Source organism: Burkholderia mayonis (genome assembly GCF_001523745.2).
Classification (GTDB): Bacteria; Pseudomonadota; Gammaproteobacteria; order Burkholderiales; family Burkholderiaceae; genus Burkholderia; species Burkholderia mayonis.
On the sequence record NZ_CP013387.1, the window covers coordinates 1,495,722 to 1,609,479 of the forward strand.

The window sequence follows — 113,758 nt, forward strand, 5'->3', positions numbered from 1 at the left end:
CGGATTTATTTTCGAGTTCGCGCGGATTGCGCACGCCGACCACTCGGGCGAATGCATCGTTGACGTGAATGAATCGCGACTGGCTGTCCTGGCAGCCCCAAAGACCGGGATAATGATCGAAAATCAACTTCAGTTGGTCAACGAAACACGTCATCTGGCCTCCAATTGGTATTTTTCGGTCACACCTGCGAGTTCGTTGCGCACGCAAAAGCGCGCGCGGACGAAACAGTCTCCTCCACTGCCTGATCGATCACTGCATATTGGCATGCGGAACGACGCCGCGCGATGCGCGTCGGCACACGCTCACTTGAATCCGATCGGGACATCGGTGTTCCGCCACGCCGTGAAACACGGCTGTTGCGCATTCGAAATAAAACGATTCGCGACAACGTTCGCGAATCGTTCATGACAAGGATCGGTCACGCGTGCGTGGCACAACGACCGCGTGACCTGTTTCGGAGTTTAAAGCAATGCAATCGTAAGATTTAGCCTGAAAACGCTATTAGTGTTTTAGAAAGCGAAAATCTCTATTTCTATTTTTATTCGCTTATTGTTCACACATTCGACTTGAACTCGGGCAGCCGCGCGCCGATGCGCGCCGCCATTTCCGCGCCGAGCGCCTGCAGGCCGCTTGCCGGTCGCACCATCACCTCGAACTCGACGATCTTGCCGTGTTCGTCGAAGCGGATCAGATCGACGCCCTTCAACTGCTTGTCGCCGACTCGCGCGCTGAACTCGAGCACGACGTTCAGGCCGTCTTCGGTCGCGAGCTGCCGGTGATAGACGAAATCGTCGAACACCTTCACGACCGTGCCGATCGCGAGCACGAGCGCCTGCGCGCCTGCATAGGCCGAATGCGCGATCGGCGAACGGAACACCGCGTTCGGATCGGCGATGTCGGCAAGACCGGTCATGTCGCACGCCGCGACCATCGCGTGCCAGCGCTCGAGCGACAGCCGCACGGCCGGCTGCACGCCGGCGGGAATCGAAGTCATGTTGCGTCTCCTTTTCGGTAAGTCGGGTGTGTCGTCATGTGATGCGATGCCGCGCCGCACGAGCCTCCGCTTGCAAGGGCGGCGAGCGACGCCCGTCATATCGACGCGGCGAGCGTCGTGCCCTGCAGGATCGCGCGCTTCGCGTCGAGCTCCGCGGCGACGTGCGCGCCGCCGATCAGATGCACCGAGCAGCCGGCCGCGCGCAGGCCGTCGTACAGTTCGCGCCGCGGCTCCTGGCCCGCGCAGACGACGACGCTATCGACGGCGAGCGTCTGCGGCTCTCCGTCGATCCGCACATGCAGCCCCGCGTCGTCGATCCGCTCGTACGACACGCCCGACGACATCGCGACGCGACGCGCCTTCAGCGACGTCCGATGGATCCAGCCCGTCGTCTTGCCGAGTCCGTCGCCGACCTTCGACGCCTTGCGCTGCAGCAGATGCACGTTGCGCGGCACGGCCTCGACGTGCGGCATGCGCACGCCGCCGCGCCCTTCGTAGCCGACGTCGATGCCCCATTCCGAATAGAACTTGGGCGGCGCGACGCTCGCGCTTTCGCCCGTCTGCGTCAGATACTCGCTGACGTCGAAGCCGATCCCGCCCGCGCCGATCACGGCGACGTTCGCGCCGACCGGCTTGCCGTCGCGCAGCACGTCGAGATAGCCGAGCACGTTCGCGCGATCGATGCCGTCGATGTCGGGCACGCGCGGCATGACGCCCGTCGCGAGCACGATTTCGTCGAAGCCGCCGCCCGCGAGGCCCGCGACGTCGACGCGCGTATTCAGATGCAGCTTCACGCCGCTCAATTCGATCTGCCGTTGGAAATAGCGCAGCGTCTCGTGGAATTCCTCCTTGCCGGGCACCTTCTTTGCGATGTTGAACTGTCCGCCGATCTCGGACGACGCTTCGAACAATTCGACGTGGTGCCCGCGCTCGGCCGCCGTGACGGCGAAGCTCAGCCCCGCCGGCCCCGCGCCGACGACCGCGATCCGCTTGCGCGTCGCGGCGGGCTCGATCACGAGTTCGGTCTCGTGGCACGCACGCGGATTGACGAGGCACGACGTGATCTTGCCGCTGAAGATGTGGTCGAGACACGCCTGGTTGCAGCCGATGCAGGTGTTGATCTCGTCCGCGCGCCCCTCGCGCGCCTTGCGCACGAACTGCGAATCGGCGAGGAACGGCCGCGCCATCGACACTATGTCGCAATAGCCGTCGGCGAGCAGCCGCTCGGCGACGTCGGGCGTGTTGATCCGGTTCGTCGCGATAAGCGGAATGCCGACCTTGCCGACGAGCCGCTTCGTCACCCATGCATACGCGGCGCGCGGCACCTTCGTCGCGATCGTCGGGATGCGCGCCTCGTGCCAGCCGATCCCGGTGTTCAGGATCGTCGCGCCGGCCGCCTCGATCGCCTGTGCGAGCCGGATCACTTCGTCTAGCGTCGAGCCGCCCTCGACGAGATCGAGCATCGACAGCCGGTAGACGATAATGAAGCGCGGCCCGACGCGCTCGCGCACGCGCCGCACGATCTCGACCGGAAAGCGAATGCGGTTCTCGTACGAGCCGCCCCATTCATCGTCGCGATGGTTCGTGCACGCGGCGATGAACTCGTTGATCAGATAGCCCTCGGAGCCCATGATCTCGACGCCGTCGTAGCCCGCGTACTGCGCGAGCGCCGCACAGCGCGCGAAGTCGTCGATGGTCGCTTCGACCTCGCTTGCCGACAGCGGATGCGGCGTGAACCTGTTGATCGGCGCCTTCAGCGCGCTCGGCGCGACGAGCGCCGGATGATACGCATAGCGGCCGAAATGCAAAATCTGCATCGCGATCTTGCCGTCGGCGTCGTGCACCGCGCGCGTGATGATCCGATGGTGCTCGGCCTCTTCTTCGGTCGTGAGCATCGAGCCGCCCGGCACCATCCGGCCCCGCTCGTTCGGCGCGATCCCGCCCGTGACGATGAGCCCGGCCTCGCCGCGTGCGCGCTCCGCGTAGAACGCGGCCATGCGCTCGAAGCCGTTTGGCGCCTCCTCGAGACCGACGTGCATCGAGCCCATCAACACGCGATTTTTCAACGACGTGAAACCGAGCTCCAGCGGAGCCGTCAAGTGGGGATAGTGGGTCATCGGTCGCTCTTTTTTGCAACGGGTTGCATAAATATATCGGCGTGCTCCTGCGAATGCAACGCGTTGCATAAAATGGGCGCTCTAAACGGGCAGGCATCCCTCGATATGGCAAGATGCAAGGGTTTCGACCATCCGCACCATCGTCAATGTCCCTGCCTCACGCGCTGCTCACCTCCCTCGCCGAACGCCCGGGTTCCGGCTCCGAGCTGACGCGTCGCTTCGACCGCTCGATCGGCTACTTCTGGCACGCGACTCATCAGCAGATCTACCGCGAGCTCGCGCGGCTCGAGGACGAAGGCTGGGTCGAGTCGGCGCCCGTCGAGCAGGCGCGCGGGCGCAAGCGCGCGTACCGGATCTTGCCGGCGGGCCGCAAGGAGCTGAAACGCTGGATCGCGCTGCACGACGATCCGAAGCCGTTGCGCGACGAGTTGATGATCCGGCTGCGCGCGGAGGCGGTCGTCGGACCGACCGGGCTCGCCGACGAAATCAGGCGGCGGCTCGAGCTGCATCGGCAAAAGCTCGCGGTCTATCGCGAGATCGAGGCGCGCGATTTCGCGCATGACATGAACACGAAGGACCGGCGCTTGCAGCATCTCGTGCTGCACGCGGGGATCATGCAGGAGAGCCTGGGCGTCGAGCTGATGCAGCATGCGCTGGACATTCTGTCGATGCCGGACGAGAAGTCGAAGCGGCGAAGCACGTGACGTCGTGCACGCATGCGAGGCGACGCATGCACACTCGATCATGCAAATCGCGAGCCCGTGCAGCAAAGAACCGATCGAAGACTCTTGACGGCGATCCACGCCTGCACGCGCCGCAACGGTTACAGTGCCGCGTCCGCACTTCGCGAAGATCGCCGAAAGACATCAGAGCGCGTTTCACGCATGCGCAAGCATTCGCGCATGCGTGCTCGAATGCTCGAATGCTCGAATGCGACGAGGAACCACCACATGAAATCGATCTCCTGGAATACGCCGTCCGTCCGCCACGAGTTGGCCGCGCTCAAGCAAGCCGCGCCGTTCGTCTACGGACTCACGAACTACGTCGCGGCGAATCTCAGCGCCAACGTATTGCTCGCCGTCGGCGCGGCGCCCGCAATCGGCGCGGCGGCCGACTGGCCCGCACGCTTCGGCGCCGGCGCCGACGCGCTGTGGATCAACACCGCCGCACTGATGAGCAGCGGCGCCGACACGCTGCGTGCGGCCGCGCGCGCCGCCGCCGAAGCGGATACGCGCTGGGTGCTCGATCCGGTCGCGGTCGGCGCGGGCGCGCCCGAATACGACGCGATCGTGCGCGACCTGCTCGCGTTCAAGCCGACCGTGATCCGAGGCAACGCGAGCGAGCTGATCGCGCTCGCGGGCGGCGCCGCGGCCGGCAAAGGCGTCGACACGACTGCGAGCTCGGAAAACGCGCTCGCGTTCATTGGCGATCTCGCGCGGCGCAGCGGCGCGATCGTCGCGGTGAGCGGGCCGACCGACTATGTGACGGATGGCGTCGACACGCTCGCGATCGCAGGCGGCGACGCACGCTTGACGCGCGTGACGGGGGCCGGATGCGCACTCGGCGCGTTGATCGCGGCGCTCCTTGCGCAACGCGGCGCGCCGCTGCTCGCGACGGGGGCGGCGCATGCGATCTACGCGATTGCTGCGGAGCGCGCGGCGGAGGCGCGCGGCACCGCTTCGTTCGCCGTCCGGTTCGTCGACGAATTGTCGTTGCTCGCGCCAGCCGAATAAATGTTTGAAACGTTTTGCTTGACGAGACGCGCGCCGTTCACGTATCTCGCGCACGGCCGTCTCGTCCGCCTTCTTCTCCGTCGCATCCGAAGCGCGCCGCGACATGCATGAGGCCGCAATCGAATTCGCGAATCGGTACCTGCGCCAAGCCCGCCCCTTCATTCCTCATGCTTTAAAACACTCGAAGTTTTTCTCGCCCAGTACCGAATATCGGATGCGATCGTCAATCAGGAAATATTCAATAATTTCGCCCATTTGCATATTCCGACATGACGCCGACGCTTGTATTGCGCGCCTGACGCTTGAACAGCCCCCAACATCCAGAATGCAATAGCGCTTGAATTCCGCCATTGCACGCGATGCAGAAATAAAATGAGTTCCATCAATAAAACACCGCATCGCGCCCCATTCCGACTTTCCAATCCGGAAACAGACCCATCAATCTATTTGCAAACTATCTTGCAGCGCATTTATGCTTTTGCAATATAGGCGACAGGCAATGGAAAGAGAGGCAGGCGGAGACGGCGTCCGTTAATTAGCATTAGCGAAACACTTGGGCGAAAACCGTGTGCAATCCATGTCCCGAGGGCCGATTATGTTGACTCTGACTTCCAGCATTTCTGCGCAATCGCTTCGTCAACCGTTCGACAGCACGTTGCCGCTGACCAAAGTGACGCTGCCCGCCCACTCTCCCCGCACGATGACCGACGACGAGCTATCCGACATGATCGGAACCTTCAATCGTTACGCCTTCGTGATTCTCGACTGCGAGGACACATCGACTCGTCGCACGAAGCGCATCGGCCGCATACGGACGGCGCGCGTGCTCGTCCACACGTTCGCCGCGGGAGCCGTCGCGCTCGTGTGCTTCGCGGCGCTCGGCGCACTCTTCCTGCGCGTGCTGAAGCTGCCGCTGCGGTAATACATGCCATCGCTGATGCTGCCCAATACGTCGAATCTCGGCTTGCCCGTCGCGCTTTTCGCGTTCGGCGAGCCAGGTCTGCTGTATGCGGTCGCATTCTCCGCGCTCGTGCAGATCGGCCATTTCACGATCGGCGTCTGGCTGCTGTCCGGTCATGCATCGTGGAAATCGATCGCTGCGAGCCCGGCGATCTGGGCGGTCGTCGTCGCGCTCTTCATGGCGTTGAACGGCCTGCACCTGCCCGCGCCGCTCGCGGCGGCCTCGACGCAACTCGGCAACATGGCGCCGCCGCTGATGCTGCTGATGCTCGGCGCGTCGCTCGCGAACATCCGGCTCGCCGGCTTGCACCGGGTCGCGGTGCTCGCGGTCGTGCGCGTCGCGGGCGGACTCGGCGTCGGGCTCGGGCTCGCGTACCTGCTCGGATTGCCGAGCGTCGCGGCGGGCGCGTTCGTCGTTCAATGCACGATGCCCATCGCGGTGCTGAGCCACCTGATCGCACAACAATACGACGGCCCGACGGAAGACATCGCAGGCATGATCCTCGTGTCGACCGGGCTCGCGCTCGCCGGGCTGCCGTTGATGCTGGCTTCGACGAAACTGGTTGTCGGTTAGACGGAGGGGTTCGATTTCCGATTTCCGCCTTTCGGCTGTTCGCGAGCACGGACAGGTCGCGCTGCGCTCAAACGCGAGCGCAGCGCTTGTTCCGCGACGCAGCGCGCATCCGTTCCGCTTGCGCCGCGCGGCGAGACTGCCGCGCATCAGCGATGCAGCATGATGACGTCGGCGTCGTCCGCATGTTCGAGCAGCAGCCGGCGAACGCGCGCCTGCAGAGCTCGCGGAACAACGCGGCATCGTCGGGCGACGCGGATGCCGCCACGGCCGAGGTGCAGCCCGCGCGGCGGGCGGCGTCGGTCATTGGACGATGAAATCGATCACGATCGCCCCGGGTTCGCGCTGCCGGTACTCGATGCCGACCCGCTCGCCATAGTGCAGGCGATTCTGGTTGAAGAGCGAAAGCTGATCGTGATCGTTGACGAAGTGCATGGTTTCGCCCGACTAAAGCGCATCGAGCGCACCGAAGATCGCCGCATGACGGAATCGCTTCGCGACGCCACGCGCGTCGAACGAATAGATCGCGGTCGGAGAAAGAGGGAGATGCGGCTGCAACATGATCGGAAGTCCTTATCGGATGTCACTCGGATGAAGAAACGATGGTGCACGTAATGTCCTGCCAGACGAGCCGGCGCGCGCCACTTGATGGACGCGGCGCGGCTGGGATCGATTCGGCATGAATAGATGCATATTGCGAGCAACCATTCTATGTGCGCGTTCCAGCTCGCACAACAGCGCTTCGATCCGATCCCATCGCGCAAAGCCGGCGCGATCGGCGTCGCGTTCACCGCGAATCGCCGCGCCGGTGAGGCGTTCCCGGCAATTCGCGGCGCGCCGACGCCGCGCATGTGCCATTCCGTCGTGCTCGAAAAGATTGATTTCGCTCAACGAATACCGGGGCCGCTGCCGCAAAATAAATAAATGATCTGTCCAGCACGTCGATGGAGCCGCCGATGTCCGCCGATACCTCGAACCACGCCCCGTTATCGCAGCCCAAACGCATTCTCGTCGCGATCGATGCGTCGAAGGCATCGCTGCGCGCAGTCGCCTATCTGAAGCTCGTGGTGCCCGCCGGCGCGACCGTGCGCTTCGTCAGCGTCGTCGACACGCCGCGCGCGTATACGCTGCCGCACACGTTCGCGCCGTCCGAATTCGCGGCGGCGCACGTCGAGCTCGTCAACGACGCATCGAATGCGCTCGGCGACGCAACGCATGCGTTCGGCCGCGCCGACGTCGCCGCCGAAACGGCGATCGTCGATCTCGCGAAGAAAGGCGGCGACGTCGTCGACGCCCTCCTCGACGAAACGCGTGACTGGGGCGCCGATCTTCTCGTCGTCGGCTCGCGCCAGTCTCAAGGGCTGCTGCGCTGGGTCGACCGCAGCGTGTCCGAACCGCTGTTCGCGAAGACGGATTGCGCGATCCTCGTCGTGCCGCCCGGCATCGAGATCGCCGAGCATGCGCCGAAGCGCATCATGCTCGCCACCGACGGCAGCCCGATCGCCACACACGCATTGCGGTACGGCGCGCAATTCGCGACGTCCGACACGCATTTGCGCGCGATCTACGTGATCGACCGCGCGGTGCGACTCACCGATTTCGTGCCGATCCACGTGCTCGAAGACGCGTTCGTCGAGGAAAGCGAAAAGGCGCTGGCGGTGGCGCGCCAGTTGCTCGACGACGCGCCGGGCCAGTCGAGCGCCGCAGTCGTCAGCACCGACCGCACGAGCGACGACGTCGCGCACACGATCGTCCGCGAAGCCGATCGCTGGCCCGCCGACCTGCTCGTGATGGGCACGCACGGCAGACGCGGCGTGTCGCGCTGGCTGCTCGGCAGCATCGCGTTGCGCGTCGCGCGGCTCACGCAGATTCCGCTGCTGCTCGTGCACCGGCCGGCGGCCTGAGGCGCGAAAGCGGCCGCTGCGACATGCAGCGGCCGATTGTTTTGCTTTGCGAACGTTTGGGCAAACGCGATGGCGCAAGCATTTGGACCTCGTTTCGGTGTCGGTTCCGACGCGAAGTCAGCTCGCGATTCGGAGTTGCTCAAACGGGATTCGCAAGTGTCGACCACGGCGAAGCAATTCGCCTCTCCCAAACACCGCGCCCATCGCCGCCGCGCTTTCGCCGCGTCACCATCATCCGGAAACGAAAGGTATCCGCACGCGGCACCCGGCCTCGTCTCCTTCCACGTATTTGATCGAGCACCGGCGCTGTCGCTTGCGGTTTTCACCTGCGGCTACCGGCATTGTCCAGAATCCCGAGTCGACGAAACAGCCACATCGACAAAACGCGGTAGCCGCTCGCCGCCCGCGACTCGCTTCGCTCATTCGCCGGCTCACGCGCTCCGCTATGCACCCGAGCGAGGTTTGTCCGCGCCGTCCGTCTTTTCATCGAGCAGCACGGCCAGTCCGCCCGGCCCGAGCTTGCTCACGCTGACCCAGAAGGGGCCGCCGCCCGGCGTCTCGCCCGTCGGCACGATCGGCACCTTGTAGTAACGGTTCAGCATCATCAGGAACGCGAGCGCGTAGCCGCGCCGACGCTCCGACGGCGCGATCTCGAGGCTATGCACGTACAGCCGGTCGGTCAGCTGCGAAAGACCGTATATCGCTTCGCCGACTCGCGCGCCTTCCGCATTGCGGATAACTACCGCCCATTTCGCATGCGCCGCGGGCTCGATCTTCGCTTCGGCCGCCTTCGTCTCGATTTTGATCGACGGCAGGCGGCGCAGCTTGCGCCAGGCTCGGAAACTTCGCAGTAATCCCATCGACTTCGTGCCTTTTTATTCCGTTGCTCGCTCGGCCGAAATTGGCTTTGACAGTGAGTTTTCGCGTCTTTCGGGAAACTGGCTGGCGTACGAACTAGGTACAGCTTCGAGCAGGCGCGGCAACTTTTTGTATTTTTCGATTCAACAAGAGTGCGATAAAAAGTGCCTGATTGGAAATCAGCAAAAGACGAGAGCGGCGTAGGATTCTGCGCAGCAGATGTAGGAATTCCCTTACGTCAAAAATGGATATGTTCGCGGGCCGCGTATGCGTTCGCGCCTGACTGCGGCAACGCGCCAATCGAACGGTTTGAGTGTGTCTCGATGTAGGGAGGAATCCGCAGGTCCGTGCTCGAGATTCGCGTTGTGACGCGGCGGCGCCGCCGCCGGCCCAAATCCCGCCGCCGCCTTTCCCGGCCAGGAACTGCGGAGCGTCGGCGTTACGTTGGGATCAACGCCCGCCCGTGCGCGTATGCGCGAGCGCGCCGCGAATCCCGCGCAGCAGGTCGATCGGCCGCGGCGGGCAGCCCGGAATCGTCAGATCGACCGGCACGAGTTTCTCGAGCGGCCCGCACACCGCATAGCTGTCCGCGAACACGCCGCCCGTGCATGCGCAATCGCCCGCCGCGACGACGAGCTTCGGCGCGGGCGTCGCGTCGTACGCGAGCCGCACGGCGTCCCGCATGTTGAGCGTCAACGGCCCGGTGATCAGCAGCATGTCCGCATGCCGTGGGCTCGCGACGAACTTGATCCCCAGCCCTTCGATGTTGTAGTACGGATTGCCGAGCGCATGCAGTTCGAGCTCGCAGCCGTTGCACGAGCCGGCGTCGATCGCGCGGATGCACAGCGCGCGCCCGAGGATGTCGAGGATGTCCTGCCGGATGGGCTGCGCATCGCGCTGCCACGCGTCCTCGCCGGGCGGCGCGGGCTCGTCCGGCCATCCGGTGCGTGCGATCTGTCTGATGAGCTGCCACATTACAGGTCGTGCCCCGCGTAGTTCAAGTTGAACGACTTGTTGATCAACGGAAAGTCGGGAACGATGTTGCCGATGATCGCATGTTCAAGCGCCGGCCAGTTGTGCCACGACGGATCGTGGCAATGGCAGCGCGCAACGTCGCCGCGCGCGCCGAGTTCGAGCGCGACGAGCACCGGGCCGCGCCAGCCTTCGATCCAGCCGACGCCGCGCCGCGCATCGTCCGTGCCGCGTCCTGCCGCTCGCGTATCACCCGAGCCGCTCGGCGCGTCCGCAACGGATGCAACCGGCGCGGCAATCCCGTCGCCAGGCGGATCAGCAAGCAGCGCGCGCATCGCCCGCATCGATTCGTACGTCTCTGCAAAACGCACCGCGACCCGCGCGGCGACGTCGCCGCGCTCATCGCTGACGACGTCGACGGGGACCGCATCGTACGGCGCGAGCCGATGGTCGACGCGCGCGTCGCGCGCCCGCCCGCTCGCGCGCGCGGCGAGCCCGCAGACGCCGAAATGCGCGGCCGTCTGCGCGGTGAGCCGCCCCGTACCCGCGAAGCGGTCCTGCAAGCCGGACTGATCGTCGTAGATCGTCTGCATGGCGCGCACCTCGGCCTCGATCCGGTCGCACTGCGCGGCGATCGCCGCGGCGTCGTCCGCCGCGATATCCCGCTCGACGCCGCCGGGCACGATTCGCTCCATCAGATAGCGATGCCCGAAGATCCGGTCGTTCAGACGCAGCCAGTCTTCCTTGAGCCGCGAGAACTGCGCGAGGCCGACCGCGAAGCCCGCGTCGTTGCCGAGCGCGCCGAGGTCGCCGAGATGATTCGCGACGCGCTCGCGCTCGAGCAGCAGCCCGCGCAGCCGCAGCGCGCGGTCCGGCACACGGATCTTCATCGCCTGTTCGAGCGCCATGCAATACGCCCACGTGAACGCGACCGTCGAATCGCCGGCGACGCGCGCGGCGAGCCGGCTGCCCGCCAGCGCATCCGCGCGCTCGAACAGCCGCTCGACGCCGCGATGCGCATAGCCGAGCCGTTCTTCGAGCCGCAGCACCTTCTCGCCGACGACCGAAAAGCGGAAATGGCCGGGCTCGATCACGCCCGCGTGAATCGGCCCGACCGCGATCTCATGCACGCCGTCGCCCGCGACCGGCACGAACGGATAGTCGACCGTCGCGCCGTCGAAGCGCGCCTGGCCCGCCGCGTTCTTGCGCAGTGGATGGTAATCGTGCGGCCATGCGCCGTGATCGAGCCATGGCCGCGTATCGCCCGCGCCGCGCGCGCGCAGCCCGACGAGGTCGAAGACCGCGCGCTGCATTCGCGTCGCGCTCGCGAAAAGCGTCGACAGATCCGGGTAGTCTCCCGCTTCGTCCGTCGCCGGCTCGACCGGCAGCCGCAGCCACAGCAGGCCGTCGTCCAGCTCGTACGCCGCGCACATCTCGAGGCGGCCCGCGACGGGCTCGCCGCCCCATAGCGTGACGAGCCGCCCGCCCGCTTCGCGGATCGTCGCAGCGGCGCGCGTCCACGCGTCGGCGTCGATCGATGCGAACACGACGCGCGGCTGCCCCGCCGCGCTCGCCAAGCGCGTTTGGCCGGGAATGTGGAACGATTCGATCCGCATCGCCTACCCCGCGATCATCGCCGCCGCCTGCCGATACCAGGTCGCGAGATACGGCGGCACGTAGAGCCCCAGCATCAAGCCGAGGCCGAGATGCACGAATACCGGCAACAGCGCCGGCGGATGTTCGAGCGTCGCGACGTTCGATTCGCCGAACACCATCCGCTGCACGCGCATGAAGATCGCCGCGAACGCCGCCGCGAGCGCGACGAGCAGGAACGGCGCGCTCCACGGCAGCTTCGCGATCGCCATCGTCAGGATCAGGAATTCGCTCGCGAACACGCCGAACGGCGGCATGCCAAGGATCGCGAGCGCGCCCAGCATCATTCCCCAGCCGACCGTCGGGCTCACCTGCAAGAGCCCCTGAATGCCGTCGATCGCCTGCGTGCGCGCCTTCTGCGCCGCGTGCCCGACCGTGAAGAAAATCGCCGACTTGACGAGCGAATGGACCGTCATGTGCAGCAGCCCGGCGAACGTCGCGACCGGGCCGCCCAAGCCGAACGCGAACGTCATCAGCCCCATGTGCTCGATCGACGAATACGAGAACAGCCGCTTCACGTCCTTCTGCCGGAACAGCGAAAACGATGCGATGAGCACCGACACGAGCCCGAAGCCGACGAGCAGACGGCCGGGCAGGCCGTTGCCGAGCGCGCCGTCGGCGAGCACCTTGCAGCGCAGCACCGCGTACAGCGCGACGTTCAGCAGCAGCCCGGACAGCACCGCCGAGATCGGCGTCGGGCCTTCGGCGTGCGCGTCGGGCAGCCAGCTGTGCATCGGCACGAGCCCGACCTTGGTTCCGTAGCCGACGAGCAGGAACACGAACGCGATCGACACGATCGTCGGATCGAGCTGCGTCTTGACGGCATTCAGGCTCGTCCACAACAGCGCGTCGCCGTCAGCGAGCCGCCGGCCCGCCGCGAGATACAGCAGGATCGTGCCGAACAGCGCCTGCGCGATGCCGACGCCGCACAGAATGAAGTACTTCCACGCGGCTTCGAGGCTCGCCGCGGTCCGGTAGACGCTGACGAGCAGCACCGTCGCGAGCGTCGCCGCCTCCATCGCGACCCACAGCACGCCGACGTTGTTCGTCAGCAGCGCGAGCAGCATCGCGAAGATGAACAGCTGGTACATGCAGTGATAGAGCCGCATCCGCCCGTCGCTCATCTTGCCGCGGTCCTGCTCGATGCGCATGTACGGATTCGAGAACAGCGACGTCGTCCAGCCGACGAACGCCGTCAGCGCGACGAGGAACACGTTGAACGCATCGACGAAGAACAGCCCGCCCAGCGCGAACATCGGCCCGTGCGCGACCGTGCGCGCGGCGAGCAGCAGCGCCGCCGCGCACGTGAGGAAACTGAAGCCCGCGTTCAGCGCGCGCGCGACGTGCTGCCGCCGCACGAACGCAAGGCACCCGCCCGCGACGAGCGGCATGCCGAGCGACGCCAGCAGCAGATAGACGTCAATCATCTTTCAGTTTCTCGAGATGGTGTATGTCGAGGCTATCGAACTGCTCGCGGATCTGGAACATGAACACGCCGAGGATCAGGATCCCGACGAGCACGTCGAGCCCGATCCCGAGCTCGACGATCATCGGCATTCCGTTCGTCGCCGCTGCGGCCGCGAAGAACAGACCGTTTTCCATCGACAGGAAGCCGATCACCTGCGGAATCGCCTTCGCGCGCGTGATCATCATCATGAACGACAGCAGCACGCACGCGAGCGCGATGCCGAGCGTGCCGCGCGCGGCCGATTCGGCGAGCCGGCTGATCGGCGCCGCGACGTTGAACGCGACGATCACGAGCGCGATGCCGGCGACGAGCGTGGTCGGGATGTTGAGGAGCGGCTCGACATCGGCCTTCACGTTCAGCCGCTGCACGAGCCGGTAGAGGATCCACGGGATCAGCCCGACCTTCAGCAGCAGCGTGAGCGCGGCGGACACGTACAGGTGCGTGTCCGCGGTCACAAAGCCCAGGATCAGGTTCGCCGACACGAGCGCGACGCCCTGCAGCGTATACAGATGGATCAGCGACAGGATTCGCCGCTGGCTCAGCATCGCGAACGACAGCAACAGCAGGATCGCCGCGAGGAAATTGATGAGCTGGGTCGCGTAGCCGTGCATCTACGCCCCCAGCAGGAAATGGACGAGCATGCCGATCACCGCGAGCAGGAACGCGGTCGCGAGGAATTCGGGCACGCGAAAGAGGCGCATCTTCGCGTTCGTCGTCTCGACGACCGCAAGCGCTGCGCCGCCGGCGAAAAGCTTCACGAAGAGCGCCGGCAGCGCGAACAGCAGCGCGAGCGGATTGCCCGCCTCGGCGATCCCCCACGGCATGAAGAGCGCGAGGCCAATGCACGAATACGCGAAAAGCTTGAGGCTCGCCGCCCATTCCATCAGCGCGAGATGGCGGCCCGAATATTCGAGGATCAGCGCCTCGTGGATCATCGTCAGCTCGAGATGCGTCGTCGGGTTGTCGACCGGCAGCCGCGCATTTTCCGCAAGCGACACGAGCGTGAACGCGATCCCCGCGAACGCGAGACTCGGATAGATCACGAGCTCGCGATGGCCGAGCGTCGCGACGATGCTCGTCAGGAGCGTCGACTGCGTGATCAGCGACGCCGAGAACAGCACCATCAGCAGCGCCGGCTCCGCGAGAAAGCCGATCAGCATCTCGCGGCGCGCGCCGAGCGTACCGAACGCGGTGCCGATATCCATCGCCGCGAGCGACAGCGCGACGCGCGCGAGCGCGAACAGGCCGACGAGCGCGATCGCGTCGGCGGCGGGCGAGAACGGCAGTTCGGTCGACAGCGTCGGCACGATCGCGCACGCGAGCGTCATCGCCGCCCACACGACGTAAGGCGCGCCGCGAAACAGCGGGCTCGCGTGCTCCGCGACGACCGATTCCTTGTTGAACAGCTTGTGCAGCATCCGGTACGGCTGCCAGATGCTCGGCGCGCGGCGGTTCTGCAGCCACGCGCGGCACTGGTTGACCCAGCCCGTCAACAGCGGCGCGGCCGCGAGCGCGACGAGAATCTCGAGTGTCTGCGACAGGATGCCTGAGGCGGTTACCATCGTCTCACCACCGTCAGGAGAACGATCAGCACGGCGAAGCTGTACGTCAGATAGATCGCGATGCGGCCCGTCTGCAGCAGCCCGACGAGCGCCGCGACACGGCTCACGAGCGCGGCGATCGGCTCGTAGAGCAGATGCCACGTGCGGTCCGCGACGCTCATCCGGTATTCCGGCTGCCGGTCGTACGGCGACGGCAACTGCCGCTCGATCCGGAAGAACGGCGTGAAGATCTCGCGGATCGGCTGGCCGAAGCCTTCGGCCGTGTCCTGCATCCGCGCGGTCACGGACGGATGGCCGCACGACCACGGCGCGGAGCGCCTGAGCCGCCCGTGGTAGAAGCGCCGCACGAGCAGCCACGCGAGCGCGCAGCACGCGAGGAAGAACAGCATGAAGAGCGCCGGCATGTAGCTCGCGCGCGCGGTGGACACGGGCGCGAACAGCAGCCAGCCGTGGTTGACGCCGCCGATACCCGCGCCGATCAGCGAGCGCGTCACCGCGTCGAGCACCTTTGCGTACTGGACAGGCGCGAGGCCGAGCAGCACGCCCGCCGCCGCGAACCAGCAAAACGCGACGCGCTCCCACGGACTCGCGTCGCGCGCGCGCGCGAGCTTCGCCTCGCGCGGCTGACCGAGGAACACGATGCCGAAGAACTTGACCATCGTGTAGCCGGCGAGCGCCGCGGTCAGCGCGACGAGCGCGGCGACGAGCGGCACCGTCATCCCGAGCACCGAATCGGGCAGACCCGGCGTGAAGAGGAAGCTCTGCACGAGCAGCCACTCCGACACGAAGCCGCTCGACGGCGGCAGCCCCGCGCTCGCGGCGACGGCGGCGAGCATCGCCCACGCGGTCCACGGCATGAAGCGGATCAGGCCGCCTAGCCGCCCGAGATTGCGTTCGCCTGTCGCGTGCAGCACCGCGCCCGTGCCGAGAAACAGCAAACTCTTGAAGCACGCGTGCGCGACGATCTGATACAGGAGCGCCGTCAGCGACAGCGCCGCGAGCGCGGGCAGACGGTAGCCGAGGAACAGGATCGTGAGACCGAGGCTCACACACATCAGGCCGATATTGTCGATCGACGAGTACGCGAGCAGCCGCTTCATGTCGGTCTGGATCGTGCTGAACACGACGCCGAGCAGCGCGCTGAAGAGGCCGAGCGCGAGCATCAGCACGCCCCACCATGCAACCTGCACGTGCAGCAGATCGAGAACCGTCCGCAGGATGCCGTACAGACCGACCTTCAGCACGAAGCCGCTCAGCAGCGCGGACACGGGCGACGGCGCGGCCGGATGCGCGGCCGGCAGCCACACGTGCAGCGGGTAGATGCCCGCCTTCGCGCCGAAGCCGACGAGCGCGAGCACGAACGCGGCCGACGCCGCGAGCCCGTCGAGATGCTGGGCGCGCATGTTCGCGAACGCATAGTCGCCCGTGCCCGCCTGCAGCAGCCCGAAGCACAGCAGGAGCGCGAGCGCGCCGACGTGCGAGATCAGGAAGTACAGGAACGCGGCGCGGCGGATCTCGGCGATCCGGTGGTTCGTCATCACGAGGAAGGTTGCCGACAGCGTCAGCGTCTCCCACGCGACCATGAAGCAATAGGCGTCGTCCGCGACGAGCAGCAGCACCATGCTCGCAACACAGACGTGGTATTCGAAGCAGATGAGGCCGGGCGCCGTGCCCTCGCCCTTGCGGAAATAGCCGGACGAGAATGCGCCGACGCCCGCCGTCACCACGCCGAGCACGAACAGGAAATAGGAGGACAGCGCGTCGATGCGCAGATGGAACGGCAGATCGGGCAGGCCAAGCGGCAGCACGACGGTGGACGGCGCGGCGAACACGCCGGCGAAGCCGGCGCCCGCCAGCGCGAGTCCGGCGAGCGCGCCGAGCGGAAAGAGCCCGTGTGCGACCACGCCGGTGCGGCGCAGGTTCGCGAGTCCGGCGCAGCCGAGCACGAGCCACGCGACAGCGACGAGCAGCACGCATCGGAGAAGCAGGCCCTGTTCCATGTTGTCTGACTCGTGGATCGCCTAGCGCCGCGCCAACGGACGTGCGAACGAGTATGGCGAAGCGCCGCACGCCGCGCAAGCGGCGAAAAGCCGCGCGCATGCGGCGCCGCAGCGTGCGCGACGCGCGCTCGGGCAGCGCGTCTCCTCTTTCTCCTCGTCGATTCGGTGCGTCGAGCCGGGCGTCATCGCAGGACCATCTCGTTACAAGAGTATGATAATGGCGTTATCATCCTAGCACCATTGTCGATCTGTCACCATACGCGCCGATACGCATCACCTCGTTCCCCGGTACGCGTCGCGACTGTTCGGCGCCCGAACACGCCCGTCCCCGGCTAGGTGAGCAGGACGCGCAGGACCATCCGCCGCCACGCCATGCCATGCCAGTCGCCTACTTTCGCAGTCTCGCCGGAAAGGATCGCAATCTCGACGCCAACCGGCACCTCGGCTTTTCCCTCGCGTTCGTCGCGGGCGCCGCGAACGCCGGCGGCTTTCTTGCCGTCAAGCAGTACACGTCGCACATGAGCGGGATCGTATCGGCGATCGCCGATCAGGCGGCGCTCGGCAACGTCGTACTCGCGTTCGCGGGAATCGCGTCGCTCGCGTCGTTCCTGCTCGGCGCCGCATCGTCGGCCGTGCTCGTCAATTGGGGGCGGCGCAAGCGGCTGCACAGCCGCTACGCGTTCCCGCTGCTGCTCGAGGCGTTCCTGCTGCTGTGCTTCGGCCTGCTCGGCAGCCATCTCGCGCTCTGGCGGACGTTCTTCGTGCCCGTCACCGTCGTCCTGCTGTGTTTCATCATGGGCCTGCAGAACGCGATCATCACGAAGCTCTCGAACGCCGAGATCCGCACGACGCACATGACGGGCATCGTCACTGATCTCGGCATCGAGCTCGGCAAGCTGTTCTACTGGAATTCGACGCAAGCCGGGCCCGGCGAGCCCGATGTGTACGCGAACCGGCAGAAGCTGCGCGTGCTCGGCGCGATGCTGGCGATGTTCTTCGCCGGCGGCCTCGCGGGCGCGCTCGGCTTCAAGCATGTCGGCTATTCGGTGACGATCCCGCTCGCCGGCCTCCTCGTCGTGCTGGCCGGCGTGCCGATGCTCGACGATCTGCGCGAATGGGCGAGCCGGCCGGGCGACGGGCGCGTGCATTGATGGCGCGCGGGAGCGCGGCGGCGCCCGCCCGCGTCGATTCGCGCGCGTAGATGGGCGGCGCTTGCCGGCGCGGACTCGGGCGGGGTCGCCTCGCTCGGCGCGGCCCGATCACGGAGCGCCGCCTTGCGCGCTCCGCCCCGCACGACAGGTTCGCGTTCCGGGTCCGGCGTCCCGGCCCCGAGGGCGAGAGCGAAAGCAATGTCAAGTTTCGAATACCGTCGCTCGCCGCCACCCGGCCGGCCGCGAGTTCACGTCCACGTCCACGTCCACGTCGGCAGCAGTGTCGTGCAGGCCGCGACGGCCGGTTACACTATTAAGCCGAAAGCATTTCGTCAGCAACCGGAGTACGCACCGCCTCCCCTCTCGCACCCAGGCCAGCCCCGTTCGACGCACTCGCCCACTTTCCTGACACGCACATATCATGTTAATGTTATGTGCATATACATTCCTTGGCACGAAAATGATCGATCGCGCGCCGGCCCCGTCCGGCGATTGGCTCAACTGCACGTGCCGTCCGATGCGCGGCCCGTCCCGGAGGCACGCATGTTCGACATGCATGTAGCGCTCCTGGCTCACGACTACGCGCGTCGCGAGGCGCGGGACGTGATGGGCGCGCAGGGGCTCGTGATCGTCGGCGTCGGCCGGAGCGGAGAGCGCGGCTTCCAGATGCTGTACCGTTTCGCGGACGCCTGCGGGCGCCTCGAAGCGCTCGGCACGAACGTCATCTTCGTTTACCCGAAGGAATCGGCGCGCCACGTGCTCGATCGAATCTCGGTCTCGAGCGCGCGGATCCGGCAGCGCCCCTGCCTCTTCCTCGACGACGACGGGCACTTCTTCCGCCGGCCGTGCCCGCCCCGGTCGCTCCTCCTCATGCATCTGAACCGCGACATGAAGCCGCTCGACACGGCGAAGATCGTCCTGCAGGATGACGCGTGGGATGGCGAACTGCTCGCATTCCTCGCCCGTGCGCAGGCCCGCGTCATGCACTGAGCAGGCACGCGCAGCAGGCACGCGCGAAAGCCGGACGGAACGGCCGGCGCGCGATGAATTACTTGAAGGAATCCTGGTGGCACAAGCATTGATCGAGATCGGCCTGAAATGGGGGCGCTACGACGCCGCGCTCGCCGGTCAGGCGCTCGCCGGCACGGCTGGCTGCTTTCAGAGCGACATCGTCGTCGTCGCGAACGGCCGCCGCGCGAACGCGAAGGACGTGATGTCCGTCGTCGCGCTGCGCGCGAAGTGCGGCACGCAGATGCAGATCCTGTCGAGCGGCCCCGACGAGGACGACGCGCTCGATTCGCTCGCTTCGTTGCTGACCGCGAGCCGATGAGCGGAAATCGGCCGATGCGACCGCGTTTTCCCGGCATGTCCGCGAACGCGTCCGAGCCGCTGTCCGCCCCGCACCGCTGCGGGCGCGCGAACTCGCCGGTCGTGATCGAAACGCCGCACCTCGTGTCACTGTGCTTCGACGACCGCGGCATGCAAAGCTGCATGTACGCCGACAGCCCGGACATGCTCGCGCTCGGCTACACGCGCACGGCGATGGGCTTTCTGCTGCTGCGTCCCGAGCCGCGCCGGATCGCAATGATCGGCCTGGGCGGCGGCTCGCTCGCGAAGTATTGCCACCGGCACCTGCCCGATGCACAAATCACGACAGTCGAAATCAATCCGGACGTGATCGCACTGCGCGACCGGTTCCGGATTCCGCCCGACGACGCGCGCTTCGCGGTCCTGTGCGCCGACGGCGCCCGTTACGTCGCGTCTCGCGATGCGTGCGCCGACGTGCTGATCGTCGACGGCTTCGACGCCGCCGGCCTGCCGTACGAGCTCGGCAACCGGCAATTCTATGCCGACTGCCATCGTCATCTCGCGGAAGGCGGCGTGCTCGTCGTCAACCTGCTGACCGACGATCCGCGCGTCGCCGACTGCCTCGCCGCGCTGCGCGATGTGTTCGGCGCGTCGGCGACGCTCGCGCCCGCCGAGGACAGCGCGCTCAATCTGATCGGCTTCGCGTGGAAAGGCGACGCGCCGCTGCCGTCGCTCGAGACGATGATCGAGCGCGCGAACGCGATTGCGGATCGGCACAGCGTCGATCTCGTCGAGGCGGCGGTGCGCATCGAACTGGGCGTGAGCTACGATTGGAGCCGGTTCGGCGAACCGGTCGAGGCTTGATCCGCGGCGCGCGAAGCCGCGCCGGAAATGAGGGGACGGACGAAAAATCGTCCGGGAATCGGCATGTATTATAATTTGATTAACATACTCGCCACTGTGTCCCGCCATGGAAACGAAAAGCGCTCGTCTGACCGTCCTGATCGACCCCTTCAAGAAGAAGGCGTTCGAGCAGTTGTGCGCCGCGCAGGATCTGACGCCATCGCAAGTCGTGCGTCAGATGATTCGCGACTATCTCGAGCAGCACGGCGTGAGCTACAAGACGCGCAGTCCAGTTGCCGTCCGCGGCGCCGCGAAGCCGCAGCCGCGCCGCAAGACCGTCGCCTGATTCATGGGTGCGTGCGCGCCCGCGTCGTACGAAAGCAGCAATGATACCTTGCGATGTCTGTCAGCTGCTCCTCGCCGAGCGGCATCCCGCGAGCGGCGTGCCGCTCGTCGCCGTCGGCAAGCCGACCAGGCTGCGGCCGCTGCTGCGCAAGCCGATCGAGATCGGCAAATACCGCTGCGGCGCCTGCGGCGCGAACTGGATTCGCGAAACCGACGCGTCCGCGCCCGACCAGGTCCACTGGCTCTTCCTCGGCAACGCCTCGAGCATTCTCGAGCCGGCCGCGCGCAAGCGGTCGTCGTCGCACGGCAAGCGGTCGTCGTCGCACGGCAAGCAGGCGCCGGCGGACGAACCGCAAGCGCAGCCGGCCGACGCCGAGCGCGTGGCCTGACCGTTCAGCGCCTGACGCCGCCCGGAACCGGCACGCGCCGGATCTCAGACAGATAGAGGATGATCAGCGACACCCAGACGATCCCGTACAGGAACATGAAGCACGTCGAGCGCACGCGGAACAGATCGACGAGCGCGCCGAAGATGATCGGCAGCAGAAAGCCGCCGAGTCCGCCCGCGAGCCCGACGATGCCGGTGACGACGCCCATGTTGTCCGGAAAATCGTCGGCGACATACTTGAACGTCGACGCCATCCCGAACGCGAACACGGCGCCGAGCGCGAACGTCAGCGCGACGAACCCGGCGAGCGGAAGGTGCAGTTGCAGCGTCGTGGTGCCGTCGACCGTATGGATCACGAGGTCGGTCGGCGGATAGGACAGCAGGAACAAGCAGATCCACGCGACCCACAGCCCCCACCAGGTCACCGCATGCGAGCCGTAGCGGTCGGACAGCCCGCCGCCGAGCGCGCGCAGCACCGAGCCCGGCAACGAGAATCCCGCCGCGAACGCCGACGCGGCGACGAGCGACATCCCGTAACCGTTCTTCAGATACTGCGGTATCCACAGCGACAGCGCGGTGAAGCCGCCGAACGTGATCGAATAGTACTGGCAGAGCTTCCACACGCGCGGATCGCGCAGCACCTTGAACGAGTCGAGCCACGCGCCCTTTTGCGCGCCCGCGCCGGGATCGGGCGCCGACGCGAGCCAGAAGATCGCCGCGGTGACGACGAGCGCGACGGCGTACACGCGCGGCACGAAGCGCCAGCCATACGCGGCGAGCAAGAGCGGCGTGACGAACAGATTGACCGCCGCACCGGCCGTGCCGGCGCCGAACACGCCCATCGCGAGCCCGCGCCGTTGCGGCGGAAAGAAGCGCGCGACATACGGCGTGCCGACCGCGAACGACGCGCCGACGCAGCCCAGAAAGAGTCCGATCAACAGGAATTGCCAGAGCTCGGTCGCATAGCTGACCGCATAGACCGGCACCGCGCAGGTGACGAGCAGCACGGTCATCACGATGCGGCCGCCGAAGCGGTCGGTCCACGCGCCGAGCGGCAGCCGCATCAGCGCGCCCGTCAGCACCGGCGTCGACGTGAGCAGCCCGAATTCGGTCGCGTTCAGATGCAGATCCTCGCGCAGCTGGATGCCGATCACGCCGAACATCATCCAGACGACGAAGCAGACGAGAAACGCGAGCGTGCTCGCAAAGAGCACCGACCATGCGCGCGCCGGGACGGCGAGGACATGGTCGAACGCGCCGGAACCGTGCTGTGAGGCCATGTCCGCCCTCCTTTGTCGATCAGTTCACTGAACCAGCGGGCCGTTCGCGTCGCCGAGCGCGACGCCCTCGATCCGTGCGCCGCTCGCAAGGAGCGTCACGTATTGCTGGATCGCCTTGTGCCGCACGTGCTCGGCGAGAAACGCGGCGATGTCGGACGCGACCGCGTCGAACGGCACCGGATCGCCCGGCACGCGACGGTCGATCCGCACGATGTGGAAACCGAAGCGCGTATTCACGAGGCGCGGCAGCACGCCCAGGTCCGGCGTATCGAACACGGCCGCCTCGAACTCCGGCACCGAATCGCCGCGCAGCAGCTGCCCGAGGCTGCCGCCGACGTTCGCCGACGGACAGTTCGACAGCTCGCGCGCGCGCGTCTCGAACGTCTGCGAATCGGCGAGCACGCGCGCGAGCGTCGCCTCGGCCTCGCGGCGCAGCGGCGGGAGCGGCGTCGCGTCCGTCACCGCGAACAGGATATGGCTCGCGTAGACGATGTCGCGCCGGCGAAAGCGCGCCGCATGGTTCCGGTAATAGCGCTCGCAATCGTCGCGCGTCGGCTCCGGCAGATGCGTGAGCTCGCTCGCGAGCAGCGCGTCGAGCACGCCGTCGTCGAGCGGCGCGCCGCCCGCCGCGAGCCCGAGCGCGACCGTGCGCTGCCGCAGCAACTCGCGCACGACGAGCGCGCGCCGCGCCGCATCGAGCGGATCGTCGGCATCGCTGTGATGCGCACGCTCGTCGTCGATGTCGGACGCGCCGATCTCGACGCCGTTGACGCTGACGCGCGCAGGCCGCTGCGCGCCGGGGGTTTCGTCGATCGCGTTCATCGGCGTCTCAGCGCTTGCGCACCACTTGATACGGCCGAATCAGATACGCGACCGACGCGAAGCCGCTCCAGACGTGCACCATTCGCGTGAACGGCGACACGAGGAAGATCGTGAAGCCGAGCAGGATGTGCGCGCGATAGGTCCACGGCACGCCGACGAGCAGCTCGGCGACGCCCGGCCGGAACGTGACCACGCCCTTCACGTAGTCGGTCAGCACTTCGAACATCGCGCCGTCCATGTGGCGCGCCGACAGCACGACGGTCCCGAGCCCGAGTGCGAGCTGCGCCCACAGCATCAGCACGATCAGAATGTCGGACTTGCGGCTGTTGCGGCGGATCCGCGCATCGCCGAGACGTCGCGCGATCAGGATCGTGAGCCCGACGATCGCGACCGCGCCCGCCGCGCCGCCCCCGACCATCGCGATCAACTGATGCGCGGACGCAGACAGGAACGGCGACACGAGCCAGTGCGGCGCGAGAAAGCCGGCGAAGTGGCCGATCACGACGACGAGCACGCCCCAGTGGAACAGGTTGCTGCCGAGCCGCAGCGCGCCGTGCCGCAGCAACTGCGACGAATCGCTCTTCCACGTGTATTGCTCGCGATCGAAGCGGATCAGGCTGCCGATCAAAAGCACCGCAAGACACAGATACGGATAGATGCCGAACAGAAACGTATTCAGGTAATCGCTCATGGGCTTCTCCTGATCCTTCGTCGGGTCCTTCGCCGAAACCTTCGGCGAGTTTTTCGTTGGGCCTTCGTCCGCGCTTCCGCCCGTGACCGGCGACGCTTGCCGGCTGCGCGTCGACGCCCCTGCGCCCGCCCGTGTCCCGCCGTCTACCGTCCCGGCCGCTTGTCGTAGAACCGCACGGGCTCCGTCGCGCCCGGCGTCGCCGCGCCGACGAAACGTACCGGTTCGTCCACGTAGTCGGCGTCGAGCGCGCGATGGTCGACGACCGTGTGCGCGTCGTCGTCCGGCGCATCGGGCACGTCTGCCTGCCCCTTGCCCGCGAGCGACAGCAGCGCGCCGATCAAGAAGCCGTAATGGCTGCCCCGCTTGGCGAGCGCCGCCGCGAGCGACCGTAGGATCTCGGCCGTCTCCGCGAGCAGGTTGCGCGCGTCGCGCTCGGGCAGGCGCGACAGATATTCGAGGAACACCGGCAGATAATCGGGCAGCTCGTGCGCGCTCAGATACAGCCCGTGTTGCTCGTACATCCGCAGCAGATCGACCATCGCCTGGCCTCGATCGCGCGATTCGCCGTGCACGTGCTCGAACAGATGCAGCGACGTCGCGCGCCCGCGATCGAACAGCGCGACGTAATTCTCCTGCAGCGTCAGCAGATCGCGCTCGCCGAGATACGCGAGAAAGCGGGCGAGCCCCGCGCGCGCGTCTTTCGTCAGCCCTTTCGCGTCGCGCAAGCAGGCGTCGATCGCGGGCAGCGCGTCGACGAGCGCGTCGCCCGGATAATCGAGCAGCGCCGACAGCGCCGAATACACCGCGCCGCGCGGCTCGAGCGGTGCGTCGCTCATCCCCCCACCTCCTTGATCGGAATCGTCTTCTGGCTTTTTTTCATGCCGAAGAGACTCGTTTCCGACGTCCCGCCCGAGCAGCCGTTGCCGAACGAGAAGCCGCACGACGCGCGCAGATCGAATGCATCCTCCGCGTATTCGCGATGGGCCGTCGGGATCACGAAGCGATCCTCGTAGTTCGCGATCGCGAGATAGCGGTACATCTCGTCGACCTGCGCGATCGACAGGCCGCCCTGCTTCAGCACGCCCGGCGCATCGACGCGATCGACGTGCCGCGCGCGCATGAACGCGCGCATCGCGAGCAGACGTTCGAGCGCGAGCTTCACCGGCGCTTCGTCGCCCGCCGTCAGCAGGTTCGCGAGATAGCGCAGCGGTATCCGCAGCGATTCGACGTCCGGCAGATAGCCGTTCATCCCGAGCGCGCCGCTGTTCGCCGCCGCGTTGATCGGCGACAGCGGCGGCACGTACCAGACCATCGGCAGCGTGCGGTATTCCGGATGCAGCGGGAACGCGATCTTCCAGTCGATCGCCATCTTGTAGACGGGCGAGCGCTTCGCCGCGTCGAGCCACGCGGCGGGCACGCCGTCGCGCTCGGCCTGCGCGGCGATCGCGGGATCGTTCGGATCGAGAAAGAGCGCGAGCTGCGCTTCGTACAGATCCGTCTCGCGCTCGACGCTCGCCGCCTCGCCGATGCGGTCGGCGTCGTACAGCAGCACGCCGAGATAGCGGATGCGGCCGACGCAGGTCTCCGAGCAGACGGTCGGCTGGCCCGCCTCGATGCGCGGATAGCAGAAGATGCACTTCTCCGCCTTGCCGCTCTGCCAGTTGTAGTAGATCTTCTTGTATGGGCAGCCGGACACGCACATCCGCCAGCCGCGGCACTTGTCCTGGTCGATCAGCACGATCCCGTCTTCCTCGCGCTTGTAGATCGAGCCCGACGGGCACGCGGCGACGCATGCCGGATTCAGGCAATGCTCGCAAAGCCGCGGCAGGTACATCATGAACGTGTTCTCGAACTGGCCGTAGATGTCCTTCTGCACGTTGTCGAAGTTGTAATCCTTCGAACGCTTGTCGAACTCGCCGCCGAGAATCTCCTCCCAGTTCGGCCCCCACTCGATCTTCTCGAGCCGCTCGCCGCTCACGAGCGAGCGCGGGCGCGCGACGGGCATCGCCTTCGCGTCGCCCGCTTCCTGCAGATGCGCGTAGTCGAACGTGAACGGCTCGTAGTAGTCGTCGATCTCCGGCAGATGCGGATTCGCGAAGATCTGCGCGAGCAGCCGCCACTTGCCGCCGAGGCGCGGCTCGATCCTGCCGTCCGCGCGCCGCTTCCAGCCGCCGCGCCAGCGCTCCTGGTTTTCCCAATCCTTCGGATAGCCGATGCCCGGCTTCGTCTCGACGTTGTTGAACCACGCGTACTCCATCCCTTCGCGGCTCGTCCACACGTTCTTGCACGTGACCGAGCACGTGTGGCAGCCGATGCACTTGTCGAGATTGAGCACCATCGCGATCTGCGCGCGGATTTTCATCGGGTTTCTCCTGCATCGACGTTGCGTTCGCCCGGTGCGGCCGATGCGCCGGCGGCAATCGCGCCGCCTTCGCGTTCCTCTTCGCCGTCGAGCCAATCGATCCGCTTCATCTTGCGCACGATCAGGAACTCGTCGCGATTCGAGCCGACGGTGCCGTAATAGTTGAAGCCGTACGACAGTTGCGCATAGCCGCCGATCATGTGCGTCGGCTTCAGCGACACGCGCGTCACCGAGTTGTGGATGCCGCCGCGCGTGCCGGTGATCTCGGAACCCGGCGTGTTCACGATCTTCTCCTGCGCGTGATACATCATCACCATCCCGCGCGGCACCCGCTGGCTCACGACGGCGCGCGCGCACAACGCGCCGTTCGCGTTGTAGCACTCGATCCAGTCGTTGTCGGCGACGCCGATCGCTTGCGCGTCGCGCTCCGACATCCAGACGATCGGCCCGCCGCGCGACAGCGTCAGCATCAGCAGGTTGTCCGTGTACGTGCTGTGAATGCCCCATTTCTGGTGCGGCGTGATGAAGTTCAGCACGATCTCGGGATTGCCGTTCGAGCGCTGGCCGACCATGTGCGCGTAGCTGCCGGTATCGATGGGCGGCTTGTACGCGCAGAGCGACTCGCCGAACGCGCGCATCCACGGATGATCCTGATAGAGCTGCTGCCGGCCGCTCAACGTGCGCCACGGCACGAACTCGTGCACGTTCACGTAGCCCGCGTTGTACGACACGTGCTCGGACTCGATCCCGCTCCACGTCGGCGATGAGATGATCTTGCGCGGCTGCGCCTGGATGTCGCGAAAGCGAATCTTCTCGTCCTCGCGCGCGTGCGCGAGATGCGCGTGCTCGACGCCCGTCACGCGCGACAGCGCCTGCCACGCCTTCACCGCGACCGCGCCGTTCGTCTCGGGCGCGAGCGCGAGGATCACTTCGGCCGCATCGAGCGCGCTGTCGATACGCGGGCGGCCCTGCGCGCAGCCTTCTTCGGTGACGCGATAGTTGAGCGCGCCGAGCAGCGCGACCTCGTCCTTCGTGTCCCAGCCGATCCCCTTGCCGCCGTTGCCGAGCCGGTCCATCAACGGCCCGAGCGACGTGAACTTGCGGTACGTGCCCGGGTAGTCGCGATCGACGGCGACGACGGCCGGCATCGTCTTGCCGGGAATCGCATCGCATTCGCCTTGCTTCCAGTCGCGCACGTCGAACGGCTGCGCGAGCTCCGCCGGACTGTCGTGCGCGATCGGTGCGAGCACGATGTCGCGCTCAATCCCGAGATGCCCGTCGGCCAGCTCCGAGAAGCGCTTCGCGATCCCCTTGAAGATCTCCCAGTCGCTCTTCGACTGCCACGCCGGATCGACCGCCGCCGACAGCGGATGGATGAACGGATGCATGTCGGACGTGTTCATGTCGTCCTTCTCGTACCACGTCGCGGTCGGCAGCACGACGTCCGAGTACATGCAGGTGGTCGACATCCGGAAATCGAGCGTGACGAGCAGGTCGAGCTTGCCGCACGGCGCGTCGGCATGCCACGTCACTTCCTCAGGGCGCCGGACGCCATCCCCTTCGCGGATCTCGTCGCCCTGCACGCCATGCGTGGTGCCGAGCAGGTGCTTCAGGAAGTACTCGTGGCCCTTGCCCGACGAGCCGAGCAGGTTCGAGCGCCATACGAACAGGTTGCGCGGAAAATTCTCGGGCGCGTCCGGGTCCTCGCACGCCATCTTCAGCTCGCCCGACGCTAAGCGCCGCGCGATCTCCGCGCCCGCGTGCGCGGGATCGGCGATGTCCGCGCCGACGCGCAGCGGGTTCGCGCCCAGTTGCGGCGCGGACGGCAGCCAGCCCATCCGCTCGGCGCGCACGTTGTAGTCGATCGGCGCGCCGTGGAAGCGGCGCTTGTCCGCGAGCGGCGACAGCAGCGCCGACGGATCCATCGGGTCGTAGCGCCACTGGTCGGTATGCGCGTAGAAGAACGACGTCGAATTCATCTGCCGGGGCGGCCGGTGCCAGTCGAGCGCGAACGCAAGCGCGGTCCAGCCGGTCTGCGGCCGCAGCTTCTCCTGCCCGACGTAATGCGACCAGCCGCCGCCCGACTTGCCGACGCAGCCGCACATGATCAGCATGTTGATGATCGCGCGGTACGTCATGTCCATGTGGAACCAGTGATTGATCCCCGCGCCGACGATCACCATCGACTTGCCCTGCGTCTTGTGCGCGTTCTCCGCGAACTGGCGCGCGACCGAGATCACGTCCTCGCGCTTCACGCCGGTGATCGCCTCCTGCCACGCGGGCGTGTACGGCACGTCGTCGTCATAGCTTGTCGCGACGTCGCGTCCGCCGAGGCCTTGGTCGAGCCCGTAGTTCGCGACGAACAGATCGTAGACGGTCGCGACGAGCATTTCGCCGTCCGGCGTCGCGACGCGCCGCGCGCCGATCCCGCGCGACAGCTCGGACGCATGCGCGGTGTGGTCGAAATGCGCGTGCGGCTGGTTGCCGAAGTACGGAAACAGCACGTCGACGACTTCGTCATGCGCTTTCGCGAGCGACAGGCGCGGCGCGAGCGCGCCGCCGCGCGACGTCTCCGCCTTCAGGTTCCACTTGCCTCGATCGCCGCCGTCCTGCCGCGCCCAGCGGAAACCGACCGAGCCGACCGGCACGACGAACTCGCCCGTCGCGTCGTCGATCATCACGGTCTTCCAGTCCGGATGCTCGGCCTCGCCTAAAGCGCCGTCGAAATCGGACGCGCGCACGAGCCGCTCGGGCGCGTAGCCTGCGCCGTGCGGAACGAGCCGCACGAGGCACGGCATGTCCGTGTAGCGGCGGCAGTAATCGGAGAAGTAGTCGCTCGATCCTTCTACGTGGAATTCCTTCAGGATCACGTGGCCCATCGCGAGCGCGAGCGCCGCGTCGGTGCCCTGCTTCGGATGCAGCCACAGGTCGCCGAACTTCGCGCCTTCCGCGTAGTCGGGAAACACCGACACGATCTTCGTGCCCCTGTAGCGCGCCTCGACGAGGAAGTGCGCGTCGGGCGTGCGCGTCTGCGGGACGTTGGAGCCCCACATCACGATGAACGTCGAGTTGTACCAGTCGGCGGACTCGGGCACGTCGGTCTGCTCGCCCCACGTCTGCGGCGACGCGGGCGGCAGGTCGCAATACCAGTCGTAGAAGCTGAGGCACACGCCGCCGATCAGCGACAGATAGCGCGAGCCCGCCGCGTACGACACCATCGACATCGCAGGAATCGGCGAGAAGCCGACGACGCGGTCCGGCCCGTGGCGCGCAATCGTATGCACGTTCGCCGCCGCGACGATCTCGTTGACTTCTTCCCACGTCGCGCGCACGAAGCCGCCGAGGCCGCGGCGGCTCTGATAGCCGCGCCGCGCGGCTTCGTCGTCGACGATCGAGCGCCATGCGTCGACGGGCGCCATCGTGCGGCGCCGCGCGCGCCACAACTTGACGAGCGCGCTGCGCACGAGCGGATACTTGAGCCGGTTCGCGCTATAGAGGTACCACGAGTACGACGCGCCGCGCGAGCAGCCGCGCGGCTCGTGATTCGGCATGTCGGGGCGGGTGCGCGGATAGTCGGTCTGCTGCGTCTCCCACGTGACGATGCCGCCTTTCACGTAGACCTTCCACGAGCACGAGCCGGTGCAGTTCACGCCGTGCGTCGAACGGACGATCTTGTCGTGCTGCCAGCGTTGCCGGTAGCCCTCTTCCCACTTTCGGTCCTCGTCGGTGACCGCGCCATGTCCGTCGGAAAACTGCGGGCGGGTCGTCGTGAAAAAGCGCAGCCTGTCCAGGAAATGGCTCATGGCGATCCTTGTGGGGGTGAGGCGCACGGTTTTGAATCTAGCAACGGCCCTTCACAAAGTAAAGGTAACGTGAACAATCTCGACGAGAATGCGAGCCGAGCGCCGGATGCGGCATCGTGCGTGCGATCGCAATTGCGAGTCGATCCGCGCGGTCGTCGCAGTCGTCGCGATCGCGGCGCGCGAGCATCTCGAGCCCGTCCGGTGCGGCGCGCTTGGGCGTGGGCAGCGCAATCCACCGGTCGCTCCGGCTTCGGCTCCGGCATTCGACACTTCATCTGCCGGACCTGCGCGGCCGGAATCCGCCGAAGCGACGTCGAAAAAAATGGTCATGAAAAAAGGACTGCGCACAGTCGAATACGGCTAAAGGCATGGAAAACGCCAATGGCCATGCGTCGCCGAATATCGACGAATTGGACGGCGTACTTGTGACAGCGGATGAAAAAGCGCAGCGTCGAGTGCCGCGCGTTGCCGGTTCGATGCGCCGATGCCGCTCCGCACGATGCGCCGCACAGCGGGCACCCTTACGCCGCCGACAAGGCGCGAGCCTTGACGCGGACGGCTGCACCGGATTCGAATGAATTGCCCGGCGGCGTAATATTTGAAAGAATTCGATCCGCAGCACCTCGGCGATGTCGCATTGCCGAAAATGGCAGGAATCACGCAAAATATCGACATTCCAATTCCCGCTGCGCATCGAGCCCATATGCTCGACGCTCCCCAACCAGCAGCACCGGCATAACGAAGCATAGGTATGAACTCATGACCGCCAGCGGGATCAACCCTGGCGCATCGAGCGATGCGTCCCGTACCGACCGGCGCGGCGCGCTCGTCGCCGTGATCGTCGCCGCGCTGGGATTCGCGGCGTCATACGGCGTCGCACGTCTCGTGCTGCAGCAGGAGCGCGACGCCGCGCAAGCCCGTTTCGAGCGGCGCGCCGGGCACGTGACGACCACGCTGCAGCAAGAGCTGCTGGCGGCCGCGACGGTGCTGCGCGGCGCGCGCGGCATGCTCGGCGCGAACGCTTCGCCCGCCGCCGTCGGCTGGCCGAACTATCAGGCGCAGCTCGACCTCGACCGCGCGCGCTCGCCGATCCGCTCGCTCGGCTTCGTCGACGCGAAGATCGTCGTCGGCGCCGCGCAGACGAACGTCGATCCGCAGACGCGCGCCGCGCTGCTGCGCGCGGCGGATTCCGGCCTGGTCACGCTCGACGCGCATGCGACGCCGTCCGACGGCGCGTACGCGCCGGACAGCGGCGTCGGCGCGCTCACGCTCTATCTGCCCGTCTACACGTCGAACGAAGCGCTGCCCGCCATCGAACGCCGCCGCGCCGACACATCGGGCTTCGTCGCCGCGACGCTCGATGCGCGGCGCCTCATCGAGCTGTCGACCGCGAACGACCGCGACATCGACTTGCGCCTGACGGCGGGCGAGCCGGGCACGCTCGTCTACGCGACCGACCGCGAATACAACGGCGCCGACACGTCGCATCCGCCGCTCGCCCGCACCGAGCAGCTCAATTTCGGCGGCGCGCCGCTCACGCTCGCCTACACGACCGAAAACCGCTGGGCGGCGATCCGCTCGAACGCCGTCGCGACCACGGTGCTCGTCGCCGGCGCGGCGACGTCCGCGCTGCTCGCGGTGCTCGCGTATCTGCTCGTCAGCCGCCTCGGCGCGCGCGCCGTGAACGCCGACGACAATCCGATCAACGAAGCGCGGATGATGGGCATCATCCGCTCGTCGATGGAAGCGATCATCACGATCGACGAGACACAGACCGTCGTGATCTTCAATCCGGCCGCCGAGCGCGTGTTCGGCGTGTCCGCGATGGACGCGATCGGCTCGCCGCTCGCGCGCTTCATTCCCGAGCGCTTTCGCGCGGCGCACGCGAGGCACGTCGAGCAGTTCGGCGTGACGGGCGTGTCCGACCGGCAGATGGGCCGCCAGCGCGTGCTGTTCGGTCTGCGCGAGAACGGCGAGGAGTTTCCGATCGAAGCGTCGATCTCACAGATCCGCGACGGCTCCGGCAAGCTGTACACGGTGATGCTGCGCGACGTGACCGAGCGCGTGCGCGCCGAGACCGCGCTGCGGCAATCGCGCGAAGAGCTGCGCGAACTGTCCGCGAATCTGCAGAACGTGCGCGAGGAAGAAAAGACGCGGATCGCGCGCGAGCTCCACGACGACCTCGGCCAGCAACTCACCGCCCTCAAGATGGACGTGTCGGCGATCGCGCTCGCGCTCGCCCGCTATCGCGACGAGCAGCCCGACGCGCAGCTGGTCGTGGCCGTCGAGCAGCAATTGCACGGGATGCGCCGCCTGATCGATTCGACGGTCGCGTCGGTGCGACGCATCGCAGCCGACCTGCGGCCCGTGATGCTCGACGATCTCGGCCTCGTGCCCGCGATCGAATGGCTCGCGAACGATTTCACGAACCGCTACGGGATCGACGTCGAACGCCGGCTCGACACGGCCGACACGAGCTTTTCGAACGCCGGCGCGACGACGCTGTTCCGGATCGTCCAGGAGGCGCTGACGAACGTCGCGCGTCACGCGGACGCGACCCGCGTGACGCTGATGCTCGCGATCGACCAGGACCTCTGCGTGCTGCAGATCAAGGACGACGGCCGCGGCATGCAGCCCGACGAGCGTCGCGACGCGCACGGCGACAAGTCGTTCGGCCTCATCGGCATCCGCGAGCGCGCACACATGCTGAGCGGCACCGTCACGACCGATTCCGCGCCCGGCCACGGCTTCTCGATCAAGGTCGCGCTGCCGCTCGCGGCGATCCGGCAACAGGACGCGCTTCCATGATCAAGGTCCTGATCGCGGACGATCACGCGCTCGTGCGCGACGGTCTGCGCCACATCCTCAGCAGCACGCCGGGCTTCGAAGTCGCCGGCGAGGCGTGCGACGGCATCTCGACGATCGAGCTGATGCGCTCGGCCGATGCGCAAGTGCTCGTGCTCGACCTGTCGATGCCGGGCCGCAACGGCATCGATCTCATCAAGCAGATCAAGGAAGAAAAGCCGACGCTGCGCATCCTCGTGCTGACGATGCACGCGGAGCAGCAATACGCGTCGCGTGCGTTCCGCGCGGGCGCGTCGGGCTACATGACGAAGGAAAGCGCGAGCGCGGAGCTCATCGGCGCGCTGACGAAGATCGCGGCGGGCGGCGTCTACGTGAGCCTCGCGATGGCCGAGCGGCTCGCGCAAAGCCTGAACGAGCCCACCGAGTCGCTGCCGCACCAGCGCCTGTCGGACCGCGAGTTCGACGTGTTCCGCCGGATCGCCGCCGGCGAGACGATCAGCGAGATCGCGCAGGCGCTCAACGTCAGCGCGAAGACGGTCAGCACCTACAAGGCGCGCATCCTCGAGAAGATGCAGATGCCGCACGACGCGGCGCTCGTCCGCTACGCGATGCGGCACAAGCTGTTCGACGACAGCGACGAGGTCTGATCGAAGTCCGGTCGGCGCTCGCCGTAGCGCGACGGGCCGCCGCTCGTGCGCCTGTCGCGCCGTCGCCCATTGGGCGGCTCGCCGGGCGGCCGTCGCCCGGGCGGCAGCGCAACGGTGCCAGGCCGCCGCTTCGCGCACCGCATACTCCATCGCTCCGCCACCGCCCGCCGCCCCGTCCCCGCCCAGACTCGCCCGCGATCGGCCCGCCCGTTTTCCCGTCGACACCGCCCGCCAGCCCGCTCGTCCCATGCCCGCCCCCGACGTCGCCAGCCGCCGCCCCGCCCTTTGTCCGCATCCGCTCAAACCCTCGTAGGGATATCCCTACAGCGACCGCGCCATCGCCTACCTCATTTTCACCCGGCGCTGATTTCACGCCGCGATTGGGCAGACCATACTGCCGGCCATGGATGCACGCGAATCAACTCCTCCGCTGAGAGTCTTTCTCGTCGACTACGCGGCCCCGGTCAGAGCGCGCCTTGCGTCGCTGCTCGAAACGATCCTCGGGGTCGCGGTGGTCGGCGAAGCCGAGGACGTCCCGGCTGCGATGGCGGGCATTCTCGAATCGGGCGCCGACGTCGCCGTCATCGAGCTGAGATTGACGGGCGACAGCGGGCTGGAGTTGATTTCGGCGCTGACGCGCGCCGCGCCGAAGGTGGTCAAGATCGTGCTGACCAACCTGTCCGGAGCGGCATTTCGCGCGGCATGCAACGACGCAGGGGCGGATTTCTTCTTCGACAAGACCGCCGACGTGGACGCCGCATGCCGCGCCGTGAGAACCCTGGCCAGCGCGCGCCGAGCGAGCGCGGCCGAATGACAGGAGCAGATCATGTTGCAAGCGCAAACGCAGAAGGCCTTCACGTCCGTCGCACGACCGCGCGCGACGATGCCGCTGCGCGCGGCCGCGCGCGACGACGCGGCGAAGCGTCCGGCCACGCGCTGCTCGAGCTGCACGATGCGCAGCGTCTGCATGCCCGCCGACCTGACCGTCAACGAATTCGCCAAACTCGACGCGTTGATCTGCTCGACGCGTCAGATCAAGCGCGGCGACACGCTGTTTCGCACGCACGACACGTTCCAGAGCATCTATGCAGTGCGCACCGGTTCGTTCAAGACGGTCGTCATGCATCGCGACGGCCAGGAACACGTGACGGGCTTCCAGATCGCCGGTGAAACGATGGGGCTCGACGGCGTGTGCGGCGGCCGCCACAACAGCGACGCGGTCGCGCTCGAGGACAGCACCGTCTGCATCATCCCGTTCGCGCAGCTCGAAGCGGTGTGCCGCGAAGTGAAGCCGATGCAGCACCACGTCCACCGGCTGATGAGCGGCGAGATCGTCCGCGAATCGAGCCAGATGATGCTGCTCGGCACGATGACGGCGGAGCAGCGCGTCGCCGCATTCCTGCTCAACATGTCGGAGCGCTTCCAGAAGCGCGGCTACTCGGCGGCGGAATTCAATCTGCGGATGACGCGCGAGGAGATCGGCTGCTATCTCGGGATGAAGCTCGAGACCGTCAGCCGGATGCTGTCGAAGTTCCAGCGCGACAAGCTGATCGCGCCGCGCGGCAAGCAGATCCGCATCATCGATCCGGTCGGGCTCGCGCGCGTGTGACGCGAGCGGGCCGCGCGGATCGCAGAACAATCGCTACGGGGATAGAAGAAAGGCCAGCAGGCCGAACGCGACGGGGAAAAAAGCTCGGCAAACCGGGCTGCGACGGGGCCGAACAATACGGGGAGCAAACTGGCCGGCCGCTACGAGGAAAACGAAATCGAAGATCGACGAATTATCACCCTACCTCGAAAGAGGCGCTTCGGGACGGCGTAGCAATACGGCCGTCCATTTTTTTGTCGACGCCCGGCCGCTTGCGCCGGGCGTTTTTATGCGGATGCGCGCGCCGACTACCGCAGCGCACGCATCGTCATCGACGCGCTGCGGGCGTCACGAGCGCACCGGCAGGACGAGCGTCGCCTGCCTGTTCGGATCGAACTGGAACGTCACGCCGAATCGCTCGCCCGGATTGACGGGCGGCTGATACAGGCTGTCGTACGTGTCGAGCACGATGCCGATGTGGTGATCCGCCGGCACGTCGTACGCGGTCGCCGAAAACTCGATCGGGAAATCGACCGTCGCGCCCGGCGTCGCCCAGTGCACGGTCCGCGCGCCGTGCGTGATCAGCTTGCCGAAGCCGAGCGCGTCGACGTCGTACAGATACGCGACGACTTGCGCGCGCGCCTGCGACGGCGTCGCACGCAGGTTCAGCCTCGCGATTCCGCGCAAATGCAGCGGCGACGCAAGCGGCACGCCCTCGTAGCGGACGCCCGTCGCGAGATTGACGGTCGCGAGCGGATTGACGACAGGCGCGCCGAGGCTCTCGCCGAACGTCGACAGCACCGGAATCGGGCCGCTCGTCGCGGTCGTGTCCGAGAAGTTCTGGATCAGATCGCTGCCCGCGGCGCGGTTCGGCGCGCTCTGCAGCGTGCCCGACACGCCCTTCGTGCACAGGCACGACAGGTCCCAGCGCAGCGCGCCGCGCGGCCCGACGTACAGCGTCTGCGCCTGCACGTTGCTCGCGGGCCACGTGTCGAACGACTCGCGCGTGTTCGCGAACTTGATCTGCATCGACACCTTCGGCTCGGTATCGACGCCGTTCTGCACGCCCTTCAGCCAGCGGTCGAACCAGCGGTGCGCCTGGTCGTATGGGTAATTCGGCGCGCCCAAGAGCGCGCCCGGAATCTCGGCCTGCGCGTGGATGCCCGGATTCAGCAGCAGCTTCTTCGGCACCGTCAGTTGCGAGAACAGCTTCATCGACGAGTTGGGCGTGAACATGTCGTCTTCGAAATTCTTGCTGATGAAGACGGGCGCGCCGCGGCGGTTCAGCGTGTCGAGATAGGTCGACGGCGAGCGCACCTGCGCCCACGCGACGATCTCGTCGACCTTCGCCTGCGTCGTGTTCGGATCGAGGAGCGCCTTCACGTACTGGCCGACGATCGGATCGAGCCGCCCCGTCACCTTGCCGGACAGAAACAGCACCGCGCTCCACGTCGCGTTCGGCGACTGCTCGCCGTATAGCTGATCGACGAGATCGCCCCAGCCGGAGAGCGCCGCCGCCGTCTTCAGCCGCCTGTCCTGCGCGAGCGCGAGGAGCGACAGCCCAGCGCCGTACGAGATCCCGCTCACCGCGAGCTTGTCGGGATCGGCGGGCGTGTTCGCGGACACCCAGTCGACCGCCGACGACACGTCCTTCACGTCCTGCGGACTCGCGACCTCGACCTGTCCGCCCGACAGGTAGAAGCCCCGCGCCGTGTACGCGAGCACGATGTAGCCGTCCTGCGCGAGCTTGCGCTGCTGGCCGAGATATTCGAAGAAGTCGGACGCGGCCCAGCTCGAGATCATCACGATCGTCGGAAATTTCTGGCCGGGGCTCGTGATCCTCGGCAGGAACACGTTCGCGGTGAGCCGCGCGCCGTCCGTCGCCGTCACGCTCTGGTCGTTGACCCAGCAGGTGCCATCCTCCGGCGAGCTCACGCCGGGAAACTGGAACGGCGTCGTGTAGACGGCCGCTTCGGCGGGCGTCGCAGGCCGGCAGGACACGCCCGCGTGGGCAAGCGACGCGGCGAGCGCGACGCTCGCGCCCGCGATGAAACGCGCAAGCTTCATGTATCTCCTCCAATTTGTCTTGGATCTTGTTTAGTCGAAGATGCCGTCGGCGGCCCGCTATCGGCGGGTTTTGCGCGACGCTGGCTGATTGAGCCATTCGTCGCGCGCAGGGTCAAGGCATGCAAGACACGGGGACGGCCGCCCGACGCGGCGGGCGCCGGCGTTCAGCGTTTGAGCCATAAGGCGAAAGCCTTGCGATGCGCGCCGGCCGACTCCCCGGCGGATCGGGAATCGTTTGAAATAGGCTTGTAGCGCATTCGTAAAGTAAACCCTCGAAACAGCGCGAGCGGGACGAATCGAGCGAAGACGCGCGCCGAAACGAGCCGGTTGCGCGTGCGCCGCTTGCCGCGCGCGGAACCGAGCGGCATGCATCGCCGGATGCGCGTCGCCGATGCCCGATCGGGCATCGGCGACGCGCTCGGCGAAAACCGCCGCCGCACTTCGCGGCCGCGGCTGTGGCAGCGGCCAAAGCCACGGCCGTGGTCCGCGCCGGCGCCGTCAGCTCGCCATGCGCCGCGCGTGCGCGAGCGCGGTCAGGTTGCCTTCGCCGAAGCCGTGATGCCCTTGCCGCTGGACGATCTCGAAGAAGATCTCGCCGGGCCGGCGCTTGACGAACGTCTGGAAGAACAACTGCGGCACGCCGTCGTCGCCGATCTCGCCGTCGACGAGGATCCCGCGCGCGCGCAGCGCGTCGACGTCGATCCGGCAGTCGGGCAGCCGCGTGTCGATCTCGTCGTAATAGCCCGCCGGCGGCTCGACGAACTCGACGCCGTTCGCGACGAGCGCGTCGGTGCACGCGAGGATGTCGTCCGTCGCGAGCGCGATGTGCTGGACGCCCTCGCCCGGATGATCGGGCAGGTACTCGTGCATCAACTCGGTGCGCCGCGCGCCCTCCTCGTACACCGGGATCCGCACCTCGCCGCACGGCGACACCATCACCCGCGACTCCTCGGACACGTGCCAGTTCGCGTTGAGCTCGTGAATCTCGCGGAAATGCAGCAGATCATGGTAGAAGTCGAGCCATTCCTGCATCCGGCCGCTGCCGACCGTCTGCGTCAGATGGTCGACCTGCCGCAGGCCGGTGCCGAAGTACTCGAGGTCGGCCTGCGCGGTCGCGACGTCGATCGGGCGGAAGTCGACGTCGAAGATCGAGATGTCGCCGACGCCGCCGCGCAATCCGCCGCGCCCGCGCCAGCGGTCGACGAAATAGATGTGCGACGCGCCGATCCCCTGGATCGCCGGAATCGTCAGCTCGCCGACGCCGAGCCGCTCTCCCTCGAACGCCCACGCGCCGAGCGCGATCGCGCGGTCGAACGCGCGCTGCGCGTTGTCGACGCGAATGCCGATCGCGCAGACGCCCGATCCGTATTCGTCCGCGTAGCGCGCGGCGAACGAGTCGGGCTCCGCGTTGACGAGGAAGTTCATGTGCCCCTGGCGGTACAGCGTGACCGCCTTGCTGGCGTGCCGTGCGATCGCCTTGAAGCCGAGCTGCTCGAATCGGCGCGCAAGCGCATCGGGCTCGCGCGACGCGAATTCGACGAACTCGAGTCCCGCCATCCCGAGCGGGTTGTCGCTCGGCGGGCCGGAAAATACAGGGTCGCGGGACGTAGGGCTGGCGGGGCTGGACATCGATGTCTCCTGGGCTGGCGGTGGAACTTGCGCGGCCTGCGGTCGGCGCGGCCGTCCGCACGCTGCGCCGCAGCATGACGACCGCCGATCGTCGGCCGGCGCTAGCGATTTTAACCAAATCGTTCATGCGGCCAAACAGGATCGACGCGCATCGGCCATCTGCCTAGAGCAAACCCGGAAATCGTTCGATAATCGCACGCTTCCGTTCGATAATCGCCCATTGCAATGCCTTGCCACGTTGCTCGGAACCCGCCGCCGCTCCTATCCTGCGATCACCCCGACGCGACGGCTCGCGCGAGCTGCGCCGACGACGCCGCAAACGCCCCAGGCCGCCGCGGCGGTGATGCGACGACGAAAACAGGAGACATGGAATGACCCCAGCATTTGACGCGGTCGGCACGGCCGGCGCCGGCCCCGCCCTCGGTAAACAGGCTCGCAAGGCCGCGATCGGCAGCTTCGTCGGCGCGGTAGTCGACTGGTACGACTTCCTGCTGTACGGCATCGTCGCCGCCCTCGTGTTCAACCACGCGTTCTTCCCGAACGTCAGCCCGACGATGGGCACGCTCGCCGCGTTCGCGACGTTCGGCGTCGGCTTCCTGTTCCGGCCGCTCGGCGGCGTCGTGTTCGGCCACTACGGCGACCGGCTCGGCCGCAAGCGGATGCTCGTCCTGACCGTGATGTTGATGGGGGTGTCGACGGTCGCGATCGGCCTGTTGCCGACCTTCGAGACGATCGGCTGGTGGGCGCCCGTGCTGCTCGTCGCGCTGCGCGCGGTGCAGGGCTTCGCGGTCGGCGGCGAATGGGGCGGCGCGGCGCTGATGGCGGTCGAAAGCGCGCCGCAGAAGAAGAAGGCGTTCTACAGCAGCGGCGTGCAGGTCGGCTACGGCGTCGGCCTCGTGCTCGCGACGGGCATCGTGTCGATCCTGAGCCACACGCTCGGCGACGCCGCGTTTCGTGCGTGGGGCTGGCGGCTGCCGTTCGTGTTCAGCATCGTGCTCGTGCTGATCGGCCTGTGGGTGCGCTCGAGCATGGACGAGTCGCAGGAGTTCGTCGAGAAGGTCGAGCACGGCCACCGCAAGCTGAAGCTGCCGGTGATCGAGGCGCTGACCCGTCATCCGAAGGCGTTCCTCTACATCGTCGCGCTGCGCCTCGCCGAGCTGTTCACGATGTACATCGTGACCGCGTTCGCGCTCAGCTATTCGACGTCGAATCTCGGAATGTCGCGCGATCTGTTCCTGAACATCGGCCTCCTCGTCGGGTCGCTGAGCTGCGCGACGATTCCGTGCTTCGCGTGGCTCGCCGACCGCTTCGGGCTGCGCCGCATCTATATCGTCGGCGCGCTCGTCGGGCTCGCGTGCGCGGTGCCGTTCTTCGTCGCGCTCGAAGCGCGCGCGACCATCTGGATCGTGATCTTCTCGGTGATGCTCGCGAACATCGCGCACGACATGGTCGTGAGCGTCCAGCAGCCGCTCTTCACCGAGCTGTTCGGCGCCGAATACCGTTACAGCGGCGCGGGCGTCGGCTATCAGTTCGCGAGCGTCGTCGGCGGCGGCTTCACGCCGTTCATCGCGGTCGCGCTCGTCAGCTTCGCCGGCGGCTCGTGGCACCTCGTCGCCGCGTATCTCGCGATCGGCTGTCTGATCTCGACGTTCGTCGCCGCGCGGATGCGCGTCGCCTGAGCGCCGCGCGCGGATGAAGAAAACGCCGCTCGACAAGCGCGACTGGATCGCCGGCCTCGAAAAAGGCCTCGCGATCCTCGAAGCGTTCGACAGCCAGCACGCGCGGATGACGCCGACCCAGGCCGCCGCGCGCACCGGCCTGACGCGCACCGCCGCGCGCCGCTATCTGCTGACGCTCGAATCGCTCGGCTACGTGTACACGGACGGACGGCTCTATGGGCTCACGCCGCGCGTGCTGCGGGTCGGCTGGTCGTACTTCGACTCGGCGCGGCTGCCGCGCACCGTGCAGCCGTATCTGCAGCAACTGAGCGCGACGCTCAACGAATCCGCGTACGTCAGCGTGCTCGACGAATGGGAACTCGTCGTGATCGCGCGCAACGGCGTGTCGCGCGTGATGACGACGGGCTTCGTGCTCGGCGCGCGCGTACCCGCGCCGCTGATCTCGCCGGGCGTCGTGCTGCTCGCATACAAGAACGATCAGGACGCGGTGCGCGCGTGGCTCGATTCGACCGAGTTCCCGCCGTTCACACCGCACACGCTGACCAACAAGTCGCGCCTGCAGGAGAAGATCGACCGGGCGCGCATCGATGGCTACGCGCTGATCGAGCAGCAACTGCAGGTCGGCGTGCGCGGGATCGCGGTGCCGCTCAAGAACCGCCAGGGCGAAGTCGTCGCCGCGCTCAGCACCAACATGCCGATGGGCAGCGAAAGCGCCGGCGCCGCGCTCGCGCGCGTACTGCCGCACCTGCAGGAAACCGCGCTCGCGATGATGAACGTGCTGTGACGCGGGGTGCGCCGCGGGCCTCGCGGCGGATGCCTGCCCGCCGATCGGGCTCGTGGTGCTGTCTGCTTGCTGCGGCCGGGTATCCACCGCTTCACATGCCCGTTCAATATGGCAAGCGTGCCGTCGGTGCTCTTGCCGTGCGGCGCATCCGCAAACGGGCTGCCACTGGTTTTCCAACTGATCGGCGCCCCCTTCAACGAAGCCACGCTCGTGAACGCTGCCGATGCATACCATGCATGTGACCACATGGCACACGAGACATCCGTTCTTGTCGAACACCGCGGAAGGCCGTTGAAGAAGCGCGAATGCATCCTTGACATGTCTGCGATGCACCCTCCAGATACCGGCAAGCACGTTGAACGTACGCGCCCATCTTCCGGCGGAGGTCAAACCAGAAAGCGGGATGCGCGTTCCCAATCGGTCGCACCCGCGGGAATTTCAGCAAAGCCGTCATTTCGTTCCGATTCGATGTCGATCGATGCTCTGGCGATAAGGCCGAAACACGCCCTCTGCATTTGATTTTCGTCAAAACTGCAACGGTGCCGCGGCTGTTGATTTCGAGCCATACATCGGCGTCCACGTGCGCGTGCACGTCCAGCCAATTCTGGCCAAATGGACAGATCGGAATATCCGTCAGCCGCCCCAGTCCCAATCGATGTCTGCGCCGGTCGGCCCCGCGTCCGAGCGGGTCGCCAGGTTAGCCCAAGCCCGCGCAAGCCCCAAAACGACACAGGCCCGGCATCTCGCCGGGCCCGCCCGCGCCGCCGTTCTCACGGCAGCCATCCCTTCGATAGGGAACGACCTCACTTACTTCGCCTTCTCGGCCGTGTTCGAGATCGCCTGGCCGCCCTTCGAAATGTCCTGGCCGACGCCGGCGATCGTGTTGCAGCCGGCAAGCGCGGCGGTCAGGATCAGCAGGGCAGCAGCAATCGCGCGATTCATTCTCACTCTCCTTGTCAATGCGGGCTCTTTGCGAGCAACCGACGTATCGAAATCCACCCGAGCACGGCGGCGCGGGGACCGATCCCGATTATACGGACGCACCCGTCGTGCGAGGCACAGCAATTGTCAAACGTGTTTCGGCTCGTACAGCGCTTTCGCGGGATGCGCCACTGTCCATCATCCGTCAACCTGCCCGCATTTTCTGCTTGACTTCGGCTGCCGGCGACCTAACATACGCATCGCGTATATTTCAGAGAGTTCAGCCGACCGATGACCGTTCCTCAGCAAGCGTTCCTGCGCGACGCGATGCGCCGCCTCAACATGACCCGCGAAGCCTTCGCGAACCGCATCGGCGTCAGCCGCCGCGCGCTCGACACATGGCTTTTGCCCGACGATTCGCAAGAATCGCGCGGGATGCCCGAAATCGTCGAGCGCTTCGTCTCCGAGATCGTCACGCGTCCGGAGTCCGCCGAAAAATATACGCAACGCGTAGATTCGCCGCCTCCGCTCGCGAACCAGTTCCTGTTCGAAGGCAAGCCGCAACTCCTGTCGGTCGACCAATTCTCGCGCGATTCGGTCGAGGCGCTCTTTCGCGTTGCCGACGTGATGCAGCCGATCGCGCGCCGACGCAAGATCTCGCGCGTGCTCGAGGGCGCGGTGCTCGGCAATCTGTTCTTCGAGGCGAGCACGCGCACGCGCGTGTCGTTCGGCGCGGCGTTCTGCCGGCTCGGCGGCTCGGTGTGCGACACGACGGGCTTCACGTTCTCGTCGATGGCGAAGGGCGAATCCGTCTACGACACGAGCCGCGTGATGGCGGGCTACGTCGACGCGCTCGTGATCCGCCACCCCGAGCAAGGCTCGGTCGCCGAGTTCGCGCGCGCGACGAACCTGCCCGTGATCAACGGCGGCGACGGCCCCGGCGAGCATCCGAGCCAGGCGCTCCTCGATCTCTACACGATCCAGCGCGAGTTCTCGCGGCTCGGCAAGATCGTCGACGGCGCGCATATCGCGCTCGTCGGCGATCTGAAGTACGGCCGCACCGTCCACTCGCTCGTCAAGCTGCTCGCGCTGTATCGCGGGCTGAAGTTCACGCTCGTGTCGCCGCCGACGCTCGAGATGCCGACGTACATCGTCGAGCAGATCTCGAAGAACGGCCACGTGGTCGAGGAAACGCACGATCTCGCGGCGGGCCTGAAAGGCGCGGACGTCGTCTACGCGACGCGGATCCAGAAGGAGCGCTTCACCGACGAGTCGTTCGAAGGCTACACGCCGGACTTCCAGATCAACCAGGCGCTCGTCGATACGGTGTGCGGCCGCGACACGCTGATCATGCACCCGCTGCCGCGCGACAGCCGGCCGGGCGCGAACGATTTGTCGACCGATCTGAACCGCGACCCGCGCCTCGCGATCTTCCGCCAGACGGACAACGGGATTCCGGTGCGAATGGCGATCTTCGCGGTACTGCTCGGCGTCGAGCATCTGGTGCAGCACTCGATGCGCGACGCGACGTGGCGTCCGCCCGCGTATCTCGGGCCGGAGGATGCGGTGTTTCACGGGATCGACTGATTCCGGCGGAAACGCGGCGGGCACGGCGGGCGGCGGACCGGGCGTCCATCGCCCGTTCGCTCGACGCGCCCGGACGACGTTCGCCCCACGCACCTTGCCTGCGGGCGTCGATTGCATCGGCGGCCACCCGGCCTTCCTCGGACTTTTCCCGCCCTCCCGATTCCCGCATTCGCGCGATCCGACGTCTCGCACGTTCCATGCGCGCCGTCGGCCGCCTTGCCGCACCGCTTCCGCCGTCGCGCTCGCCCGGATCGCCTCGGCGTTTGCCTCCGGGCGCACGCCCGTCGCCCCGGCCGCGGACGCACGGCGGGGATCGGACGCGCTACCCACACAGTCCCTGACTCCCGGCGAACTAGTCAGCCGCTCGCCGACCAGCGCCCACCGTTTACCTCTTTCCATTCAAAGAGATAGCCCGATCCATCGATCATTGTTCGAGAAAACGTAACAAGAACGCTTCTCATTTATAAACTTATTCACTAAAATGGCGCCCGAAAACAATTTGTAATGTTCGGGCGGGATGGCGTCGCGCATGCGATTGCCTCGCCCGATCGAGTCACACCTGGCGAGGAAATACCACCGATGAAGTCGCGCTCCGACGAGTTGAAGCTCGGAAAATTCACCACCCTTTGCAGCGTGCTCGCCGCGAGCCCGGCGTTCGCGCAGGACGCCGCGCCGCCCGTCGCGACCGCCGATCACGACAAGGAACTTGCGCCGATCCAGATCAAAGGCGCGGCGGAGCCCAGCTACAAGGTCGACTTCTCGTCGTCGGTGAAATTCACCGCCCCGCTCGTCGACACGCCGAAATCCGTCACCGTGATTCCGCAGGAACTGATCCACAACAGCGGTGCGGCGACCCTCACCGAAGCGCTGCGCACCGTGCCCGGCATCACGTTCGGCGCAGGCGAAGGCGGCAACCCGCTCGGCGATCGCCCGTTCATCCGCGGCTACGACACGCAGGGCAGCATGTTCGTCGACGGAATGCGCGACACGGGCGCCACCACGCGCGAAATCTTCAACACCGAGCGCATCGAGATCACGAAGGGCTCGGACGGCGCGTACGGCGGCCGCGGCGGCGCGGGCGGCAGCATCAATCTCGTCACGAAGGCGCCGCATCTCGGCACGACGGCCGAGGCGAGCGCGGGGCTCGGCACCGACCGCTACCGCCGCTTCACCGCCGACGGCAACTGGCAGTTCGCCGATCACGCCGCATTCCGCCTGAACCTGATGAGCCACAACAACGACGTCGCCGGCCGCGACGCGGTGAACAACGAGCGCTGGGGCGTCGCGCCGTCGATCGCGTTCGGCCTCGGCACGGCGACGCGCGTGACCGCGAGCTACTATCACCTGTCGACCGACGACCTGCCCGACAGCGGCATTCCGTACTTCTACACGACGGCGAACAAGCCCGCGAACGTCGACACGATCTATCCGGCGAACGTCGACCGGCACAACTTCTATGGCCTCGTCGACCGCGACTTCCGCAAGACGACGTCGGACATCACGACGCTCAGGATCGAGCACGACATCACGCCGTCGCTGACGATCCGCAACACCACCCGCTACACGGAGTCGACCCAGGACTACATCTGGACGCAGCCTGACGACAGCCAGGGCAACGTGATCAACGGCCGGGTCTGGCGCCGCAACAACAACCGCATCAGCTCGATCAACAGCATCGCAAACCAGACCGAGCTGTTCGGCGAATTCCGCACCGGCCCGTTCAAGCACAGCTTCACGACCGGCCTCGAGCTGTCGCGCGAATGGGGCAAGCGCGATACGTACAACGTCGCGACCGGCACGGGCAATATCTGCCAGCAAGGGATCGGCGCCGCATCGGGCTACAACTGCACGAGCCTCTGGTCGCCGAATCCGAACGATCCGTGGGCCGGCTCGATCACGCGCAACAACGACTACGCGCATGCGCGCACCGTCACGAAATCGATCTACGGGTTCGACACGATCGAGCTCAGCAAGCGCTGGCAGGTGAACGCCGGCGTGCGCCTGGACGACTACTCGACCCGCTTCACGGACACCCGCGCAAACGGCGGCAAAACCTACACGCGCGACGACACGCTGTTCAACTGGCAGCTCGGCCTCGTGTTCAAGCCAGCGCAGAACGGCAGTGTCTATGCGTCGTACGCGACGTCGTCGACGCCGGCCGGCATGCTGCTCGGCGAAGGGTCCGAGTCGCAGTCGCTGACGCCCGGCCGCGGCGGCGTCGGCTCGAACGCGGACCAGCTCGCGCCGGAGAAGAACCGCAGCATCGAGGTCGGCACGAAGTGGAACGTGCTGAACGACAAGCTGTCGCTCACCGCCGCCCTGTTCCAGATCGACACGACGAACGCGCGCGTCACGCTGCCGAACAACCAGTACGCGATGGTCGGAAACAAGCGCGTGCAGGGTCTCGAACTCGGCTTCGCCGGGCAGATCACGCGCGCGTGGCAGGTGTTCGGCGGCTACACGTACATGAAGAGCGAACTGCGCGACAACGGCAAGAACACCGCCGACAATGGCCACCAGTTCCCGAACACGCCGAAGCACAGCTTCACGCTGTGGTCGAACTACGACGTGACGCCGAAGTTCACGGTCGGCGGCGGCGCGTTCTACATGTCGAAGGTGTTCGGCGACACCGCGAACCTGCGCGCCGTGCCGTCGTACTGGCGCTTCGACGCGATGGCGCAGTACCGGATCAACAAGAAGCTCGACCTGCAACTGAACGTGAACAACCTGTTCAACCGCACGTACTTCGATCAGGCATATCCGGCGCACTACGCGTCGATCGCGCCGGGCCGTTCGGCGTTCGTCACGCTGAACGCGCGCTACTGACGCGATGCGGCCGGTATCGTTGAAGGCGCTTGCGTCGGCGTCGCGCGAGGATCTCGCCGAGATCCTCGCCGGCCCGCCCGAGCGCGCGGCCGCGTGGGTCGCGGCGGCTGCGGAGAACGGAATCGTCGAGGCGCAGGCCGTCTACGGGCAATACCTGCTCGACGGCCAGGGCGTCGCGCGCGATCCCGCCGCCGCGCTCGAATGGTTCAAGCATGCGGCGCGCGCCGATCATCCGATGGCGATGAACATGGTCGGCCGCTGCTACGAGTTCGGCTGGGGAACGGCCGCGAGCGCGGCCGTCGCCGCGTACTGGTATCGCGAAGCCGCGCGTGCGGGGCTCGACTGGGGCATGTACAACTACGCGACGCTGCTCGCGCTCGGCAAAGGCGTCGACGAGGACCGCGCGGCCGCGCTCGAGTGGTTCGAGAAAGCGGCCGCGCTCGGCCACGCGAAGTCGATCAACCTGATCGGCGGCTTCCACGAAGACGGCTGGATCGTCGCGGCCGACCGCGACGCGGCCTTCGATTGCTACCGGCGCGCGGCCGCCGCGGGCGACTTTCGCGGCCAGTTCAACTATGCGCGCCTGCTCGCCGAGCGTGGCCGCGTCGAGGAGGCGCTCGAGTGGCTCGCGCGCGTGCCGCGCACCGCGACGCCCGCGTTCGTCGCGAAGATGCGCGCGTATCTCGCGGCGTCGCCGATCGACGCGTTCCGCGCGATCGCGGCGCGACAGGAGGAATTCGCAACATGATGCTTCACATTCCCGGCGTGCTGACGAAGGAACAGGTCGCGCAATGCCGCGATGCGCTCGACCACGCCGACTGGACCGACGGCAACGCGACGTCCGGCGCGCAGTCGGCGCTCGCGAAGCGCAACCAGCAGTTGCCGGAGGGCTCGCCCGCCGCGCGCGCGGTCGGCGACGCGATCCAGGACGCGCTCGCGCGCAACGCGCTGTTCTTCTCGGCGGCGCTGCCGCTCAAGGTGTTTCCGCCGCTCTTCAATCGCTACGCGGGCGGCGATGCGTTCGGCACGCACGTCGACAACGCGATCCGCCTGTTGCGCGGCACCGATTTTCGGGTGCGCAGCGATCTGTCAGCGACGCTCTTTCTCGAAGAACCCGATGCGTACGACGGCGGCGAGCTGTGCATCGAGGACACGTTCGGCGTCCATCGCGCGAAGCTGCCGGCGGGCGACATGGTGCTGTATCCGGCATCGAGCCTGCATCACGTGACGCCGGTGACGCGCGGCGCGCGGGTCGCGTCGTTCTTCTGGATCCAGAGCATGGTGCGCGACGATGCGGACCGCACGCTGCTTTATCAGCTCGATACGCAGATCCAGCAGTTGACCGCGGAGAAAGGCGGGCGCGATGCGAGTGTGATCGCGCTCACCGGGATTTATCACAATCTGTTGCGGCGGTGGGCGGATGCGTGAAGAAGGCTCCACGGCGCAGAACGACTCTTTCCTTCACTAGCGCCGCCAAAAGAACTGGGGAATCTTCGAAACGTTCTTACAGACGAGCGTGAAATATCCGCCGATGTGATTCTTGCGAATCGCTCGCAAGTCCTCCTTCGATTTCTTCACCAGTTCACGTAATGAGCGATTGCTCACTCCGCCCACTCTCATCTTGACCGTAACGTGAGGTATGTAGGCCATCCTCACATCCGGCAAGCTGAACAGGCGCAGAATCATGTCGTAGTCGGCGCTGATATCGAACGAGTCGTCGAACCCGCCAATCCGCTCGTAAAGCGAGCGCCTCACACACAACGTGGGATGCGGTGGCATCCACCCGAAAGCAAGCTTCGGACGGCTGAACTCGCCAGCCTTCCAGTAGCGAATGACCGTGTCGATCGAGTAGCGGCCTACGTAGACGAGATCGGCATAGACCGCGTCAGCTTCAGACGCCTGTAAAGTGCGGGCGATCCTCGACAGAACATCCTGTCCGGCGAGGAAATCGTCGGAATGCAGAATCGCAATGGCGTCGCCCGTCGCCATCCGCAGGCCTTTGTTCAATGCATCATATATTCCGTTGTCGCGCTCGCTGATCAGGATATCGATGTGCGACCGGTAGCGCTCCAAAATCTTCAATGTCCCATCCGTCGAGTCGCCGTCGACGACAATGTATTCGATGCCCGGGTAATCCTGGGCGATCAGCGACTCGATCGTCCGCGAGATCGTTTCGCGTCCGTTGAAGACGGCAGTGATGACGGAGATCTTCAACATCGCGAATACGCCATCCGATGAGCGGCCACGCACACGGAAATGTCGAGCTTTTCCAATGCCACCTGGCGTGCCACTGCCCCGCACCTTTCACGCAGCGACCGATCCCGAACAAACTTGGCCGTGGCCTCGGCCAGAGACTGCGCGTCACGAGAAGGAACAACGTACCCGCTCACGCCATCGATCACGAATCGTTTCACGTCGCCGACATCGGTCGACACGATCGCCTTTCCCATCGCCATCGCTTCCCAGACCGATATCGGGGAGGCTTCAGCGATGGAAGAGCAGACGTACACATCGGCCGCCTGCAAGATGCCTGGTATGTTGTTCGATGCCCCCATCAAGTGCACGTTCGTCAGATCGTTCTGCCTAATCGATTCCTTCAGCGCGGAAACGTAGGCGTTCTGCGAGTCGTACGCGGGACCGACGATGTAGAACGCGAGATCGTCGAACCACTGCGATAACAACGCCGCCATGCCGATGAAATGCTCGACGCCTTTCAGCGGATTGAGATTCGCGACGGTAACGATCTTGAGCGCCGACGTTCGCGCGAGCGCGGGGTCCGCCGCCGCTGACGCTGGATAGAACTTCCTGCAATCGACGGGCGCCTGGATTTCAATAACGGGCATTGGCAAACGCGCGTCACCCATGTAGTGCGAACGCACCCGTTCGCCAGCCACGATGACTCCGTCGGCAAGGCTTCTGCACGCAAGCAGAAATATGGGGCGAAGCCACCGTGGCAGAACCGTGTCGTTGATGTGCCAAAGCGCCTTTGTTCCCGCCAGCTTGGCCGCGATCAATCCCTTGATCTGCCAGAACCCGCCGCTGCAATGCACGAAATCGTAGCGGCCGCGGCAAAACAAGCGCCAAAGAAGATAGATTTCGAGTGGGAATGAGATCAGATACCACACGATTGCCTTGCGATTTCTGGCGAGCCGATGAATCGGCAGCGCAACCCTGTCGATGCCGATTGCGTCAAGGCGTGCAGCGAATGCTTCCGATTCCTGCTGCGGATGAACGACGGTGGTTTGCACGCCTGTGTGCTTCAGCGCCTGCGCCACCGCCGCAATACGCAGTTGGGGACCGGCAATCCGCCCATCTTCGATGACGTTGGCGATTCGTAAGATCGGTTGCATGGCGCGCGACACGCAATGGAGTAGCTGTCGCACTGGATCTTATATTGCACGTCCCCTGTGAAAAGCCTTCTGTCCGGTGCGTATGTCATTTTGACAGCCGCAACTCGATGAAGTCTCCCGATTGGAATGGCTCCGAATGCCACCCTGTTCAGGACGCTCCGTCACATTCATTGGCTGCCTCGATCTTGCGGCGCGCCACCATCAACCCGCCCATGTAAAAACCACAGGCCGGCAGCAAACCATCGACCGCCAATGCGAGCCAGCAAAGCAGCGCGGTAGGAATGGTAAGCGCCGTCACCACGATCGACCGGAGCAGCACCAGACCCGATAGCCGTACGCGCCACGCCTTGCGCGCCCCCGGAATCACATGTTGAACCGCCCAGTGCAACACACATGTTGCCGCGAACAGCACGCCGCCGCGCCGTTCTGCGTGCAGAATTTCGAAGCCGCGCTGCCGCAATTCGTCCGCCATGCCTTCGAGCGACCAACGCCGGAAATCCGTGACGTCACACTCCCCAAATACAAAAGGGAAGCTGACGAGCAACAGGCCACCATGCTTCAGCACGCGTTCCATTTCGTCAAACACGTCCGCGACCGCTGGAATGTGCTGCAGCGTATCCATCGACACAATCAGCGACACGCTTTCATCACGAAACGGCAGCTTGCGGGCGTCGCCCACGACAGTCGTTGCATCGGACGGCGCGATATCGTACGCGACATAGTGGCCGACGCGAAAGCCCTCAATGATGTCCACGCGATACGGTGCGACGCCGGCCCCGATATCGAGGCACACCTCGTGCTTGACGACGAACCCGGCATAGCGCTCGCCAGCGCGCCGGATGTAACGACGCGCGAGAAACGGAATCGGGTAGCCGCGGTAGCGGACGATCCGCGCCATTTGCCGAACCCGACTCTCCAATGATTTCATACGGTTTCGTCTCTCGTCACCTGCGACGCCGTGTCGACATGCGGCTCTACCCGCGACGTGGCCAGCAGTACGCCCAGCATGAGTCCGAGCAGCGGCAGCGACAGCTGGATAGCCGAAAACAAGACTGTCGTGACATAGCACACAACGAAGATCGCCACTCGCGTATGGCCTCGGAAGTGTCTCTTGATCGCGAGCGCAACCGCAACGGGAATCGGCAAGCCGAATACACCAAGCTCGAACAGCGCGGCGCCGTATCCGCTCATGATCTTGATGCCCGGATCGCGTCGCCCCAGCCAGACGTAGTCGACCTCGCTCAACTTCTTCCCGACATACTCGTGAAAGTGATCGAAGCCGTGAGGGGCACCCCAGTTGTCAGCGAATCCCAGAAGCGAGAACAGGCTGTGACCGAGCCTGGCATTCAGACTCGCGTCCGTCTCGAGGACGACCCAAGGATCGCCGATAAAGTCGAGCGGCAACTGAGCAATTCGCATTGACCTGAATTGCGGTAGCAGATCGGCAAGGATCCAGAGGATCGCCAATACTGCGAGCGACGCAAGGACGAGATTTTTCGGCGAAACAAAGAAGATCAACCAGTAGATTGCAAATATGACAAGCAGCAGCACCGCTATCGACGATTGTGCAAGAACGACGATTTGAAACAGCAACGCTAACGAGACGATCCTGTTGCCGTTGTTGCACAGATAGTTGAGGCCCAAGAGGCACAGACAGTAGATTCCGTAGAACGACGGCTCTGTCGCGAGACCTGTCACTCCGCGATCCGGGTTGAGGCTCGTGTTCGGAATGAGAGCCGACATCATCGACGGCTCCGCCAGCCGCTCGACGAGACCGACAATCAGCCAGCAGAATGTGGCAAATACCACGTAGCGCCGCAGCAGTGCCCAGCCGTGACGCGTTCGCGACAGACTCACGGCCGCCGCAGTCACGGTCGTCAAGCTCAGGAAGGTCAAGAACTCCCGGAATCCGAAGAACGACCGATCATCGATCAGCCATAGCACGAGGGCTGCAAACGAGCTGGCCGCGAACAACCACACTTCACGTGGCAGCCCGCCGCGCGCCGCCAGGCAGACGGCAAGCGACATGACGAATGCGTACGGCTGAAGATCGGACGCCGTGGGCACGATCTGGACGTAAGGGAAAAAACAGAAGAACAGAAAAGCGCCGGCGAACGGCATGATTGTCGCTGCGCCGACCCACTTCCCGTCGTTTTGTGCGACAGGCGCCGTCGTTGCAGATTCGTGGGGTAACTCACGCATGGCCCTGAGATCGATCTTCAGCGATCGCGCAGTATCAACGGCGCCAGAGACCGCATCGCGATGCATGACTTTAGCCGTTGCACTGTCGCGACATAGTCCCAGGCGCCACGCACCTTTTGACCGATGATCATCGCACTGTCTTGCGCATCGACGCGCAGCCTCGGTATCAACCTGTAGCGCACGGGCGCCGCCAGATCGTCCATGCTTGCCAGCCGATGGTCCATCGTGAACACGTAGCGTGGTGCGGGCGGCCCGGCGAACAGCGCAAAGTCGGCGCGTCGATGATGAAACTGGCCGTATGGATAGGCAAACGCATCCGGTACCAGACCGAGTCGGCGCCTGAATATTTCTCGCGAGCGCTCGAACTCTTCAGCCGCCTCGTCCGGGCTCATGCGTCCGAAGTTGCGGTGCGCATGACCGTGCATGCCGACCGAGTGCCCTCGTTCAATCAATGCGCCAATCTGATCCCAGCTCATCGCTTGGATTCCCCTGCAGCTCCTGAACGTCGCCGTGATGTCGTGCGTGCGCTCGATGAACGCCGTGGTAACGAAAAACAGCGCTCGAACACCATAGTGATCGAGAATCGGCGCTGCCTCGATGAAATTGTCGAGATATCCATCGTCGAAGGTGACGAGCCAGGCTCGCTGGAAAACACCGCAAGCGTCCTTGCAACGCCAGTCGACGCTCGGCATGCCCGGCAAGTGCATGAGAAGCTCGAGATGCTGCTCGAACAGAGCCGCCGGCACAGAACCCGCCACCGGCGAGCCGACGGAATGGTAGGTCAGCACGGCCAAAGGCCGCACAGGCGGCGTCCTGAGCGCACCGAATACGCGTGCGATCGACGACTTCACAGCTAACCGGTTCAGCATGGGCGGCCACCGTCTGTCATTGTTGCGCCGATCCAAAGGCGCTCATTTGTCCACCTCTGCGGTGGCACACACGGTACCTCCGACGCCCGCGACTTGTAACGCACGGGCAACGACGTGAGAAGCGAGGCCCTCACGCTGGACCAGCGGGAACCTGATCAGCCTGATGCGTGCGAAGCCGGCCGTTTGCAACAGTCGCCGCAAGCTCCCCGGATCGAGAAGCAGGACATGAAACTTCTTTTTTGCCTCCCGCCAGTTGCCGCCTTCTAGTCGCGCGCGCAGGCCGTTCCGATTGGGTGTAGTCAGGAAGATCATGCCCCCGGGTTTGATCTTTCGACGGATCATGTCAAGCATCGCGAACGGATCGGGAAGATGTTCGATGACTTCGATCATCGTGACGACGTCGGCGCTCCTGTCCGCGACCTCGTCCAGCGTTGCGCGCAAATCCAGGTTGTGATGGCGCCTCGCGAAATAACGCGCCGCATCCGAGCGCTCGACGCCAAGCACGTCAATGCCTTGATCGTTCAGAATTCGCACGAGCTGACCCGTGCCACATCCGAAATCGAGGACGGAATCGCCTGGACGAACGATGTGGCGCATCAGGTATCGGCCGTATCGCCGCAACACGCGTTCCCCCGATGACTGATCGGTCGCGTCGTCCGCGATGCGCGACAAACGGTAGAGGCCGGCATAAATGCGGTCGAGCTCCGCAAGCGACGGCATCGGGTAGCGTTGAACGATACCGCACCGCTCGCACCGGAAGAAATCTGTCTCACCATCGAGAAAGTACGGTTTGAGTGTGTTGGAACAGTTTCGATATCCGCAGCACGAATACATAGTGTCATCCGGTCAGGCAAATTGCTGTTCGGCCTTGCCGCGCGCCCTGTACGCGAGCACGACCAGCTTGACCGCCTGCGACGCCGCCGTGGAAATGGCAACTCCCGCGCCGATCCGGCCAATTGGAAAAATCAGGCAACCCGCCGCGAGACTCGCGGCGGCAGCCAGCTCGGCAATCAGGAGACCACGGGGTTTCTCGACCGCCCGGTGATAGACATTCAACATGTAGGTCCCCATTTGAAGCACCGCCGCAACCGACAATGGGACCAGAAGGGGGACCAGCGCGGCATAGCGCATGCCGAACAGCGTGCTGAACAGCCATCCGCCGGCGACATTCACGGCGGTCAAATAGGCGACGCTCAGTGCCGTGGCGATCAATATCCAATACGTGAGAAGGGATTTGAGCGCGGATACGCCGCCATGCACCGCCGCTTCGCTTGCACGCAGCGGCAGAAAAGTCTCGAGGGCCTCGGACAATACGACGAGTGGCGCCATCAGATAGAGCGCCGCGCGATAGCCCCCGGCGCTCGCCGGCCCGACGATCACGCCGATCACATAGAGCGGCGCAGCGGCAATGGCCATCTGCACGACAACGAATGGAAAGAGCCACCGGGCAGTGCGCGCGTGAACCCGTGCGTGCTGCAAAACGAGCGCCCACGAGCAGCGCGCTCGCCGCATCTCGACGCAGATCGGGAGACAGCTCACGAGCGCGACCATACCGACTGCCGTCATCACCGCAGGCAACGCACCGCGCCACCCGATCGGCAGGAGAAAGATTGCCAGCGCGGCGCCGAATTGCCGGCAAATGTCGCTCGCAAGACCCCATCCCAGACGCTCTACCGCGAGCAGCCATCGGCGCACAAAGTCTTGAACCACCACGGCGACGCTCGACAGCGCGACCAGAATGCAGTCCACGGCGCGCATGGATTCGCCGAGGCCCGCGGCGACAATCACCGCCACCACCCCTGCCATCGAACCGATGGCGGCGGAATGTGCGATCAATGCCGCACAGAGCCCGTACCGTTCAGACTCGGCCGTGCGCGGCAAGCTGGATTGCATCGGCGATGTCACGAGCGCCCATTGACACCCGAGCGCGAAAACGACGATCGCCCACACCAGCGCGAATACACCGAATTTTGCAGGGCCGAGGCCATGCGCCATCAACAAGCCCAGAACCAGGTTACCCAGACTGACCACCGCCTGGTCGCCAAAGCGCATCACTATGCGTTGTCGCCGCACACATCCCCTCTCTTTCGTTTCAAGCAGCCGTCGCATCACCGAACGCCACCGCTATCGAGTCCATCCGACTCGAGGCAGAATCTTTCGACGATCGATTGAGGTTTTATGCTTCGCGACAGGTTCGAACATTCGCACAAGGACGTCTTCGGTCAGGTAATGCGGTTTCAAGCCCAGTTCGAAGAGCCCGCGATGCTTCGCGTTGTAGTAGTGATCCTCCAACTCCTTGCGCGGATTCGCGATCTGTTCGATGCGTACCTGCAGCCCGAGGCGCGCGCCTGCCTGCCGGACATGCGCTGCCAGTTCATTCACGGTGAATTGCTCGGTGAACTGGTTCAATATCCTCAGTTCGCCACGATCGGCCGGCGCTCCGATCGCAAGCTTGATGCATTGCAAGGTATCCTTGATGTTCAAGTAGCCGCGCGTTTGCCCACCCTTGCCGTATACCGTCAGCGGAACACCGGCAACCGCTTGCACCAGAAAGCGATTGACGACGGTTCCGAAAATGTCGTCGTAGTGAAAATTGGGCATCAGGCGCGAATCGGCAATCGACTCTTCGGTCTCGATTCCGTACACCGGGCCCTGCATCAAATCCGTCACCCGCAGGCCGTGCGTGCGAACATAGAACCATAGCAAGTCGGTATCCAGCACCTTCGTCGTGTGGTAAAGGCTCCCCGCCTGTCTCGGATAGAGGAATCGTTGACGCCGTCCGTTATGCTCGACGTCGAGCCACCCTTCTTCAATGTCGATGTCGGGCGTGCCGTACTCGCCCATCGTCCCGAGTTTGATCAGATGACAATCGGGCGCGTGTTCGAGCATTGCCCAGATCACGTTGAACGTCACGCCCAGGTTATTCTGCAGTGTCCTGCGCGCCTCGTCGAATCCCTTCATCGAGTAAGGGGCCGATGGCTGCTCCGCATAATGGACGATCACGTCAGGACCGAAATCGCGCACGACGCGCTCGAGCGTGCGGTAATCATCACAGTTCCCGATCTCCACACGAATGTGCTTGCCGTGAATGGCTTCGAAAATGGCGGCGCGATCGGGCAAATTGGGATTGTCGAAAAGCGGCTCGGACGACGTTTCCCGCGCAATATTGCGACGCAGGTAGTTGTCGATGACGCAAATCTCATGGTGACTCTTAGCGAGCGACATCGCCGTTGGCCAACCGAGGTATCCGTCGCCTCCCAGAATCAGAACGCGCATGTCCGCTTCTCCTCCTTGTCGCCGGGCCAGTAACGCATGCTCCCCTCTCGTTCGGGCCGATTCACCAGCCCGCCGTCCCTCAGCAACTGGCGGATCTGAAGCACCGAGAGCGGCGTTTCACTGGCCGACACATACGGCGCAAGCACCTGTCCGCTCACCAGATCGTCATATTCGTATCGGATCTCGTGATAGATGCCACGGAACGCCGGCAATATGCTGAAATAGCGCCGCAGGTCCAACGCGCGACGAATTTCCTCCTGACTCATCAACTCCTCGTAGAGCTTTTCCCCCGCTTTCACACCGATCTCGACAATCTCGACATCCTGCGGTTTCCTGCCATAGGCACCGGCGAGTTCTGCAATCATGGCTGCCGCCAGGTCCTTTATGCAAACGACGGGCATCTTGGTGACGAAGACTTCGCCGCCTCTCGCGAGCGTTGCAGAATCAATGACAAGACGTACGGCGTCTTCGATGCTCATGACGAAGCGGGTCATGTCACGGTGTGTGAGTGTGACCGGGCTGCCACTTGCGATCTGGTTGTGAAAAATGGGAACGACTGAGCCGTTCGAGCCGAGCACGTTGCCAAAGCGCGTCGATGCGAAGATCGGGCCCGCACCACGCTTTCGGCTGTTGGCGGCCGTAATGAGGCGCTCGCCCATCAGTTTCGAGGTACCCATCACATTGGTGGGGTTCACGGCCTTGTCCGAGCTTGTGAAGATCACGCGCTTCACGCCGTTCGCCTGAGCGGCCGATATGATGTTCTGTACGCCCAGTATATTGACCTGTACCGCCTGCTCGGGCGAGCGTTCGCAGAGAATGACATGCTTGAGCGCCGCGCAGTGAAAGACAATATCGACGCCGGCTGTCTTGCGGACCAGTTCCTCCCCGTCGCGAACGTCAGCGACGAAGAAGCGAGCGCGGCCGTCGTTCAGGTAATGCTGGTCGAGGAAGAAGATTTCGCTTTCGCTGTTGTCGATGCCGATGACTTCGCCCGGCGCATAAGCGGGATCCGTCAGCAGCTGTCTGATCAGCTCGGAGCCGACGGTGCCGCACGCGCCCGTCACCAGGATCGCCTGGCCATGAAACAGCGGGTTCATGGCAAAGCCCTCACGTTATCGAGAAAATACAAGACCGTCTCTTGCAGACCTTCGTCGAGCGTCACCTTGGGTTGCCATTCGAGAAGCAAGCGCGCCTTCGTCGTGTCGGAGAAGCTTCGTCTCACACCCGGCGCGTGCGCATCGGCGCGTGTCACCTTGAAATTGTGGACACCCACGCACTCGAGCGCCCTCGCGATACGGACGGCCAAATCGTCGATCGTGGTTTCCGCGCCGCTCGCGATCTGAAACGCCTCCCCGCCTATGCCCGGTACGATCGACGCCAGCATCACGGCATCGACGAGATCGTCGATATAGATGAAATCCCGCGTCTGCAAACCGTCGCCGTGGATCTCAACGGGCATCTGCGCAAGTGCCGCGCGAATGAATTTTGCGACGACGCTCGATTTGCGCGCAGAACCCGGGCCATACACGTTACCGAAACGGAGCATGACGGTATCGATGCCGAACGCGTGCTTGTAGGCCGACGCGTATGCCTCTCCGGCGAGCTTGCTCGCTCCGTAGGGTGACGCGGGATGTGGCGCGACTTCCTCGTGGATGGGCGGTTCGACATCCCCTGTCGACGCACCGCTCGATGCGAACACGAACCGACTGACGCCATGGTGGCGAGCGGCTTCCAGATAGTTGAACGTGCCGATCACGTTGGCGCCGAGATCCGCACGCGGATTCTGTAGCGACGGCACAACGCCCGTATTGGCGGCCAGATGGACGATGACGTCGCAGCCTCGCGCGACATCGAGCGCCAACTGCGCATCAACGATATCGCCCACGACAAGCTCGATGCAGCGCGGCGCCGAACGGATCTCGTCGCGCGCAAGCTCTTCGTACGCCGCGACGCGGGCGAGATCGGCGCGCGCACCGGTGCTGAGGTTGTCGAGCACGCGCACGGCATGGCCGCCCTCGTCAAGCAGTCTCCGGATCAGTGCGGCGCCGATGAATCCGCACCCGCCGGTAATGAGCCAGTTCATTTGCGAATGCCGCCATGTTCCATTGGGTTGGACATCTGTATCGATCGCGATTGCCAACTACCGCCGGTCGCTCTCGGCGAGAAAGCTCGCATAGGTTTTGCGGATCCCTTCTGCAAGCGGCGTCTTAGGCCGCCATCCGAGCGCGTGCAGGCGTTCGACCGACAACAGCTTGCGCGGCGTGCCGTCAGGCTGGGTCGGATCGCAGACGATGTCGCCACGAAACCCAACCGCGTCCATGACTTCTTCGGCAAGCTCGCGGATCGTCACGTCCTCCCCCATGCCGACGTTGATCAGGCCTTCTTCGATGCCGTTTTCCATCAGAAACACGCAGGCGTCGGCCATATCGTCCACGTAGAGGAACTCGCGCCTCGCCTTGCCGGTGCCCCATACGACCAGACGCGAATCGCCACTCAGCTTGGCTTCATGCGCCTTGCGCAGCAATCCTGGCAGGACGTGGCTCGTGCGCAGATCATAGTTGTCGTTGGGTCCGTACAGATTGGTCGGCATGACGGACACGTAGTGCGTGCCGTATTGACGGTTGAAAGCTTCGCAGAGTTTGACCCCCGCAATTTTCGCAACGGCATAGGGCTCGTTCGTTCTTTCGAGCGTGCCGGTGAGCAGGTACTCCTCGCGGATCGGTTGCGGACAATCGCGCGGATAAATGCACGATGAGCCGAGGAAGAGCAGCCTGTCGACCGAGGCAGCCATTGCCTCATCGATCACATTGCACTCGATCAGCAGATTCTCGCGAATGAAATCGCCCGGGTACGTGTTGTTCGCATAGATGCCGCCGACCTTCGCAGCCGCAAGAAAGACATAAGCGGGCCGTTGTTCGCGGAAAAACCTCCGAACGGCCTGCTGGTCCATCAGATCGAGCGATGCGCGATCGCGCGTAACAATATTGTCGTAGCCCCCCGCGATCAGGCGGCGCACGATTGCCGAGCCGACCATGCCCCGATGGCCCGCGACATAGATAGGGGCATGTTTATCCAAAGTTCCAGACATGTATACCCTCTTCGTTTGGTCAGTCATTCATGGCATTCGAACACGCGGTAGCCGTGTTCCCGGACGAGCGCGTCGCGCTCGGCACTGCGTAGATCTTCTCGAACCATTTCCGCGACCAGTTCGGCAAAGCTCGTGCGCGGCTTCCAGCCCAGCTTCTCGCGAGCTTTTCCCGCGTCGCCCAGCAGCGACGCCACTTCAGCGGGTCGAAAATAGCGCGGGTCCACCGCGACAACGACATTGCCGCGTTCGTCATAGCCGCGCTCCTCGACCCCCTTTCCTCGCCATTTGATCGGCATGTCGAGCTCTCTCGCGACCGCGTCGACGAAGTCACGCACGCTGTATTGCACGCCGCTCGCGATCACAAAATCCTCCGGATGCGGCTGCTGCAGCATCAGCCATTGCATCTCGACGTAATCGCGCGCATGCCCCCAATCGCGTTTCGCGTCGAGGTTGCCGAGATAGAGACAGCCCTGCATACCGAGTTTGATCCGCGCAAGCGCACGCGTAATCTTGCGCGTGACAAACGTTTCGCCGCGTACAGGCGATTCATGGTTGAAAAGGATGCCGTTACACGCGTAGATGCCGTAGGCCTCGCGATAATTGACTGTGATCCAGTAGGCGTAAAGCTTCGCGACGGCATAAGGCGAACGCGGGTAAAAGGGCGTGGTTTCCTTTTGCGGTACAGCCTGAACGAGCCCATAGAGTTCGGACGTCGCGGCCTGATAAAAGCGCGCGGTCTTTTCAATTCCCACGATGCGCATCGCCTCGAGCAGGCGCAGCGTGCCGAGCGCATCGGAATTCGCCGTGTACTCGGGCGCTTCGAACGACACTGCCACATGGCTTTGCGCCGCGAGGTTGTAGATTTCGTCGGGACGCACTTGCTGAATGATCCGGATCAGGCTCGTCGCGTCTGTCAGATCCCCGTGGTGCAGAACAAAGCGACGCTCCTCTTCGTGCGGATCTTCGTAGAGGTGATCGATACGCGCCGTGTTGAAGAGCGACGCGCGACGCTTGACGCCGTGCACGAGGTACCCTTTTTGCAACAGGAACTCCGCCAGGTAAGCCCCGTCCTGTCCTGTTATTCCGGTAATAAGCGCGGCCTTCATAACGACTCCCGTTCCCTCTTTTTCACGTTCATAGCGTAGTCTGTTTGCATTCCAAATCTTTCATCTGTCTGGATGATATGGAGTTTTGTCGTCTTGGGCTGAGCATTCAACCTTCATTGGCGTACTTGATTCTCAGCGCGAGTCCGGTCATTCCGATATGCAGCATAGCGGTAGCGCCCGTACTTTCCGCCATAGGCATAGCTGTATCTGCGCGGCGCGACGCCATTGAAGAGCAGTCCGCTCACGCGCGATCCGCCCTGCGCGAGGCGCTTGACCGACTCTGTGATCTCGCCGACACGTGTCTGCGCAAACCGTGCGAGAAGGAAGACAGTACCGGCGACAGGGGCCATGATGCCGGCGTCCGAAACCGGCAGTACCGGGGCGGCGTCGATAAGAACGATGTCGTATCGGGCCGATACTGTATTCACAAGCTCGAGCCATCTGTCACTGAGCAGAAGCTCGGCCGGATTGAGGGCAGCCGTGCCCGTCGGTACGAAATCGAGGTTCGGGCGGACGCTCTCGCGCACCACATCCTGGCAGGCTACAGCGCCCGCAATGGCATCGGAGAGCCCGACTCCGTTCGATTGGCCGAAGTAACGGTCCAGATGACCAGCGCGCAGGTCGCCGTCGATCAGCAGCACGTGCTTGCCGGAGGCCGCCAGCACCGCTGCCAGGTTCGCCGATACGAAAGACTTGCCTATTCCTGGCGAGGGGCCTGTCAGCAGCACGACGTTGTTGCGCGCCTCGAGCATCGCGAACTGAAGCGCGGTACGCAAGCTACGCAGGCTTTCGATTGCCGGATCGAGCGGATAGCGCGTGGCCAGCATCAGATCCTCTTCCTTCGTCTTCACCGCCATCTTGCGCGCCAACGCTTCCTGTTGCTTGCTGTAGGGAATGGTTGCATAGACGGACAGCCCGCTATGGCTTTCGAGTGCAGTCACATCGGTGACGCCGCGCAAAAGCGCGTCGCGAATGAATGCGATTCCGACGCCTGCAAAGAGGCCCATGAGCGCCGCGAGGCCGACCACCATGAGCTTGCGTGGCTTGACCGGAATTTGCGGCACCTCGGCCCGATCGATGAGCCGCACGTTGCCAATCTTGCTCGCCTTGAGGAGCTTCAACTGTTCGATGTTATTGAGTAACGACACGTACAGATTGGTATTGACGCGCACGTCTCGCTCCAGGCGCAGCGTCGATTGCTCTGAAAGCGGCATTTGCTTGACGCGCCCCGCCAGTTCACCTGCCACTTTTGCCGCTTCGGCGATCTGCGCATCGATCGCAATGACGCCCGGATGCGATGGCATGTAGCGCATCAGCAACTCCTCACGTTTTTGCCTCAGCTGCAGCAGCCTGCTTTCCACGTCCGCCGAGCGTTGCAGGATAACCTTGCCCTCTTCGCCGAGATCGATGATTGAATGCGTGTTGCGGTACGCGTTGTAGCGATTCTCGGATTCTTCGAGCTGGTGTTTCATCTCCGGCTGCTGATCGACCAGAAAATCGAGCGATCTCTCGGCCTGTGCGGCCTTACGTTCGATATTCTGGCGCAGATACTGCCGGCTGATCTCATTGAGCGTCGCACTCAGCAATTCGGGGTCGTTGTGTTGCAATGTCGCCTCGATCACACCCGATTGCTTGCCTTTCTCAGCGATGATGAGCGCCTTGCGCAATTGTGTGACTGTTTGCTGAAACGAATCCCGGGTCAGCTCGAAGACGATGCCCTCCCGTGCATCCATGCGCTCGACCCTGAGCAAGACCGGCCCGGCTCGTGTAGCAAACCGCTCGCCGACGCCGACGTGCCCGATTGCCTCTCCGTCTATGCCGTCGCCTTGCAACGCGTAGCGCCCCCCCGACAGAACACGCAACGTGTAGCGTCGGCCTTCGTCGTGCGGCGGCACGTCGAAGGCTGCAACGTTGATGGACTCGCTGCCCCACGCATAGCCGCCGATGCCGAAGAGGCCAGGACGCGACAATCCATCGCTGTAGCGGGCGATCGAGCTTCCGATGAGTGGAAAGCGTCTCGGCTGCGCCGAAATGTAGAGCCGCAATGCATCGACGCTTCTCGACAGCACGAACCTCGAGCCGAGAATCTGCATTTCGGCCTCGGCTGGAGACTTGATCTCAACGAGCTGCGACATGTCGCCGAGCATGCCTTTCGGGGTACCCGTGTCGCGGTCTTCCTCGACTTGCAACGTAATAGCGCTCTCGTAGACCGGCGGGGCGAGCCACGCATAGAACACACCGACCACAACGAAGAGCGCCGTCACGGTTGAGATGACGGCCCGATTATCGACGAGCATGTCGAGAAACGCGGCGAGGCCGATGATTTCGGGATCATGCGTCACGACGGCGGATGAGCGTTTGAGTGGTGCCATGGAGTAATTCGATCGTTCTTGTTTCAAGATGGCGCGAAGAGCGTGTGGATTCGCGCAACCCAATCCTCAACGCCCTGCTCGATCAGGTCGAGACAGCCGTCGAATTGCCGCGGCTCGCCACCGCTCGGATCGGGTACGTCAAAGCTGCCAAACTGGCCAATGCGAAAAACGCGACCGCGTGCAAATGGGTAGCAGCGCTCGATAGCATGGCGGTGCACTTCCTCCATGACGAGAATCAGATCGGCCTGCCGACAGTGAAGCGATAGGAGTTGACGGGCGCGATGCATGGCAAGATCGATGCCCCGCGAACGCATTAGATCGAGCACGTACGGGTCGGCGCCACATCCGATCGCGGCATCGAGGCCGGCCGACGTAATCTCGAGTGCGGGCAGTTGCAGATGCAACAGCCCCTCAGCCATCGGACTGCGGCAGATGTTTGCGACACATACCGTCAAGATCGAAATCGACACTTCCGTGTACCTCGTCAATGTGCCCCGCTCCCGACATGGTTGCTCGTTGCGAGAATCAGTTGCCCATCGTCGAGCGTGTCGCGCTCAACCCGAGCGCGCTCGGTAGCAGCAGATTGATCACGCGGCTCCAGCGTGCGAGACCCGTCGAGTCGACATAGACGACGTCCTTGGGCTGCAGCCTGAAGTGCTCGGCGAGCGCAAGCCCGACCGGCGATCTACTGTCGAGGCGAAAGACTTGAGGCCTTTCGGGGTTGTCGCTCGCACGCACGACATAGACACCTTCTGATTGTGCCGTGGCCGGATTGACACTCATCGCCTCGGCAAGCGCATCATTGAGGGACAGTTGCCCATCATGCATTGGCACGGGCGTCGGCTTGCCCACCTCGCCGACGACGAACACCTGGTTGTATGTCTGAGGCTGCACGCGTACGACATCGCGATCGCGCAACATGATTTGCGACGTATCCACGCCTTGTGCAGCAAGCGCCGGCAAGTTCAGGAGGTAGCGTTTGCCGGCGCGCAGCACTTCGACGCGGCTCGTGTCGCCGATGCCGGCCGGAATGCCGTTGGCTTCGCTGAGCGCCTCTGCAAGCGACATCGGCACGTCGGTGACCGGCTTGATGCCCGGCTGCCCAACCTGCCCTTCGACGAAGACCCGCTGACTGCGATAGGCGATGACGCTGATCGTCAGCTTCGGATTTCTCAGAAAGTGACCGAGTCCTTTTGTCATCACGGCCTGCAATTCGCCGACGGTGAGCCCGCCCGCCTTGACGAATCCCAGATACGGATATTGAATCCCTCCGTCGGCGCCGACGACGAAGCCTGGAACCGTTTGTGTGGTCAACCCGGGCCCGGCGGGCTGTGCCCCAGCCGTCTCGCCTATCGAATAGGTCAGATTTGGCACGACCAGTTCCGGATGCTCCCAGACGATGATCGACAACACATCGGCTGGCCCGATCCTGTACGGTTGCGGCATACCGATCATCGCCTTGTATCCGTCGTCAGGATCGAGTCGCCGTTGTTCATTCTGATCGTGAATGAGCGACGGTGTGATCGTCACGATATGCGGCACCGACAACGGATCACCTGGATCAACGGGTGCTTTTGGATCGAAGCGCATGCCTGGTGCAGCGGTGCATGCCGCGCAGAAGAGTGGCAGCAGCCACGCAAGCGGCGCAGCGCGCAGGCGCCTGTCATGCCATCCCACGCGGCGCGTCCCCCTGCTTCCAGAGGCGAGATCAGCAGACATCGTTCTCCGATCCCCGGTGTTCTGAGTGATGAACGCGCGCCAGGGCCGCGTTGCGATCGGCGCGACCCGCTTCCGTATTCGAGGGCCTTCCGACAAAAAGCCAGCGCGGCGTCCTGAAGTGTACGATCGACGCATACAGCCAGACATAGAGGGCAATGAACGCGCAGATCGACACAAACATCAGCACGCCATTGCGCCAGAATAGCGTCGCCGGCACTACGGCGAGGAGCGTCAACAGCCACAGGAAGGGCGCGGTCCCGGAGTTGGACAGCAATCGTTTGTGCCGGTCGCATCCATGCGCTCCACAGCGACGCGCACGCCGGTAGATCAGTGTGTGAAGGTGGAGGCAATCGGGTGCGCTGACCGGCCTGCCGCGCACCATCTTGCGTCGATACATCGAAAACAGCGTCTCCCAGGTCGGATATATGCTGACCAGCACCGCATACCAGGTCGAGACCGCCGGATGAACCTCGAGCAGCACAAGCAGCTCGGCAATCACAAAGCCGATGAAGTACGCCCCGCCGTCACCGAGAAACACGAGCCCGGCAGGGTAGTTCCAGACCGCGAACCCGCCGATCGCGCCGATCATGATAAGCGCGGTCCACATGACGAATGCATCGCCGACGTGATAAGCGACGCAGGCTATCGAAGCGAGGATGAAGATGCCGACGACTGACGAGAGGCCGTTGACGCCATCGATGATGTTGAGCGCATTCGTGAGCCCCGTCACTGCGACGACGGTAAACACGACGGCGAAAGGAACGACGGCCAGAGCGGTATCGACGATCGGCAGGCCGACGCGCCTTATCACCGCGCCCAGGATCAGGCAGCCAAGCAGCGCGGCGGCTATCACGCTCAGGAATCGCGCACGCGGGCTCACTCGCTTCGTGACGTCCTCGAGCAGTCCGGCCATCAGCGCCGGCGCCGCACAGGCGAAGAGCGCCGCGGGCAGCGGCGTCAGTGCGGCCGTCCCCGATAGAAAGCAGCAGGCAAGCGCTGCAGCGAAGGCGATCCCTACGCCGCCGATTCTCGGCACAGCCAGCATGTGCATCTTCTGCACGCCACGGAGGTCATAGTCGAGCATACGCATACCATTCACGCTTGCGTATCGAACGATGACGGCATTTCCGATCAGAGAAGCGGCAAACGCTACTACGAAGATGAGCAGCATCGTCGTTGTCCCGAAAAATGGGTGTCGCGTCATGCGCGACATTCGCGTGACCGATGAATCCCACGCTGGTTCTCGCGCGACATACCGTTCGATCAGTTCCCCGTCGACGGGCTACTTCCACCCGTGCCGCCCGTCGCACCGGTCGCTCCGCCGCCAGGGTTGTATGGATTGGACTCACCCGCGGACCACGCTGCAGCCGTAGCCTGGTCTGACGGCAAACGCGTTGTCGGATTGATCGCGCCTGTTGTGGCAAGCGCATCGAGATCGGCGTCCGCGCCCGCACCGCTTCCTGCCACGAACGAAATGCTCAGAAAGTTTCTTATGCCAAGTGTTATGTTGAAAATTCTATTGATCAGATCGACGATGGCCGACTCTGCTGTGTTGATCTGCACGGGATCGGATATCAATGCTAGCGCGTTCGCATTGCCAGAGAAGTTCGCGAAAAGTGCGGGCTCGCTCGTTTTCAATTGCCCGCTGACATACTGCACAAGCAGTTCCGTTAGCGGCGTGATATTGATCAGGCCGGCGCCAGGTGCGAGCGAGTGCAACGTCCGCGTCCCGTCCGTCGCCGTTACGACGCAAGGTGTCTGAACCAACGCTGTCAAACTGTAGTTACCATTGGCATCCGTGGTGGTCGAGGCGGCGCCGGTGCGGCACGTAAAGGTTACGACCGCGTTCGGAAACGGCGCGCCCAGCGCCGCGGTTCCGTTGAAGGAAGTGGGCTTAGTCGCGCCACCTCCACCGCCGCCGCCACAGGCGGAAAGCCCCAACGCAATGGGCACGAGAACGGTCATCAGTGCAAGGGGGCGAGCAAACGTTGCGAGTTTCATAGTGATCCCTCCGCGATAAGCAAATCGCTAAATTCGATCATCATTTCGTGCCTTCCATGACTGGCAGTGCGAATCGCCGCCAGGCGTCGCGCATGCGAAAAAGCTGAGACTGGAAGTAAGCCTCACTGAAGCGACCTTGATTCAGCAGGAACTGCTGCGTGCTGTAGCCAAACGAGAGGTCTTCGGCAGCACCCGAACTTACGGTGTTTGCCGCGCTGCCGACACGCGTTCTCACCGACAACGGGACGGTCTCCGCTCCCGTCACCTCGATGACACCGGGCGACATACCCTGGCGTGGCGTCAACGGGAAGCTGATCGAGACACCTGCGAACGTGCCTCCTTCGCTGTGGCTCACCGAGAGCCCCACCGCGACATCGTCGAACCAGCGCACGATGTTCAGAAGAGGCCCGCGGTCGCCGCCGACGTAGCGGGCGACGCCCGCTTCGACCCACAGATGCCACGACGGTTGCACCCAGCGGTAGAGCAGTACCGCGTTTTCCACGTTGCGCCGGACTGCCGACGAGGATGCTCCGTGGAAGCGCTTCAGATAGGCCAAACGCAAGCGGACGATATCCGGGCGCGACGGCACGAAGAATGTCATTTCGTCCTCGATGCCGAAATAATGAAAGCCGATCTTCCCAATGCCAGCGACATTGAGTGTCTGCGCATTCGCCCACAGAATCTGATTGAGCGTCACGTCCGAAAGCCCGGTCTCAAGCGCAAACTCATCGAACACGCGACCGCTTCCGACATTGGCGCTGTTCCTGATCGGCGCTACGTAGCTCGCATAGAGTTCCGCGCCTTTCCACAGTGGAACAAAACCTTCGATATTGGCTGCGAGCGAATAATCAAACTTCCCGTACTCCGTTCCGATCAGGTAGCTCGTTTTCGGAGCGATTTCGATGCGTGCGAGCGAACGTGGACCAGGTTCGATCGACGCCCAGGATACATCCGCGTCACTGAAAGTCGGACGCGTCGACATCAATAGCGTGTCGCCAGCGTCGCGGTCGTCGTGTCCGCCTACGATGAAGGCAGCAAAGCTCTGACGGTCCACCGACACCTGTCCCACGGCCATACCGGCCTTTTTGATCACGGCCACGACTCTTATCACATCGCATGGCGCGACCCTCGCAGCCACGCCGAATACGATGCCGAGTGCGTCCGCTTCGTTCTGGTTGTAGCGATGGTTCTCGTACTCGACGATCAGGTAGCGGCGGTATCGGCCCAACTTGACACGTTCGAGACCAAGGCGGATCAACAAGTCACGAATGGTCAACAAACGATCGGCGCCCTGATCGACTGTGGTGGCCGAACATCGTTCGGGCACGATGCCGTCTCTCGCCACGGATGGCGCGTGACGCTCGCCGGCCACATCAATTGCCGCGCGTGGCTCGATTCGCGGCGCAGCACTTGAGCCCGGCCGGTCTAGGAAACGCGGCTCCGGCGTCAAAGCCGCTGCCTCGGGAGATCCCCCGCTTCGATCCGGCGTAACCAGCGCCAGCGGATCGTCGTAGCGCCGGCCAAGGGGAATTTGCAGGCCTAGCGAAACAGCCGTCCTGCCAACCGGGAGCGCACTCTGCCTCGCGCTCAATGAGTGTTGCACCGTGCCGATGAGCCGCGCGTCCCCGAGCCAAGCAATGGCGGGAGAGCGATACCGCACGCCGGCATAGGCAACGCTTGAGTCGTGTTCGGCCAGCACGGACAATCCGCTGCGCCCAAGCATAAGTTCGGCGCCGCCGAATACACCATTCAGACGCTGCCCGCCCCATCCCGCGCCGAACGTGACGCGAACCGGGCCGAACGAATCCGTGACAACAACATACTTCGACCGGAAAAACTTCGTCTGACCGCCGAAATCGGTGGCGCCGATTGCGATGTCGGGCTGGCCCTCGAAGACATGCGGCACTCCCAGCTTTACGTTGCCGAGCAGGTGCCGGATAACGAAGCTCTCCTGCCCTGGTATTACACTCGGTTGGGGCTTCGCGTAGTTGACGAGTCCGCCGGAGATTTCCACGTAAGGAAGAAAACCGAATGCCCCGAAGTAGCTTTGCGCACTCGAAGCCTGCGTTGCGAAGCGAGGATCCTTGTAGTCGTTGAACTGGAACTCGGCTTCGCCCGTCGGTAGCGTCGTTCCGTAGGGTATGACGAGTCCGCCCGTTTGCCCGAGAAACGACATCGCCGGCTCTGACGACAATGCGAACTTCGCATGCGTCGCCGCAAGCGCGAGCAACATCCGCGCGAGGCGCCTTGCATGCCTCGAACGCGTGGCCTTACGCATCGGCGGTCGCATTCGCGTCGCGTGGCATGCTGTTTGCGCAGCGCGGCATGCCGCGCTGCCGGCCCGGCGCGTGCAAGGGCAATGCGGCGGGACTCCCGGAGCAATATCGTAAGCGCATTTCATGTGCGGCCGTACAAATCGTCGAAACGCACGATGTCATCTTCGCCGAGATACGAACCAGACTGCACCTCGATGACTTCGAGAGGCAGTTTGCCGGGGTTCTCGAGGCGATGCCGCGCACCGAGCGGGATGTCCGTCGATTGGCCCTCGCTGAGCAGAAACTGTTCGTCGCCGCGCACGACACGCGCCGTTCCGCGCACGACCACCCAACGCTCGGACCTGTGATGATGAAGCTGCAGCGACAATCGCTCGCCGGGCTTGACGACCAGGCGCTTTACCAAAAAATGTTCGCCCCGGTCGATCAAGTCGTAATAGCCCCACGGACACCGCACCTTGCGATGCGTGTCCGCTTCGGGCGCACGTCGTGCCTTAAGACTGTCGACGAGTCCCTTGACGTGCTGCACGTGCGAGCGATCAACCACCAGCACGGCGTCGTCCGTGTCGATGACGACCAGGCCCGTCACGCCGACACAGGCGACAAGGCGTCCTTCAGAAAGCGCGAAGGTCGATCTTGCCGCCTCGAACACTACGCGGCCACGCGCCACGTTGCCGCTCGGATCCTTGTCGAACGCCTCCCATACGGCGTTCCAGGACCCTACGTCCGACCAGCCGCCTTCGAGCGGCACCATCACGCCAGGCGGCAATGCCGGGTCCGCGCCCAGATGCTCCATCACGGCGTAGTCGATGGAATCCGATGGTGAGCGCTCGAACCATTCCGCGGATGCGCGGGTCGCCAGACCCGCGGCGCTCGCGTGCGTTATGGCCGACACGCATGCCTCGTGCATCTCGGACTCCAACGTCTTCACCGCATCGAGCCAGACCGTCGCGCGTACGACGACAATGCCGCTGTTCCACCAGTAAGCACTGGAGGCGACGTACTGTGCCGCCAGATCCGGAGCCGGCTTCTCCACGAAGCGTACGATGCCGCTCGTCCCGTCCTCGCGCAGCGAGCCCGTCAAAATATAGCCGTAGGCTGTGTCAGGGCGGGTCGGCCGAACGCCGAGAGCGACGATCGCTCCGTTGCGCGCAGCACCGACGGCCACGGCCAGTGCATGGTGGAGCGCCGCGATGTCCTCGATCACGTGGTCCGCAGGCATGGCGACGAGGACGGCATCGTCCGTTCTTGCATCCACGAATGCCGCAGCAAGCGTCAGCGCCGGCGCAGTATTGCGCCGGACGGGCTCGAGAATCAACTCGGCCTCGATATTCTTCGCCTGCAACTGCTCCACCGTGACGAAGCGTTGTTCCTCGCTGCAAACGACGAGCGGTTTGCACAGGTGCGCCGCCTCGGCGCAAAAACCGTCCATCCGTCGGGCTGTCGCTTGGAGCAACGAATCGCCCCCGAACAGGTCGATCAGTTGTTTCGGGTAGAGCTCCCGCGACATCGGCCACAGGCGCGTTCCTGCACCGCCGGCAAGGATGATGGGAACGACGGCCGTCGTCCCGTCGGCTGCCGCCCGGTCCCAGTCCGATCCTTCGTCTTCCCTTGTCCGCGAGAAAACGCAATCTTCGCTCATGCCTTCCTCCCGATGACGATGCCCGTTGCTCCGCGCCGACGGGCTGTTCGACGTCGCGTCGCGCCCAGCTTTCCGTCCAGACCGTTCAACCCCGTGGAACCCGCCAGGGCAACCACCCATGGCCACGTCGAGGCAGCGTGGCCGCCGATCGCTACGCTGCGAGAGAGTCGCCGCCACGTTCAGTCCGCTGGCGGAAAACAGATGCACCTGCGTCCTCGGGCATCTCATCCGGTACGCTGCGTGTGGTCCTTCGATAATCCGCCGGCGACATCGAGAAGTGTTTCTGAAAGAGCTTGCGCAGATGATCACCATTGAACAGGCCGCAGCGCCGCGCAATCTTGTCGAGCGGCAGATCGGCGTCGACGAGCAGGCGCCGTGCGAGATTGAGGCGAACGCTCGTCAGATACTCGCTGGGCGTCAGGCCGATCTCGCGCTTGAACCGGCGCAGGAAGTTGCGCTCGCTCATCGACGCATGCCGGGCCAGAGCGGCCACAGAAATCGAGTGGTCGCTGTTCTCGTGGATCCATCGCACCGACCAGGCAATGCGCTCGCTCAATATGCGTTTTTCATTGCTGCTTCGCTCGGCTGTATCGACGAAAATCACCCGTAGATACGAGTTGATCCTTCTCTCCAGTTCCAACGCGACCCCTGTGCCAAAGTCGCTGCGCATCATGCTGAGCACGGCATCCACGGCCAGTTCGTACTGGACGGTACCCCGGCCCTCGCCCGTCGCACGCGCAGAGGTTGCCGCGCGCCACACGGCACTATCGTCCGCAAGAACTTTGTAACCGGCGGCTGGATTGTCGGCGCGCCCACTCATCGAGAGAATCGCCTCCGCACCCGGTGCAAGACCCATTACGAGCGCGTGCTTTGGCAGTTGGCGCAGCCACGACAACAAGTCTGCATCGTGTGAGGCGGCACCGGCTCCTGTTCCTCCGGCAACAAATACCGCTTCAAACAGCCGTGCGTCGTGGACACTGGTCGCTCTTGCAAACAGCTGTACGAACGGACCGCATGGGACGAGGGCCTGCCGGCTCGATAGCACCACCACACTGTATTCGGGCCTTTTCGTATCGCCACGGGCCAGTTCATTGCCAATCCGGAGTATCTCCGCGATCGAGCTGACCTCTGTCAGCGAAAAATTCTCGAAGACGACGATCGCGACCTTGCGCTCCCGCTGTGGCAATTCGTTTTTCGAAAATTCCTGGGTTCGCGCCGCATTTTCATAATCCGCCTTCCCCCATTCCATTTTGGCTCTCCAGAATTTGCGATTCCTCTTTTCTTAAACTGGTATGGAACGAATTTTGTCCTTATCGATGGGCATCATATGCATTGGATCGCCACACCATAAGAGATGTCCGATCCATATGGCAAGTTGGCGGAAGGGTTGCCGATCGTTTTTTTGCGCCGACGATCCGAGCATACGTGCCAGCACCTGAATCCATGTGTTCCGACTTGTCGCCTGATCACATAAACTGAACAGTACGATCATTTATCTAAAATTTAATAATTCTCGGCGCAGTCGCATGAGGAATGACAAGGTGTTTAATTTCTGAATTTGACGATGTTAATTAATAGCTAACATTGCGGAACTCAATTGCCTGGATCTTGCACGTTTATTAAATGACATAAACTCCATGAAGATGGCGTTGCCGGTATTCGTGATTATATTAATCCTCACATATGGTAAAGGTTTTTAGTTATCGATCGTGGCTACAAACGCATCAACAGGCTGGTCGAGATCGGTCCGCGATCGATAACTAAAAAAACCTTTGCCTTCTGCCGTACGTGAAATTTTGGCAAGTTCACAGGCCATCAATTCGCCGTCAAGCGCGAGTGAAGTTCTCGGCTACTGGAGTGAACTTCCTCTGTAATTTCGCCTTCCATCAGGTCGTGCATAAACTCGACCCAAAGGAAGGAAAGAAGAGATGTTCACCCTGGCCTGATTCCCTCAGCTACGGGATTCGCGAAGCAGGGGCAAGGTCAGTTCGCACCCGCGACAGTCCGTGGTTGGGATTCCCTCCATAACCTTTCCACCACTGGTCGAACGATCTCATAAACGGAGATAGCTTATTTGCAATCGATGGTCCTCTCGATTTCTTTGATCCGACTAATCCACGACACGGAACCACTTGTCGAGAGGCGAGCTTCGACATTGACCAAATGTTTCAATTCGCGACGTGCCAAACACGGTTTGAAGCAACGCATCCATTCAAACAACCGCTCTTGCAAATATTTACTAAACTGCAATGACAGGCCAGTGAAATAAAGTGCGATTAATGCAACCCCGCCAATCACAATTCAAAACAAAATAGTTTTACTAATGAAGCCATGCTGATTCACATATCTCGTAAAATTCTGAGCAACATCATGAATGACAAACCAAAATAACGCAGCAATCAAACCGCCATGAAGGAAGAGACAGATCAACATTCACGTCGGCATATCTTTGAATTCTCTTTTTTACCGAATCCTCAACGATTGAACAATAGAGTGAATCAGTTTCATTTGACACGCCGCTTATTGGTGCAGTCGGATTATAAAATGGCGCCCCAAACGAAATCCACTGCAGTAACTACCAGCTTCCAGCGATTTCTGCGACATCCTCTTCCATACCTCGCACGTCGACCGCGTCCGGCGCAGGTGGAACGAGAAGGTTGCCCCCGTTCAACGAACTGCCGACCACTCTGCCAATCCGACGATGGCAGCCATTCGCAGCCGCCGAAGCGCACGAGGATGTCCTCCTCGTAGGCATCGATCAACTCATGCTCAAATCGGAATTCCCGCGACGCCGTCCGGTCGGACATACGCAACGGACGCTCCAAGGCACGTCCCTCGCCGTCTGTCGTGATAATGTTGATCACCAAGAGCCTGAACGGCTTCCGCTGCACATGCGGGATGGCGGCGCCGTTCGTGATCGCGCCATACCACTCTGCAGTCACCCTGAGCCGCTCATTCTCGAACGCCCGGATGATCGTGTATTCACGATCTGGTCTGCGCGTCTTCCACACGATGCCTGAAATCGGCACGCGGTCGCGCCCCATGTATCCCGCCGCCATCGTCAGATCCTCGTAGCGAACCGGATCCTGTCCGGCAAGACGCCGGCGAAGATCAGTGCTGGCGCATCGCCAGCACGACGATATCCGCAGCGACCAGGACGCGCGCGTAATCCATCGCGAGATTGCTGAGCGACAGCGCATGAACGTCCTCGGCGGACCAGAGCCGCCCCGACAAGTCGCGCTGGTCGAACGTGAAACACGCGTCGCCCGCGACGATTGCTTCGAACCCGAGATTCCCCGCCGAGCGCGCGGTCGACTCGACCGAATTGTTCGTGATCACGCCCGCGATCACGACCTGCGCGATTGCCCGCTCATGCAGCCAGCGCGTAAGCCCGGTCGCCGCGAACGCATCGGGGACGTTCTTCTCGATTACGTGCTCGTGCGCGAGCGGTGCGAACGCGTCCTGAAATTCCGCGCCGGTTTGTCCCGGCCAGAACACCGAATCCGGCGACCGGGAAATATGTCGGACGTGCACGATCGGACGCCCGGCACTCCGCCAGCAATCGAGCAGTTTCCCGGCGCGCGTCTCAGCGTCCGGATTGTTGCGGCGGCCGAGCTTCGGATCGTAGATGCCTTTCTGCAGATCGATGAGCAGCAGCGCGGCGTGCGCGGAAAGCGATGTGGATGCATCCATGTGGAAAGCGAATCGATCGCGAAAGCGAAAGCGAAGACGAAACGGCGATTGTAACGACCGTGGCGCGGATCGGGATCGACGAAAAAGTCGCGAACCTTCGTCGCCTCCTTCCGAGCTGTGGCGCGTCGTCGACACCAGCCGCTTTGCCACCGCTCGGAACTGGTTCGCCGCTCTCCCGCCAGCCGGCGCTTCGCAACTCCGGCGCTTGATTTTTCGGCTTCCCGTTTTTTTGGCTTCCAGGCCTCCCGATCTCTCGGCTTCCCGACTTCCCCGTCTTTCGGCATTTTCTTGATTTCTCCGCTCGGTTCCTCGGCTTCGCAGCCCCCCCGTTTCCCGCAATAACCGTCTCGATCGCTCATACGACGATCGCCGCGTGCGGACACTGATCCCGCGCGCCCCCCGCTATGGCCGCCATCCGGGCGAACGACGACACCAATCGCGGCCCGCCTCCGCCGCCATCGCTCGAAGGAAAGGGCTTCCCCGAACTTGCGCCCCGCCCGCGCCGCACCGCACAATCGCAGCACCTTCGCCACCCGTTACCGCCATGACTCATGCATCGCTCGCCACCGGCGTGCTGCTGGCCGCGGGCCTCGGTACCCGCTTCGACCCCGACGGCGTGCACAGCAAGCTGCTCGCGAAGCTGCCCGACGGCACGCCCATCGCCGTCGCGGCCGCCCAGCGGCTCGCCGCCGTGCTCCCCGACGTGATCGCGGTCGTGCGCCCCGGCGCGGAAAAGCTCGCGCACCTGCTCAACGACGTCGGCTGCCAGGTCGTGTTCGCGCCCGACGCCGAGCGCGGGATGGGCGCGAGCCTCGCGGCCGGCGTGCGGGCGAGCGCCGACAGCCCCGGCTGGATCGTCGCGCTCGCGGACATGCCGTGGATCGCGCCGTCGACGATCGAGGCCGTCGCACGCGCGCTCGACGTCGAGCTCGCGTCCACCGTCGCCCCCGTCTATCGCGGGCAGCGCGGCCATCCGGTCGGTTTCTCGAGCCGCCATTACGACGCGCTCGCCGCGCTCGACGGCGACACGGGCGCCCGCGCGCTGCTGGCGGCCGCCCCGCCCGCGCTCGTCGACGTCGACGATTCCGCCGTGCTGCGCGACGTCGACACGCGCGCCGACCTGCTCGCCCCGCCGCCGCGCGGCTGACGCCGCGTCATCCGGCAAACGCGCGTCCGATTGCCTATAACGGAAGACGAGACCCGGCGTGTGCCGCGCCGGTCCCTGCGTTTACCGAGATTTGCCGACTCCCATGACCGATCACACGACACCGTTGCCGGAACCGCCCGCCGACCCCACTCGCGACCCCGAAGAAGACGCGCTCGCGCCGCCGTCGCCCGGCCACCACCATCACGAGAATCCGCAGAAGCCGGAAGAGCCGCCGAGCAAGGACCCGGTGTGACGCGCCGGCGGCAAGCCGGCGCAGCCGGCACGCCGCGAACGCGCGCACGGATGCCGCCGAGGCCCGCGAGCCAGAAATCGGTTTGCTTGCGGGCTCGCGATCCGGAGATCGACCGCGCCTGACGGTTTCGCACGCCTTGCCGTCACGCTTTTCCGTCGTGCCCTCGCGCGTTTCGTCTCATTCCGTCGATCCGCCCGCCGCCCGCACGCGCCCCCTCATGCCGCGTGCGTCGATCCCGATGCGCCGACATCGGCCGCGACAAGCATTGCCGATCGCCGCGCCGTCGATCGAACGACGACGACATTGTCCATTCGGCCGACGAATCGCCGCCGTCCGCGCAACTGGCTGAAGATCCGCTCCCATCCGCCCGTCCGCATACGCCACGCCCGCATGCCGGGCGACATCCGTCAAACCGCCCTCAGGGCTTCCCCGCGTTCCGCCCGCACCTAGGGAATACCCGCCTGCGCCCGCGGTCCTCCGCGCCGATAAACAGGCATTCGTCCCCCATGCCTCAGCCCCTCCACGACTAAAGACCATGCGCTCTCTTTCCCTGAACCATAAGCTCACGTCGATGATCGTCATCCTTTGGGTCGGTCTGCTGTTGATCGGTGCGACCGGCGCATGGCAGAACCGCACGTCGATGGTCTCGGACCGGCGCGAGCAGCTCGCGAACCTGACCGCGCAGGCATACAGCGTGAGCGAGCATTTCTACAAGCTGTCGCAGCAGAACGCGATGCCCGAAGCCGACGCGAAGCGCGCCGCGCTCGAAGCGATCGCCGCGATGCGCTACGGCAAGGACGGCTATCTGTCGATCAACGACTCGAAGCCCGTCGTCGTGATGCATCCGATCAAGCCGGAGCTGAACGGCAAGGACGTGTCGGGCTTCACCGATCCGGGCGGCAAGCATCTGTTCGTCGAGATCGTGACAGCGGGCAACGCGGAGGGCGGCCTCGGCTTCGTCGAATACATGTGGCCGAAGCCGGGCGCCGACAAGCCGATCGACAAGACGAGCGCCGTCCGCCATTTCGCGCCGTGGGACTGGTACATCGTGACCGGCATGTACATGGACGACCTGCAGGCCGCCGTACTCGCGAGCACCGGCCGCTGGCTCGCGATGACGGCCGTGCTCGGCATCGCCGCGACGATGCTGATGGTGTTCGTGCTGCGCAGCGTGCGCGGCAGCCTCGGCGGCAATCTCGAGGCTGCCGTCGAAACCGCGCAGCGGATCGCGCAAGGCGACCTGACCGCGCACGTCGACATCCGCCGCGGCGACCGCGCGAGCCTCTTGCACGCGCTGCACACGATGCAGGCGGCGCTCATCGACATGGTGTCGCGCGTGCGGCTCGGCACCGAGAACATCAACGTCGGCGCGTCGGAGATCGCGGCCGGCAACACCGACCTGTCGCAGCGCACCGAGCAGCAGGCGGCCGCCCTCGTGCAGACGGCGTCGAACATGGACGAGATGACGTCGAACGTGAAGCACAACGCGGACAGCGCGTCGCAGGCGGCCGAACTCGCCGACCAGGCCGCACAGGTCGCGACGCGCGGCAGCGCGGTCGTCGACGACGTCGTGCGGACGATGGCCGAGATCACCGACGCGTCGCGCAAGATCGGCGACATCATCGGCGTGATCGACGGCATCGCATTCCAGACCAACATCCTCGCGCTCAATGCGGCGGTCGAGGCGGCGCGCGCGGGCGAACAGGGACGCGGCTTCGCGGTCGTCGCGGGCGAGGTGCGCACGCTCGCGCAGCGCTCGGCGACGGCGGCGAAGGAGATCAAGTCGTTGATCGAGACGTCGAACACGACGGTCGAGCACGGCGCGTCGCTCGTCACGCGCGCGGGCACGACGATGACGGAGATTGTGCAATCGGTGAAGCGCGTCAACGAGATTCTCGAGGAAATCAGCCACGCGTCGCGCGAACAGAGCGCGGGCATCGATCAGGTGAATCGCGCGGTCGGCGAGATGGACCAGGTCACGCAACAGAACGCGGCGCTCGTCGAGCAGGCCGCGGCCGCCGCGCATTCGCTGAAGGATCAGGCGGACGCGCTGCGCTCGGCGGTCGCGCAGTTCGCGCTGCCGGCCTGATCCGGATGCGATGTGACGACGACGGGGCGGCGCGGCCGCCCGGGATTCTCCCGTGCGTCGCCCGGCCGTTTCGCGCCCGCTCCGCCGCTGTCCGCTTCTTGCCGCCGTTCGCACGTGTTTATCGGCGTATCGCCGAATCCCTGCCGCGACCCGCGCGTCGCCGCGGTTGGCTGACGGTTTCCCGCTGATGGTTTCCCACTGACCGCCTCCCACGTACCGATGCCGATGCGCCGCGCTCGGCGCTTCCGCACCGCCTGATCGTTCCCGACGCCACGGCGTCTCGTCGTGCGCCACCCGCCTTCCGCGACGTCCCGCCGATCGACGCTCGCACCGCCCACACCCGCCGCGACTCCCGCATCCGAAACATCGATCGCATCCGCCGCGATCGATGATCGACGACACCTCTTCGACCGCCGTTTTCCGATGCGCGCGCCACGCTTCGTGCGCCCCCCCGAGCGTCCTTCGCCGCGTCCGCCCCGCCCGCGCGCTTCTTCAATATTTGTCAGACTTTTCAACGATTTGGCGGCCAAAGCAGACGAAATCATTACTCATTCATTACAATTCCACTTTCGGAACGCGATCCGCGATCCCGCCCAGCGATAGCCAGCCCATGCGCCTCAAGAAAAAACCGAAGTCGTCCGATCCTTACGTCGCCGTCGCGAAAAGTCCGATGCTGTCGTCGAACCTGCCGATGTGGCGCTCGAAGTTCATCGTGATCCTCGTGTTCATCGCGTTCGGCACGCTGATCGCCCGCGCGTTCTGGGTGCAGGTCGCGAATCAGGATTTCTACGTGGGCCAGGGCCAGAAGCGCTATCAGCGCACGATCGAGCTCGGCGCGATGCGCGGCAGCATCGTCGACCGCAACGGCGCGCTCCTCGCCGTCAGCCTGACGACCTATGAAATCTGGGCGAATCCGAAACAGGTCGACGAAGTCGCGTACGCGCCGCTCGCGAAGCTGCTCGACATGCCGCTCGCCGAGGTGCGGCGGCGCCTGACGAGCGACCGTTCGTTCGTGCTGCTCAAGCGCCAGGTCGATCCCGAAACGGCCGCCCGCATCGAGAAGCTCGATGTCGACGGCATCACGCAGGTCGCCGATTCGAAGCGCTTCTATCCGGAAGGCGAATCGGCCGCGCACGTCGTCGGCTTCACGAACGTCGAGGATCGGGGGCAGGAAGGCGTCGAACTCGCCGCGAACGGACGGCTGTCCGGCACCTCGGGCCAGCGCCAGGTGATCCGCGACCGGCTCGGCCGGATCATCTCCGACACCGGCCCGCTCGTGCCCGCGCAGCACGGCGCGACGATCGAGCTGACGATCGATCGCCGGATCCAGCAGCTCGCGTACGCGCAGCTCAAGTCCGCGATCGTCGCGAACAACGCGCAGGCGGGCAGCGTCGTCGTGCTCGACGCGCAGAACGGCGAGATCCTCGCGCTCGCGAACTACCCGACGTTCGATCCGAACGACCGCGCGCGCCTGACGGGCCAGCAGTTGCGCAACCGCGCGGTGATCGACACGTTCGAGCCCGGCTCGACGATCAAGCCGCTCGTCGTCGCGCTGTCGATCGACGCGGGCAAGGTGCGGCCGCAGACGATCATCGACACGTCGCCGGGCTCGTACAAGATCGGCCCGAACGTGATCCACGACACGTCGAACCACGGCGCGATCACGGTCGCGCAAGCGCTGCAGATGTCGAGCAACATCGCGCTCGCGAAGCTCGCGCTCAACCTGCCCGCCGAGACGATCTGGAACAAGTACCAGGAATACGGAATCGGCCGCGCGCCGGAACTGACGTTCCCCGGCGTCGCGTCCGGCCGGCTGCGCCCGTACAAACGCTGGCGGCCGATCGAGCAGGCGACGATGGCCTACGGCTACGGCCTCTCGGCGTCGCTGCTGCAGATCGCGCAGGTCTATACCGCCTACGCGGGCGACGGCACGCTGCATCCGGTGTCGCTGCTGAGAACGCGCACCGATCCGTCCTCCGTCGGCGCGCACCGCGGCCATCGCGTGACGACGCCCGCCACGGCGGCCGCGATCCGCTCGATGCTGGAAATGGCGGTCGGCCAGGGCGGCACCGGGCGCGCCGCGCGCATCGACGGCTACCGGATCGGCGGCAAGACGGGCACCGCGCGCAAGCAGGTCGGCGCGTCGTACGCAAAAGGCAAGTACCGCGCGCTCTTCTCCGGGATGGCGCCGATGAGCAATCCGCGCCTCATCGTCGCCGTGATGATCGACGAACCGGGAGCGAGAAGCTACTACGGCGGCACGGTCGCGGGACCGGTGTTCTCGTCGGTGATGAGCGGCTCGTTGCAGTTGCTCGGCGTGCCGCCCGACGCGCCCGTTGCCGCCGAGAAGCCGGCGGCGAGCGGCGTAAAGGCACCCGCGAAAACGAACGCATGACGCGACGCTGCCACCGCGATGCGGGCGCTGCGCCCGCACACATCCACGCCGATCCCATTCTTTAGGATCGCCTCGCATTATTTGAAAGCCCGCTTACCCGCCGCCTACAATTTCCCGCGCGACATGCATGCCGTCCGCGGCTCGCAAGGCCGCATCCATCGAAACGGAGCACGAAGGAGACGCTTATGGGATTGCGCTGGCCCCAGGCCGCCCTCGTCTGCGCGAGCATCGCCGCCGGCCTGTCGGCGGCGGCCCCTGCGCATGCGGAAGACGCGGCGACGGTAAAGATCGGCTTCGTCGTCAAGCAGCCCGACGACCCGTGGTTTCAGGACGAATGGCGCTTCGCCGAGCAGGCGGCGAAAGACAAGCACTTCACGCTCGTGAAGATCGCCGCGCCGAGCGGCGAGAAAGTGTCGACCGCGCTCGACAGCCTCGCCGCGCAAAAGGCGCAAGGCGTGATCATCTGCGCGCCCGACGTGAAGCTCGGCCCCGGCATCGCCGCGAAGGCCAAGCGCTACGGAATGAAGCTGATGTCGGTCGACGACCAGCTCGTCGACGGCCGCGGCGCGCCGCTTCCGAACGTGCCGCACATGGGCATCTCCGCGTACAAGATCGGCCGGCAGGTCGGCGAGGCGATCGCCGCCGAGGCAAAGCGGCGCGGCTGGAATCCGGCCGAGGTCGGCGTGCTGCGGCTCGCGTACGACCAGTTGCCGACCGCGCGCGAGCGCACGACAGGCGCCGTCGACGCGCTGAAGGAAGCCGGCTTCCCGGTCGCGAACGTCGTCGACGCGCCTGAAATGACGGCCGACACCGAAGGCGCGTTCAACGCGGCCAACATCGCGTTCACCAAGCATCGGAACTTCAGGCGCTGGGTCGCGTTCGGATCGAACGACGACACGACGGTCGGCGCGGTGCGCGCGGGCGAAGGCCGCGGGATCGGCGCGGACGACATGATCGCGGTCGGCATCAACGGCAGCCAGGTCGCGATGAACGAGTTCGCGAAGCCGAAACCGACGGGCTTTTACGGCTCGATCCTGCTGAACCCGCGGCAGCACGGCTACGACACGTCAGTCAACATGGTCGAGTGGATCACGCAGAACCGGACGCCGCCGCCGCTCGTGCTGACGTCCGGCACGCTGATCACGCGCGCGAACGAAAAGACGGCACGCGCGCAGCTCGGGCTGTGAGCGGGCGCGCGGCGGCGGCATCGGCCACCCGTTTCGAACCGAAGGAGAACGCATGACGATACGCACCACGCTGATCACGGGCGCCGCAGGCGGCATCGGACAGGCGCTCGTGCGCCGCTTTCTCGCCGCGGGCGACCGCGTGCTCGCGCTCGACCGCGACCGCGCGGCGCTCGCCGCATTCGTCGATGCGCTCGGCGATGCGGCCGTCGCGCCCGTCGTCGACGATCTGGGCGACGCCGAGCGCCTCGCGGCCGCGCTCGCGAACGAGCCCGTCGACGCGCTCGTCGCGAATGCGGGCACCGCCGCGTCGGCGACGCTGCGCACGACGACGGGCGCGTCGTGGCGCGCGGATCTCGACGCGAACCTGACCGCGACCTACGTGAGCGTCGAGGCGGTGCTCGCCGGGATGCGCACACGCCGCCGCGGCGCGATCACGATCGTCGGCTCGGTCAACGGCGTCGCCGCGCTCGGCCATCCGGCGTACAGCGCCGCGAAGGCGGGGCTCGTCAGTTATGCGAAGTCGCTCGCAATCGAATACGGGCGCGACGGCGTGCGCGCGAACATCGTCTGCCCCGGCACCGTGAAGACGCCCGCGTGGGAAGCGCGCGTCCGGCAGAACCCGCAGGTGTTCGAGCAACTGAAGAAGTGGTACCCACTCGAAGATTTCGCGACGCCCGACGACGTCGCGAACGCCGCGCTGTTCCTGTCCTCGGACGCGGCGCGCGCGATCACGGGCGTCATGCTGCCCGTCGACGGCGGACTGCTCGCCGGCAATCGCGTGATGGCGCAGGAGCTGACGCTCGAGCCGTTCTATTGACCGTTCGAAGCACGTGATGCGCGCGATGCGACGGACGCCGCGCCGCACGACGTCGATTGGAATCCGCGCGTCGACGATCGGGACGCGGCGCGACGCCGCTTCGATACGCCGAGTTGACGATTCGACGCGATTGCGCCGATCGGGCGATCCGGGCGAACGACCCGCCCGCCGGAGCGAGGCGTTCATGCCGCGAATGCCGCAAGCAAAACGACGCGCCCGCAAGCGCGCTTGCGCCTGACGCAAGCGCCCGCCTCCCGCCCCGCCCTCGCTCGGTCCGCATTCAATGCGCGGCCGCCGAGCGCGCCCGCCCAGCATCCGCGCCCATGCGCGCAAGCACGTGCTCGGTCATCCCGCGCGCGAGCTCCGTCTCGCCGACGAACACGTCGCCCATCCCTTCGTTCGCGAGCAGCGCCGCCTCGTCGTCGCTGTTCGTGCAGAGCGCAATCTCGATCGCCGGATTCAGCGTGCGCGCGATATCGACGATCTGCCGCACGTCGAACACGTCGGGCAGCGTGACGACCAGCATCCCCGCGCGCGCGATATGCGCCTGCACGAGCACGATCGGCTCGATCGCGTCGCCGGACACCGCCGCGACGCCGTCCGCGCGCAGCTTCTCGACCGTCTCGCGATTCTGCTCGACGACGACGTACGCGATCCCGCGCGCGTCGAGCGCCTGCGCGATTCGCGTGCCGACGCGCCCATAGCCGACGATCACGACCTGCCCCGTCAGATGCGTCTGCGGCGTCGACATCGGCAGCGCGGCGAGCGGATCGTCGCGCGACTCGAGCCGGCGCGCGAACGCCGAGTGCTTGCGGATCCACGCGAGCGCCGGATCGATCGCCGCGAACAGCAGCGTGTTGAGCGCGATCGACAGCAGCGCGACCGCGAGGATCAGGCTCTGCCCTTCGGCCGACAACAGCCCGAGCCCGCGCCCGAGGCTCGCGAGGATGAACGAGAATTCGCCGATCTGCGCGAGGCCCGCGCCGACCGTGAGCGCGGTGTTGAGCGGATAGCGGAACGCGAGCACGAGCGCGACGGCCGCGAGCGTCTTGCCAAAGACGACGATCGCCGCGACTTCGAGCACGTGCAGCGGCTCGTCGATCAGCACGCGCGGATCGAACAGCATGCCGACCGAGATGAAGAAGAGGACCGAGAACGCGTCTCGCAGCGGCAGCGTCTCGTCGGCCGCGCGGCGGCTGAACTCCGACTCGCGCATCATCATCCCGGCGAAGAACGCGCCGAGCGCGAACGACACGTCGAACAGCTTCGCCGCGCCGAACGCGACGCCGACCGCCGCCGCGATCATGCACAGCGTGAACAGCTCGCGCGAGCCGGTGCGCGCGACGAGCCACAGGATGCGGGGGAACACGCGCTTGCCGACGATGAGCATCAGTGCGATGAACGCGGCGACCTTCAGCAGCGTCACGCCGAGCGCGCCCCAGAGGCTGCCGCCCGCCGGCGCGGCGGCCGCGTCGCCGTGCGCGGGCGCGCCGCCGCCGAGGAGCCCGGCGAGCGGCGGCAGCAGCACGAGCACGAGCACCATCACGAGATCCTCGACGACGAGCCAGCCGACCGCGATCCGTCCGTTGACCGATTCGATGAGCCCGCGCCCTTCGAGCGCGCGCAGCAGCACGACCGTGCTCGCGACCGACAGCGCGAGACCGAACACGAGCGCGCCGCCGACGTTCCAGCCCCATAGCAGCGCGAGTCCGCCGCCGAGCGCCGTCGCGACGGCGATCTGGACGATCGCGCCGGGCAGCGCGATCTTGCGCACCGCGAGCAGATCGCCGAGCGAGAAATGCAGACCGACGCCGAACATCAGCAGCATCACGCCGATCTCGGCGAGCTGCTGCGCGAGCGCGAGATCGCCGACGAAGCCGGGCGTACCGGGGCCGATCACGATGCCGGCGAGCAGATAGCCGACGAGCGGCGGCATTTTCAGCAGCGACGCGAAGTAACCGAGGATCATCGCGAGACCGAAACCGGTCGCGAGCAGTGCAATCAGGCTGACGTCATGAGGCATCCGTGCTCCATTTGATGGCTGGGTGTAACGATTTCGTAAACATTGAAGGATAAGGGATCACGGCGACAAATGTGCGAACTGACCAAAATTTGCCGGAGGGCGATCGCGTGAAAACGGCGGGGCGGCCGCGATCGGGGAAACGAAACGGGCGTTCGGCCGGACGGCGATGCGTTCGCCGATCGCTCGGCGAAACGCGCGTGCGGGCGTCCGGGCACAAGTGCACATGCCTCACGCGCGCCGGTCGGATGTACCGATCGCGCGTCGCCTTGGCGCGGGCGACGCGCGAATGCCGGTTCGCGGCAGAAATCGACTTCGCAGCCCGCGACCGGAAAAGCGAGCGCGGCGAGCGCCGCCGCGCGCGACAAGCGGACAACGATGCATCACTTCGTGGAAATTCCGCAACGGATGACCGAGCGGCGGAGACGGCGCCGCGCGAAAGGAGGCCCCGGTAGCAAGCGGCACGGACCGCCGCGGACGTTCGATCCGCCGCTCCGTTGAAACGCCGACTTTCGCCCGATTCCGGCCGGGTTCGCTCGATCGAGCCCATCGATCGAGTCGCGCGCGGCGTCGAGCGACCGGTCGAGCAGGCAACGAAGCAGCGCGAGCTGCGGATGTTAGATGCGACGCGCCCGCTCGTCACGAAGGTTCATGATCAGGGCCGCCGTTACGTCGCCCAAGGTAACACGCTGATCCTGAATGGCGGGAAGACCGGGAGCGCTCAGCACCGGCAAATCGGGCGGACACCAAAGGTACGGCAGCTTGCTGCCCCATCGCAGAATCGACGAGCGCCATTCGCCCGGCAACGTATTCATCTCCTCGATCGTGATCTCGAGCGTCGACACGCTGCCGGATCCGTCCTCACTGCGCCATCATTCGCCGCGACCGAACCCGACCCGGGCGGCGCCCGTGTTCTTCCCGATCATGCGCACGAGCCAATCGCATTGAAACGACGACTCGTCGCTCGGCGGACTTCCGGTGCACAGCGTATGGACGTTTTCGTACTGCTGCGCGAATTGGCTGACGAGCACGCTTGCAATGCGGTCGGCCCCTTGACGTTGCTCGGAAACGATATCTCGTCGGTCTTCAATTCCATCACGAGTTCAGCATCGGGCATGAACGCGTCTTCGATCAGATGAGGACGATTTCCATCTTTCGCCTGGATGTAGGTTTCAATCGATTTCCCGAGAAACGCCTTATCGATGTTCCGATTCACGATGGACGATTAGCGGCAAGTTTAAATCCTTGTGTCGAATCGGCGGCGATACCCCTATGCGCCGATGATTGTCTCTTGCCGATCGCGGAAGATCGGTCGCGCTAAATCTCGCCTCGTCGAAATGCGATGCATCGGTCGCCTTGGCATGTGAACGCGCATCCGCATTATCCGGCAGTGGCCGCCGCGTCACCCGGTCGTTCGACGCGCTTCGGCGCGATCGGCCGCGCAACAAAAAAGGTGCTGGAAATCGTTCAATTCCGAACCCGATTGGCATAACGTGTCAATCGGCCTATATACACACACGCATAAATCGGTAAAATCGGTCTAAATCACCTCTTTTACCATTTATCATCATGAGCGTTCGCAGTCGAATACCCGCCGACAATCCGATATTGTTGGAAATTTGGCATCGGTCCGTGCGCGAAACACACACCTTTCTTCGTGAACGGGACATCGAGGCACTCTACCCGCAAGTCAGGGACGCATATCTGCCGAATGTCGCCGTATGGATCGACGAAGCCATCGACGGCCGCATTGCCGGTTTCATCGGCATGGACGGCGCGCAAGTCGAGATGTTGTTCGTCGACCCGGACCTGTTCAGCCAAGGTGTCGGGACGCGCCTCCTCGATCACGTCAGTGCGCAATATGCCAGCCTGACCGTCGACGTCAATGAGCAGAATCCGCAGGCGCACGGGTTCTATCGACGGTACGGATTCAAGGACGTCGGGCGCTCGGCGACCGATTCGGCCGGCGGGCCGTTTCCGCTCATTCACATGGCGTATTGAGCCGCTCGTTATCGGCAATTTCCGGTGGCTATGCGCTGACCGCTTCGAAATGGCCGAACGTCGGCGAGTGAGTCGAACAGAAGATCGACGCGCCATTTCGGCTGTCGTTGCCGTTCCATATGACGATCCGGGGTCAGCGGCAGAATCGCCGTCGATCTCGCGAGGGCGCGTCGCGGCTGCCGTGCATACTGCAACGGCTGTCTGCCGCTGGGAACGGTGGCGTGATGGATGTCGCCGAATGGCGAACACTCCGCCCGATGCAATTCGAAAGAGCCGCTGTCTCGATGAAGCGGCGCCTGCCACCCGGGCTCGCGGTTGTGCCCATGCGGCAGTGTTGCATGTGGCGTCCCGTATCGTTGCGTTTTCGTTTCCCGCTTGTGCGCCTTGCCGTGACGCAGAAAGACAGCTTTACGCGTGCCGCGGCTCGGCTCGGTGTTCACAGTCCGCGCTTAGCCAGACGATTCGCGCTCGACGAGCGGCTCGGCATCCGCGCGAAACTCAAGTCACCAGCTACGCCGCTCGAATTTTGAGCCATCTGGAATCACCCGGTTTCCGCCGTTCACGCCGGCACCGCCTCGGCGGCAGCGTCCAACGCGCAGCGGGCCCGCCATTTCTTCTTCGAGTCGGCCGGCAAAGCGCCGGCCATAACGGTCATTCGTGATCCGTGTGCGTCGCCACGACGATCGCCCGCGATCGAATCCGATCGTCGTTCGGCCGGATCCGCCGGAGCGCAGCGATCAGCGACGATTGAATCCGTTTCGAGGCGATCGCGCCGGTGCGCGTTCGTCCTTGTGCCGGAAGTTGATGCGTCCCTTCGTCAGATCGTAGACCGACAGCTCCAGCGTCACGCGGTCGCCCGCGAGAATGCGAATATGGTTCTTGCGCATGCGGCCCGATGCGTATGCACCGACGACTGCGCCGTTTTCCAACGTGACGCGATACTTGCTGTCCGGCAGCACCTCGTCGACGACCCCGTCCAGTTCCAGCAGTTCTTCCTTTGCCAAACCCATTCCTCCAAACAAAATGATTGACCGCAGCCGCAACGGTATGTCGATGTCCGCTCCCTTGCGGGACTTCGGCTTCAGCCCCGATGTCGAATGCGACGTTCATGCGGACGCGTTGCATCGTGACGTGCGCGCCGTCTGCCAGCCGCGCGGCTGACTCGGCTCGCTATTGCGTCTCGGTGAATTACTTCTTTTCGCGAGATTGGGCGAGCGGAGTCTTGGGCGCCGCCCAGTTCAAGACTGCGCCGGGAATCGGCTTGGCCTTGGTCTGCTTGGGTTTCTTCGGTTCCTTGTTGCTTCGCAACTGGCTCTCGGCCATGGTCCTCCTTGTGCATCGCTCGCGAGATCGCGATAAATGAATCGTCTGGCAGTGCGTTGCTGCGGTCGCGCCGTCTCCGCCTCTTTCGTGGCGGACGGACTTCGCGTATGAGGGTGCTGGACGTCTGGAAGCGAAACGGTCGCCGTCGTGAACGGACGGCGACCGCAACGGAGGCAGGTGCTGCGCGCGGGATCGCCGCAGCATGTCGGTCCCGCGAACGGGACCGGTGATGCTAACGCGAATTAAAGCGGCGTGATGTTCGACGCTTGCAGGCCCTTCGGGCCACGCTTCGTTTCATAGCTGACTTTTTGATTTTCGGCGAGCGTCTTGAAACCATCGCCGCGAATCTCGGAGAAGTGCGCGAACAGGTCGTCGCCACCCTTGTCAGGCGTAATGAAACCAAAACCCTTGCTGTCGTTGAACCACTTGACGGTACCGGTATCCATGAAGATCCCTTAAAAGAAACGGTTGAATTTGAACGGTTGCTCCCCGTTAGGGGCGCGGAAAAAAAAGATTCAAGGCGGGAGAGGACAACGAATACCGCGGGTAGCGGTGACTGATGGGCAATCGAGCTTCTTGAAAACTTCAATGCGTGACGCTACGCGACGTTTGCCGTTTCGTCAAGCTTTTTGTCGCGAGCAAATGAATTGTCCGGGTCTGTAGCACGTAATCTGTCCGGTTTTTGGGTGCGGCATGAAGCCAGCCGTAAGCCGGGCACGCTGGTTACAGGAAACCCGGAAGATGAGATTCGAAGAGGTCTACACGGACTGGCAGGAGAAGCGCCTGACGCAAGCGGAGGCCGCGAGGCTGCTGGGGGTATGCGAGCGCACGTTTCGCCGCCAGATGGGACGCTACGAAGCCGATGGGCTCGATGGGCTGATCGACAAGCGGATCGAGCAGATTTCGCATCGGCGTGCGCCCTTCGCCGGCCGCACGCGCGCAACGCCTCCGCGCGATCGACGCGCGTCATCGATACCTCGCCGCCCCGATGAACTGCGAAAACCGCTCGCACCAGATGACGACGGTCGTGTAATCGCCGACATCGACGCCGTCCGCGAGCGGCACGACGAAGTCGCCGAACGTCTTCAGCTCGCCGACCCGCAGCGCGCGCGACTTCGCCGCGACAAACGCCTGCTTCGACGCGACGAACTCCCGCGTCAGGTAGATCTTGTAGTCGGGTCCCGGCGCGACGCGCCCTTCGAATGCAAGCGCCGTGCGCGTGACGGATAGCTTGCCGTCCGTCCAGTGCAGCGGATCGCCGCCCGTCAGGCCGCGCTCGAAGCGCCCCGTGTAGAGCGCGCGGCCGGTGATCGGGCGCAGCTCGGTTTCGCTCGCCCCCGCGTCGGCCGTCAGGATCGGCAGCGCATACACGCCGAGCGCGAAACCCAGCACGAACGCGATCACGTGCGAGCCGATCCAGATCCCTTCTTTCTTCATTGCTTCCGTCCTCCGTAGTCGAATCGATGCGCCGGACGCCCGCGGACGGGGCCGGCACGACTACAGTCGGCGCAGCAGCCGAAATATGACAGACAGACGGACGGATGCGATCGCCGTGCGGCGTCCCGTCACGGGCGATCGAGCGTCGCGCCGGCTCGCGGGCGGCGTAGCGGCGAGCGGCGACGCCCGCCGTCCCGCTATTGCCGCGCGACGTCCGCCGCCTGCGCGCCGACCGGATAGATCAACCACGGATCGCCGTCGATATCACGCCAGTACGCGCCCTGCGCTTCGAGCACCGTCGCGAGCCGCTGCCGCAGCCGGTTGAGCTGCGCGTTCGACACCGTCTCGAAGAACGTTCCGCGCACCTCGCGCAGCGGAATGCCGGCGCGCTCCATCCGGTGCACGAGATGAATGAAGGTCGCGACCGCGTCGCTCGCGCCGCCCCCGCCGCCGCTCGCGGCGAGGTCGCAGACGACGAGGCTGTCGTCGACGAGCCGGTAGACAAGGTCGAGATCGTTGACCCGCACGCGCCAGCCGATCTGGAAGCGACTCCCGCCGAAATACGCGGGCTCCGGATGCATGCCTTGCGTTTGCAGATAGCGGGTCGCCGCGTCGAGGGCTTCGGCCTGCATTGGACGCCCCCCCGTCAATACCGCACCGCGGCGGCGATCTGCCCTTGCAGCGTCACGAGATCGCGCAGCGCGTCGCGCATCTGCCGCGACGCGTCGAGCGCGCGCTCGACCGTCGATGCGAGCGCCTGTTGCAGGCGCTCGGCGGACTGGCTCTCGAAATCGCCCTGCAACTGCGTCTGCTGCGCGTCGCGCGTGAGCGACGCGTTCGCGACGCCCGCGATTCCCTGCCCGGCCTTCGACAGCCCGTCGGTCGCCGACGCGCCGAGCTGGCTGCCCGACGCCGCGCCGATCGCGCTCACCGCGCCGCCGACGATCTGCCCCACCGCGGACGCCATCGCCGCATTGAAGTTCTGCATGATCGCCTGCTGCTTGGTCTCGAGCACGCCGACCTGCCGGTCGTACGCGATCCGTTGCATTGCCTCGTTGAACGTGCGCTCCAGGTCGCGCATCTCGCTGAAGATCTTCTGCAGCTTCGCCTTCAGCTGGTCGATCGTCGCCATCGGTCCGTCGCCCGCGCCGAACACGCCGGCCGTATCGATGCCCAGCGTATCGGCGCGGACCGGCGCGCCGCCGGCTTGCGTCACAGTACTCATCACTCGTTCCTCTCGGATTTCAAACGGCGCATATCCGCCGTGCACTCAAACCATCGATGCGGCGATCTGCGCCTGCACCGCGGCGCTCTGCCTGAGCGCCTGACTGCCGTCCTCGACCGCCTGCCCCGCCTTCTCGACGAGTTCCTTTGCGTCCTTCGTCTGCGCTTCCTTCTGCTGCTTGTAGAACGCGAAGCACATCTGCAGCCACTGCTGGTCGAGAATCAACTGGTCGATCTCCTTCTGCAGCTTCGCGCGCTCGATGCCGAGCACGCCCGACGTCGTCTGGCTCGCGGCGCCGATCGTCGCGCGCGCCGTGTTCAGGAGCGGCGACAGCGATGCCTTCAGCGCAGCCGCCATCACGTCGCGCTTGACCTGCTTCGCAATCGCCTTCGTCAGCGCCTGCGCGGTCAGCTCGACGCCGCGGTCGATCGCCTCGTTCGCGACCTTCTGCACCGCCTTCGTCACCATCTTCTCGATCGCCTCGCGCGAGAAGCTCTCGAGCATCCGGTTCACGCCGAGCTGCTGGACCGTCTTCTGCAACGCTTCCTTGCCCGCCTGCTTGGACGCCTCGAGCGCGGTCTTGCCGAGCCCTTGCAGAATCTGTTCGGACACCTGCGAAGCGACTTCCTTGCCGATCGCCTGCGCGGTCTTCTCGACCGCCTGCTTGCTGCCCGACTTGATCGCCTGCTCGAGCGCCTCGCCCGCGCCTTTTTCGAGCACCGCGGTCGTCGCCTTCGGAATCGCCTTCGTGAGCAGCATGTTGCGCGCGGCGCTCGTCACGTCGACGACCGCGCCTGCGATCTCGAACGTCAACTGCACCTTCGCGGCGACGTCGGCGGCCTGCCGGTACTTGTCCGCGTTCTTTTCGTCGATCAGCGCGAGCGTGTTCATCGTCGCCTTCACGACGCCGGCGAAGCCCGCCATCAGATCCATCGCGCCGCCCGCGACCATCATCGCGTTGCCGGACAGCGCGCCGCCGATCATCTTCGCGACGCCGGACACGACCTCGACGGCCGCGACGATCCAGTCGAAGATCACGCCGAAGATCCCGGCCTTCTTCGCCTTCTGCTGCTGCTCGACCGCCTTGTCGATCTGCTCGCGGTAATCCTTGATCTCCTGCTGCCGGACCTCGTCCTGCTTCGCGGACATGATTTCGAGCGCCTTGCTCTTCAGCTCCGCGGTGTTGCCGAGCACCTTCGTCGACAGCAGCGTCGTCGCGAGCAGCATCGTCTCCATCGACACGCTCTCGAACGCGCGCAGGCCGATCGACGATGCCGCGCCCTTGTCGCCGGACGCGCGGTCGAACTTGTCGAGCACGCGGCCGAGCGCGCCCGCCGCGTCCTTCATCGATACGAGCGCCTGCGCGGCGAACGGCGCGCGCGCATCGGCGGCGAGCCGTGCGCGCGCTTCGTCGACGACGACCGACGCGCCGCGCAGCAAGCCTGCCGCGACGCGCGCGCGGGCGACGCCGTCGTTCTGCCCTTCGGGCTCGATCGGCGCGAGCGCGCTCCCCTGCGTTCCATGTGCGTTGATCGCAACTGCCATTTCATGTCTCCCCTTCACATTGCGCGAGCTGCTGCATCGCGTTCGCCTTGATGTCGCGATGCCCGTCGCGCTCGCCGCACCAGTTGAGCGCCGCGCGAAACGCCTTCGCCGCGTAGTCGAGATTGCCGGCGAGCCGGTAGCTGACGCCCGCGTGATACGACGCACGCGGATCGTCGACGCCGATCATCCCGGCGCGGCTGAAGCAGAAGATTGCTTCGTCATGTCGAGCGAGCCGCTGCTGGCAAAGGCCGAGCGCGAACCAGTAGTCGAAGTTCCAGTGATCGACGCGCGCGAGCATCAGAAAGAAGTTGCGCGCGGCGTGCAGCTCGCCCATGTCGAAAAGCTGCGTCGCGTACGCGTACAGCGTGTCAAGGTCGCGCCGCTCGACGTCGGCGAGCATGCGAATCGATCCGCCCGACGCGAAGAAGCGCTGCAACACCACGTGATCGTCGTCGGGCATCGTTTGATTGAGTGCGGCCATCGGATGGTCTCCCGTGCTGCGGCCGGCGCGATCGAAGCCGCGCCGACCGCGCGTCGCGTCAGCGGATCGCCGACGCGATGCCCTTCGTCGATTCGGCGAGCATGCTCTGCAGGCTGTTGATCATCTGCACCGCCGTGTTGTAGTTCTGCATCAGCTGCTGCATCTTCAACTGGCTTTGCTGGACGAAATCCGACGCGCGCCCCGACACCGATTCCAGCGACGACTTCACCGACATCAGATCGGCCTTGTCGAGCTTGCCGCCCTTGTCCTTCATGAAGTCGTCGATCGTCTTGCCGTTCACGAGAATGTTGTTGTCCTTCATGTACTTGAGCACTTCGCCGGGCAGCTCTGTCTTGTCTTCCGGCTTGATCAGCTTCGCGAGCGCGGCCTCGGCCTTGTTCGCCATGTCCTGCGCGTCGCGCGAGATATTCGACTTCTTCTGCATGTCGTCGAGCTTCGCCGTCGTCTGGCGGCTCAGCAGATCCATGATCACGAGCATCATCGCGATGCTGTCGCCGATCGGATGCGGATTCGCGACGTTGCGGTTGTCGCCGCCGCCGACCGAGTCGGCGTTGTGCATCATGGTTTGGGTCGTCGATTGAATGGGCGTCATGACTTGATTTCTCCGTTTCGTTGCTTGCTCAAACAAATACGCGATTGAACTGCTTCACCGTCCGGCTCTCGCGATGCGCCGAGACTTCCGGCGCCGCGCCGCCGCTCGCGAGCTGCGCGACCTCGTCGCCGAGTCGCTTCAGGCAGCGTTCGGCCTTGCCCGCCTGCTCGTTCATCCTGTCGGCCAGGCCCTGCCCGCCGTGCTGCATCAGATCGTCGAGACGCCGCAGCTTGCGTCGCGCGTCCGGATCGTGCGCAGCCCGTGCGCGCAGCGCCGCGACTTCGTCCTGCAATGCCTGAAACGCCTGCATCTGCTCGCGCATCGCTTCCTTGCGCCGGCGCAGATCGGTCATCGCATCCTTGAGTTGCTCGAGTTCTTGCATCGCTCACCTCGTTCTTGATGGGTTCATCGTAATTTCTCCGCACGCTTTCGCTTTACTGAAAACCGCGGCGGCTTTCGATTTCGGAATCGCGCTCGCGGCCTCCGCATTCGCTTTCGCGGCGGCCGACACGGCCGGCCGCGCGGCGCACGGCGTCGCGTCAGCGAATCGCCGACGCGACCCGATTCGTTGCATCCATCGTAGCGACGCGCTGCCCGGGGCTTTTTCGGAATCCGGCCGCGCATTCCGTTTTTTCGACAACGAACCGCCGACGCGCCGGGGCGGCACGCGGCCTCGCCGACCAACGGTTTCAGGTGATGACCTGAGACGATTTTTCAGCCAAATAGCCGATGATTCCGACCGGGCAGCAACAACAGCCACGGGGGCTCGATGCAAGTTGTACGTTTCATGTTCGGCCGTCTGAGCGGCCAGGTGAGGACGCGCGGACTGATCCACACGGTGCCGGGCGACTGTATCGCCGTCACCCGTGACGACGCCTCGTTGTGCGACGCCGGCGCCGGCACCGATATCCAGTCCGCCGATTTCTACGCAGCGGACTTCCGCACGCTGTACGCGGAAATCAACGCGCTGATCGACCCGCCGCTGCCGACGCCGTTTTGCGGCGAGCCGATCCGCGTCGTCCAGACGTCGCCCGAAGTGATCGGCATGCTTGAGCTGCTCGCCCCCGTATCGCGTCCGGCGCTCCTCAGCTTTCTATGCGTGTATTGCCTCGGCGCCGACCGCGCGTACTTCTCGCGCCTGCTGCACGCGGCGATGGCGGGCGACACCGAGTTCGTCGACTTCGTCGACGCGCACGCGCTCAATCCGTGGAGCGTCGCGCGCTTCGCCGAGGAATTCGGGCTGCCGCCGCGCAAGTTCAATCTGCTGTTCGTCGAGAAATACGGAACGTCCGCGAAACGCTGGCTCGTCGAGCGCCGTCTCGCGCATGCGCAGCATCTGCTCGCGTCGACGTCGATGCGCATTCTCGACATCGCGCACGAATGCGGGTTCTCGAATCACGCGCATTTCACCGACAGCTTCCGCCGCCGCTACCGCTGCAATCCGACGCAGTACCGGCTGCGCATGAAGCAGCCGACGGCCACAGTGGCTTGACGGAGGCCCGCCGATGGATATCGAAGCCGTCAATCAGCAGTTGTCGCGTCTCGTCGACAAAGTCGGCCACGACGTCGAATCGAAAATGTCCGCGTCCGATCTCAACGATCCGGCGAGCATGCTGCAGGCGCAGTTCGCGATCCAGCAGTACTCGGTGTTCGTCGGCTATCAGAGCGCGGTGCTCAAGGCCGTCAAGGACATGCTGTCCGGCATCATCCAGAAGATATGACGGCGCTCGCGCAAGACGTGCGCCGCCTGCTCGTCGAGTGCGGGCTCGCGGCCGTCAACCACGGGCTCGCGCGGCACGCGTGGGCCATCTACGACGCGCTGCCGGCGCTCATCGCGGATCCCGCCGACCGGCGGCTCGTCGAAGCGACGATGCTGATCGGGCTCGGCCGCGACGGCTCTGCCGCGCGCCTGCTCGCGTCGACGCCGGGGCCCGAGGCCGCGCTGCTGCGCGGGCTGCTCGCGCCCTCGTCCGCGTCAGCATCCGCTTCGGCCGCGTCGGCTGCATTCGCGTCGGTCGCAGCGGGCACTGCCGCCCCGTTCCCATTCGAATTCGCAAGGAGCCTTCATGGACATCACCGCCGCGCAACGCGCGCTACAAACGCTGCAAGCGACGCCGCAGACGGACGCGACGCCGATCGACCAGGCCCAGATTGATGCGTTCACGCGCACGTTGTTCGGCCAGGACGCGAGCACGCCCGAGGCGCGCGCGGCGAGCGGCTTCCAGCACCGCTCGCTCGACGTCGATCGCGCATTGAGCGCCGCGCGTGACCGCGGGGAGGCGCTGATGCAGCCGCTCGACATGCTCGCGAACCAGTCGGCGATGCTGCGCGCGATCCTCGAAGTCGATCTCACCGCGAAGGCGGCGGGCGCGGTGTCACAAGGGATCAACAAGCTGGTGAACATGCAATGACCGCGCGCGCTTCACGCGTCGCGTGCGCGGCCGCGCTGGCGCTGTCGCTCGCGGCCTGCAAGACGGATCTCTACACGAACCTGCCCGAAGCCGAGGCGAACCAGATGATCGCGCTGCTGATGCTGCGCGACATCGCCGTCGACAAGAAGCCGCTGAAGGACGGCAACGTGACGATTCGCGTCGAGTCCGACCAGTTCGTCAACGCGGTCGAGCTGATGCGGCAAAACGGATTGCCGCATCGCAAGCTCGCCGCGCTCGAGGATCTGTTTCCGCCCGGCCAGCTCGTCACGTCGCCCGCACAGGAGCAGGCGAAGATCACGTTCCTCAAGGAGCAGCAGCTCGAAAAAATGCTGCGCGCAATGGACGGCGTCGTCGATGCACAGGTGTCGATCGCCGAAGGCGAGCCGCAGAACCGACGCGACCCGCCGCAGCCGTCCGCGTCGGTGTTCGTCAAGTACAGCCCCGAGCGCAACTTCGGGGCGCGCGAAACCGAGATCCGCAGCCTCGTCGTCACCGGCACGCCGGGCATGAGTCCGGACCACGTAAGCGTCGTGCTGCAGCCCGCCGACTATCGCTACGACATGCCCGCCGAAGACAAGCCGGCGGCGGATGCGAGCCTGCTCGCGTGGCTGCGCGCGCACCGGCTCGCGCTCGGCGTCGCGCTCGGCGCGTTCGGCATCGTCGCGAGCCTCGCACTCGCCGTCATCGCGTCGCGCGGCCGTTCGCCGGGCGAGCCGCGCGCGTGATGAGCGCGGCCCCGCTCACGCCCGAGCTGCAGCGCCTGCATCGGCTCGGCTGGCAGCCCGGCGCCGCGATGCACGACGGCTGGTGGCCGCACCTCGGGCTCGCCGCGTGGCGCGACAGCTACCGCCGCCATCCGGCGTGCCGCGCCGCGATCGATCGGCTGATCGTCGTGCGGCGCGGTTATCCGCGCGCCGCGCTGCCTGCGCGGCTCGACGAGCGGCAACGCGCGCTGCTGTCCGTCGAGCCGCGGATCGGCGCGCTGATCGCCGCGCTCGGCGTAATCGCGCTCGACTGCGCGGATCATCTGCTCGTCAGGCAATACCGGGAGCGGCTCGCCGCGCGCATCGGCGAACGTGGCTGCGCGCAGCTGCTCGCGCTGCATCGCGGATGGCGGTCCGCCGCGCGCGTCGCGGCGCACGAGCGCATCGTCGATGCCGCGACGGATGCCGGCGTGCGATGGTGGCGGCGGGATGCGGCGTCGTGCGTCGTCGCGACGCTGCTCGCGTCGCGGCTGCCGCCGGTGGACGACGCGTTCGACGTCCGCGTTGCGCGGGATGCGCGGGATGCGATAGATGCGACGACCGTGTCCGGCTTGCCGATCTTGCCATATGCGCCAGGCGCGCCGCATGCCCCTGATCCGAAGATCGAGCCGGACGCATCGAACATCGCGACCGCGCGCGCGCCAACGGCCGCGCGAAACGCATTCGATACGCGCCGCCCGCCGCCCGCCGACGCAGCCCCCGACACGCTCCTGAAACTCGCCCGCTTCCTATGAACGGACTCGTTCCCCCGATCGTCTCGCTGCCCGGCCCCGCGCCGCTCGACGTGCATCTGACGGCCGACGCGCTCGCGCGCTACTGCGACGCGGCTGCCGTCGTCGCGGCCGCGCGCGGCGAAGCGCGGTCGCTCGTCGACGATGCGCGCCACGAACTCGACACCGCACGGCAGGCGGCCGCGAACGTGCGTGAAGACGCATACCGGCAGGGCCTCGCGCGCGCCGAAGCCGAGCTCGAACGCCGGCGGGCGGCGCTGATCGACGACACCGTCCTCTGGCTGATCGACGCACAAGCGGCCGAGGCGCACATCGCCGAGCGGATCGACGCGCGCGTGCGCGCGCTCGTCGCGAGTGTGATCGAACCGTACCTCGATACGCAGGACCCCGTCGAACGGCTGACGCAGCGCGTGCTCGCCCATCTTCGCGCCGACGTGCACGCGCGCGCGTTTCGCGTGTCCGTGTCGCCGGCGAACCTGCCGCGCGTGCGCGACGCGTTGCGGCACGATCCCCGCGTGCAGGTCGACGCCGACGCCGCGCTGCCCGACCGCGACGCACGACTCGAAACGCCGGACGCGATCGTCCGCTTCGATCTCGACCGGCATCTGCGCCTGCTGCTCGCGCGCCTGGCCGGCGCCAACGAGGAGGCTCGTCCCGATGCTCAACCGTATTGATCCGGCTGCCGCACAGGCGAGCGCCGCTGCGACGCCGGCCGCCGCCGGAACCGCATCCGCGCAAACGGTCCAGCAGATCGTCCCGCCGCAGTCCGCGCACGAGCTCGCGCAACGCGAACTCGCCGACGCGCCGATCGATTTCGGCGGCGCGCCGCTCGACGCAGCGGGCGTGTCGGGCGAGTCGTTCGCCGAGACGCTGGAGGACATCGGCTTCGCGGTCGGCACGCGTTTTCGGGAGCCGCGCCGCGGCGCGGCGGACGGCCGCGCGGAGCGGCCGCGCGCGCGCTCGATGCTGCAGCAGTTGATCAAGCAGATCGGCGCAGTGTCGGCGGCCGAGCTCGCCGACTTGCGTCAGCGGATTCCCGGCGTCGACGCACTCGACGACCCGGCCGACGCGATGCGCGACGCCGGCTTCAACGCGGGCGAAATCGCGCTGCTGCTCGGCGCGATGCTCGAAGAAGGCAAGCTGTCCGGCGTACGGCGCAAGCGCGCCGAAGACGCGCTCGCCGCGATTCTCGACGGCGACGAATGGGCGCTGCAGCTGTTCGCGCGGCTCGAATTCGGCCACGCCGGCCGCACCGGATTCGCCGAGCTGCGCCGGCTGTATCAGCGCGCGGCCGACCGGCAAAAGCGCCTCACCGAGTGGTTCGACGAATTCCGCCGCCTGCGCGATCGCAGGCGCAAGCTGAAGACGCTGATCCGCGCGCTCGCGTTCGAGCTTTCCACGCAGGGGCCGGCGATGGACGCGCATCTCGCTGCCGTCATCACCGACCTGAAACGCATCCTGCAATTTCTCGGCGTCGAAGATCATTGCGAGCGCGCGGCGCGCATGCTGGACACGCGCGACGTGGACGCCGACGCGCTGCTGCAATCGCTCGTCGCATGCGTCGAGCAGAGCTGGATCAGCTCAGGCTGGATCGCGGCGCGCACCGACGCCGCGATCCGCGACGACGCGCTCCGCTACCGCTATGCGAAGGCGATGCTGGAGCTCGTCAAGCTGCTGCCCGCCGATTGCTTCGACGACGCCGACCAGCACGACGCGATCCTCGGCGCGTTCGCCGAGCATCTCGAAGCGCTGGCCAACGCCGGGCTGTAGCGCGGCCGGCGCACGTCAGCGCAGATTCGCGGACAATTGCTCGCGCGCGACCCGGAACGACTCGCGCCGCACGCTCGTCACTTCTTTTTCCCACAGCGGATTGAGCGGCACGTGGTAGCCCGCCTGTTTCGCGCCGCCGATCAATTCCGCGAGTTCGTGCTTGTCGTGAACGATGCAGATTTCGTCGAAACAACCGATCTTTTGCGGCAGCGCGAACGTCGCCGGATAGTTCGCATCGGGATCAGCGGCCGGGCTGCCGGAGTCGGTGCTGTGGTGAACGACGGCCTCACCGTCGCCGACGAGCGCCGCGTTGATGATCGGAATCATCTCGCGCACGCGCGATGACGCGTTGCCGATCTCCGTGTCTTCTTTCCGATAGAACTCGCTCGGCTGCTGGTACGGGCTTCGCAACGCGTCGGGTATGCCGTTCTTGTAGCCTTCGAGCCGTGCCTTGAACACCTCGTGCGACACGTCGGGCACCGGCAGATTGTCCTGCGGGCCGAGATCGTCGAAGCGCGGGCCGATCAGGAGCAGGTCGTAATCGGCAGTCAGGGGTTTCGCGCCGTCCTTCGGCGGCGCGAGCACCTCGATCGGCTCGCCGCGATGCGCAATCGCATACCTGTCTTCGCCGGCGCTGTGAACGTGCGTTGCCTCGAACGAATAGATCGCTCCGCTCGGCGCTTTCGCTTCGAACGTCGCCGGCATGCCGTTGCCGTCCCGCTTGATCCGGTCGATCAAGCCCTCATCCAGCAGTTTGTCGAAGCGTGCTTTCGACAGGGTCAACGGCACGCGCTTCGCGTAGCCTTCCGCGATGCAGGATTGCACCTGCCGATCGAATTTCTCGATGCGATCCGGCTTGTCCTCCAGCTTGCTGAACCGTTGGTCGACGCAGATGAACGCGGCCTGGGGGCCCCAGTTCGCACTCTTGCCCTTGATATGAAAACCCTTCGTCGGGTGACCGCTTTCGATCAGGTCAGTCGCGAACCGGTCGACAGGCCGAATGCCGATCAGGCAATCGTGTTCGCGCGCGACACGCTGCAGCTCGATTAAATGCGCGGGCACGACCCCGGTCTCACCGCGCACGCGCTCGACAAGCGCGGCGAGCGTGGATTCGGCTGCGCGCCCGGTCGCGGATGGTTGAGTCGAATCCATCGCGCCGTGCAATTCCTGATGCATTGTTCCCGTCACGCCGGGATGCATCGACAACTTATCGATCATCGCTGAACTCCTTCGGTCAAACGTCACGAATCGGTTGCCGCGATCGGCCATCCGACGTCTGCGCCGATCGCGGTGGTTCGATTGTGTTCAACGTGGCGCGACGCCTCTTCCGCATTCAGGCGCTCGCTATCGGTTTTCAATCACGGCCGCTCGCCGCAGCGCTCAGCCGCGCGGCAACACATCCGATTTGTCGGCCGGCATGCCGTGATATCGCGCCCACAGCGTGTTGATTACGTCGCGTGCCGCGTTCGCCGCGAACCGTATGGTGTCCGGACGATTTTCATGACGCGCGGCCACGCTCGCGAGCATCGCGATCAATCGGTCGCGCGCTTCGCCCGTATCGTCGGCGAAGAGCGTCTCTTCGAGAGAAGTCAGTCGTACCATCGACGTTTCCTTGCGGGATGATCACACGTCGAGCGGCACCGACACGAGGCGCTGATCCTTGCGCAGGCTCATCGCGCGCCGCGTCAGGCGCACGATCGCATAGCCGTTCGGCAGCACGCCGCCCGGTTGCAAACGCATGCCGTTCGCGAGCACGACGTAGATCGCGCCCGCATGGCCGCCGACCGTCACGACGGGAGCGGGCAGGTACGCGCTCGCCGTCTGCAGCGACGGCACGTCCTGCCATATCGCAACGAAACCGTCGCGGCTCGATCGGTTGAATTCGGCGATCGCGTCCGTCAACGCCGACGCATGCGCCGGGTCCGCCGAGCCGCTGACGATCAGCGTCTTGCCGGACATCACGATATTCAGGCCGTCGAGCGGCGCGCGGCTCGACAACGCGTCGTACAGCCGGCCGAACCACAGTGCGCGGTCGTTGACCACGCGCCACGCGCGCAGGCCGCGCAGCATCTGAAGCTGCGCGACGACGCGCTGCCACGCCGCGTCGGCGACGATCGGCCCGCGAATCTCGACGCTGTCGAGCGTCGCGTCGCTGCGCACGTCGACGTCGCGATAGCCGTTCAGCGCGAGCACGTTGCGAACGTTGTCGCGCAGCGCGTCCGCGCAGAGGCTCTCGTCGCGCATCGCGATGCCGTGCTCGCGCAGCCGCGCCCGCAGCCGTTCGACGTCCCGCGACGATTCGCAAAGTCCGCTCACGACGACCGAACCGTCCGCCGCGCGAAGCGCGTGCAGGCCGCGCAGCGCCTGCGCCCGAAGCTGCTGCGCGAGCCACCCGTCGACATCGAAGCCCGCGGGCTGAGGCGGCCGCCACAGCAGCAACGCAAGCCCGGCGACGATCGCGACGATCGAAAGCGCCGCGCCGCTCCAGCACGCGATCTCGCGCGTCGGGCGCCTCGCCGCGCGCCGCCGCGCGGGCACCGGGCGCGCGGACAGCGCATCGCCGCTGCCGCCGAGCACGAATGCGACACCCGCGACATCGATCGCGCGATCGAACGGCAATGAACCGCCCGCGTCCCACGGCCCGCCATCGACCCACACGCCCGCGTCGCCCGACACGCGCACGCCGTCTTCGCCGCTCGTCAGCACCGCACGCGCGTCGCCTTCGAGCGGCAGCGCGACGTCCGCGTCGTCGCCGCCGATTTGCGTCGCACCCGCGGGCAAATCGAACTCGAGCCCGGCGAGCGGTCCGTTCAGCCATTTGAGCTTATGCATCGGATCGTCACGTCTGCTGCCAGGGATCGGCCTTGATCAGGAACAGCCGGACCGTATGCCGCTGGCTCTGGCGCGTCGTCTTGAACAGACGCCCGAGAATCGGGATGTCGCCGAGCAGCGGAATCTTGCGCTCGCCTTCGCTCAGCTCGTCCTGCACGAAGCCGCCGAGCAGCAGCGCCTCGCCTTCCTTCAGCAGCGAATGCGTCGCGATTTCGGAACTGAGCGTCTGCGGCAGCGGCTCCTCACGGCTGAGCGGGCTCGTCTGGCGGCCGTCCTGCACGACGAGCGTCAGCATGACCTCCTGCCGGCCCGCATCGCCGATGATGCGCGGCGTCACGCGCAGCAGCGAGCCCGTCGAAATCGATTCGAGCTTCGCGACGCGCTCGGCGCTCACTTTCGTATAGAACGTGATGTTGCGATCGAGCACCGCCTGCATGTTGTCGAGCGTGACGATCGACGGGCGCGACAGGATGCGCGCTTTCGAATTCTGCTGCAGCGCGGAGAGCTGCACCATGAAGCTGCCGGTGTTCGAGATCACCGTCGAGAAGCTGCCCGCGTCGGGCTGGCCGCCGCTGTTGAAGCTGATCGAGCCGCCGCCGATCCGTGCGGACGCCGACCAGTCGACGCCGAGCGCGCCGAGATCCTCCGCATTGATGTCGATGATCGCGACCGAGATCTCGACGAGCTTCGGCTTGCGATCGAGCTGCTCGATCAGATCGCGGTAGAGGCTCATGTTCGCGCGCTTGTCGCGAACGATCACCGCGTTCTGCCGCGCGTCGGCGGCGAACATCGGCAGCAGCCGGTCGCTCGCCGGCTGCTGCCCCTGGCTGTCCTTGAGCGGCAGCGCGCGGCCCTGCGCCATCTCGCGCAGCACCGACACGACGCCCGGCACGATCACCTGCTGCGATCGATAGCTGTACGACGTATCGGCCGCCGTCGCGTACTTGAGCGGAAAGAAGCGCACCGATTCCTGGTTCTGCTCGCGATTGATCGCCTGCTGATCGAGGCGCTTCGCGAATTGCGCGATGCGCTCGAGGCAGACGGGCACGCCGTACGCTTCGATCGCGTTCGATTGCGGAATCGCCTGCACGCGGCATTGCCGCTGATCGAGCAGCTTCGCCGCGCGGAGCTGCTCGATCAGCGTCGCGGACGGCAGATAGTCGAGCGCGACCAGCCGGGCCGACACCTCCCGCGCGCGATACACGTAGAGCGTCTGCCCGTCGTAGTACCACGCGAGCTGATAGAGACGCGCGAGCCGATCGAGCGCGGCCTCCGGCGGGCCGCCGTCGAGCGTGCCGATGAACGCGCCGTCCACCTGCTCGCTGACGATGACGGGCACCCGGTAGTTCGCGCCGAGATCGCGCAGCACGTCGGCGAGCTTCGCGCCGCGCGTCGCGAGAAAAAACGGCGCCGCGCCGTGCGTCGGCATCGGCGCGGCCCACGCGGACGCGCTCGCGGCGAGCGTCGCGGCGGCGAGCGCGCGCACGCGCGCGCCGTGAAGCGAACGCATCATTCGCACGGTCCCGCATGACGCATGCCGCGCGCGGCTTCGTGATGCGCGCTCAGCCAGCGCGCGACGGCGCCCTGCTGCTCGATCCCGACGCGCAAGACGGCCGCATCGACGTCGCAGTCGTAGCGGCGCACGAAATACAGCTTGCCGTCGTCGAGCCACAGCGCATCGTCGGGCTGGCTGCGCAGCGACGCGAGCCACAGCGCCGCATGCGCGAGCCACGCGGCGTCGTGCGGCGCGCCGTCGACCGCGAACGCGACGCACACCCCGTACGCGCCGCCGCCGCACCAGCCGCTCAGCTCGTCCATCGTCAGCGGCCAGCGACCGCGCTGCGCGCCGCCGATCGAAACCGATCCGACGTGCCGGATGCATGCGGGAAGATCAGTCAAGTATCCGTGCTTCATGGCATGACATTTTCAAGATAGACCTTGATAGAATCGATCCGGTCATCACCTGAACTTCGGACGCCTTGAGTAATTTTTCTTCTTCGTCTGGCACCCGTCCTATGGCTCTCACGCATACCGCCGCTCCCGCCGAGATACGCATCCTGGTCGTGGAGGACCATCCCCTGCTGCGGTTGGGCCTCAAGAACCTGCTGGACGCGTCGCCGCCGCTCTCCGTCGTCGACGAAGTCAGCAACGGCCTCGAAGTGTATGCGGCCTGCCAGCGGCTCGATCCCGACATCGTGCTGCTCGATCTCGGCCTGCCCGGCATGAACGGCCTAGACGTGATCCATCAGTTGCGGCGGCGCTGGCCGGACCTCGGCATTCTCATCGTCACGGCCGAGACCACCGAACATCGCGCGAGCGCGGCGCTCACGGCCGGCGCGAACGGCTACCTGCTGAAGAACAGCTCAAAGCAGACGCTGCTCGACGCGATCTGGAAAGTGTGGCGCGGCCATACGGTGATCGATCCGGCGCTCAACGTCGATCAGGTCACGACGAAGGCCGTTCCCGACGGCGCGGTCGCGCTCACGCCGCGCGAACGTCAGGTGCTCAAACTGATTTCGGAAGGCTGCCGCAATCGCGACATCGCAGAAAAGCTCACGATTACGATCAAGACCGTGGAGACCCATCGACTGAATCTGATGCGCAAGCTCGACGCGCACAATGCGGCGGAACTCGCCAACTGGGCGCATCGCCTCGGCCTGCACTGACGCCGCGCCGGTCACGCAAACTGAATCGAGATCAGCTCCGCCAGGTCTCGCACGTCCTGACCGCTCATCCAGCCGCCCGAGCGCACCTGACGCTCCTGCTGCTCGGCCGCCTCGCGCACGAGATCGAGCCCGCCCTGTCCCGCGCAGCCCTTCAGCGCGTGCAGCACGTTCAGCATCGATGCGGCATCCCTCGCGTGCCATGCGGCGTCGATCTGCCGGTGCAGATCGACGAGCGCCTGATGCAGCTTCTCGCGCATCGCCGCATCGTTCAGGTCGAACAGCGGCGAGCACGACTTCGCGTTCGGCGTGAGCTCGACGCCGCGTGCGAGCTGCGTCGACGCGACCTGGTTGATCATGTCGGCGAGCTGCTCGAGCGAAACCGGCTTCGTCAGATAGCCGTTCATCCCCGCCGCCTTCGCGCGCTCGTGTTCGGCGGGCGATGCGTTCGCCGTCAGCGCGACGATCGGCGTGTCCGGATCGAGCACGCCTTCGGCGACGTGCCGCCAGCGCTTCGCGGTCGCCATCCCGTCGAGCTCGGGCATGCGCACGTCCATCAGCACGAGGTCGAACACGTGCGAGCGCCCGAGCTTCAGCGCGAGCTGGCCCGACGCGGCCGCGCGCGTCCGATGTCCGAGCTCGCGCAGCATCTTGCCGACGATGTCGCGATTCACCGCGACGTCGTCGACGACGAGGATCTTCAGCGACCACGGGCAGATCGCCTTCGGCACGACCTCTTCCTGCACGGCCTCGCCGCGCAGCGCGAGCACGACCTTGTCCCAGAGCTTGCCTGGCAGATAGCCCGATTCGGGTATCGGGAACAGCGCGTTGTCGCCCGTTTCGACTTGCAGGCCCCACACGCGCATCTGCATGTGCAGCGCGGCCGGCGCGACGAGCGTGCCGGCGAGCGGCGCGGGCGCCATCTCGTCCGCCTGAAGCGGCAGCAGCACCGTGAAGCGCGTGCCCTTGCCGAGCTTGCTGTCGAGCAGGATCTCGCCGTTCATCAGGTTCGCGAGCCGCGACGCGATCGGCAAGCCGAGCCCGTTGCCGCTGTCGTGCGCGCGCACTTGCACGAACGGCTTGAAGATATCCATTTGATAGTCGTCCGGAATGCCCTTGCCGGTATCCTCGACGACGAATGCGAGCATGTCGGCGCGGCGCTCGACGGTCAGGTGGATGTGCCCGTGCTCGGTGAACTTCACCGCGTTGCCGAGCAGATTGATCAGGATCTGCCGCACGCGCAGCCCGTCGAGCCATACGCGCCGCGGCACGTCCGCCGCGACGAAAGTCCGCAGATCGAGGCTCTTCTCCTGCGCGCGGATGTGGATCGTCAGCATCGCCTGGTCGAGCAGCGCGAGCAGATCGGTCTGCTCGCTTGCGAGTTCGAGCTGACCGGCTTCGATTCGCGAAAAATCGAGCACGTTGTTGACGATGCCAAGCAGATAGCACGAAGACTGCTGCGCGACGCGCACGAGATCGCGCTGCTCCGCCTGCAACGCGCTGCGGTTCAAGAGCGCGAGTGCGCCGACGATCCCGTTGAGCGGCGTGCGCAGCTCGTGGCTGATGCTCGCGATGTGCTCGCTCTTGCGGTGGCTCGCCGATTCGGCGATCCGCTTCGCCTCGGCGAGCTCGCGCGTGCGTTCGCGCACCTTGCTTTCGAGTGTCTTGTAATACGCGTTGACCGTGCTGAGCAGCGAGTTGTACGCGCTCGCGATCCGGCCCAGCTCGTCGCGACGCCCGGTCGGCAGCCGGCGGCCGAGATCGCCTTCGCGCTGCGCGTCGATGATGTCGACGAAGTGCTGTAGCGGCCGGCCGAGCTGCCGCTGCAGCGTGACGTAGACGAACGCGATCAGCAGGAGCTGCACGACGAAGGTCCAGCGCGTCGTCAACGGCAGCAGCGACATCGCCTTGTCGGTGACCGCGCTGACCGGGTAGATCGCCGCGACCTGCCAGTTCGGGCCGGACAGCGGCGTGCAGATCACGTAGTAGTCGCCGCGGCGGATCCAGTGCGTTCGGTCGCATTTGGGCGGGAGCACGAACGCGGGCGGCGGCTTCGCGGACACGTCGGCGCCCATCCAGAACACCTCGCCCGTCTGCGATTGCAGCGCGAAGCGCGGCGGCGCCTCGAGCCCCATGTCCTTCGCGATCGCCGGAAAGTCGCCGACCCTCAAATTCTGGCCGGCGATGATGCCCGTGTTCGGATCGACGACGGCGGCCGCCGCGCGGATGATCCCGTTCGAATCCTTGATCGCCGCGCCCCAATGGACGACGGGCAGCTTCGGCAGCGTGCGCAGCGTCGACAGCGCGGCGATCTTGCGCTGCATGTCGTCCCTCGACATCCTTTCCGGCTCGAACAGCACGATGCCTTCCGTCGGCAGCAGCAGGAACGTGTCCATCCGGTTGCGCGGATCCGCGTGTCCGTAGATTTCGACGATTTCGCGCGCGCGCTCGACGAGCTCGCGATTGCCCTTCGCGTCCTTGAACGGCACGAAGATCGCGTGCTGCCCCGATGCCTGCGCCTTCGGGCGCAGGATGATCCGCTCGTCGAGCACGGTCCACCACGACATCAGCATCCGCGCCTGGCGCTCCGCGTATTCGTAGCGGCGGCTTTCCTCCTGCGCGATCGATTCGAGCTGCCACGTCAGCTCGCCGCGCAGCTCTCTTTGCGCCTCGATGTATCGAAAATAAAAGCCGATCGATTCGGACAGCAGCCAGAAGGCTGTCATCGCGCAACTCAGGATCACCATGATCCGCGCAGTCAGCGACTTCTCCCACAATGCGCTCATTATTGATGTGTACCCCGCAACATCGGCGCGGCAATTATCGCATTTTGCCTTTTCGCCCGCCGGCCAATTCAGGTCTTTACCGTATGCCCCGCGCCGGTTCGATTCGGGAAGATGTGCCGACCTTGTCTCACGACGCATCACGACGCATCACGACGCATCTTCGGCGTACGAAGGAACCGCATGGATTTGCAAACGGAACGCCGACTCGAACAGTTGCTACGCCTCCTCGATCTGCCTTGTTCCCGCATCGGCGAGCGAATGGAATTCGCTCATGCGGGCACGCGTCTATTCGTCGAAGTCGCCGACGGGCGGCTCACGTTGTCGCTTGCGAGCGCAGTCGACGCCGCTCGCCGCCGCGACGCGCTGATGCGCGTCATCGCGCGCTGCGACCCGCTGCGCATGCAGGGCCTCGTGTTGCGCGCGTTCGCGGCGGGCAGCCAGCTCGTCGTGAGCTGCGCGTTCCCGCGCGACACGAGCGTCGACGACTGGCTCGCGGGCCACCGGACCATGCGGCGCCTCCTCGACGCGCACGCCGGAGACGCCGCATGAAACGGCTCGCGCCGTGGCTCGCGCGCGCCGCGGACCGTCAGGACATCGTGCTCGCGGTGCTGCTGCTCGTCGCGGTGTTCATGATGATCGTGCCGCTGCCGACGAGCCTCGTCGACCTGATGATCGCATTCAACCTGATGGTGTCGATCATCCTGCTGATGATGTCGCTGTACATCCGCGATCCGCTCGAATTCTCGGTGTTCCCTTCGCTGCTGCTGATCACGACGCTGTACCGGCTCGCGCTGACGATCAGCACGACGCGGCTCATCCTGCTGCAGGCGGACGCGGGCGAGATCGTCTATACGTTCGGCAGCTTCGCGGCCGGCGGCAATCTCGGCGTCGGCCTGATCGTGTTCGTGATCATCACGATCGTCCAGTTCATCGTCATCACGAAGGGCTCCGAACGCGTCGCCGAAGTGAGCGCGCGTTTCTCGCTCGACGCCATGCCCGGCAAGCAGATGAGCATCGACGGCGACATGCGCGCCGGCACCATCGACGCGAACGAAGCGCGCCGGCTGCGCGGCCTCGTGCAGAAGGAGAGCCAGCTTTACGGCGCGATGGACGGCGCGATGAAGTTCGTCAAGGGCGATGCGATCGCCGGCATCATCATCATCCTCGTCAACATCCTCGGCGGCGCCGCGGTCGGCGTGTTCATGCACGGGATGAGCGCGAGCGAGGCGATGTCGACGTACGCAATCCTGTCGATCGGCGACGGCCTCATCAGCCAGATTCCCGCGCTGCTGATCTCGATCACCGCGGGCATCATCGTCACGCGCGTGCCGGGCGACACGCGCCAGCCGCTCGCCGCCGATCTCACCGAGCAGATCGGCAGGCAGCCGCAGGCGCTCTGGCTCGCCGCGTCGGTGCTGCTCGTGTTCGCGCTGCTGCCCGGTTTTCCGGTCGTCTACTTCGTCGCGCTCGCCGCGTTCGTGTTCGGCTGTGCATGGCATCTGCGCCGACGCGCGAAGCGCGGCGCGGCCGCGACGGGCATCGGCGCCGCCGCGCACGGCGGGGCCGCGTCGGCGGGCGCGCTCGCGGGCCACGCGGGCGGCCAGGCGGGCTTCGCGATGACGCCGGGCGCAATCCCGCTGATGATCCGCCACGGCGAATCGGCCGTGCGCGCGTCGAAGCTCGCCGAAGCGCTCGACGCGCTGCGCGCGCACAAGTTCGAGCAGCTCGGCCTGCCGCTGCCCGACATCCATCTGCAGGCGGACGCGGGGCTCGCCGCCGACGCCGTGCAGATCCTGCTCTATCAGGAGCCCGTCCTCACGCTCGCGATGCCGGCGAACGAATGGCTCGCCGACGCGCGCGGCGCGAGCGTCGCGCAGCGCGTGCGCGTCGAGCCGCTGCCGTTCGCGCAGTTGCAGCTTCAATGGATCGACCCCGCCCATGCGGACGCGCTCGCCGCGCTCGGCGTAACCGTCCATCGCGACGAGGCGCGCGTCGCGCACTGCGTGTCGCTCGTCATCGACCGGCACGCCGCGCAGTTCATCGGCGTGCAGGAGACCCGCTTCCTGATGGACGCGATGGAATCGCGCTATGCGGAGCTCGTGAAGGAAGTGCAGCGGCAGATGCCGATCGGCCGGATCGCGGACGTGCTGCAGCGGCTCGTCGACGAACGCGTGTCGGTGCGCGATCTGCGCGGCATCTTCGAGGCGCTCGTCGAATGGGCGCCGCGCGAGAAGGACCCGGTGATGCTCGCCGAATACGTGCGCGTCGCGCTGCGGCGGCACATCGCGACGCGCCATCGCGCCGGACAGCCGTGGATCAACTGCTGGATGATCGGCGACCGGATCGAGTCGATGGTCCGCGAATCGATCCGGCAGACGGCCGCCGGCTCGTATTCGTCGCTCGCGCCCGAGCACACGCACGCGATCGTCGCGCGCCTGAAGGCGGCGCTCGCCGACGCCGACCTGCGTCGCACCGTGCTCGTCACCGCGATCGACGTGCGCCGCTTCGTTCGCAAGATGGTCGAGCGCGAGTTCGGCGAGCTGCCCGTGCTGTCGTTTCAGGAAATCGGCGACGAGGCGGAGCTGCGCGTGATCGGCACCGCCGACCTGATCGGGGAGCTCGCCGATGCGGCCGCTTGATCGCGCGCGCGTCGCCGCGCTCGTCGACGCACGGCTCGCGCCGCGCGGCGTCGCGCCCGATGCCGGCATCCGCTTCGGCCGGGTCGTCGAAATCGGTCCGACGCTCGTGCGCGCGACGCTGCCGGGCGTCGGCTTCGGCGATCTGTGCCGGCTCGAGCCGAGCGGCATCGACGCCGAAGTCGTCGCGGTCGACGGCGACGCGGCGCTGCTGTCGCCGTTCGCCGAGCCGCGCGGCATCGCGGCGGGCAGCGCGGTGCGCGCGCTCGGGCGGCCGCACCGGATCGCGGTCGGCGATTTTCTGCTCGGGCGCGTCGTCGACGGCGTCGGCCGGCCGCTCGACGATGGTCCCGCGATTCCCGCCGATGCGACGCGCGTCGACCTCGATCGCGCGGCGCCCGATCCGCTCACGCGCGCCGTCATCGACACGCCGCTGCCGCTCGGCGTGCGCGCGATCGACGGCGTGCTCACGTGCGGGCGCGGCCAGCGGATCGGCATCTTCGCGGCGGCGGGCGGCGGCAAGAGCACGCTGCTCGGGATGATCTGCGACGGCAGCCTCGCCGACGTCACCGTGCTCGCGTTGATCGGCGAGCGCGGCCGCGAGGTGCGCGAGTTTCTCGAACACACGCTGACGCCGGAAGCGCGCGCACGGGCGGTCGTCGTCGTGTCGACGTCCGATCGCCCCGCGCTCGAGCGACTGAAGGCGGCGTACACGGCGACCGCGATCGCCGAGCACTTTCGCGACCAAGGCGGCGACGTGCTGCTGATGATGGATTCGCTGACGCGCTTCGCGCGCGCGGCGCGCGAGATCGGCCTCGCGGCCGGCGAAAAGCCCGCGGCCGGCAGCTATCCGCCGAGCTGCTTCGCTCGGCTGCCGCGCCTGCTCGAGCGCGCGGGGCCGGCGGCAACGGGCAGCATCACGGGGCTCTACACGGTGCTCGTCGACGGCGACGACATGAACGAGCCCGTCGCCGACGAAGTCCGGTCGATCCTCGACGGCCACATCGTGCTGTCGCGCAAGCTCGCGCAGGCGAACCACTATCCGGCGATCGACGTCGGCGCGAGCGTGAGCCGCGTGATGACCCAGATCGCCGATGCGCGTCACCTGGCGCTCGCCGCGCGGCTTCGGCGGCTCGACGCCGTCTATCGCGACATCGAGCTGCTCGTGCGGGTCGGCGAATATCAGCCGGGACGCGATCCGGAAGCCGACGACGCGCTCGCGCGCCGCGACGCGATCCGCCGCTTCCTGTGCCAGCCGGTGACGGAGAAAAACACTTTTGAACAGACGATCGATCAGTTATGGACAACGGTGGACGGTCAACGCTGACCACGCTCGTGACGATCAAGAAGCGTCGCGAGCGCAGCATACGCAGCATGCTCGCGATGCTCGAGCAACAGGAAGCGGCGCTCCTCTCGAGCAAGGCGAGCCTGCTCGAAGCGCGCCGCGCACTCTGGGTCGACTGGCGCGAGCGCGCGGACACCGATGCGGTGCACGACTACGCGTCGCTGCAGGCGCTCAAGCGCGAGCTCGCCGGCTTTCATCAGCGCGACCAGACGCTCGCCGACCGCATCGAGGCGGTCGACGCGCAGTGGCAGGCGCTGCGGCTCGAACGCGACGGCCAGCTCGAGCAGTTGCGCAGGGCGCTCGTCGATCAGGAAAAACTGAACGCGTTGCTGGAATGAAACGATGTCCGCAGTGAAAACGATGACGACCGGCGCGCGACTCCGTGAATCATGCGGATCGCACGATTCGCTCGCGCCCGCCGGCGGCGACGCGGAACAGGCGGCCGATGCGTTTTCCGCCTGGCTCGACGCGCAGCCGGGCGATACGCCGCCGCACCGCGCGCGCGCCGGCGACGCATCGGAAAACGACGCGGCCGACGGCCCACGCGCGCGAGCCCGGCGCGCGCAGCCGGCCGATGCGGGCGCGCCGCCCGGCAAAGCGCCCGCCGCCTCGCGGCCGTCGCCGTCCAACATGCTGACGCTGCGCATCGCCAACGGCCCGCTCGCCGGGCTCACGCTGCGCGCGCGCTTCGCGGGCGGCGCGCTCGTCGTCGCGCTCGATTCGGCCATGGCCGACGCCGGCCGCCGCGCGCACGCACTACGAATGCGCGGCCCGCTCGAAGCGGCGCTCGCCGCGCAATTCGCGCAACCCGTCACGGTGGAGTGGTCCGATGCGACCGATACCGATTGATCGCGCGACGGGCGCGCTACTGCGCGCAGTCGGCGCCGGCCGGCGGCTCGCGCTGGACGCCGGCGCGCTCACGCTGCGCTTTCGCCGCGCGGGCGGCAGCGGGCTGATCGTGTCGGCCCGCACGAGCGACGGCCCCGTGCGTCTGTGGGTCGACGCCGCGCACTGGTGCCGCTGGATCGAGCCCGTGCTGAGCGTGCCGGATTGGGACGCGGTGCCCGTCGAACTGCGCGGCGCACTCGCCGCGTGGACCTGCGCGTGCATCGAGCCGGATCTCGCGTCGTTCGGCGTCGTGTGGCTGCATGCCGATGCGATCGAATGCGGGGCGTGCCCGGTCGAGCCCGCATGGTCGCTCGGCATCGAGCGCGAGCATGCGTCGCTCGACATGCGCATCGTCGACGCGCCGCTTGCGTGGCTCGAACGGCTCGCCGACCGGCTCGAACCATTGCTGGCGGACCCGCCGCATGATTCGCCGTCCGGTTCGCCGCCCGACTGTCGCGCCGCGATGCCCGCCGTCAGGCTCGCGCTCGCGGCCGGCTGGAGCAGCGTCGGCACGGCGACGCTCGCGCGCGTGCAGCCCGGCGACGCGCTGCTGCTGCAACACGCGTACGCGGCCGCCGACGGCGAGCTCGCGCTGTTCGCCGATCGCCCGCTCGCGACCGTTCTCGGCTGCCGGACCGGCCCTTACACGATTGGAACGACGATGGATACGTTCGATGACTGGCTCGACGTCGATGTCGACGTCGCCCCTTCTGTCGCGCTCGGCACGCCCGATGCGCCCGATGCGCCCGGTACACCCGGTACACCCGGTACGCCCGGCACACCCGGTACGCCCGGCACGCCCGGCACGCAGCCGCTGCGGCTCGACGCGCACGCGCGCGTCGTCGCGCAGGTCGCGACGATCGACGTGCCGCTCGCCCGGCTCGCGAGCCTGCGAGCGGGCGACGTGCTCGACGGCCCCGCGCAGCCCGACGGCCTCGTCACGCTGCAAGTCGCCGGCAAGCCGTTCGCGCGCGGCACGCTGCTCGACGTCGGCGGCCGCCTCGCGGTGCGCATCGAGTATCTGCTGCAGGCGTGACTTCAGGTGTCGGCCGGATGGGTCGGTCCGCCCCGCGTACCGATAATGCGCGGCGTATCGGCCTTTCCGGATTCGTGGATGAACCTTTTCGACCAGCCCCTCCAGTTGATCGCCGTGCTGTTCGCCCTGTCGATCCTGCCGCTTCTCGTGGTGCTGGGCACGTCGTTCCTCAAGCTGTCCGTGGTGTTCGCGCTGCTGCGCAACGCACTCGGCACGCAGCAGATTCCGCCGAACATCGCATTGCACGGGCTCGCGCTCGTGCTGACGATGTTCGTCATGGCGCCCGTCGGGCTCGCGATTCAGGACAACCTCGCCGAGCATCCGGTCAGGATCGACGCCAAGGACTTCGCGCAGCAAGTCGAAATGACGATCCTCGCGCCGTATCGCGCGTTTCTCGAGCGCAACACCGCGCCGGACCAGGTCCGCTTTTTCGCGGACGTCGGCCGCCGGACCTGGCCCGAGCCATACCGCAACCGGATTCCCGACGACTCGCTGATCGTGCTGCTGCCCGCGTTCACCGTCAGTCAGTTGATCGAAGCATTCAAGATCGGCCTGCTGCTGTTCCTGCCGTTCATCGCGATCGATCTGATCGTGTCGAACGTGCTGCTCGCGATGGGCATGATGATGGTGTCTCCGATGACGATCGCGCTGCCGCTCAAGCTGCTCGTCTTCGTGCTGATCCACGGCTGGGAGAAGCTGATCGGCCAGCTTCTCCTGTCGTTCTCATGACGCCGCGTGCGCGGCCGCGATGAGCGAAGCCGTCATCACCCAGCTCGCCGCGCAGATGATGTGGCTCGTGCTGCTGCTGTCACTGCCCGTCGTTGTCGTCGCATCGGTCGTCGGCATTCTGGTGAGCCTCGTGCAGGCGCTCACGCAGGTCCAGGACCAGACGATCCAGTTCCTCATCAAGCTGCTCGCGGTCGCCGTCACGCTCGCCGCGACCTATCACTGGATGGGCGACGTGCTCGTCAACTACACGTTGCGGAGCTTCGATCAGATCGGCCGGATGAGATCGTAGAGACATCGGCATGCAAACACTCATCCATTGGCTGCCGATCGTCGCGATTGCGATGCTGCGCCCGTTCGGCGCGCTGATGATCGTGCCGGTGTTCACGCCGGGCACGCTCGGCGGCTCGCTCGTGCGCAACGCGCTCGTGCTGATGATCGCGCTGCCGGTGCTGCCGGTTCACGACGCATGGCCCGCGTTCTCGCCCGCGGCCGGCGGCGCGCCGCCTTATCTGCGGCTCGCGCTCGGCGAGCTGTGCGTCGGCGCGCTGATCGGCTTTTGCGCGGCGATCCCGTTCTGGGCGCTCGACATGGCAGGATTCCTGATCGACACGACGCGCGGCGCGTCGATGGCGAGCGTGCTCAATCCGCTGCTCGGCGCGCAGTCGTCGCCGTTCGGGATGGTGTTCTCGCAAGTGTTCACGCT

General features: G+C 65.5%; 107 protein-coding genes and 4 pseudogenes (2 of these 111 only partly in view). 51 read left to right on the forward strand and 60 right to left on the reverse strand.

Annotation, left to right across the window (positions count from 1 at the left end):
- From WS70_RS25240 to WS70_RS25255, 3 genes are all read right to left on the reverse strand, one after another.
- On the reverse strand, window positions 1-154 hold the 5' portion of the coding sequence (locus tag WS70_RS25240; protein ID WP_059598351.1) for a helix-turn-helix transcriptional regulator. It extends 632 nt beyond the left edge of the window; the window shows 154 of its 786 coding nt (coding positions 1-154); the start codon lies at window positions 152-154; the stop codon falls past the left edge of the window.
- Between the two features lie 400 nt (window positions 155-554).
- A complete protein-coding gene (locus tag WS70_RS25250; RefSeq protein WP_059473060.1) occupies window positions 555-995 on the reverse strand; it encodes a nuclear transport factor 2 family protein in 441 nt (146 codons plus the stop codon).
- 95 nt (window positions 996-1,090) lie between these two features.
- Entirely contained in the window at window positions 1,091-3,112 is a 2,022-nt protein-coding gene (locus tag WS70_RS25255) for an oxidoreductase (RefSeq protein WP_059473059.1), read from the reverse strand.
- A 146-nt stretch (window positions 3,113-3,258) separates the two neighbouring features.
- On the opposite strand from WS70_RS25255, the gene WS70_RS25260 reads away from it, so the two are divergent.
- From WS70_RS25260 to WS70_RS33460, 5 genes and pseudogenes are all read left to right on the forward strand, one after another.
- Window positions 3,259-3,816 carry a PadR family transcriptional regulator gene (locus WS70_RS25260; RefSeq protein ID WP_059473058.1) on the forward strand — a complete coding sequence of 186 codons (558 nt, stop codon included), beginning with the start codon at window positions 3,259-3,261 and terminating at the stop codon, window positions 3,814-3,816.
- A 246-nt stretch (window positions 3,817-4,062) separates the two neighbouring features.
- Window positions 4,063-4,845: a hydroxyethylthiazole kinase gene (gene thiM / locus WS70_RS25265; RefSeq protein WP_059598408.1), complete on the forward strand. Its 783-nt coding sequence runs from the start codon at window positions 4,063-4,065 to the stop codon at window positions 4,843-4,845.
- 595 nt (window positions 4,846-5,440) lie between these two features.
- Window positions 5,441-5,667: pseudogene (locus WS70_RS33230) on the forward strand (TauD/TfdA family dioxygenase); the annotation flags it as partial.
- Window positions 5,660-6,379, forward strand: a pseudogene (locus WS70_RS25270) (AEC family transporter); the annotation flags it as partial. The pseudogenes WS70_RS33230 and WS70_RS25270, both read left to right, overlap by 8 nt.
- A gap of 182 nt (window positions 6,380-6,561) precedes the next feature.
- Complete coding sequence (locus WS70_RS33460; RefSeq protein WP_257791911.1) at window positions 6,562-6,693, forward strand: hypothetical protein; 132 nt, start codon at window positions 6,562-6,564, stop codon at window positions 6,691-6,693.
- Here WS70_RS33460 and WS70_RS25275 read toward each other — a convergent pair.
- A pseudogene (locus WS70_RS25275) lies at window positions 6,680-6,937 on the reverse strand (DUF2249 domain-containing protein). The gene WS70_RS33460 and the pseudogene WS70_RS25275 overlap by 14 nt on opposite strands.
- A gap of 126 nt (window positions 6,938-7,063) precedes the next feature.
- Here WS70_RS25275 and WS70_RS25280 point away from each other — a divergent pair.
- Window positions 7,064-7,300: a hypothetical protein gene (locus WS70_RS25280; RefSeq protein ID WP_156438354.1), complete on the forward strand. Its 237-nt coding sequence runs from the start codon at window positions 7,064-7,066 to the stop codon at window positions 7,298-7,300.
- A gap of 20 nt (window positions 7,301-7,320) precedes the next feature.
- Window positions 7,321-8,280: a universal stress protein gene (locus WS70_RS25285; protein ID WP_059473056.1), complete on the forward strand. Its 960-nt coding sequence runs from the start codon at window positions 7,321-7,323 to the stop codon at window positions 8,278-8,280.
- Window positions 8,281-8,723: 443 nt separating this feature from the next.
- Here WS70_RS25285 and WS70_RS25290 read toward each other — a convergent pair whose 3' ends face one another.
- From WS70_RS25290 to hyfB, 7 genes are all read right to left on the reverse strand, one after another.
- Window positions 8,724-9,140: a hypothetical protein gene (locus tag WS70_RS25290; protein WP_059473055.1), complete on the reverse strand. Its 417-nt coding sequence runs from the start codon at window positions 9,138-9,140 to the stop codon at window positions 8,724-8,726.
- Between the two features lie 448 nt (window positions 9,141-9,588).
- Window positions 9,589-10,113 carry an NADH-quinone oxidoreductase subunit B family protein gene (locus tag WS70_RS25295; protein WP_059473054.1) on the reverse strand — a complete coding sequence of 175 codons (525 nt, stop codon included), beginning with the start codon at window positions 10,111-10,113 and terminating at the stop codon, window positions 9,589-9,591.
- Window positions 10,113-11,726 carry a hydrogenase large subunit gene (locus tag WS70_RS25300; RefSeq protein ID WP_059598352.1) on the reverse strand — a complete coding sequence of 538 codons (1,614 nt, stop codon included), beginning with the start codon at window positions 11,724-11,726 and terminating at the stop codon, window positions 10,113-10,115. Before WS70_RS25300 ends, WS70_RS25295 begins: the two co-directional genes overlap by 1 nt.
- Window positions 11,727-11,729: 3 nt before the next feature.
- Window positions 11,730-13,190, reverse strand: a complete 1,461-nt coding sequence (locus tag WS70_RS25305; RefSeq protein ID WP_059598353.1) for a hydrogenase 4 subunit F — start codon at window positions 13,188-13,190, stop codon at window positions 11,730-11,732.
- Complete coding sequence (locus WS70_RS25310) at window positions 13,183-13,842, reverse strand: formate hydrogenlyase (protein WP_010118847.1); 660 nt, start codon at window positions 13,840-13,842, stop codon at window positions 13,183-13,185. The genes WS70_RS25305 and WS70_RS25310 overlap by 8 nt, the downstream gene beginning before the upstream one ends.
- A complete protein-coding gene (locus WS70_RS25315; RefSeq protein WP_059598354.1) occupies window positions 13,843-14,793 on the reverse strand; it encodes a respiratory chain complex I subunit 1 family protein in 951 nt (316 codons plus the stop codon). It lies immediately after the preceding gene.
- Window positions 14,787-16,793, reverse strand: coding sequence for a hydrogenase 4 subunit B (hyfB, locus tag WS70_RS25320; protein WP_059598355.1), 2,007 nt, complete (start codon window positions 16,791-16,793; stop codon window positions 14,787-14,789). The genes WS70_RS25315 and hyfB overlap by 7 nt, the downstream gene beginning before the upstream one ends.
- 377 nt (window positions 16,794-17,170) lie before the next feature.
- On the opposite strand from hyfB, the gene WS70_RS25325 reads away from it, so the two are divergent.
- The 6 genes from WS70_RS25325 to WS70_RS25350 all read left to right on the forward strand — a co-directional run bounded on the left by WS70_RS25325 (window position 17,171) and on the right by WS70_RS25350 (window position 20,829).
- Complete coding sequence (locus WS70_RS25325; protein WP_059473049.1) at window positions 17,171-17,944, forward strand: YoaK family protein; 774 nt, start codon at window positions 17,171-17,173, stop codon at window positions 17,942-17,944.
- 543 nt (window positions 17,945-18,487) lie between these two features.
- Complete coding sequence (locus WS70_RS25330) at window positions 18,488-18,934, forward strand: hypothetical protein (protein ID WP_059473081.1); 447 nt, start codon at window positions 18,488-18,490, stop codon at window positions 18,932-18,934.
- Between the two features lie 76 nt (window positions 18,935-19,010).
- On the forward strand, window positions 19,011-19,274 hold the full coding sequence (locus WS70_RS25335) for an HPr family phosphocarrier protein (RefSeq protein ID WP_059473047.1): 264 nt from the start codon (window positions 19,011-19,013) through the stop codon (window positions 19,272-19,274).
- Window positions 19,275-19,309: 35 nt separating this feature from the next.
- Window positions 19,310-20,116 (forward strand): fused MFS/spermidine synthase, encoded by an 807-nt coding sequence (locus WS70_RS25340; RefSeq protein ID WP_059598409.1) that lies wholly within the window; start codon window positions 19,310-19,312, stop codon window positions 20,114-20,116.
- A gap of 106 nt (window positions 20,117-20,222) precedes the next feature.
- Complete coding sequence (locus tag WS70_RS25345) at window positions 20,223-20,441, forward strand: ribbon-helix-helix protein, CopG family (RefSeq protein ID WP_010109026.1); 219 nt, start codon at window positions 20,223-20,225, stop codon at window positions 20,439-20,441.
- A 40-nt stretch (window positions 20,442-20,481) separates the two neighbouring features.
- Window positions 20,482-20,829 (forward strand): hypothetical protein, encoded by a 348-nt coding sequence (locus WS70_RS25350; RefSeq protein WP_059473046.1) that lies wholly within the window; start codon window positions 20,482-20,484, stop codon window positions 20,827-20,829.
- A gap of 4 nt (window positions 20,830-20,833) precedes the next feature.
- Here the strand turns inward: WS70_RS25350 and WS70_RS25355 are convergent, their stop codons facing one another.
- From WS70_RS25355 to WS70_RS25380, 6 genes are all read right to left on the reverse strand, one after another.
- Window positions 20,834-22,108 (reverse strand): MFS transporter, encoded by a 1,275-nt coding sequence (locus WS70_RS25355; RefSeq protein ID WP_059473045.1) that lies wholly within the window; start codon window positions 22,106-22,108, stop codon window positions 20,834-20,836.
- A 24-nt stretch (window positions 22,109-22,132) separates the two neighbouring features.
- A complete protein-coding gene (locus WS70_RS25360; RefSeq protein WP_059598356.1) occupies window positions 22,133-22,930 on the reverse strand; it encodes a peptidylprolyl isomerase in 798 nt (265 codons plus the stop codon).
- A gap of 7 nt (window positions 22,931-22,937) precedes the next feature.
- Window positions 22,938-23,621: a respiratory nitrate reductase subunit gamma gene (gene narI / locus WS70_RS25365; protein ID WP_059598357.1), complete on the reverse strand. Its 684-nt coding sequence runs from the start codon at window positions 23,619-23,621 to the stop codon at window positions 22,938-22,940.
- Between the two features lie 143 nt (window positions 23,622-23,764).
- Window positions 23,765-24,457, reverse strand: a complete 693-nt coding sequence (gene narJ / locus WS70_RS25370; protein WP_059473042.1) for a nitrate reductase molybdenum cofactor assembly chaperone — start codon at window positions 24,455-24,457, stop codon at window positions 23,765-23,767.
- Window positions 24,454-25,983: a nitrate reductase subunit beta gene (gene narH / locus WS70_RS25375; protein WP_059473041.1), complete on the reverse strand. Its 1,530-nt coding sequence runs from the start codon at window positions 25,981-25,983 to the stop codon at window positions 24,454-24,456. The genes narJ and narH overlap by 4 nt, the downstream gene beginning before the upstream one ends.
- The gene (locus WS70_RS25380; protein ID WP_059598358.1) at window positions 25,980-29,786 is read right to left on the reverse strand and encodes a nitrate reductase subunit alpha; all 3,807 of its coding nucleotides are present in this window, start codon (window positions 29,784-29,786) and stop codon (window positions 25,980-25,982) included. The genes narH and WS70_RS25380 overlap by 4 nt, the downstream gene beginning before the upstream one ends.
- 759 nt (window positions 29,787-30,545) lie before the next feature.
- Between WS70_RS25380 and WS70_RS25390 the strand changes: the two genes are divergently transcribed.
- The 4 genes from WS70_RS25390 (at window position 30,546) to WS70_RS25405 (ending at window position 34,847) form a co-directional block, all read left to right on the forward strand.
- Complete coding sequence (locus WS70_RS25390; RefSeq protein ID WP_059598360.1) at window positions 30,546-32,594, forward strand: PAS domain S-box protein; 2,049 nt, start codon at window positions 30,546-30,548, stop codon at window positions 32,592-32,594.
- Window positions 32,591-33,238, forward strand: a complete 648-nt coding sequence (locus WS70_RS25395; RefSeq protein WP_059473038.1) for a response regulator — start codon at window positions 32,591-32,593, stop codon at window positions 33,236-33,238. The genes WS70_RS25390 and WS70_RS25395 overlap by 4 nt, the downstream gene beginning before the upstream one ends.
- 403 nt (window positions 33,239-33,641) lie before the next feature.
- Window positions 33,642-34,052, forward strand: a complete 411-nt coding sequence (locus WS70_RS25400) for a response regulator (RefSeq protein ID WP_059473037.1) — start codon at window positions 33,642-33,644, stop codon at window positions 34,050-34,052.
- 12 nt (window positions 34,053-34,064) lie between these two features.
- On the forward strand, window positions 34,065-34,847 hold the full coding sequence (locus WS70_RS25405; protein WP_108034054.1) for a helix-turn-helix domain-containing protein: 783 nt from the start codon (window positions 34,065-34,067) through the stop codon (window positions 34,845-34,847).
- Between the two features lie 327 nt (window positions 34,848-35,174).
- Here WS70_RS25405 and WS70_RS25410 read toward each other — a convergent pair whose 3' ends face one another.
- Window positions 35,175-36,893 carry a CocE/NonD family hydrolase gene (locus tag WS70_RS25410; protein WP_059598361.1) on the reverse strand — a complete coding sequence of 573 codons (1,719 nt, stop codon included), beginning with the start codon at window positions 36,891-36,893 and terminating at the stop codon, window positions 35,175-35,177.
- 498 nt (window positions 36,894-37,391) lie between these two features.
- Window positions 37,392-38,522 carry a 4-hydroxyphenylpyruvate dioxygenase family protein gene (locus WS70_RS25415; protein WP_059598362.1) on the reverse strand — a complete coding sequence of 377 codons (1,131 nt, stop codon included), beginning with the start codon at window positions 38,520-38,522 and terminating at the stop codon, window positions 37,392-37,394.
- Between the two features lie 371 nt (window positions 38,523-38,893).
- On the opposite strand from WS70_RS25415, the gene shiA reads away from it, so the two are divergent.
- Both shiA and WS70_RS25425 read left to right on the forward strand, forming a co-directional pair.
- Complete coding sequence (gene shiA, locus WS70_RS25420; protein ID WP_059473035.1) at window positions 38,894-40,201, forward strand: shikimate transporter; 1,308 nt, start codon at window positions 38,894-38,896, stop codon at window positions 40,199-40,201.
- A gap of 13 nt (window positions 40,202-40,214) precedes the next feature.
- Complete coding sequence (locus WS70_RS25425) at window positions 40,215-40,985, forward strand: IclR family transcriptional regulator domain-containing protein (protein ID WP_059473034.1); 771 nt, start codon at window positions 40,215-40,217, stop codon at window positions 40,983-40,985.
- An 807-nt stretch (window positions 40,986-41,792) separates the two neighbouring features.
- Here the strand turns inward: WS70_RS25425 and WS70_RS25435 are convergent.
- Window positions 41,793-41,927, reverse strand: coding sequence for an entericidin A/B family lipoprotein (locus WS70_RS25435; protein WP_004528487.1), 135 nt, complete (start codon window positions 41,925-41,927; stop codon window positions 41,793-41,795).
- Window positions 41,928-42,197: 270 nt separating this feature from the next.
- Here WS70_RS25435 and WS70_RS25440 point away from each other — a divergent pair, with 270 nt between their 5' ends.
- The 4 genes from WS70_RS25440 to WS70_RS25455 all read left to right on the forward strand — a co-directional run bounded on the left by WS70_RS25440 (window position 42,198) and on the right by WS70_RS25455 (window position 47,747).
- Window positions 42,198-43,493, forward strand: a complete 1,296-nt coding sequence (locus WS70_RS25440; RefSeq protein ID WP_059598363.1) for an aspartate carbamoyltransferase — start codon at window positions 42,198-42,200, stop codon at window positions 43,491-43,493.
- Between the two features lie 579 nt (window positions 43,494-44,072).
- Window positions 44,073-46,319, forward strand: coding sequence for a TonB-dependent receptor (locus WS70_RS25445; RefSeq protein ID WP_059598364.1), 2,247 nt, complete (start codon window positions 44,073-44,075; stop codon window positions 46,317-46,319).
- A gap of 4 nt (window positions 46,320-46,323) precedes the next feature.
- Window positions 46,324-47,067 (forward strand): tetratricopeptide repeat protein, encoded by a 744-nt coding sequence (locus WS70_RS25450; protein ID WP_059598365.1) that lies wholly within the window; start codon window positions 46,324-46,326, stop codon window positions 47,065-47,067.
- Window positions 47,064-47,747: a Fe2+-dependent dioxygenase gene (locus WS70_RS25455; protein WP_059473030.1), complete on the forward strand. Its 684-nt coding sequence runs from the start codon at window positions 47,064-47,066 to the stop codon at window positions 47,745-47,747. Before WS70_RS25450 ends, WS70_RS25455 begins: the two co-directional genes overlap by 4 nt.
- Before the next feature lie 36 nt (window positions 47,748-47,783).
- Here WS70_RS25455 and WS70_RS25460 read toward each other — a convergent pair whose 3' ends face one another.
- The 22 genes from WS70_RS25460 to WS70_RS25565 form a co-directional block, all read right to left on the reverse strand.
- Entirely contained in the window at window positions 47,784-48,536 is a 753-nt protein-coding gene (locus WS70_RS25460; protein WP_197419299.1) for a glycosyltransferase family 2 protein, read from the reverse strand.
- The gene (locus WS70_RS25465; protein WP_059598366.1) at window positions 48,530-49,669 is read right to left on the reverse strand and encodes a glycosyltransferase family 4 protein; all 1,140 of its coding nucleotides are present in this window, start codon (window positions 49,667-49,669) and stop codon (window positions 48,530-48,532) included. Before WS70_RS25465 ends, WS70_RS25460 begins: the two co-directional genes overlap by 7 nt.
- A 148-nt stretch (window positions 49,670-49,817) precedes the next feature.
- Entirely contained in the window at window positions 49,818-50,597 is a 780-nt protein-coding gene (locus WS70_RS25470; protein WP_082722429.1) for a class I SAM-dependent methyltransferase, read from the reverse strand.
- Window positions 50,594-51,937: a hypothetical protein gene (locus WS70_RS25475; RefSeq protein WP_159082963.1), complete on the reverse strand. Its 1,344-nt coding sequence runs from the start codon at window positions 51,935-51,937 to the stop codon at window positions 50,594-50,596. Before WS70_RS25475 ends, WS70_RS25470 begins: the two co-directional genes overlap by 4 nt.
- Window positions 51,889-52,740, reverse strand: coding sequence for a polysaccharide deacetylase family protein (locus tag WS70_RS25480; RefSeq protein WP_082722430.1), 852 nt, complete (start codon window positions 52,738-52,740; stop codon window positions 51,889-51,891). The genes WS70_RS25475 and WS70_RS25480 overlap by 49 nt, the downstream gene beginning before the upstream one ends.
- 42 nt (window positions 52,741-52,782) lie before the next feature.
- Window positions 52,783-53,460, reverse strand: a complete 678-nt coding sequence (locus tag WS70_RS25485) for a class I SAM-dependent methyltransferase (protein ID WP_059473025.1) — start codon at window positions 53,458-53,460, stop codon at window positions 52,783-52,785.
- A gap of 126 nt (window positions 53,461-53,586) precedes the next feature.
- Window positions 53,587-54,792, reverse strand: a complete 1,206-nt coding sequence (locus WS70_RS25490) for a lipopolysaccharide biosynthesis protein (protein ID WP_156438347.1) — start codon at window positions 54,790-54,792, stop codon at window positions 53,587-53,589.
- A 72-nt stretch (window positions 54,793-54,864) separates the two neighbouring features.
- Complete coding sequence (locus WS70_RS25495) at window positions 54,865-56,016, reverse strand: NAD-dependent epimerase/dehydratase family protein (RefSeq protein WP_059598370.1); 1,152 nt, start codon at window positions 56,014-56,016, stop codon at window positions 54,865-54,867.
- Window positions 56,004-57,113, reverse strand: coding sequence for a polysaccharide biosynthesis protein (locus tag WS70_RS25500; RefSeq protein ID WP_059598371.1), 1,110 nt, complete (start codon window positions 57,111-57,113; stop codon window positions 56,004-56,006). Before WS70_RS25500 ends, WS70_RS25495 begins: the two co-directional genes overlap by 13 nt.
- Window positions 57,110-58,099: an NAD-dependent epimerase/dehydratase family protein gene (locus tag WS70_RS25505; RefSeq protein WP_059598372.1), complete on the reverse strand. Its 990-nt coding sequence runs from the start codon at window positions 58,097-58,099 to the stop codon at window positions 57,110-57,112. Before WS70_RS25505 ends, WS70_RS25500 begins: the two co-directional genes overlap by 4 nt.
- Window positions 58,100-58,156: 57 nt before the next feature.
- Window positions 58,157-59,104, reverse strand: coding sequence for a GDP-L-fucose synthase family protein (locus tag WS70_RS25510; RefSeq protein WP_082722431.1), 948 nt, complete (start codon window positions 59,102-59,104; stop codon window positions 58,157-58,159).
- A 23-nt stretch (window positions 59,105-59,127) separates the two neighbouring features.
- Entirely contained in the window at window positions 59,128-60,210 is a 1,083-nt protein-coding gene (gene gmd / locus WS70_RS25515; RefSeq protein WP_059473019.1) for a GDP-mannose 4,6-dehydratase, read from the reverse strand.
- Window positions 60,211-60,323: 113 nt separating this feature from the next.
- Window positions 60,324-62,582, reverse strand: a complete 2,259-nt coding sequence (locus tag WS70_RS25520; RefSeq protein ID WP_059598374.1) for a polysaccharide biosynthesis tyrosine autokinase — start codon at window positions 62,580-62,582, stop codon at window positions 60,324-60,326.
- 23 nt (window positions 62,583-62,605) lie between these two features.
- Window positions 62,606-63,052 (reverse strand): low molecular weight protein-tyrosine-phosphatase, encoded by a 447-nt coding sequence (locus tag WS70_RS25525; RefSeq protein ID WP_108034127.1) that lies wholly within the window; start codon window positions 63,050-63,052, stop codon window positions 62,606-62,608.
- A gap of 55 nt (window positions 63,053-63,107) precedes the next feature.
- Window positions 63,108-64,301, reverse strand: coding sequence for a polysaccharide biosynthesis/export family protein (locus WS70_RS25530; protein ID WP_159082964.1), 1,194 nt, complete (start codon window positions 64,299-64,301; stop codon window positions 63,108-63,110).
- Complete coding sequence (locus tag WS70_RS25535) at window positions 64,291-65,472, reverse strand: MraY family glycosyltransferase (RefSeq protein WP_059598410.1); 1,182 nt, start codon at window positions 65,470-65,472, stop codon at window positions 64,291-64,293. Before WS70_RS25535 ends, WS70_RS25530 begins: the two co-directional genes overlap by 11 nt.
- A gap of 92 nt (window positions 65,473-65,564) precedes the next feature.
- Window positions 65,565-66,302 carry a carboxypeptidase-like regulatory domain-containing protein gene (locus WS70_RS25540; protein WP_059473015.1) on the reverse strand — a complete coding sequence of 246 codons (738 nt, stop codon included), beginning with the start codon at window positions 66,300-66,302 and terminating at the stop codon, window positions 65,565-65,567.
- Between the two features lie 40 nt (window positions 66,303-66,342).
- On the reverse strand, window positions 66,343-68,535 hold the full coding sequence (locus WS70_RS25545) for a YjbH domain-containing protein (protein WP_059598375.1): 2,193 nt from the start codon (window positions 68,533-68,535) through the stop codon (window positions 66,343-66,345).
- Between the two features lie 164 nt (window positions 68,536-68,699).
- On the reverse strand, window positions 68,700-70,217 hold the full coding sequence (locus WS70_RS25550) for a mannose-1-phosphate guanylyltransferase/mannose-6-phosphate isomerase (RefSeq protein WP_059598376.1): 1,518 nt from the start codon (window positions 70,215-70,217) through the stop codon (window positions 68,700-68,702).
- A gap of 151 nt (window positions 70,218-70,368) precedes the next feature.
- Window positions 70,369-71,466: a GlxA family transcriptional regulator gene (locus WS70_RS25555; RefSeq protein ID WP_082722433.1), complete on the reverse strand. Its 1,098-nt coding sequence runs from the start codon at window positions 71,464-71,466 to the stop codon at window positions 70,369-70,371.
- Window positions 71,467-72,754: 1,288 nt separating this feature from the next.
- A complete protein-coding gene (locus tag WS70_RS25560) occupies window positions 72,755-73,276 on the reverse strand; it encodes a hypothetical protein (RefSeq protein WP_059598377.1) in 522 nt (173 codons plus the stop codon).
- Between the two features lie 52 nt (window positions 73,277-73,328).
- On the reverse strand, window positions 73,329-73,910 hold the full coding sequence (locus WS70_RS25565) for a cysteine hydrolase family protein (protein ID WP_059473010.1): 582 nt from the start codon (window positions 73,908-73,910) through the stop codon (window positions 73,329-73,331).
- Between the two features lie 544 nt (window positions 73,911-74,454).
- Here WS70_RS25565 and WS70_RS25570 point away from each other — a divergent pair.
- From WS70_RS25570 to WS70_RS25595, 6 genes are all read left to right on the forward strand, one after another.
- Window positions 74,455-75,057, forward strand: coding sequence for a nucleotidyltransferase family protein (locus WS70_RS25570; protein WP_059473009.1), 603 nt, complete (start codon window positions 74,455-74,457; stop codon window positions 75,055-75,057).
- A gap of 103 nt (window positions 75,058-75,160) precedes the next feature.
- The gene (locus WS70_RS32520) at window positions 75,161-75,310 is read left to right on the forward strand and encodes a hypothetical protein (RefSeq protein WP_010109053.1); all 150 of its coding nucleotides are present in this window, start codon (window positions 75,161-75,163) and stop codon (window positions 75,308-75,310) included.
- A gap of 535 nt (window positions 75,311-75,845) precedes the next feature.
- Window positions 75,846-77,399 carry a methyl-accepting chemotaxis protein gene (locus tag WS70_RS25575; protein WP_059473008.1) on the forward strand — a complete coding sequence of 518 codons (1,554 nt, stop codon included), beginning with the start codon at window positions 75,846-75,848 and terminating at the stop codon, window positions 77,397-77,399.
- Window positions 77,400-78,009: 610 nt separating this feature from the next.
- Window positions 78,010-79,794, forward strand: coding sequence for a peptidoglycan D,D-transpeptidase FtsI family protein (locus tag WS70_RS25585; RefSeq protein WP_059473007.1), 1,785 nt, complete (start codon window positions 78,010-78,012; stop codon window positions 79,792-79,794).
- Window positions 79,795-79,979: 185 nt separating this feature from the next.
- Window positions 79,980-80,981, forward strand: coding sequence for an arabinose ABC transporter substrate-binding protein (locus WS70_RS25590; RefSeq protein ID WP_059473006.1), 1,002 nt, complete (start codon window positions 79,980-79,982; stop codon window positions 80,979-80,981).
- A 52-nt stretch (window positions 80,982-81,033) separates the two neighbouring features.
- Window positions 81,034-81,798: an SDR family oxidoreductase gene (locus WS70_RS25595; protein ID WP_059598379.1), complete on the forward strand. Its 765-nt coding sequence runs from the start codon at window positions 81,034-81,036 to the stop codon at window positions 81,796-81,798.
- A gap of 280 nt (window positions 81,799-82,078) precedes the next feature.
- On the opposite strand, the gene WS70_RS25605 is transcribed toward WS70_RS25595, so the two are convergent.
- Both WS70_RS25605 and WS70_RS32530 read right to left on the reverse strand, forming a co-directional pair.
- On the reverse strand, window positions 82,079-83,821 hold the full coding sequence (locus WS70_RS25605) for a cation:proton antiporter domain-containing protein (protein WP_059473003.1): 1,743 nt from the start codon (window positions 83,819-83,821) through the stop codon (window positions 82,079-82,081).
- A gap of 919 nt (window positions 83,822-84,740) precedes the next feature.
- Window positions 84,741-85,034 (reverse strand): hypothetical protein, encoded by a 294-nt coding sequence (locus tag WS70_RS32530; RefSeq protein WP_197419297.1) that lies wholly within the window; start codon window positions 85,032-85,034, stop codon window positions 84,741-84,743.
- A gap of 353 nt (window positions 85,035-85,387) precedes the next feature.
- Between WS70_RS32530 and WS70_RS25615 the strand changes: the two genes are divergently transcribed.
- Both WS70_RS25615 and WS70_RS31880 read left to right on the forward strand, forming a co-directional pair.
- Entirely contained in the window at window positions 85,388-85,819 is a 432-nt protein-coding gene (locus WS70_RS25615; protein WP_059598380.1) for a GNAT family N-acetyltransferase, read from the forward strand.
- 224 nt (window positions 85,820-86,043) lie between these two features.
- Entirely contained in the window at window positions 86,044-86,349 is a 306-nt protein-coding gene (locus tag WS70_RS31880; RefSeq protein WP_159082966.1) for a hypothetical protein, read from the forward strand.
- Between the two features lie 207 nt (window positions 86,350-86,556).
- On the opposite strand, the gene infA is transcribed toward WS70_RS31880, so the two are convergent.
- Window positions 86,557-86,823: a translation initiation factor IF-1 gene (infA, locus tag WS70_RS25620; RefSeq protein WP_025990473.1), complete on the reverse strand. Its 267-nt coding sequence runs from the start codon at window positions 86,821-86,823 to the stop codon at window positions 86,557-86,559.
- Window positions 86,824-86,842: 19 nt separating this feature from the next.
- On the opposite strand from infA, the gene WS70_RS31885 reads away from it, so the two are divergent.
- Window positions 86,843-86,980, forward strand: a complete 138-nt coding sequence (locus WS70_RS31885) for a hypothetical protein (RefSeq protein ID WP_156438343.1) — start codon at window positions 86,843-86,845, stop codon at window positions 86,978-86,980.
- A gap of 27 nt (window positions 86,981-87,007) precedes the next feature.
- Here the strand turns inward: WS70_RS31885 and WS70_RS33465 are convergent, their stop codons facing one another.
- Window positions 87,008-87,142, reverse strand: coding sequence for a hypothetical protein (locus tag WS70_RS33465; RefSeq protein ID WP_257791892.1), 135 nt, complete (start codon window positions 87,140-87,142; stop codon window positions 87,008-87,010).
- A 242-nt stretch (window positions 87,143-87,384) separates the two neighbouring features.
- Entirely contained in the window at window positions 87,385-87,588 is a 204-nt protein-coding gene (locus tag WS70_RS25625; RefSeq protein WP_010109085.1) for a cold-shock protein, read from the reverse strand.
- Between the two features lie 295 nt (window positions 87,589-87,883).
- Here WS70_RS25625 and WS70_RS33925 point away from each other — a divergent pair.
- Window positions 87,884-88,021: pseudogene (locus WS70_RS33925) on the forward strand (helix-turn-helix domain-containing protein); the annotation flags it as partial.
- Between the two features lie 87 nt (window positions 88,022-88,108).
- Here WS70_RS33925 and WS70_RS25635 read toward each other — a convergent pair.
- From WS70_RS25635 to WS70_RS25665, 7 genes are all read right to left on the reverse strand, one after another.
- Window positions 88,109-88,579 (reverse strand): DM13 domain-containing protein, encoded by a 471-nt coding sequence (locus WS70_RS25635; RefSeq protein ID WP_059473001.1) that lies wholly within the window; start codon window positions 88,577-88,579, stop codon window positions 88,109-88,111.
- A 197-nt stretch (window positions 88,580-88,776) separates the two neighbouring features.
- Complete coding sequence (sseE, locus tag WS70_RS25640) at window positions 88,777-89,211, reverse strand: type III secretion system effector protein SseE (protein ID WP_059473000.1); 435 nt, start codon at window positions 89,209-89,211, stop codon at window positions 88,777-88,779.
- Between the two features lie 14 nt (window positions 89,212-89,225).
- The gene (gene sseD, locus WS70_RS25645; protein WP_059472999.1) at window positions 89,226-89,804 is read right to left on the reverse strand and encodes a type III secretion system translocon protein SseD; all 579 of its coding nucleotides are present in this window, start codon (window positions 89,802-89,804) and stop codon (window positions 89,226-89,228) included.
- Between the two features lie 45 nt (window positions 89,805-89,849).
- Entirely contained in the window at window positions 89,850-91,349 is a 1,500-nt protein-coding gene (gene sctE / locus WS70_RS25650; protein WP_059472998.1) for a type III secretion system translocon subunit SseC family protein, read from the reverse strand.
- Between the two features lies 1 nt (window position 91,350).
- On the reverse strand, window positions 91,351-91,830 hold the full coding sequence (locus tag WS70_RS25655) for a SycD/LcrH family type III secretion system chaperone (protein ID WP_108034056.1): 480 nt from the start codon (window positions 91,828-91,830) through the stop codon (window positions 91,351-91,353).
- Between the two features lie 58 nt (window positions 91,831-91,888).
- Window positions 91,889-92,443, reverse strand: a complete 555-nt coding sequence (gene sseB / locus WS70_RS25660) for a type III secretion system translocon protein SseB (protein ID WP_059472997.1) — start codon at window positions 92,441-92,443, stop codon at window positions 91,889-91,891.
- 28 nt (window positions 92,444-92,471) lie between these two features.
- Window positions 92,472-92,825 (reverse strand): hypothetical protein, encoded by a 354-nt coding sequence (locus WS70_RS25665; RefSeq protein WP_059472996.1) that lies wholly within the window; start codon window positions 92,823-92,825, stop codon window positions 92,472-92,474.
- 387 nt (window positions 92,826-93,212) lie between these two features.
- On the opposite strand from WS70_RS25665, the gene WS70_RS25670 reads away from it, so the two are divergent.
- Genes WS70_RS25670 through sctW form a run of 8 tightly spaced genes read left to right on the forward strand, consistent with a single transcriptional unit; the run spans window position 93,213 to window position 98,140 of the window.
- Window positions 93,213-93,935 (forward strand): helix-turn-helix transcriptional regulator, encoded by a 723-nt coding sequence (locus WS70_RS25670; protein ID WP_226382863.1) that lies wholly within the window; start codon window positions 93,213-93,215, stop codon window positions 93,933-93,935.
- A gap of 13 nt (window positions 93,936-93,948) precedes the next feature.
- Window positions 93,949-94,164, forward strand: a complete 216-nt coding sequence (sctF, locus tag WS70_RS25675) for a type III secretion system needle filament subunit SctF (protein ID WP_010109100.1) — start codon at window positions 93,949-93,951, stop codon at window positions 94,162-94,164.
- Entirely contained in the window at window positions 94,161-94,598 is a 438-nt protein-coding gene (locus WS70_RS25680) for an EscG/YscG/SsaH family type III secretion system needle protein co-chaperone (RefSeq protein WP_082722434.1), read from the forward strand. The genes sctF and WS70_RS25680 overlap by 4 nt, the downstream gene beginning before the upstream one ends.
- Window positions 94,510-94,854, forward strand: coding sequence for a type III secretion system inner rod subunit SctI (gene sctI / locus WS70_RS25685; RefSeq protein WP_059598382.1), 345 nt, complete (start codon window positions 94,510-94,512; stop codon window positions 94,852-94,854). The genes WS70_RS25680 and sctI overlap by 89 nt, the downstream gene beginning before the upstream one ends.
- On the forward strand, window positions 94,851-95,600 hold the full coding sequence (gene sctJ / locus WS70_RS25690; protein WP_059472992.1) for a type III secretion system inner membrane ring lipoprotein SctJ: 750 nt from the start codon (window positions 94,851-94,853) through the stop codon (window positions 95,598-95,600). The genes sctI and sctJ overlap by 4 nt, the downstream gene beginning before the upstream one ends.
- A complete protein-coding gene (locus WS70_RS25695) occupies window positions 95,600-96,373 on the forward strand; it encodes a type III secretion system domain-containing protein (RefSeq protein ID WP_059598383.1) in 774 nt (257 codons plus the stop codon). Before sctJ ends, WS70_RS25695 begins: the two co-directional genes overlap by 1 nt.
- Window positions 96,370-97,044 (forward strand): FliH/SctL family protein, encoded by a 675-nt coding sequence (locus WS70_RS25700; protein ID WP_059598384.1) that lies wholly within the window; start codon window positions 96,370-96,372, stop codon window positions 97,042-97,044. Before WS70_RS25695 ends, WS70_RS25700 begins: the two co-directional genes overlap by 4 nt.
- On the forward strand, window positions 97,028-98,140 hold the full coding sequence (gene sctW / locus WS70_RS25705; protein WP_059598385.1) for a type III secretion system gatekeeper subunit SctW: 1,113 nt from the start codon (window positions 97,028-97,030) through the stop codon (window positions 98,138-98,140). The genes WS70_RS25700 and sctW overlap by 17 nt, the downstream gene beginning before the upstream one ends.
- A 15-nt stretch (window positions 98,141-98,155) precedes the next feature.
- Here the strand turns inward: sctW and WS70_RS25710 are convergent, their stop codons facing one another.
- The 5 genes from WS70_RS25710 to WS70_RS25730 all read right to left on the reverse strand — a co-directional run bounded on the left by WS70_RS25710 (window position 98,156) and on the right by WS70_RS25730 (window position 102,871).
- Complete coding sequence (locus WS70_RS25710; protein WP_226382864.1) at window positions 98,156-99,358, reverse strand: CyaA/EF/ExoY family adenylyl cyclase toxin; 1,203 nt, start codon at window positions 99,356-99,358, stop codon at window positions 98,156-98,158.
- Window positions 99,359-99,520: 162 nt separating this feature from the next.
- Window positions 99,521-99,742 carry a hypothetical protein gene (locus WS70_RS25715; protein WP_059472987.1) on the reverse strand — a complete coding sequence of 74 codons (222 nt, stop codon included), beginning with the start codon at window positions 99,740-99,742 and terminating at the stop codon, window positions 99,521-99,523.
- Between the two features lie 21 nt (window positions 99,743-99,763).
- Entirely contained in the window at window positions 99,764-100,972 is a 1,209-nt protein-coding gene (gene sctD / locus WS70_RS25720) for a type III secretion system inner membrane ring subunit SctD (RefSeq protein WP_059598386.1), read from the reverse strand.
- A gap of 7 nt (window positions 100,973-100,979) precedes the next feature.
- The gene (locus tag WS70_RS25725; protein WP_226382865.1) at window positions 100,980-102,485 is read right to left on the reverse strand and encodes an EscC/YscC/HrcC family type III secretion system outer membrane ring protein; all 1,506 of its coding nucleotides are present in this window, start codon (window positions 102,483-102,485) and stop codon (window positions 100,980-100,982) included.
- Window positions 102,482-102,871, reverse strand: a complete 390-nt coding sequence (locus tag WS70_RS25730; protein ID WP_226382866.1) for a hypothetical protein — start codon at window positions 102,869-102,871, stop codon at window positions 102,482-102,484. The genes WS70_RS25725 and WS70_RS25730 overlap by 4 nt, the downstream gene beginning before the upstream one ends.
- A 116-nt stretch (window positions 102,872-102,987) precedes the next feature.
- Here WS70_RS25730 and WS70_RS25735 point away from each other — a divergent pair, with 116 nt between their 5' ends.
- Window positions 102,988-103,638 carry a two component system response regulator gene (locus tag WS70_RS25735; RefSeq protein WP_059472985.1) on the forward strand — a complete coding sequence of 217 codons (651 nt, stop codon included), beginning with the start codon at window positions 102,988-102,990 and terminating at the stop codon, window positions 103,636-103,638.
- Window positions 103,639-103,649: 11 nt separating this feature from the next.
- Here WS70_RS25735 and WS70_RS25740 read toward each other — a convergent pair whose 3' ends face one another.
- The gene (locus WS70_RS25740; protein WP_059472984.1) at window positions 103,650-106,421 is read right to left on the reverse strand and encodes a two component system sensor kinase; all 2,772 of its coding nucleotides are present in this window, start codon (window positions 106,419-106,421) and stop codon (window positions 103,650-103,652) included.
- Between the two features lie 258 nt (window positions 106,422-106,679).
- Between WS70_RS25740 and WS70_RS25745 the strand changes: the two genes are divergently transcribed.
- From WS70_RS25745 to sctT, 9 genes are all read left to right on the forward strand, one after another.
- A complete protein-coding gene (locus tag WS70_RS25745) occupies window positions 106,680-106,970 on the forward strand; it encodes a secretion protein (protein ID WP_010121059.1) in 291 nt (96 codons plus the stop codon).
- The gene (locus WS70_RS25750; RefSeq protein WP_059598387.1) at window positions 106,967-109,060 is read left to right on the forward strand and encodes an EscV/YscV/HrcV family type III secretion system export apparatus protein; all 2,094 of its coding nucleotides are present in this window, start codon (window positions 106,967-106,969) and stop codon (window positions 109,058-109,060) included. Before WS70_RS25745 ends, WS70_RS25750 begins: the two co-directional genes overlap by 4 nt.
- Window positions 109,047-110,384: an EscN/YscN/HrcN family type III secretion system ATPase gene (locus WS70_RS25755; RefSeq protein WP_059598388.1), complete on the forward strand. Its 1,338-nt coding sequence runs from the start codon at window positions 109,047-109,049 to the stop codon at window positions 110,382-110,384. The genes WS70_RS25750 and WS70_RS25755 overlap by 14 nt, the downstream gene beginning before the upstream one ends.
- Window positions 110,357-110,740 carry a hypothetical protein gene (locus WS70_RS25760; protein WP_059472981.1) on the forward strand — a complete coding sequence of 128 codons (384 nt, stop codon included), beginning with the start codon at window positions 110,357-110,359 and terminating at the stop codon, window positions 110,738-110,740. Before WS70_RS25755 ends, WS70_RS25760 begins: the two co-directional genes overlap by 28 nt.
- A gap of 4 nt (window positions 110,741-110,744) precedes the next feature.
- Window positions 110,745-111,251, forward strand: coding sequence for a hypothetical protein (locus WS70_RS25765; protein ID WP_059598389.1), 507 nt, complete (start codon window positions 110,745-110,747; stop codon window positions 111,249-111,251).
- Entirely contained in the window at window positions 111,232-112,326 is a 1,095-nt protein-coding gene (gene sctQ, locus WS70_RS25770) for a type III secretion system cytoplasmic ring protein SctQ (protein WP_059598390.1), read from the forward strand. Before WS70_RS25765 ends, sctQ begins: the two co-directional genes overlap by 20 nt.
- Window positions 112,327-112,404: 78 nt before the next feature.
- Window positions 112,405-113,055 carry a type III secretion system export apparatus subunit SctR gene (gene sctR / locus WS70_RS25775; protein WP_059598391.1) on the forward strand — a complete coding sequence of 217 codons (651 nt, stop codon included), beginning with the start codon at window positions 112,405-112,407 and terminating at the stop codon, window positions 113,053-113,055.
- Window positions 113,056-113,074: 19 nt separating this feature from the next.
- On the forward strand, window positions 113,075-113,344 hold the full coding sequence (locus WS70_RS25780) for an EscS/YscS/HrcS family type III secretion system export apparatus protein (protein WP_059472977.1): 270 nt from the start codon (window positions 113,075-113,077) through the stop codon (window positions 113,342-113,344).
- A gap of 10 nt (window positions 113,345-113,354) precedes the next feature.
- Window positions 113,355-113,758 carry the 5' portion of a type III secretion system export apparatus subunit SctT gene (sctT, locus tag WS70_RS25785; protein WP_059598392.1) on the forward strand. Its footprint extends 379 nt past the window's final position, so only the first 404 of its 783 coding nucleotides appear in the window; the start codon lies at window positions 113,355-113,357; the stop codon falls past the right edge of the window.

Coding starts and splice junctions, on each gene's coding strand:
- WS70_RS25250 (WP_059473060.1), bottom strand. CDS start 995: ATGACTTCGATTCCCGCCGGCGTGCAGCCGGCCGTGCGGCTGTCGCTC.
- WS70_RS25255 (WP_059473059.1), bottom strand. CDS start 3,112: ATGACCCACTATCCCCACTTGACGGCTCCGCTGGAGCTCGGTTTCACG.
- WS70_RS25260 (WP_059473058.1), top strand. CDS start 3,259: ATGTCCCTGCCTCACGCGCTGCTCACCTCCCTCGCCGAACGCCCGGGT.
- thiM (WP_059598408.1), top strand. CDS start 4,063: ATGAAATCGATCTCCTGGAATACGCCGTCCGTCCGCCACGAGTTGGCC.
- WS70_RS33460 (WP_257791911.1), top strand. CDS start 6,562: ATGTTCGAGCAGCAGCCGGCGAACGCGCGCCTGCAGAGCTCGCGGAAC.
- WS70_RS25280 (WP_156438354.1), top strand. CDS start 7,064: ATGCATATTGCGAGCAACCATTCTATGTGCGCGTTCCAGCTCGCACAA.
- WS70_RS25285 (WP_059473056.1), top strand. CDS start 7,321: ATGGAGCCGCCGATGTCCGCCGATACCTCGAACCACGCCCCGTTATCG.
- WS70_RS25290 (WP_059473055.1), bottom strand. CDS start 9,140: ATGGGATTACTGCGAAGTTTCCGAGCCTGGCGCAAGCTGCGCCGCCTG.
- WS70_RS25295 (WP_059473054.1), bottom strand. CDS start 10,113: ATGTGGCAGCTCATCAGACAGATCGCACGCACCGGATGGCCGGACGAG.
- WS70_RS25300 (WP_059598352.1), bottom strand. CDS start 11,726: ATGCGGATCGAATCGTTCCACATTCCCGGCCAAACGCGCTTGGCGAGC.
- WS70_RS25305 (WP_059598353.1), bottom strand. CDS start 13,190: ATGATTGACGTCTATCTGCTGCTGGCGTCGCTCGGCATGCCGCTCGTC.
- WS70_RS25310 (WP_010118847.1), bottom strand. CDS start 13,842: ATGCACGGCTACGCGACCCAGCTCATCAATTTCCTCGCGGCGATCCTG.
- WS70_RS25315 (WP_059598354.1), bottom strand. CDS start 14,793: ATGGTAACCGCCTCAGGCATCCTGTCGCAGACACTCGAGATTCTCGTC.
- hyfB (WP_059598355.1), bottom strand. CDS start 16,793: ATGGAACAGGGCCTGCTTCTCCGATGCGTGCTGCTCGTCGCTGTCGCG.
- WS70_RS25325 (WP_059473049.1), top strand. CDS start 17,171: ATGCCAGTCGCCTACTTTCGCAGTCTCGCCGGAAAGGATCGCAATCTC.
- WS70_RS25330 (WP_059473081.1), top strand. CDS start 18,488: ATGTTCGACATGCATGTAGCGCTCCTGGCTCACGACTACGCGCGTCGC.
- WS70_RS25340 (WP_059598409.1), top strand. CDS start 19,310: ATGTCCGCGAACGCGTCCGAGCCGCTGTCCGCCCCGCACCGCTGCGGG.
- WS70_RS25345 (WP_010109026.1), top strand. CDS start 20,223: ATGGAAACGAAAAGCGCTCGTCTGACCGTCCTGATCGACCCCTTCAAG.
- WS70_RS25350 (WP_059473046.1), top strand. CDS start 20,482: ATGATACCTTGCGATGTCTGTCAGCTGCTCCTCGCCGAGCGGCATCCC.
- WS70_RS25355 (WP_059473045.1), bottom strand. CDS start 22,108: ATGGCCTCACAGCACGGTTCCGGCGCGTTCGACCATGTCCTCGCCGTC.
- WS70_RS25360 (WP_059598356.1), bottom strand. CDS start 22,930: ATGAACGCGATCGACGAAACCCCCGGCGCGCAGCGGCCTGCGCGCGTC.
- narI (WP_059598357.1), bottom strand. CDS start 23,621: ATGAGCGATTACCTGAATACGTTTCTGTTCGGCATCTATCCGTATCTG.
- narJ (WP_059473042.1), bottom strand. CDS start 24,457: ATGAGCGACGCACCGCTCGAGCCGCGCGGCGCGGTGTATTCGGCGCTG.
- narH (WP_059473041.1), bottom strand. CDS start 25,983: ATGAAAATCCGCGCGCAGATCGCGATGGTGCTCAATCTCGACAAGTGC.
- WS70_RS25380 (WP_059598358.1), bottom strand. CDS start 29,786: ATGAGCCATTTCCTGGACAGGCTGCGCTTTTTCACGACGACCCGCCCG.
- WS70_RS25390 (WP_059598360.1), top strand. CDS start 30,546: ATGACCGCCAGCGGGATCAACCCTGGCGCATCGAGCGATGCGTCCCGT.
- WS70_RS25395 (WP_059473038.1), top strand. CDS start 32,591: ATGATCAAGGTCCTGATCGCGGACGATCACGCGCTCGTGCGCGACGGT.
- WS70_RS25400 (WP_059473037.1), top strand. CDS start 33,642: ATGGATGCACGCGAATCAACTCCTCCGCTGAGAGTCTTTCTCGTCGAC.
- WS70_RS25405 (WP_108034054.1), top strand. CDS start 34,065: ATGTTGCAAGCGCAAACGCAGAAGGCCTTCACGTCCGTCGCACGACCG.
- WS70_RS25410 (WP_059598361.1), bottom strand. CDS start 36,893: ATGAAGCTTGCGCGTTTCATCGCGGGCGCGAGCGTCGCGCTCGCCGCG.
- WS70_RS25415 (WP_059598362.1), bottom strand. CDS start 38,522: ATGTCCAGCCCCGCCAGCCCTACGTCCCGCGACCCTGTATTTTCCGGC.
- shiA (WP_059473035.1), top strand. CDS start 38,894: ATGACCCCAGCATTTGACGCGGTCGGCACGGCCGGCGCCGGCCCCGCC.
- WS70_RS25425 (WP_059473034.1), top strand. CDS start 40,215: ATGAAGAAAACGCCGCTCGACAAGCGCGACTGGATCGCCGGCCTCGAA.
- WS70_RS25435 (WP_004528487.1), bottom strand. CDS start 41,927: ATGAATCGCGCGATTGCTGCTGCCCTGCTGATCCTGACCGCCGCGCTT.
- WS70_RS25440 (WP_059598363.1), top strand. CDS start 42,198: ATGACCGTTCCTCAGCAAGCGTTCCTGCGCGACGCGATGCGCCGCCTC.
- WS70_RS25445 (WP_059598364.1), top strand. CDS start 44,073: ATGAAGTCGCGCTCCGACGAGTTGAAGCTCGGAAAATTCACCACCCTT.
- WS70_RS25450 (WP_059598365.1), top strand. CDS start 46,324: ATGCGGCCGGTATCGTTGAAGGCGCTTGCGTCGGCGTCGCGCGAGGAT.
- WS70_RS25455 (WP_059473030.1), top strand. CDS start 47,064: ATGATGCTTCACATTCCCGGCGTGCTGACGAAGGAACAGGTCGCGCAA.
- WS70_RS25460 (WP_197419299.1), bottom strand. CDS start 48,536: ATGTTGAAGATCTCCGTCATCACTGCCGTCTTCAACGGACGCGAAACG.
- WS70_RS25465 (WP_059598366.1), bottom strand. CDS start 49,669: ATGCAACCGATCTTACGAATCGCCAACGTCATCGAAGATGGGCGGATT.
- WS70_RS25470 (WP_082722429.1), bottom strand. CDS start 50,597: ATGAAATCATTGGAGAGTCGGGTTCGGCAAATGGCGCGGATCGTCCGC.
- WS70_RS25475 (WP_159082963.1), bottom strand. CDS start 51,937: ATGCATCGCGATGCGGTCTCTGGCGCCGTTGATACTGCGCGATCGCTG.
- WS70_RS25480 (WP_082722430.1), bottom strand. CDS start 52,740: ATGCTGAACCGGTTAGCTGTGAAGTCGTCGATCGCACGCGTATTCGGT.
- WS70_RS25485 (WP_059473025.1), bottom strand. CDS start 53,460: ATGCCGTCGCTTGCGGAGCTCGACCGCATTTATGCCGGCCTCTACCGT.
- WS70_RS25490 (WP_156438347.1), bottom strand. CDS start 54,792: ATGCGCTTTGGCGACCAGGCGGTGGTCAGTCTGGGTAACCTGGTTCTG.
- WS70_RS25495 (WP_059598370.1), bottom strand. CDS start 56,016: ATGCGCGTTCTGATTCTGGGAGGCGACGGATACCTCGGTTGGCCAACG.
- WS70_RS25500 (WP_059598371.1), bottom strand. CDS start 57,113: ATGAACCCGCTGTTTCATGGCCAGGCGATCCTGGTGACGGGCGCGTGC.
- WS70_RS25505 (WP_059598372.1), bottom strand. CDS start 58,099: ATGAACTGGCTCATTACCGGCGGGTGCGGATTCATCGGCGCCGCACTG.
- WS70_RS25510 (WP_082722431.1), bottom strand. CDS start 59,104: ATGTCTGGAACTTTGGATAAACATGCCCCTATCTATGTCGCGGGCCAT.
- gmd (WP_059473019.1), bottom strand. CDS start 60,210: ATGAAGGCCGCGCTTATTACCGGAATAACAGGACAGGACGGGGCTTAC.
- WS70_RS25520 (WP_059598374.1), bottom strand. CDS start 62,582: ATGGCACCACTCAAACGCTCATCCGCCGTCGTGACGCATGATCCCGAA.
- WS70_RS25530 (WP_159082964.1), bottom strand. CDS start 64,301: ATGTCTGCTGATCTCGCCTCTGGAAGCAGGGGGACGCGCCGCGTGGGA.
- WS70_RS25535 (WP_059598410.1), bottom strand. CDS start 65,472: ATGCTGCTCATCTTCGTAGTAGCGTTTGCCGCTTCTCTGATCGGAAAT.
- WS70_RS25540 (WP_059473015.1), bottom strand. CDS start 66,302: ATGAAACTCGCAACGTTTGCTCGCCCCCTTGCACTGATGACCGTTCTC.
- WS70_RS25545 (WP_059598375.1), bottom strand. CDS start 68,535: ATGTTGCTCGCGCTTGCGGCGACGCATGCGAAGTTCGCATTGTCGTCA.
- WS70_RS25550 (WP_059598376.1), bottom strand. CDS start 70,217: ATGAGCGAAGATTGCGTTTTCTCGCGGACAAGGGAAGACGAAGGATCG.
- WS70_RS25555 (WP_082722433.1), bottom strand. CDS start 71,466: ATGGAATGGGGGAAGGCGGATTATGAAAATGCGGCGCGAACCCAGGAA.
- WS70_RS25560 (WP_059598377.1), bottom strand. CDS start 73,276: ATGGCGGCGGGATACATGGGGCGCGACCGCGTGCCGATTTCAGGCATC.
- WS70_RS25565 (WP_059473010.1), bottom strand. CDS start 73,910: ATGGATGCATCCACATCGCTTTCCGCGCACGCCGCGCTGCTGCTCATC.
- WS70_RS25570 (WP_059473009.1), top strand. CDS start 74,455: ATGACTCATGCATCGCTCGCCACCGGCGTGCTGCTGGCCGCGGGCCTC.
- WS70_RS32520 (WP_010109053.1), top strand. CDS start 75,161: ATGACCGATCACACGACACCGTTGCCGGAACCGCCCGCCGACCCCACT.
- WS70_RS25575 (WP_059473008.1), top strand. CDS start 75,846: ATGCGCTCTCTTTCCCTGAACCATAAGCTCACGTCGATGATCGTCATC.
- WS70_RS25585 (WP_059473007.1), top strand. CDS start 78,010: ATGCGCCTCAAGAAAAAACCGAAGTCGTCCGATCCTTACGTCGCCGTC.
- WS70_RS25590 (WP_059473006.1), top strand. CDS start 79,980: ATGGGATTGCGCTGGCCCCAGGCCGCCCTCGTCTGCGCGAGCATCGCC.
- WS70_RS25595 (WP_059598379.1), top strand. CDS start 81,034: ATGACGATACGCACCACGCTGATCACGGGCGCCGCAGGCGGCATCGGA.
- WS70_RS25605 (WP_059473003.1), bottom strand. CDS start 83,821: ATGCCTCATGACGTCAGCCTGATTGCACTGCTCGCGACCGGTTTCGGT.
- WS70_RS25615 (WP_059598380.1), top strand. CDS start 85,388: ATGAGCGTTCGCAGTCGAATACCCGCCGACAATCCGATATTGTTGGAA.
- WS70_RS31880 (WP_159082966.1), top strand. CDS start 86,044: ATGGATGTCGCCGAATGGCGAACACTCCGCCCGATGCAATTCGAAAGA.
- WS70_RS31885 (WP_156438343.1), top strand. CDS start 86,843: ATGATTGACCGCAGCCGCAACGGTATGTCGATGTCCGCTCCCTTGCGG.
- WS70_RS33465 (WP_257791892.1), bottom strand. CDS start 87,142: ATGGCCGAGAGCCAGTTGCGAAGCAACAAGGAACCGAAGAAACCCAAG.
- WS70_RS25625 (WP_010109085.1), bottom strand. CDS start 87,588: ATGGATACCGGTACCGTCAAGTGGTTCAACGACAGCAAGGGTTTTGGT.
- WS70_RS25635 (WP_059473001.1), bottom strand. CDS start 88,579: ATGAAGAAAGAAGGGATCTGGATCGGCTCGCACGTGATCGCGTTCGTG.
- sseE (WP_059473000.1), bottom strand. CDS start 89,211: ATGCAGGCCGAAGCCCTCGACGCGGCGACCCGCTATCTGCAAACGCAA.
- sseD (WP_059472999.1), bottom strand. CDS start 89,804: ATGAGTACTGTGACGCAAGCCGGCGGCGCGCCGGTCCGCGCCGATACG.
- sctE (WP_059472998.1), bottom strand. CDS start 91,349: ATGGCAGTTGCGATCAACGCACATGGAACGCAGGGGAGCGCGCTCGCG.
- WS70_RS25655 (WP_108034056.1), bottom strand. CDS start 91,830: ATGGCCGCACTCAATCAAACGATGCCCGACGACGATCACGTGGTGTTG.
- sseB (WP_059472997.1), bottom strand. CDS start 92,443: ATGACGCCCATTCAATCGACGACCCAAACCATGATGCACAACGCCGAC.
- WS70_RS25665 (WP_059472996.1), bottom strand. CDS start 92,825: ATGCAAGAACTCGAGCAACTCAAGGATGCGATGACCGATCTGCGCCGG.
- WS70_RS25670 (WP_226382863.1), top strand. CDS start 93,213: ATGCAAGTTGTACGTTTCATGTTCGGCCGTCTGAGCGGCCAGGTGAGG.
- sctF (WP_010109100.1), top strand. CDS start 93,949: ATGGATATCGAAGCCGTCAATCAGCAGTTGTCGCGTCTCGTCGACAAA.
- WS70_RS25680 (WP_082722434.1), top strand. CDS start 94,161: ATGACGGCGCTCGCGCAAGACGTGCGCCGCCTGCTCGTCGAGTGCGGG.
- sctI (WP_059598382.1), top strand. CDS start 94,510: ATGGACATCACCGCCGCGCAACGCGCGCTACAAACGCTGCAAGCGACG.
- sctJ (WP_059472992.1), top strand. CDS start 94,851: ATGACCGCGCGCGCTTCACGCGTCGCGTGCGCGGCCGCGCTGGCGCTG.
- WS70_RS25695 (WP_059598383.1), top strand. CDS start 95,600: ATGAGCGCGGCCCCGCTCACGCCCGAGCTGCAGCGCCTGCATCGGCTC.
- WS70_RS25700 (WP_059598384.1), top strand. CDS start 96,370: ATGAACGGACTCGTTCCCCCGATCGTCTCGCTGCCCGGCCCCGCGCCG.
- sctW (WP_059598385.1), top strand. CDS start 97,028: ATGCTCAACCGTATTGATCCGGCTGCCGCACAGGCGAGCGCCGCTGCG.
- WS70_RS25710 (WP_226382864.1), bottom strand. CDS start 99,358: ATGATCGATAAGTTGTCGATGCATCCCGGCGTGACGGGAACAATGCAT.
- WS70_RS25715 (WP_059472987.1), bottom strand. CDS start 99,742: ATGGTACGACTGACTTCTCTCGAAGAGACGCTCTTCGCCGACGATACG.
- sctD (WP_059598386.1), bottom strand. CDS start 100,972: ATGCATAAGCTCAAATGGCTGAACGGACCGCTCGCCGGGCTCGAGTTC.
- WS70_RS25725 (WP_226382865.1), bottom strand. CDS start 102,485: ATGATGCGTTCGCTTCACGGCGCGCGCGTGCGCGCGCTCGCCGCCGCG.
- WS70_RS25735 (WP_059472985.1), top strand. CDS start 102,988: ATGGCTCTCACGCATACCGCCGCTCCCGCCGAGATACGCATCCTGGTC.
- WS70_RS25740 (WP_059472984.1), bottom strand. CDS start 106,421: ATGAGCGCATTGTGGGAGAAGTCGCTGACTGCGCGGATCATGGTGATC.
- WS70_RS25745 (WP_010121059.1), top strand. CDS start 106,680: ATGGAATTCGCTCATGCGGGCACGCGTCTATTCGTCGAAGTCGCCGAC.
- WS70_RS25750 (WP_059598387.1), top strand. CDS start 106,967: ATGAAACGGCTCGCGCCGTGGCTCGCGCGCGCCGCGGACCGTCAGGAC.
- WS70_RS25755 (WP_059598388.1), top strand. CDS start 109,047: ATGCGGCCGCTTGATCGCGCGCGCGTCGCCGCGCTCGTCGACGCACGG.
- WS70_RS25760 (WP_059472981.1), top strand. CDS start 110,357: ATGGACAACGGTGGACGGTCAACGCTGACCACGCTCGTGACGATCAAG.
- WS70_RS25765 (WP_059598389.1), top strand. CDS start 110,745: ATGTCCGCAGTGAAAACGATGACGACCGGCGCGCGACTCCGTGAATCA.
- sctQ (WP_059598390.1), top strand. CDS start 111,232: ATGCGACCGATACCGATTGATCGCGCGACGGGCGCGCTACTGCGCGCA.
- sctR (WP_059598391.1), top strand. CDS start 112,405: ATGAACCTTTTCGACCAGCCCCTCCAGTTGATCGCCGTGCTGTTCGCC.
- WS70_RS25780 (WP_059472977.1), top strand. CDS start 113,075: ATGAGCGAAGCCGTCATCACCCAGCTCGCCGCGCAGATGATGTGGCTC.